The 111,815-nt window shown below is 73.4% G+C and carries 113 protein-coding genes, 3 tRNA genes and 1 pseudogene (2 of these 117 cut by a window edge); 58 read left to right on the forward strand and 59 right to left on the reverse strand.

The window, feature by feature from the left end; all coding sequences use genetic code 11:
- Together recF and RKE38_RS08355 are read left to right on the forward strand one after the other, a co-directional pair.
- Window positions 1-1,177, forward strand: the 3' portion of a protein-coding gene (recF, locus tag RKE38_RS08350; protein ID WP_316006974.1) for a DNA replication/repair protein RecF. Its footprint begins 23 nt before the window's first position; only the last 1,177 of its 1,200 coding nucleotides appear in the window; the start codon falls outside the window, past its left edge; it ends in the stop codon at window positions 1,175-1,177.
- Complete coding sequence (locus RKE38_RS08355; RefSeq protein WP_316006975.1) at window positions 1,170-1,808, forward strand: DUF721 domain-containing protein; 639 nt, start codon at window positions 1,170-1,172, stop codon at window positions 1,806-1,808. The genes recF and RKE38_RS08355 overlap by 8 nt, the downstream gene beginning before the upstream one ends.
- A gap of 34 nt (window positions 1,809-1,842) precedes the next feature.
- Here RKE38_RS08355 and RKE38_RS08360 read toward each other — a convergent pair whose 3' ends face one another.
- Window positions 1,843-2,520, reverse strand: a complete 678-nt coding sequence (locus RKE38_RS08360; RefSeq protein WP_316006976.1) for a Crp/Fnr family transcriptional regulator — start codon at window positions 2,518-2,520, stop codon at window positions 1,843-1,845.
- A 105-nt stretch (window positions 2,521-2,625) separates the two neighbouring features.
- On the opposite strand from RKE38_RS08360, the gene RKE38_RS08365 reads away from it, so the two are divergent.
- On the forward strand, window positions 2,626-2,808 hold the full coding sequence (locus RKE38_RS08365; RefSeq protein WP_316006977.1) for a hypothetical protein: 183 nt from the start codon (window positions 2,626-2,628) through the stop codon (window positions 2,806-2,808).
- Window positions 2,809-2,835: 27 nt separating this feature from the next.
- Here RKE38_RS08365 and RKE38_RS08370 read toward each other — a convergent pair whose 3' ends face one another.
- From RKE38_RS08370 to RKE38_RS08390, 5 genes are all read right to left on the reverse strand, one after another.
- A complete protein-coding gene (locus RKE38_RS08370; protein ID WP_316006978.1) occupies window positions 2,836-4,392 on the reverse strand; it encodes a peptide ligase PGM1-related protein in 1,557 nt (518 codons plus the stop codon).
- Entirely contained in the window at window positions 4,389-5,516 is a 1,128-nt protein-coding gene (locus tag RKE38_RS08375; protein WP_316006979.1) for a response regulator, read from the reverse strand. Before RKE38_RS08375 ends, RKE38_RS08370 begins: the two co-directional genes overlap by 4 nt.
- A complete protein-coding gene (locus RKE38_RS08380; protein WP_316006980.1) occupies window positions 5,513-5,896 on the reverse strand; it encodes a response regulator in 384 nt (127 codons plus the stop codon). Before RKE38_RS08380 ends, RKE38_RS08375 begins: the two co-directional genes overlap by 4 nt.
- Window positions 5,893-8,589 carry a GAF domain-containing protein gene (locus RKE38_RS08385; protein ID WP_316006981.1) on the reverse strand — a complete coding sequence of 899 codons (2,697 nt, stop codon included), beginning with the start codon at window positions 8,587-8,589 and terminating at the stop codon, window positions 5,893-5,895. Before RKE38_RS08385 ends, RKE38_RS08380 begins: the two co-directional genes overlap by 4 nt.
- Window positions 8,590-8,727: 138 nt before the next feature.
- Window positions 8,728-9,486, reverse strand: a complete 759-nt coding sequence (locus tag RKE38_RS08390; RefSeq protein ID WP_316006982.1) for a metallophosphoesterase family protein — start codon at window positions 9,484-9,486, stop codon at window positions 8,728-8,730.
- 185 nt (window positions 9,487-9,671) lie between these two features.
- Here RKE38_RS08390 and RKE38_RS08395 point away from each other — a divergent pair, with 185 nt between their 5' ends.
- The gene (locus tag RKE38_RS08395) at window positions 9,672-11,177 is read left to right on the forward strand and encodes a protealysin inhibitor emfourin (RefSeq protein ID WP_316006983.1); all 1,506 of its coding nucleotides are present in this window, start codon (window positions 9,672-9,674) and stop codon (window positions 11,175-11,177) included.
- A gap of 85 nt (window positions 11,178-11,262) precedes the next feature.
- Here RKE38_RS08395 and RKE38_RS08400 read toward each other — a convergent pair whose 3' ends face one another.
- Complete coding sequence (locus RKE38_RS08400) at window positions 11,263-12,102, reverse strand: hypothetical protein (protein WP_316006984.1); 840 nt, start codon at window positions 12,100-12,102, stop codon at window positions 11,263-11,265.
- 261 nt (window positions 12,103-12,363) lie between these two features.
- Here RKE38_RS08400 and gyrB point away from each other — a divergent pair, with 261 nt between their 5' ends.
- From gyrB to RKE38_RS08430, 6 genes are all read left to right on the forward strand, one after another.
- Window positions 12,364-14,523 carry a DNA topoisomerase (ATP-hydrolyzing) subunit B gene (gene gyrB / locus RKE38_RS08405; protein ID WP_410055437.1) on the forward strand — a complete coding sequence of 720 codons (2,160 nt, stop codon included), beginning with the start codon at window positions 12,364-12,366 and terminating at the stop codon, window positions 14,521-14,523.
- Between the two features lie 98 nt (window positions 14,524-14,621).
- A complete protein-coding gene (gene gyrA / locus RKE38_RS08410; RefSeq protein ID WP_316006985.1) occupies window positions 14,622-17,294 on the forward strand; it encodes a DNA gyrase subunit A in 2,673 nt (890 codons plus the stop codon).
- Entirely contained in the window at window positions 17,291-17,824 is a 534-nt protein-coding gene (locus RKE38_RS08415; RefSeq protein ID WP_316006986.1) for a DUF3566 domain-containing protein, read from the forward strand. Before gyrA ends, RKE38_RS08415 begins: the two co-directional genes overlap by 4 nt.
- A gap of 238 nt (window positions 17,825-18,062) precedes the next feature.
- Window positions 18,063-18,139: transfer RNA gene (locus tag RKE38_RS08420), tRNA-Ile, on the forward strand.
- Between the two features lie 39 nt (window positions 18,140-18,178).
- Window positions 18,179-18,298 (forward strand): DLW-39 family protein, encoded by a 120-nt coding sequence (locus RKE38_RS08425; RefSeq protein WP_310152148.1) that lies wholly within the window; start codon window positions 18,179-18,181, stop codon window positions 18,296-18,298.
- Window positions 18,299-18,333: 35 nt separating this feature from the next.
- A tRNA-Ala gene (locus RKE38_RS08430) sits at window positions 18,334-18,409 on the forward strand.
- Between the two features lie 126 nt (window positions 18,410-18,535).
- Here RKE38_RS08430 and RKE38_RS08435 read toward each other — a convergent pair.
- The 4 genes from RKE38_RS08435 to RKE38_RS08450 form a co-directional block, all read right to left on the reverse strand.
- A complete protein-coding gene (locus RKE38_RS08435; protein ID WP_316006987.1) occupies window positions 18,536-18,979 on the reverse strand; it encodes a hypothetical protein in 444 nt (147 codons plus the stop codon).
- A gap of 113 nt (window positions 18,980-19,092) precedes the next feature.
- On the reverse strand, window positions 19,093-19,509 hold the full coding sequence (locus RKE38_RS08440; RefSeq protein ID WP_316006988.1) for a hypothetical protein: 417 nt from the start codon (window positions 19,507-19,509) through the stop codon (window positions 19,093-19,095).
- 73 nt (window positions 19,510-19,582) lie between these two features.
- The gene (locus RKE38_RS08445; RefSeq protein WP_316006989.1) at window positions 19,583-19,765 is read right to left on the reverse strand and encodes a YegP family protein; all 183 of its coding nucleotides are present in this window, start codon (window positions 19,763-19,765) and stop codon (window positions 19,583-19,585) included.
- A 132-nt stretch (window positions 19,766-19,897) separates the two neighbouring features.
- Entirely contained in the window at window positions 19,898-20,203 is a 306-nt protein-coding gene (locus tag RKE38_RS08450; protein ID WP_316006990.1) for a hypothetical protein, read from the reverse strand.
- 72 nt (window positions 20,204-20,275) lie between these two features.
- On the opposite strand from RKE38_RS08450, the gene selA reads away from it, so the two are divergent.
- A complete protein-coding gene (gene selA, locus RKE38_RS08455; RefSeq protein ID WP_316006991.1) occupies window positions 20,276-21,595 on the forward strand; it encodes an L-seryl-tRNA(Sec) selenium transferase in 1,320 nt (439 codons plus the stop codon).
- Between the two features lie 6 nt (window positions 21,596-21,601).
- Here selA and RKE38_RS08460 read toward each other — a convergent pair whose 3' ends face one another.
- The 6 genes from RKE38_RS08460 to RKE38_RS08485 all read right to left on the reverse strand — a co-directional run bounded on the left by RKE38_RS08460 (window position 21,602) and on the right by RKE38_RS08485 (window position 26,671).
- The gene (locus RKE38_RS08460) at window positions 21,602-23,011 is read right to left on the reverse strand and encodes a hypothetical protein (RefSeq protein ID WP_316006992.1); all 1,410 of its coding nucleotides are present in this window, start codon (window positions 23,009-23,011) and stop codon (window positions 21,602-21,604) included.
- Window positions 23,008-23,523 (reverse strand): hypothetical protein, encoded by a 516-nt coding sequence (locus tag RKE38_RS08465; RefSeq protein ID WP_316006993.1) that lies wholly within the window; start codon window positions 23,521-23,523, stop codon window positions 23,008-23,010. The genes RKE38_RS08460 and RKE38_RS08465 overlap by 4 nt, the downstream gene beginning before the upstream one ends.
- 3 nt (window positions 23,524-23,526) lie before the next feature.
- Window positions 23,527-24,126: a hypothetical protein gene (locus tag RKE38_RS08470; protein WP_316006994.1), complete on the reverse strand. Its 600-nt coding sequence runs from the start codon at window positions 24,124-24,126 to the stop codon at window positions 23,527-23,529.
- Between the two features lie 97 nt (window positions 24,127-24,223).
- On the reverse strand, window positions 24,224-25,180 hold the full coding sequence (locus tag RKE38_RS08475; protein WP_316006995.1) for a hypothetical protein: 957 nt from the start codon (window positions 25,178-25,180) through the stop codon (window positions 24,224-24,226).
- A gap of 5 nt (window positions 25,181-25,185) precedes the next feature.
- The gene (locus RKE38_RS08480) at window positions 25,186-25,713 is read right to left on the reverse strand and encodes a MauE/DoxX family redox-associated membrane protein (RefSeq protein WP_316006996.1); all 528 of its coding nucleotides are present in this window, start codon (window positions 25,711-25,713) and stop codon (window positions 25,186-25,188) included.
- 115 nt (window positions 25,714-25,828) lie between these two features.
- Window positions 25,829-26,671, reverse strand: coding sequence for a hypothetical protein (locus tag RKE38_RS08485; protein WP_316006997.1), 843 nt, complete (start codon window positions 26,669-26,671; stop codon window positions 25,829-25,831).
- Between the two features lie 166 nt (window positions 26,672-26,837).
- Here RKE38_RS08485 and RKE38_RS08490 point away from each other — a divergent pair, with 166 nt between their 5' ends.
- Both RKE38_RS08490 and RKE38_RS08495 read left to right on the forward strand, forming a co-directional pair.
- Window positions 26,838-27,356, forward strand: a complete 519-nt coding sequence (locus RKE38_RS08490) for a peptidylprolyl isomerase (RefSeq protein WP_316006998.1) — start codon at window positions 26,838-26,840, stop codon at window positions 27,354-27,356.
- 69 nt (window positions 27,357-27,425) lie between these two features.
- On the forward strand, window positions 27,426-28,343 hold the full coding sequence (locus RKE38_RS08495; RefSeq protein ID WP_316006999.1) for a rhomboid family intramembrane serine protease: 918 nt from the start codon (window positions 27,426-27,428) through the stop codon (window positions 28,341-28,343).
- A 306-nt stretch (window positions 28,344-28,649) separates the two neighbouring features.
- On the opposite strand, the gene RKE38_RS08500 is transcribed toward RKE38_RS08495, so the two are convergent.
- Window positions 28,650-28,898 carry a cell division protein CrgA gene (locus tag RKE38_RS08500; protein ID WP_316007000.1) on the reverse strand — a complete coding sequence of 83 codons (249 nt, stop codon included), beginning with the start codon at window positions 28,896-28,898 and terminating at the stop codon, window positions 28,650-28,652.
- Window positions 28,899-28,963: 65 nt separating this feature from the next.
- Between RKE38_RS08500 and RKE38_RS08505 the strand changes: the two genes are divergently transcribed.
- The 4 genes from RKE38_RS08505 to RKE38_RS08520 are packed head-to-tail and all read left to right on the forward strand — an operon-like array spanning window position 28,964 to window position 31,265.
- The gene (locus RKE38_RS08505) at window positions 28,964-29,716 is read left to right on the forward strand and encodes a DUF881 domain-containing protein (RefSeq protein ID WP_316007001.1); all 753 of its coding nucleotides are present in this window, start codon (window positions 28,964-28,966) and stop codon (window positions 29,714-29,716) included.
- A complete protein-coding gene (locus RKE38_RS08510) occupies window positions 29,713-30,399 on the forward strand; it encodes a class E sortase (RefSeq protein WP_316007002.1) in 687 nt (228 codons plus the stop codon). Before RKE38_RS08505 ends, RKE38_RS08510 begins: the two co-directional genes overlap by 4 nt.
- A 3-nt stretch (window positions 30,400-30,402) precedes the next feature.
- Complete coding sequence (locus RKE38_RS08515; RefSeq protein ID WP_316007003.1) at window positions 30,403-30,609, forward strand: hypothetical protein; 207 nt, start codon at window positions 30,403-30,405, stop codon at window positions 30,607-30,609.
- A complete protein-coding gene (locus tag RKE38_RS08520; RefSeq protein WP_316007004.1) occupies window positions 30,606-31,265 on the forward strand; it encodes an aminodeoxychorismate/anthranilate synthase component II in 660 nt (219 codons plus the stop codon). The genes RKE38_RS08515 and RKE38_RS08520 overlap by 4 nt, the downstream gene beginning before the upstream one ends.
- Window positions 31,266-31,304: 39 nt before the next feature.
- Here RKE38_RS08520 and pknB read toward each other — a convergent pair whose 3' ends face one another.
- The 7 genes from pknB to RKE38_RS08555 are packed head-to-tail and all read right to left on the reverse strand — an operon-like array spanning window position 31,305 to window position 39,967.
- Entirely contained in the window at window positions 31,305-33,161 is a 1,857-nt protein-coding gene (pknB, locus tag RKE38_RS08525) for a Stk1 family PASTA domain-containing Ser/Thr kinase (protein ID WP_316007005.1), read from the reverse strand.
- Entirely contained in the window at window positions 33,158-34,423 is a 1,266-nt protein-coding gene (locus tag RKE38_RS08530) for a serine/threonine-protein kinase (protein ID WP_316007006.1), read from the reverse strand. Before RKE38_RS08530 ends, pknB begins: the two co-directional genes overlap by 4 nt.
- Window positions 34,420-35,877 (reverse strand): peptidoglycan D,D-transpeptidase FtsI family protein, encoded by a 1,458-nt coding sequence (locus RKE38_RS08535; RefSeq protein ID WP_316007007.1) that lies wholly within the window; start codon window positions 35,875-35,877, stop codon window positions 34,420-34,422. The genes RKE38_RS08530 and RKE38_RS08535 overlap by 4 nt, the downstream gene beginning before the upstream one ends.
- Window positions 35,874-37,250, reverse strand: coding sequence for an FtsW/RodA/SpoVE family cell cycle protein (locus RKE38_RS08540; RefSeq protein ID WP_316007619.1), 1,377 nt, complete (start codon window positions 37,248-37,250; stop codon window positions 35,874-35,876). Before RKE38_RS08540 ends, RKE38_RS08535 begins: the two co-directional genes overlap by 4 nt.
- Entirely contained in the window at window positions 37,247-38,605 is a 1,359-nt protein-coding gene (locus RKE38_RS08545) for a PP2C family protein-serine/threonine phosphatase (RefSeq protein ID WP_316007008.1), read from the reverse strand. The genes RKE38_RS08540 and RKE38_RS08545 overlap by 4 nt, the downstream gene beginning before the upstream one ends.
- A gap of 12 nt (window positions 38,606-38,617) precedes the next feature.
- Complete coding sequence (locus RKE38_RS08550) at window positions 38,618-39,121, reverse strand: FHA domain-containing protein (protein WP_316007009.1); 504 nt, start codon at window positions 39,119-39,121, stop codon at window positions 38,618-38,620.
- Between the two features lie 9 nt (window positions 39,122-39,130).
- Complete coding sequence (locus RKE38_RS08555) at window positions 39,131-39,967, reverse strand: DUF3662 and FHA domain-containing protein (RefSeq protein ID WP_316007010.1); 837 nt, start codon at window positions 39,965-39,967, stop codon at window positions 39,131-39,133.
- Between the two features lie 155 nt (window positions 39,968-40,122).
- On the opposite strand from RKE38_RS08555, the gene RKE38_RS08560 reads away from it, so the two are divergent.
- Window positions 40,123-40,205 (forward strand) — tRNA-Leu (locus RKE38_RS08560).
- A 342-nt stretch (window positions 40,206-40,547) separates the two neighbouring features.
- On the opposite strand, the gene RKE38_RS08565 is transcribed toward RKE38_RS08560, so the two are convergent.
- Entirely contained in the window at window positions 40,548-40,904 is a 357-nt protein-coding gene (locus RKE38_RS08565; protein ID WP_316007011.1) for a hypothetical protein, read from the reverse strand.
- Window positions 40,905-41,044: 140 nt separating this feature from the next.
- On the opposite strand from RKE38_RS08565, the gene RKE38_RS08570 reads away from it, so the two are divergent.
- On the forward strand, window positions 41,045-41,734 hold the full coding sequence (locus RKE38_RS08570) for an NADPH-dependent F420 reductase (protein ID WP_316007012.1): 690 nt from the start codon (window positions 41,045-41,047) through the stop codon (window positions 41,732-41,734).
- Window positions 41,735-41,779: 45 nt separating this feature from the next.
- Here the strand turns inward: RKE38_RS08570 and RKE38_RS08575 are convergent, their stop codons facing one another.
- Both RKE38_RS08575 and RKE38_RS08580 read right to left on the reverse strand, forming a co-directional pair.
- Window positions 41,780-43,243 (reverse strand): glycosyltransferase family 39 protein, encoded by a 1,464-nt coding sequence (locus RKE38_RS08575; RefSeq protein ID WP_316007013.1) that lies wholly within the window; start codon window positions 43,241-43,243, stop codon window positions 41,780-41,782.
- A gap of 56 nt (window positions 43,244-43,299) precedes the next feature.
- A complete protein-coding gene (locus tag RKE38_RS08580) occupies window positions 43,300-43,941 on the reverse strand; it encodes a PadR family transcriptional regulator (RefSeq protein WP_316007014.1) in 642 nt (213 codons plus the stop codon).
- 85 nt (window positions 43,942-44,026) lie between these two features.
- Here RKE38_RS08580 and RKE38_RS08585 point away from each other — a divergent pair, with 85 nt between their 5' ends.
- Together RKE38_RS08585 and RKE38_RS08590 are read left to right on the forward strand one after the other, a co-directional pair.
- Window positions 44,027-44,908: an alpha/beta hydrolase gene (locus RKE38_RS08585; RefSeq protein ID WP_316007015.1), complete on the forward strand. Its 882-nt coding sequence runs from the start codon at window positions 44,027-44,029 to the stop codon at window positions 44,906-44,908.
- Window positions 44,905-45,669: a PIG-L family deacetylase gene (locus RKE38_RS08590; RefSeq protein WP_316007016.1), complete on the forward strand. Its 765-nt coding sequence runs from the start codon at window positions 44,905-44,907 to the stop codon at window positions 45,667-45,669. The genes RKE38_RS08585 and RKE38_RS08590 overlap by 4 nt, the downstream gene beginning before the upstream one ends.
- A gap of 16 nt (window positions 45,670-45,685) precedes the next feature.
- On the opposite strand, the gene RKE38_RS08595 is transcribed toward RKE38_RS08590, so the two are convergent.
- Entirely contained in the window at window positions 45,686-46,237 is a 552-nt protein-coding gene (locus RKE38_RS08595) for a dihydrofolate reductase family protein (RefSeq protein WP_316007017.1), read from the reverse strand.
- Between the two features lie 180 nt (window positions 46,238-46,417).
- On the opposite strand from RKE38_RS08595, the gene RKE38_RS08600 reads away from it, so the two are divergent.
- From RKE38_RS08600 to RKE38_RS08615, 4 genes are read left to right on the forward strand one after another with little or no spacing between them, the layout of a single operon-like run.
- Entirely contained in the window at window positions 46,418-47,182 is a 765-nt protein-coding gene (locus RKE38_RS08600) for an MOSC domain-containing protein (protein ID WP_316007018.1), read from the forward strand.
- Window positions 47,183-47,191: 9 nt separating this feature from the next.
- Window positions 47,192-48,157 (forward strand): alpha/beta hydrolase, encoded by a 966-nt coding sequence (locus tag RKE38_RS08605; protein ID WP_316007019.1) that lies wholly within the window; start codon window positions 47,192-47,194, stop codon window positions 48,155-48,157.
- A 42-nt stretch (window positions 48,158-48,199) separates the two neighbouring features.
- On the forward strand, window positions 48,200-48,616 hold the full coding sequence (locus RKE38_RS08610) for a YciI family protein (protein WP_316007020.1): 417 nt from the start codon (window positions 48,200-48,202) through the stop codon (window positions 48,614-48,616).
- Window positions 48,613-49,770 (forward strand): RNA polymerase sigma factor, encoded by a 1,158-nt coding sequence (locus RKE38_RS08615; RefSeq protein WP_316007021.1) that lies wholly within the window; start codon window positions 48,613-48,615, stop codon window positions 49,768-49,770. The genes RKE38_RS08610 and RKE38_RS08615 overlap by 4 nt, the downstream gene beginning before the upstream one ends.
- Window positions 49,771-49,883: 113 nt before the next feature.
- On the opposite strand, the gene RKE38_RS08620 is transcribed toward RKE38_RS08615, so the two are convergent.
- The gene (locus RKE38_RS08620; RefSeq protein ID WP_316007022.1) at window positions 49,884-52,868 is read right to left on the reverse strand and encodes a glycoside hydrolase; all 2,985 of its coding nucleotides are present in this window, start codon (window positions 52,866-52,868) and stop codon (window positions 49,884-49,886) included.
- 260 nt (window positions 52,869-53,128) lie between these two features.
- Between RKE38_RS08620 and RKE38_RS08625 the strand changes: the two genes are divergently transcribed.
- On the forward strand, window positions 53,129-54,121 hold the full coding sequence (locus RKE38_RS08625; RefSeq protein ID WP_316007023.1) for a LacI family DNA-binding transcriptional regulator: 993 nt from the start codon (window positions 53,129-53,131) through the stop codon (window positions 54,119-54,121).
- Window positions 54,122-54,264: 143 nt separating this feature from the next.
- Here the strand turns inward: RKE38_RS08625 and RKE38_RS08630 are convergent, their stop codons facing one another.
- Window positions 54,265-55,128: an aldo/keto reductase gene (locus RKE38_RS08630; protein ID WP_316007024.1), complete on the reverse strand. Its 864-nt coding sequence runs from the start codon at window positions 55,126-55,128 to the stop codon at window positions 54,265-54,267.
- Window positions 55,129-55,349: 221 nt separating this feature from the next.
- On the opposite strand from RKE38_RS08630, the gene RKE38_RS08635 reads away from it, so the two are divergent.
- The gene (locus RKE38_RS08635; RefSeq protein WP_316007025.1) at window positions 55,350-57,455 is read left to right on the forward strand and encodes an NAD(+) synthase; all 2,106 of its coding nucleotides are present in this window, start codon (window positions 55,350-55,352) and stop codon (window positions 57,453-57,455) included.
- 78 nt (window positions 57,456-57,533) lie between these two features.
- On the opposite strand, the gene RKE38_RS08640 is transcribed toward RKE38_RS08635, so the two are convergent.
- Both RKE38_RS08640 and RKE38_RS08645 read right to left on the reverse strand, forming a co-directional pair.
- A complete protein-coding gene (locus tag RKE38_RS08640) occupies window positions 57,534-58,043 on the reverse strand; it encodes a nucleoside deaminase (protein ID WP_316007026.1) in 510 nt (169 codons plus the stop codon).
- A 78-nt stretch (window positions 58,044-58,121) separates the two neighbouring features.
- A complete protein-coding gene (locus RKE38_RS08645; RefSeq protein WP_316007027.1) occupies window positions 58,122-58,628 on the reverse strand; it encodes a hypothetical protein in 507 nt (168 codons plus the stop codon).
- 302 nt (window positions 58,629-58,930) lie between these two features.
- Here RKE38_RS08645 and RKE38_RS08650 point away from each other — a divergent pair, with 302 nt between their 5' ends.
- From RKE38_RS08650 to RKE38_RS08660, 3 genes are all read left to right on the forward strand, one after another.
- Window positions 58,931-59,599 (forward strand): hypothetical protein, encoded by a 669-nt coding sequence (locus RKE38_RS08650; protein WP_316007028.1) that lies wholly within the window; start codon window positions 58,931-58,933, stop codon window positions 59,597-59,599.
- Window positions 59,600-59,743: 144 nt separating this feature from the next.
- A complete protein-coding gene (locus RKE38_RS08655; protein WP_316007029.1) occupies window positions 59,744-61,159 on the forward strand; it encodes an FAD-binding oxidoreductase in 1,416 nt (471 codons plus the stop codon).
- A 205-nt stretch (window positions 61,160-61,364) separates the two neighbouring features.
- A complete protein-coding gene (locus RKE38_RS08660; protein ID WP_316007030.1) occupies window positions 61,365-64,772 on the forward strand; it encodes a BTAD domain-containing putative transcriptional regulator in 3,408 nt (1,135 codons plus the stop codon).
- Window positions 64,773-64,781: 9 nt separating this feature from the next.
- On the opposite strand, the gene RKE38_RS08665 is transcribed toward RKE38_RS08660, so the two are convergent.
- The 4 genes from RKE38_RS08665 to soxR form a co-directional block, all read right to left on the reverse strand.
- On the reverse strand, window positions 64,782-65,501 hold the full coding sequence (locus tag RKE38_RS08665) for a hemerythrin domain-containing protein (protein WP_316007031.1): 720 nt from the start codon (window positions 65,499-65,501) through the stop codon (window positions 64,782-64,784).
- 32 nt (window positions 65,502-65,533) lie between these two features.
- The gene (locus RKE38_RS08670) at window positions 65,534-67,828 is read right to left on the reverse strand and encodes an MMPL family transporter (protein WP_316007032.1); all 2,295 of its coding nucleotides are present in this window, start codon (window positions 67,826-67,828) and stop codon (window positions 65,534-65,536) included.
- Window positions 67,829-67,915: 87 nt separating this feature from the next.
- Window positions 67,916-68,641 (reverse strand): endonuclease/exonuclease/phosphatase family protein, encoded by a 726-nt coding sequence (locus RKE38_RS08675; RefSeq protein WP_316007033.1) that lies wholly within the window; start codon window positions 68,639-68,641, stop codon window positions 67,916-67,918.
- A complete protein-coding gene (gene soxR / locus RKE38_RS08680; protein WP_316007034.1) occupies window positions 68,638-69,114 on the reverse strand; it encodes a redox-sensitive transcriptional activator SoxR in 477 nt (158 codons plus the stop codon). The genes RKE38_RS08675 and soxR overlap by 4 nt, the downstream gene beginning before the upstream one ends.
- A 121-nt stretch (window positions 69,115-69,235) precedes the next feature.
- Between soxR and RKE38_RS08685 the strand changes: the two genes are divergently transcribed.
- Window positions 69,236-69,745, forward strand: coding sequence for a mycothiol transferase (locus RKE38_RS08685; RefSeq protein ID WP_316007035.1), 510 nt, complete (start codon window positions 69,236-69,238; stop codon window positions 69,743-69,745).
- A gap of 52 nt (window positions 69,746-69,797) precedes the next feature.
- On the opposite strand, the gene RKE38_RS08690 is transcribed toward RKE38_RS08685, so the two are convergent.
- Together RKE38_RS08690 and RKE38_RS08695 are read right to left on the reverse strand one after the other, a co-directional pair.
- Window positions 69,798-70,625: a fructosamine kinase family protein gene (locus RKE38_RS08690; RefSeq protein WP_316007036.1), complete on the reverse strand. Its 828-nt coding sequence runs from the start codon at window positions 70,623-70,625 to the stop codon at window positions 69,798-69,800.
- 19 nt (window positions 70,626-70,644) lie between these two features.
- The gene (locus RKE38_RS08695; protein WP_316007037.1) at window positions 70,645-71,529 is read right to left on the reverse strand and encodes a carbohydrate kinase family protein; all 885 of its coding nucleotides are present in this window, start codon (window positions 71,527-71,529) and stop codon (window positions 70,645-70,647) included.
- A 139-nt stretch (window positions 71,530-71,668) separates the two neighbouring features.
- On the opposite strand from RKE38_RS08695, the gene RKE38_RS08700 reads away from it, so the two are divergent.
- The 4 genes from RKE38_RS08700 (at window position 71,669) to RKE38_RS08715 (ending at window position 75,243) form a co-directional block, all read left to right on the forward strand.
- Window positions 71,669-72,400, forward strand: coding sequence for a GAF and ANTAR domain-containing protein (locus tag RKE38_RS08700; protein WP_310152293.1), 732 nt, complete (start codon window positions 71,669-71,671; stop codon window positions 72,398-72,400).
- 84 nt (window positions 72,401-72,484) lie between these two features.
- Window positions 72,485-73,195, forward strand: coding sequence for a hypothetical protein (locus RKE38_RS08705; protein ID WP_316007038.1), 711 nt, complete (start codon window positions 72,485-72,487; stop codon window positions 73,193-73,195).
- A gap of 92 nt (window positions 73,196-73,287) precedes the next feature.
- On the forward strand, window positions 73,288-74,370 hold the full coding sequence (locus tag RKE38_RS08710) for an App1 family protein (RefSeq protein ID WP_316007039.1): 1,083 nt from the start codon (window positions 73,288-73,290) through the stop codon (window positions 74,368-74,370).
- A 12-nt stretch (window positions 74,371-74,382) separates the two neighbouring features.
- The gene (locus RKE38_RS08715) at window positions 74,383-75,243 is read left to right on the forward strand and encodes an Fpg/Nei family DNA glycosylase (protein ID WP_316007040.1); all 861 of its coding nucleotides are present in this window, start codon (window positions 74,383-74,385) and stop codon (window positions 75,241-75,243) included.
- A 3-nt stretch (window positions 75,244-75,246) separates the two neighbouring features.
- On the opposite strand, the gene RKE38_RS08720 is transcribed toward RKE38_RS08715, so the two are convergent.
- A complete protein-coding gene (locus tag RKE38_RS08720; protein WP_316007041.1) occupies window positions 75,247-76,242 on the reverse strand; it encodes an aminoglycoside phosphotransferase family protein in 996 nt (331 codons plus the stop codon).
- A 54-nt stretch (window positions 76,243-76,296) separates the two neighbouring features.
- On the opposite strand from RKE38_RS08720, the gene RKE38_RS08725 reads away from it, so the two are divergent.
- The 5 genes from RKE38_RS08725 to RKE38_RS08745 all read left to right on the forward strand — a co-directional run bounded on the left by RKE38_RS08725 (window position 76,297) and on the right by RKE38_RS08745 (window position 79,812).
- A complete protein-coding gene (locus RKE38_RS08725) occupies window positions 76,297-76,623 on the forward strand; it encodes a rhodanese-like domain-containing protein (RefSeq protein WP_316007042.1) in 327 nt (108 codons plus the stop codon).
- A 14-nt stretch (window positions 76,624-76,637) separates the two neighbouring features.
- Window positions 76,638-77,174: a DUF3806 domain-containing protein gene (locus RKE38_RS08730; protein WP_316007043.1), complete on the forward strand. Its 537-nt coding sequence runs from the start codon at window positions 76,638-76,640 to the stop codon at window positions 77,172-77,174.
- A 203-nt stretch (window positions 77,175-77,377) separates the two neighbouring features.
- Window positions 77,378-78,589 (forward strand): ATP-binding protein, encoded by a 1,212-nt coding sequence (locus tag RKE38_RS08735; RefSeq protein WP_316007044.1) that lies wholly within the window; start codon window positions 77,378-77,380, stop codon window positions 78,587-78,589.
- Between the two features lie 2 nt (window positions 78,590-78,591).
- Window positions 78,592-79,143: a sugar O-acetyltransferase gene (locus RKE38_RS08740; RefSeq protein ID WP_316007045.1), complete on the forward strand. Its 552-nt coding sequence runs from the start codon at window positions 78,592-78,594 to the stop codon at window positions 79,141-79,143.
- A gap of 63 nt (window positions 79,144-79,206) precedes the next feature.
- Entirely contained in the window at window positions 79,207-79,812 is a 606-nt protein-coding gene (locus tag RKE38_RS08745; protein ID WP_316007046.1) for a GNAT family N-acetyltransferase, read from the forward strand.
- Here RKE38_RS08745 and RKE38_RS08750 read toward each other — a convergent pair.
- From RKE38_RS08750 to RKE38_RS08760, 3 genes are read right to left on the reverse strand one after another with little or no spacing between them, the layout of a single operon-like run.
- Complete coding sequence (locus RKE38_RS08750) at window positions 79,781-80,452, reverse strand: DUF664 domain-containing protein (RefSeq protein WP_316007047.1); 672 nt, start codon at window positions 80,450-80,452, stop codon at window positions 79,781-79,783. The two genes, RKE38_RS08745 and RKE38_RS08750, sit on opposite strands and share 32 nt — an antisense overlap.
- Entirely contained in the window at window positions 80,449-81,303 is an 855-nt protein-coding gene (locus RKE38_RS08755; RefSeq protein WP_316007048.1) for a DinB family protein, read from the reverse strand. Before RKE38_RS08755 ends, RKE38_RS08750 begins: the two co-directional genes overlap by 4 nt.
- Window positions 81,300-81,878 carry a dienelactone hydrolase family protein gene (locus RKE38_RS08760; RefSeq protein WP_316007049.1) on the reverse strand — a complete coding sequence of 193 codons (579 nt, stop codon included), beginning with the start codon at window positions 81,876-81,878 and terminating at the stop codon, window positions 81,300-81,302. The genes RKE38_RS08755 and RKE38_RS08760 overlap by 4 nt, the downstream gene beginning before the upstream one ends.
- A 57-nt stretch (window positions 81,879-81,935) precedes the next feature.
- Between RKE38_RS08760 and RKE38_RS08765 the strand changes: the two genes are divergently transcribed.
- On the forward strand, window positions 81,936-82,895 hold the full coding sequence (locus RKE38_RS08765; RefSeq protein WP_316007050.1) for a helix-turn-helix transcriptional regulator: 960 nt from the start codon (window positions 81,936-81,938) through the stop codon (window positions 82,893-82,895).
- Window positions 82,896-82,911: 16 nt separating this feature from the next.
- Here the strand turns inward: RKE38_RS08765 and RKE38_RS08770 are convergent.
- The 4 genes and pseudogenes from RKE38_RS08770 to RKE38_RS08785 all read right to left on the reverse strand — a co-directional run.
- Window positions 82,912-83,013 (reverse strand): annotated as a pseudogene (locus RKE38_RS08770) (LuxR C-terminal-related transcriptional regulator); the annotation flags it as partial.
- A gap of 15 nt (window positions 83,014-83,028) precedes the next feature.
- Complete coding sequence (locus RKE38_RS08775; protein ID WP_316007051.1) at window positions 83,029-83,571, reverse strand: dihydrofolate reductase family protein; 543 nt, start codon at window positions 83,569-83,571, stop codon at window positions 83,029-83,031.
- Window positions 83,572-83,693: 122 nt separating this feature from the next.
- A complete protein-coding gene (locus RKE38_RS08780) occupies window positions 83,694-84,824 on the reverse strand; it encodes a DNA glycosylase AlkZ-like family protein (protein WP_316007052.1) in 1,131 nt (376 codons plus the stop codon).
- Window positions 84,825-85,133 (reverse strand): DUF1905 domain-containing protein, encoded by a 309-nt coding sequence (locus RKE38_RS08785; RefSeq protein WP_316007053.1) that lies wholly within the window; start codon window positions 85,131-85,133, stop codon window positions 84,825-84,827.
- A gap of 129 nt (window positions 85,134-85,262) precedes the next feature.
- On the opposite strand from RKE38_RS08785, the gene RKE38_RS08790 reads away from it, so the two are divergent.
- Window positions 85,263-85,898, forward strand: a complete 636-nt coding sequence (locus tag RKE38_RS08790) for a DUF421 domain-containing protein (RefSeq protein ID WP_316007054.1) — start codon at window positions 85,263-85,265, stop codon at window positions 85,896-85,898.
- A gap of 4 nt (window positions 85,899-85,902) precedes the next feature.
- On the opposite strand, the gene RKE38_RS08795 is transcribed toward RKE38_RS08790, so the two are convergent.
- The gene (locus tag RKE38_RS08795; protein WP_316007055.1) at window positions 85,903-86,496 is read right to left on the reverse strand and encodes a methylated-DNA--[protein]-cysteine S-methyltransferase; all 594 of its coding nucleotides are present in this window, start codon (window positions 86,494-86,496) and stop codon (window positions 85,903-85,905) included.
- Window positions 86,493-86,978 (reverse strand): sigma-70 family RNA polymerase sigma factor, encoded by a 486-nt coding sequence (locus tag RKE38_RS08800; protein WP_316007056.1) that lies wholly within the window; start codon window positions 86,976-86,978, stop codon window positions 86,493-86,495. The genes RKE38_RS08795 and RKE38_RS08800 overlap by 4 nt, the downstream gene beginning before the upstream one ends.
- Before the next feature lie 90 nt (window positions 86,979-87,068).
- Here RKE38_RS08800 and RKE38_RS08805 point away from each other — a divergent pair, with 90 nt between their 5' ends.
- From RKE38_RS08805 to RKE38_RS08825, 5 genes are read left to right on the forward strand one after another with little or no spacing between them, the layout of a single operon-like run.
- Window positions 87,069-87,905 carry a glycerophosphodiester phosphodiesterase family protein gene (locus RKE38_RS08805; protein WP_316007057.1) on the forward strand — a complete coding sequence of 279 codons (837 nt, stop codon included), beginning with the start codon at window positions 87,069-87,071 and terminating at the stop codon, window positions 87,903-87,905.
- A gap of 37 nt (window positions 87,906-87,942) precedes the next feature.
- Window positions 87,943-88,410, forward strand: a complete 468-nt coding sequence (locus RKE38_RS08810) for an ATP-binding protein (protein WP_316007058.1) — start codon at window positions 87,943-87,945, stop codon at window positions 88,408-88,410.
- Window positions 88,411-88,440: 30 nt separating this feature from the next.
- Window positions 88,441-89,331: a DUF5926 family protein gene (locus tag RKE38_RS08815; protein WP_316007059.1), complete on the forward strand. Its 891-nt coding sequence runs from the start codon at window positions 88,441-88,443 to the stop codon at window positions 89,329-89,331.
- Window position 89,332: 1 nt separating this feature from the next.
- Window positions 89,333-90,070, forward strand: coding sequence for a glycosyltransferase family 2 protein (locus tag RKE38_RS08820; protein ID WP_316007060.1), 738 nt, complete (start codon window positions 89,333-89,335; stop codon window positions 90,068-90,070).
- A gap of 16 nt (window positions 90,071-90,086) precedes the next feature.
- Window positions 90,087-91,583, forward strand: a complete 1,497-nt coding sequence (locus tag RKE38_RS08825; protein WP_316007061.1) for a hypothetical protein — start codon at window positions 90,087-90,089, stop codon at window positions 91,581-91,583.
- Here the strand turns inward: RKE38_RS08825 and RKE38_RS08830 are convergent.
- Window positions 91,507-93,741: a hypothetical protein gene (locus RKE38_RS08830; protein WP_316007062.1), complete on the reverse strand. Its 2,235-nt coding sequence runs from the start codon at window positions 93,739-93,741 to the stop codon at window positions 91,507-91,509. The two genes, RKE38_RS08825 and RKE38_RS08830, sit on opposite strands and share 77 nt — an antisense overlap.
- Before the next feature lie 41 nt (window positions 93,742-93,782).
- Between RKE38_RS08830 and RKE38_RS08835 the strand changes: the two genes are divergently transcribed.
- On the forward strand, window positions 93,783-95,060 hold the full coding sequence (locus RKE38_RS08835) for a glycosyltransferase 87 family protein (protein ID WP_316007063.1): 1,278 nt from the start codon (window positions 93,783-93,785) through the stop codon (window positions 95,058-95,060).
- 155 nt (window positions 95,061-95,215) lie between these two features.
- On the opposite strand, the gene RKE38_RS08840 is transcribed toward RKE38_RS08835, so the two are convergent.
- Window positions 95,216-95,845, reverse strand: a complete 630-nt coding sequence (locus RKE38_RS08840; protein ID WP_316007064.1) for a TMEM165/GDT1 family protein — start codon at window positions 95,843-95,845, stop codon at window positions 95,216-95,218.
- Window positions 95,846-95,956: 111 nt separating this feature from the next.
- Between RKE38_RS08840 and RKE38_RS08845 the strand changes: the two genes are divergently transcribed.
- Window positions 95,957-96,961 (forward strand): prephenate dehydratase, encoded by a 1,005-nt coding sequence (locus tag RKE38_RS08845; RefSeq protein WP_316007065.1) that lies wholly within the window; start codon window positions 95,957-95,959, stop codon window positions 96,959-96,961.
- A gap of 86 nt (window positions 96,962-97,047) precedes the next feature.
- Here the strand turns inward: RKE38_RS08845 and zwf are convergent, their stop codons facing one another.
- The 4 genes from zwf to RKE38_RS08865 form a co-directional block, all read right to left on the reverse strand.
- Window positions 97,048-98,565 (reverse strand): glucose-6-phosphate dehydrogenase, encoded by a 1,518-nt coding sequence (zwf, locus tag RKE38_RS08850; protein WP_410055455.1) that lies wholly within the window; start codon window positions 98,563-98,565, stop codon window positions 97,048-97,050.
- A gap of 67 nt (window positions 98,566-98,632) precedes the next feature.
- Complete coding sequence (locus RKE38_RS08855; RefSeq protein WP_316007067.1) at window positions 98,633-99,343, reverse strand: phosphatase PAP2 family protein; 711 nt, start codon at window positions 99,341-99,343, stop codon at window positions 98,633-98,635.
- Window positions 99,280-99,987 (reverse strand): phosphatase PAP2 family protein, encoded by a 708-nt coding sequence (locus RKE38_RS08860; protein WP_316007068.1) that lies wholly within the window; start codon window positions 99,985-99,987, stop codon window positions 99,280-99,282. The genes RKE38_RS08855 and RKE38_RS08860 overlap by 64 nt, the downstream gene beginning before the upstream one ends.
- Complete coding sequence (locus RKE38_RS08865; RefSeq protein WP_316007069.1) at window positions 99,987-101,099, reverse strand: diacylglycerol/lipid kinase family protein; 1,113 nt, start codon at window positions 101,097-101,099, stop codon at window positions 99,987-99,989. Before RKE38_RS08865 ends, RKE38_RS08860 begins: the two co-directional genes overlap by 1 nt.
- Window positions 101,100-101,150: 51 nt before the next feature.
- Between RKE38_RS08865 and RKE38_RS08870 the strand changes: the two genes are divergently transcribed.
- Entirely contained in the window at window positions 101,151-101,750 is a 600-nt protein-coding gene (locus tag RKE38_RS08870; RefSeq protein ID WP_316007070.1) for a DinB family protein, read from the forward strand.
- Window positions 101,751-101,763: 13 nt separating this feature from the next.
- Here RKE38_RS08870 and RKE38_RS08875 read toward each other — a convergent pair whose 3' ends face one another.
- Complete coding sequence (locus RKE38_RS08875; RefSeq protein ID WP_316007071.1) at window positions 101,764-102,402, reverse strand: LysE family translocator; 639 nt, start codon at window positions 102,400-102,402, stop codon at window positions 101,764-101,766.
- An 86-nt stretch (window positions 102,403-102,488) separates the two neighbouring features.
- On the opposite strand from RKE38_RS08875, the gene serS reads away from it, so the two are divergent.
- The 7 genes from serS to RKE38_RS08910 all read left to right on the forward strand — a co-directional run bounded on the left by serS (window position 102,489) and on the right by RKE38_RS08910 (window position 108,881).
- Window positions 102,489-103,751, forward strand: coding sequence for a serine--tRNA ligase (gene serS, locus RKE38_RS08880; RefSeq protein WP_316007072.1), 1,263 nt, complete (start codon window positions 102,489-102,491; stop codon window positions 103,749-103,751).
- Between the two features lie 224 nt (window positions 103,752-103,975).
- The gene (locus RKE38_RS08885; RefSeq protein ID WP_316007073.1) at window positions 103,976-105,187 is read left to right on the forward strand and encodes an alpha-hydroxy acid oxidase; all 1,212 of its coding nucleotides are present in this window, start codon (window positions 103,976-103,978) and stop codon (window positions 105,185-105,187) included.
- A gap of 9 nt (window positions 105,188-105,196) precedes the next feature.
- Window positions 105,197-105,994, forward strand: coding sequence for an HAD family hydrolase (locus RKE38_RS08890; protein ID WP_316007074.1), 798 nt, complete (start codon window positions 105,197-105,199; stop codon window positions 105,992-105,994).
- Between the two features lie 28 nt (window positions 105,995-106,022).
- Window positions 106,023-106,364, forward strand: a complete 342-nt coding sequence (locus tag RKE38_RS08895; protein ID WP_316007075.1) for a thioesterase family protein — start codon at window positions 106,023-106,025, stop codon at window positions 106,362-106,364.
- The gene (locus tag RKE38_RS08900; protein ID WP_316007076.1) at window positions 106,361-107,341 is read left to right on the forward strand and encodes a DUF2332 domain-containing protein; all 981 of its coding nucleotides are present in this window, start codon (window positions 106,361-106,363) and stop codon (window positions 107,339-107,341) included. Before RKE38_RS08895 ends, RKE38_RS08900 begins: the two co-directional genes overlap by 4 nt.
- 31 nt (window positions 107,342-107,372) lie before the next feature.
- Window positions 107,373-108,197 (forward strand): RNA methyltransferase, encoded by an 825-nt coding sequence (locus RKE38_RS08905; RefSeq protein WP_316007077.1) that lies wholly within the window; start codon window positions 107,373-107,375, stop codon window positions 108,195-108,197.
- 48 nt (window positions 108,198-108,245) lie between these two features.
- Window positions 108,246-108,881, forward strand: coding sequence for a VOC family protein (locus RKE38_RS08910; RefSeq protein WP_316007078.1), 636 nt, complete (start codon window positions 108,246-108,248; stop codon window positions 108,879-108,881).
- A gap of 77 nt (window positions 108,882-108,958) precedes the next feature.
- On the opposite strand, the gene RKE38_RS08915 is transcribed toward RKE38_RS08910, so the two are convergent.
- Complete coding sequence (locus RKE38_RS08915) at window positions 108,959-109,366, reverse strand: MmcQ/YjbR family DNA-binding protein (protein ID WP_316007079.1); 408 nt, start codon at window positions 109,364-109,366, stop codon at window positions 108,959-108,961.
- Between the two features lie 294 nt (window positions 109,367-109,660).
- On the opposite strand from RKE38_RS08915, the gene RKE38_RS08920 reads away from it, so the two are divergent.
- A complete protein-coding gene (locus RKE38_RS08920; RefSeq protein ID WP_316007080.1) occupies window positions 109,661-110,317 on the forward strand; it encodes a hypothetical protein in 657 nt (218 codons plus the stop codon).
- Here the strand turns inward: RKE38_RS08920 and RKE38_RS08925 are convergent.
- Window positions 110,314-110,673 carry a DUF2568 domain-containing protein gene (locus RKE38_RS08925; protein ID WP_316007081.1) on the reverse strand — a complete coding sequence of 120 codons (360 nt, stop codon included), beginning with the start codon at window positions 110,671-110,673 and terminating at the stop codon, window positions 110,314-110,316. The genes RKE38_RS08920 and RKE38_RS08925 overlap by 4 nt on opposite strands.
- A 46-nt stretch (window positions 110,674-110,719) precedes the next feature.
- On the reverse strand, window positions 110,720-111,815 hold the 3' portion of the coding sequence (gene purB / locus RKE38_RS08930) for an adenylosuccinate lyase (protein ID WP_316007082.1). Its footprint extends 320 nt past the window's final position; 1,096 of the gene's 1,416 nt are visible here — the last part of the coding sequence; its start codon lies beyond the right edge, outside the window; it ends in the stop codon at window positions 110,720-110,722.

Here is a 111,815-nt window from a genome sequence, read left to right on the forward strand (position 1 = left end):
CGCCGACTTCCGCAGCTACGCGACGGCCGAGCTGCCGCTCGAGCCCGGGGTCACGACCCTCGTCGGCCTCAACGGCCAGGGCAAGACCAACCTCGTCGAGGCGATCGGCTACCTCGCGACCCTGTCCAGCCACCGGGTAGCGACCGACCAGCCCCTCGTCCGGTTCGGCGCGCAGCAGGCGGTGGTCCGCGGGGCGATCGTGCGCGAGGGCCGCGAGACCCTGCTCGAGCTCGAGCTCAACCCGGGTCGGGCGAACCGCGCCCGGCTCGGCCGGTCCCCGGTCTCGCGGCCGCGTGAGGTGCTCGGCACGCTGCGCACGGTGCTCTTCGCCCCCGAGGACCTGGCGCTCGTCAAGGGCGACCCCTCGGAGCGCCGCCGGTTCCTCGACGACCTGCTCGTGGCGCGGCAGCCGCGGTGGGCGGGCGTGCGCGGCGACTACGACAAGATCCTCAAGCAGCGCGGCGCCCTGCTGCGCTCGGCCCAGCCGGTGCTGCGCCGGGGTGGTCGGCGCCGGCCGCCGCGCCCCGGTGAGGAGTCCGAGGCGGACGCGCGAGCGTCGGCGCTGCACACCCTCGACGTGTGGAACGACCACCTCGCGACCGTCGGCTCCCAGCTGCTGTACGCCCGGCTGCGGCTCGTCCGCGACCTCGGCCCGTACCTGGGCAAGGCCTACGACGAGGTGAGCGCCGGCCAGTCCGACGCCCGCATCGCCTACAAGAGCTCGCTGCGCGAGGAGACGGCCGCCCGCATCGCCGCCGGCGAGGTGCCCGAGGTCGACGAGCTGCGGCGCGAGCTGCTGGCCACGCTGGAGGAGGTGCGCGACCGCGAGGTCGAGCGCGGCGTCTCCCTGGTCGGCCCGCACCGCGACGACCTGGTGCTCACCCTCGGCGAGCTGCCGGCGAAGGGGTACGCCAGCCACGGCGAGTCCTGGTCCTTCGCGCTGGGGCTCAAGCTCGCGGCATACCAGCTGCTGCGCCACGACCTCGGCGAGGACCCGGTCCTCATCCTCGACGACGTCTTCGCCGAGCTCGACTCGGGCCGGCGCGAGCGGCTCGCCGCGATGGTGGCCGACTGCGAGCAGGTGCTCATCACCGCGGCCGTCGAGGCGGACGTGCCGGCCGGTCTGGCCGGCCGGTCGTATGCCGTGACGCTGGGCGAGGTGGTCGAGCGTGCCTGAGCGGCGGGAACCCGGGGACGAGGCGCCGCGCGGGCTATCCACCGCGCTGCCGGCAGGCCCGGCCACCGGGCTCCCGGACGACGGGCCGGTCGACGACCCGGCGGGCGATGCGGACGGGGGGCCGGGAGCCGCGTCGGACCAGGAGGCGGAGGACGCCGCGGCCGCGGCCCTGCAGCGCGCTCGTGCGGCCGCCCGGGAGAAGGGGCTGCGTCCGGGCCTGAAGCCGATGCGCCGCCGCCGGCCGGGTGTCGACGGCAGTCGCGCCAACCGCGACGGCCGCGACCCGCTGCTGCTCGGCGACCAGATGGACCGGCTGCTCGTCGACCGCGGCTGGCAGGTCGACGTCGCGGTGGGGTCGGTGATGGGACGGTGGCCGCAGATCGTCGGGGACCAGGTGGCCCAGCACTGCACTCCGGTGACGTTCGAGGGCGGCGTGCTCACCGTGCGGGCCGACTCGACCGCCTGGACGGTGCAGCTCACCCTGCTCGAGTCGAGCATCATGGAGCGGATCGAGGCCGAGAGCGGCAAGGGCACGGTCAGCGCGCTCAAGATCGTCGGCCCGAGCGCACCGTCGTGGTCCCGTGGTCCCCGGCGCTCCCAGGGCCCGGGACCCCGCGACACCTACGGCTGAGCGACCAGCGCCCTCAGCCGGGGCATGCGCAGGGTCAGACCTCGGTCCGCAGCCGGGCCAGTGCCTCGTGATCGATGACCTCGATCCGACCGCGGTGCAGGCGAAGGATCCGGTCGGCCTCGAGGGCGCGCAGCACCCGGTTCGTCGTCGGTCGGGCGGCGCCCGCCAACTGGGCCAGGTCGGTCTGGGTGAGCGGGATGACCACCGTCCCTGCGGCGCCGTCGGCGTACTGGTCGCACAGGTCGAGCAGCCGGTGCACGACACGCCTGTCGCTGGACAGGTAGAGCGCCTCGACGAGCTGCTCGGAGAGCCGGCGGACCCGAGCGGACAACAGCGCAGCCAGGCGGTCGCCGATCACGGGGTACTGCGCCATGAGCCGCCGGAACTCCGCGAAGGTCATGACCAGGGTCACGGTCGGCTCCAGCGCGACGACGGTCGAGGAGCGACGCGCGTGCGCCGCGGGGAGGCTGACGTCCCCGAGCGCGCGACCGGGACCGATCACGCGGAACGCGGCCGAGTCGCCGAGCGGCGTGGTACGGCGCGCCAGTACCCGGCCCTGCGCCAGGAGGTGCAGCGTGTCGGCAGGGTCGCCCTCGTGGAAGAGCACGTCGCCGCGGGCGAAGGTGCGCCGCTGCATCCGCGCCAGCACCTGCCGGCGGACGTCGTCGGGCAGGTCGTCGAGCAGCTGCCACTGCATGGCCCAGTGCAGCACGCGACGCCTTCCTGTGTCACGACCGGCACACGTGCTCGGTGCCGGTCGGCACAGACGCCGCAGCGGCGCCTCGCGACGCTGGTCGTGCACGAGGAGGCGAGGACGATGAGCGGCACGACACCACGGCACGACCGGCACCACCACCACCCCGAGGTCCACAAGGTCAGCGGTCGCTGGGCCTGGTTCTGCGGGTGTGGCAGCGCATCGTGCCGCACGCGGCTCGACCCGGTGCCGTGGCACCAGGTGGTCGTCGAGGCGCTGGGGCACGCCACCACGATCGCCGCGTGAGCGGGTGGGTCCAGGGGTGTCCCCCGCTCACGCGTGCACCGGCCGGGGGGTGAGGGCCGAGCGGGCCTCCGACAGGAGGACCCGTTCGGCCCGGTCGTAGGCCTCCCGGGCACCGGCGGCGGTGTCGGCCACGGCAGTCAGGCCCAATCGCCCTGCTTCCGTCACGGAGCTGAGCATGTGGAAGACCACCCCGGTCTGGGTCGACGGGTCGAAGTGGAGTGACCGGCTGGCGACGATGTCGAACAGGTCCTCGACCAGCAGGCCGCGCAGGGACTCGTCCTCGAGGTGGTCGGTCGCGACGAGGTACTTCTCGCGGCCCAGTGGCGTCGTGAACAACCCGGTGTCTGCGTCGTACTGTCCGCCGGTGAGGAACTGCATCGTGAGGAAGGGGTGCGTCGTGCCGCCCTTGCGCAGGTTGACCTCGATGGCGTAGCTCGACCACTCCTCGCTGCGGCGCACCACGACGAAGTCCACGGCGAACCGCCCGAGCACCCCCAGCTCGGCCAGCCGCCCACCGATGGCTCGAGCCTGGCGGGTGATGAGTCCGGCATACTCCGGCGCAGCAGGGAACGAGCAGCCGAGGTAGGACTGACCGGTCGGGCCGCCGAGGATCTGGTCGTGGGTCGAGAGGACCTCCACCTCGCCGAGGGGTGTCACGCGCAGCTGGCAGCTGGGGCTGAGCACTGTCGAGCCCGTGATCCGCTCCTCGACGATGCCACCGCGCTCGTCGAACTTGGCCCAGTAGGCGTCGGCCGTGACGGTGTCGCCCTCGAGCTGCATCGCCCGGACCCGGTCGTGCAGCTGCGCTTCCTCCCCCGGGTCACCCGGCTCGGGCAGCCCGGCCAGGTCGACGAGCGCGTTGCCCGCGCCGGCGACCCCTTCGTTGAGCTTGACCATCGCGCTGTCTGCGCTGGGCCGACGAGCCCGCAGCAGCCCCAGGGCCCGGACGACGTCGTCCGGCGTGTGGAGGTCCTCGTAGCCCGCCGGGTGCTCGACACCAGCCTCCTCGAAGAGCCGGCGGCACCCCGTCTTCGTCCCGAGCGGGAAGTGCCGGGGGTCGGCGCCGTACATCGGGATGTCCAGCTCGAGGGCGAGGTCGCGCTCCAGCCGGGTGGTCGTGTACGGGATGAGGTGGCACCGGGTGGGGTCGGGCACGAGGGCGGCGATCCGGCCGAGCAGCCTGGGCCGCTCCAGCAGCTTCTCGGTGAGCGGTCGCGGCGAGGCGTCGCCCACGCTCACCATCGACAACCGCGCCCGGGCGTGGCTCGGGATGACGCCCGGGAGCAGGGCGAGGTAGTACTCGACGATCGCGGGGTCGACCGGGCCGGAGGTGACGTAGACCATCCGCAGGCGGGGCTGTCGCAGCAGGAGCAGCAGGAACAGGTAGCGCTCTTCCATGGCCTGGTTGAGCGCTCCCGCCCGCGGGGTGATGCGGTCGAGCGACACCGACGGGACCACGACCACGGACTCCCCCGGCTCATTGAGGCGCATGGCGCGCCAGACGTCGGGGAGCCTCGCCTGGAGCCGGTCGTATGCCGCGTTTCGGGCCGCCTCGTCCAGGTCGCCGAGCGTCCGCCCGGTCACGTGCCCACCGCCGCGGCGTTGAGCCCTACTACCTCGAAGACCGCCACCGGGCGCGTGATCCCACGGAGCTCGACGGGCCCGAGCGGCCGGGTCACGGCAACGTCGTCCAGCTCCGTCTCGACCCGCTGCGTGATCAGGACCTGGCCGGCCGCGGCTCGCGACGACAGCCGGGCACTGACGTTCGTGACGGTCCCGATGGCGGCGTAGTCGTACCGCCCCTCGAACCCCACCCGGCCGAGCGTGGCATACCCCTGGGCGATCCCCACCCCGAAGCCGAGGTCGTGCCCACGCCGACGCCACCCCTCGGCGAGCTCGGCCACCCGGGACCGCATCGCCACCGCCATCCGGACCGCCCGTCTGGGGGCGTCGGGGCAGGGGATCGGGTCGTTGAAGAAGACGAGCAGGCCGTCCCCGGCGAAGTGCTCGAGTGTGCCCTCGAACCGGAACACCAGGTCGCCGAGGGCCTGGTGGTAGCTGCGCAGCACGGACATGATCTCCTCCGGCTCGGAGGTCTCGGCGAAGGAGGTGAAGCCGCGCAGGTCGCAGTAGACGGCCGTGATCTCGCCCCGGTGGCTCTCCAGGAACGACTCCTCGCCGCTCGCGGTCACGAGCCCGGCCACCTGCGGTGAGAGGAACCTGCGGAGCCGGCCGACCCGCTCGATCTCCTGCACCTGCTCGGCCACCTTGGTCTCGAGCTGGGTGTTCCACCGCGCCAGCTCGTCGGCCTGGCGGACGATGGTGTCGTGGTAGCGCTTGACCCGCACCAGCGACCGCACGCGGGCCAGCAGCTCGGCCTGCTCGAACGGCTTGGTCACGAAGTCGTCGGCACCGGCCTCGATCGCGGCCACCTTCTGCTGGTCGCCGCTGGCCGTCACCATCACCACCGGCAGGTACTCCGTGCTCGGGTTGGCACGGATGCGTCGGCACGTCTCGTACCCGTCGATGCCCGGCATGACCACGTCGAGCAGCACCAGGTCGGGCACCTCCCGCTGCAGGCACCGCAGGGCCTCCTCCCCCGTCGCCGCGGTCCGGACCCTGAAGCCACGGGGCGCAAGGACGGCGTCCAGCAGCTTGAGGTTCGCGGGCAGGTCGTCGACCACGAGGATCGTCGCGTCGTCGGTCACTGGTTCCCCCCTCGGAGGTGCTCGCGCACCTGGTCCGGGAACCGGCGCACGTCGATGGGCTTGTGCAGGTAGCCGTCGAACCCGGCGGCGAGCGCCCGCTCCCGGTCCTCGCGCATGGCGAACGCCGTCAGGGCGACGACGGGGATGTCGGACGTGCGCTCGTCGCGCCGCAGCCGGCTGAGGGCCTCGTGCCCGTCGATGCCGGGCAGCTGCAGGTCCATGAGCACCAGGTCGGGGCGGGCCGAGGTGGCCCGCGCGACCGCGTCCTCACCACTGACGGCGACGAGGACGGTGAACCCGGCGAACTCGAGCACGTCGCGCGCCAGCTTGAGGTTCCGGTCGTTGTCCTCGACGAGCAGGACGACGGGGCCCGTGGTCACGAGTGCCCCTCCTGCCGGGCGCCCGGCGCTGCCTCGTCCGGTGCTGCCTCGGCGGGGGTCGTCGCGGCCGACGCTCCCTGGGCCTGTGCGCCGCCCGCGGTCGGGATCCCCGCGAGCCGCAGCGCCAGCTGGTGCAGGTCGACGGCACTCTTGGACGCCACGAACTCGATCCGCCCCTCGAGCAGCCGGCGCTCACCCGGCGTGAGTGTCTTGGTGGTCAGGACCACGACCGGCACCGCGGCCGTCACCGGGTCGGAGCGCAGCAGGTCGACCATGGCGAAACCGTCCGTCTCGGGCATGAGCAGGTCCACGAGCACGACCGTGGGCTGATTGGCCCGCACCAGGGTGAGGGCGTCGTCGACCCGCTGGCAGGCGTGCACGGTCCAGCCGGCCGGCTGCAGGGCCTGCCGGACGAGCTCGAGTGCGGTCGGGTCGTCGTCGACGTGGACCGCGACCCGCCCCGGACCGGCGGCCTCGTGCCGGGGGTGGAGCAGCCGGCCGAGGGTGGCGATGAGGTCCTCGCGGGCCACCGGTTTCACGAGGTAGTCGGAGGCGCCGAGTGCGATGCCTCGGCCCCGGTCGGCCAGTACGGAGACCACGACGACCGGCGTCCCTGCAACGGCGGGATCGCCCTTGATCGCGGTGAGGACTTCCCAGCCGTCCATGCCGGGCAGTCGGATGTCGAGGACCACCACGTCCGGCCGCAGCGTACGAACTGCGTCCAGGCCCTCCGGACCGGTGCCCCTGGTGACGGTCTGCAGGCCGGCGGTGCCCAGGTGCAGGGCCAGCAGCTCGGCCGAGCTCGGGTCGTCCTCGATCACGACTGCCAGGGGGCTGCCGTTGCCCTGCGCTCCGGTGGTCGAGGCCGCAGTCGTGTCGCCGAGCGCAGCCTCGTGCAGCGGCAGGGAGAAGCCGAAGGTGCTGCCGTGTCCGAGCTCGCTGGTCAGCCAGATACGACCGCCGTGCAACTCGACGATCCGCTTGGTGAGCGTCAGGCCCAGCCCGGTTCCCTCCACCTTCCTGGCCGCCCGCGTGCCCTGCTGGAAGGAGTCGAAGATGCGGTGCTGGTCCTCGACGGCGATGCCGATCCCGGTGTCGGCGACCGTCACTTCCAGCTCCCCGCTCACCACCCTCGCCGTCACGGTGACCCGACCGCCGTCGGGGGTGAACTTGATGGCGTTGCTCAGCAGGTTCAGCAGGACCTGCTTGAACCGCAGCTCGTCCGCGCGCACCGACCCCACCTGTTCGGACACCTCGGTGCGCACGGTGATCCGGTGGTCCGCCGCGCGCTCGCGCACCATCGCCAGGACGTACCCGACCGCCGGCTCGACGGGGAAGTCGGCCAGGTCGAGCTCCATCTGGCCGGCCTCGACCTTGCTGAGGTCGAGCACGTCGTTGAGCAGGGCGAGCAGGTGGCGGCCGGAGCCGAGGATGTCGCGCAGGTAGTCCTCCTGGCGCTCGTTGAGGTCGCCGAACATCCGCTCCAGGAGCACCTCCGAGAAGCCGATGACCGCGTTGAGGGGGGTGCGCAGCTCGTGCGACATGCTCGCGAGGAACTCCGACTTGTGCCTGCTCGCCTCGGCCAGCGCGACGCTCTGCTGCTCGAGCTCTTGGTACAGCCGGGCGTTCGTGAGCGCGATGGCCGACTGGCTGGCGAAGGCCTCGAGCACCGCCCGCGTCTCCGGACCGAAACCTCCGACCCGGCGCCGCCGCACGACCAGGGCTCCGACCACGCGGTCGGAGCGCAGGAGCGGGATGGCGAGCAGCGAGCACCACCCGGCGTCGCGGAGCACCGAGAGGTGCGGGTCCCGGTCGGTGTCGTTGAGGTCGGTGACTTCCACCGCCGTGCGGTCCAGGCAGGCGCGTCCGACGAGCGTCTCGTCGATGTGGATGCGGGCCTCGCGCAGAGCGTCGACGACTTCCGGCGGGGTACCGATCGCCGTCCGCACCCGGAACAGCCGCGAGTCCTCGTCGAACTCCATGAGGGAGCCGCCGTCGGTCCCGGACAGCTGGACCGCTGCGGTCACGATGGTGCGCAGGACCTCGTCGACGTCCAGGCTGGAGCTCAGGGCCTCAGCGACCTCGGCGAGCGCCTCCAGCTGGTCGACCCTGGTGGCCAGCTCGGTCGACCTCGCCTCCAAGGACCGCAGCAGCTCGACGGTCCGGATCGCCATGGCGCCCTGGGTGGCGAACGTGGACAGCAGGGCTGCGGCGCGGTCGTCGAACGGGTCCACTCGGGTGCGCCAGACCGAGAGCACCCCGACCACTTGGTCGTGGACCACCATCGGCGCGCCCATGATGGTGCGGATCCCCCCGAGTCGCTGGAACACCGGACGGTCGTAGTCCGGGTCGGCGAGCACGTCGTTGATCTGGAGTGTGGTGCGGTCGAGGCTGACCCGGCCGATGAGGGAGGTCCGGTCCCTGGGTACCGGTCGGCGGGCCGCGTAGTCCCGGTACTCGGGGGACGCGCCGAACGAGCGGGTCAGGACGTACTGGCTGTCGTGGACCAGGTGGATCTGGCCGACGTCGGCCCGGCACAGCGCTCTGGCGCGTTCGACGATGGCCCCGAAGACGTCCTCGGGAGCGGTGCCGGTGTCGGCGAGCATGGTCAGGATCTCGCTCGTGGCGGCGAGCTGCTCGCGCGTCTCGCGAAGTTCCTCGGCCAGGTGGGACTGGCTGGCAGGTGTCGTCACGGCGGCCTCCCTCGACGAGTCGGCACCTCTGCGCGTGGACCCCTGCACCGTTGTCCGATTGCGAGTGTCCACCCTCGGTTGCCTCCGCGTCTCCCCCCTTTTGACGCAGCCGCCGGGCCGTCGCCGCCGCCCACCCACTCAGCTCGGGAGGAGGCGTCCGTCGCGGGGTGCGAACACGGGCAGGGCGTCGGCGTCGGAGTAGCGACCCCGCAGGTACTCGTCCACCCAGGCGAGGCGGTCGTCGTACCCCGACTCGGCCACCACCCGGTCGCACACGGCGTCGAGGTCGACCTCGGTGTGCCGCAACGACACCTGGCCGCCGCGCAGCAGCGCCCACGAGCCGCCGGGGCGCCCGTACGGCATACCGATGCTCCCGGGGTTGACCACCCACCGACGGTCCACGAGGCGTGCGAACGGCATGTGGGTGTGGCCGCACAGCACGGTGCGCACGTCGGCCGGCAGCCCCGAGAACGCCTCCGCCCAGCGCTCGAGCCGGGTGTCGACGAGCACGACCTCGTCGTCGTCCCGCGGGGAGCCGTGGCACGCCAGCACCGGCCCGAACCCGTCGACGTCGACGGTCGCCGGGTGTGGCAGCCCGGCGAGCAGCTCGACCTGGTCGGGCCGCAGCTGGGACCCGGCCCACTGCGACTCCAGGTGCTCGCTCGTGCCGCCGCGGGCGACCTCGACCAGCTCGCGGTCGGCGTTGCCACGCACCAGCACGCCGCGCTCCCCCAGGGCGGCGAGCGCGTCGAGGGTCTCGACCGGCATCGGCCCGGCGGCGTGGTCACCGCAGACGACGACGAGGTCGGCGTGCGCGACGTCGGGCTCGGCGAGCACCGCCTCGAGGACGGGCAGCACCCCGTGGACGTCGGACAGGACCGCGACGGACTCGACCATGCTGCGACCGTATGCCGCGCGTGGTGCGGGTGGGCCCGTGTTCGCCGCGGGCGGACCGCGGTTGCCCCCCGCGGACCGCGTCGACTCGGGGCACCGGCGGCGGGTCGACCGGGCGGTCGCGCCGGCCGGGCGTCGCGCCGGCCGGTCGGGTCGCCGCTGTCGGTGCCCGGGCGCACCATGGGGGCATGCCCGAGATGTCCGAGTCGCCCCGATGCACGATCGTCCCGCCCTACCTGCTCGAGGCGCTGTCCAGCCAGGGGTCGGGCGAGGTGGCGCACTGCGCCTCCCGGACGCTCAGCCACGACGGGGAGTGGCGCTCGCGCCGGGGTGCCGGCGGTGCGCGGCATGGGGCCACCGGTGGCGCGACCGCCCGGGCGGCCGGGGGTGGCGCGGCCGCCCCGGACGACGGCACCGCCCCGCAGCGGGTGGTCAGCGACGCCGGCGGCACCCAGACCCTGCCCGGGCGCCGCGTGCGCGGCGAGGGCGAGCCCGCGTCGGGGGACGCCGCGGCCGACGAGGCCTACGACGGGCTCGGCGCGACCTGGCAGCTCTACCGCGAGCAGTACGGCCGCGACTCCCTCGACGACAAGGGGCTGCCGCTGCTCGCGTCGGTCCACTACGGCACGGACTACGACAACGCGTTCTGGGACGGCACGCAGATGGTGTTCGGCGACGGCGACGGCCGGGTCTTCACTCGGTTCACCGTCGCGGTCGACGTCATCGGGCACGAGCTCACCCACGGGGTCACCGAGCTCACGGCCGGGCTCACCTACCAGGGCCAGTCGGGGGCCCTCAACGAGAGCATCTCCGACGTGTTCGGGTCCCTGGTGCGCCAGCGCGCCGCGGGTGAGACCGCGGACCAGGCGGACTGGCTCATCGGCAAGGGCCTGTTCACCCCGTCGGTGAAGGGCGTGGCCCTGCGGTCGATGAAGGCGCCGGGCACGGCCTACGACGACCCGCAGCTCGGCAAGGACCCGCAGCCGGCCGACATGTCGGGCTACGTTCAGACCACCGACGACAACGGCGGCGTGCACCTCAACTCCGGCATCCCCAACCGCGCCTTCTACCTCGCCGCGACGGCCATCGGCGGCAACACCTGGGAGGGCGCCGGCCAGGTCTGGTACGACGTGCTCACCGGCGGCACCATCACCGCCGACTGCGACTTCGCCACGTTCGCCGGGCTCACGGTGGCCGCCGCCGAGGCCCGGTATGCCGCGGGCTCACCCCAGGCGCGGGCCGTGCGCGACGCCTGGGTGCAGGTGGGCGTGCTGTCCGGGGCGTCCGCAGCGGACGGTGCATCCGCGACCAGCACTGCGTCGACCAGCACTGCCTCGACCAGCGCCGGGTCGACGGGTGCCGGGTCGACGGGTGCCGGGTCGACGGGTGCCGGGCCGTCCGGCGCCACTCCCGCCGGGGCCGCGGTCAGGGTGCGCCGGACGGGCGGCATCGCCGGCCAGCACCGCCGGCGTACCGTCGCCCTGGCCGAGCTGTCGGATGACGACGCGCACGCGTGGCGCGGGCTGCTGGCCGACGACGGGCTCCGCGCGCTGGCCGCCCGGCGGGGGCGGGTGATCCCAGACGCCTTCACGTACCACGTGGCCTGTCCCCCGGAGTCCGACGAGGTGGAGCTGCCCGAGCTGGACCTGCCCGAGGACGTTCGCGACCTGCTCCGCCGGACGCTCGACGCCTGAGGCCGGTGGGCCGGCACCGTGTGCCGGCGGGCCACGACGGCGGCCGTCGTTGGCTCGAGTCGTTCGGTGCCCTGAGGGCGAGCGGTCAGACGACGCCGTGGGTGCGCGTCGCCCACAGGGTCGCCGCCACCCGGTCCACAAAGGCCCCCACCTTCGCCGGTGACGTCCCCTGCGACGAGAACGTCACCACCTGGTCGCCCACGACGAGCGCGATCGCGACGCCGTAGACCCCGCGCGTCCCGCCCAGGTGGTAGGTCAGCCGCACCGCCGGGCCGGCCTGGGTGCGGACGTGGGTGAGGCGGTGCACGGGGCCGGCGAGGCCGGTGGACACGCCGGCACGCAGCGTGGCGTCCGGGGGCAGGGCCCGACCGGGCGTGTGGGTCACCACGAGGGCGACCGGGTCCCCCGGCTCGGCCACGATGGAGGTGAAGATCCGACCGAGGCGGGCCTGGAGCATCTGGGTGTAGTCCTCGAGCGACAGCCCGAGCATGGCCGCGACCTTGCGCCGCTCCTCCAGGCTGCCCTGGGAGTTGGCCACGTTCCCGGGGTCGAGCTCGGAGAAGGTGCGCGGCACCCCGAACGCGACGCCGAGGTCGGCGTCCTCGACCGGCTGCTCGTCGGCGGTGAGCGGGGCGCCCCTCCACGTCGGTTGCGGGTCCTGCTCGGTGTCGGGCGCGGGGGCCGGCGCCGGCTGGCCCGGCGTCACGGTCGCGGTCGGCGTGATTGCGTCCGGGTCGGGCGGCAGGGCGGTGATCGTCCCCGGCGAACCGGTCAGGCCACCGCCGCAGCCGGCGAGCGAGAGCGCGAGGAGCGTGGGGAGGAGGAGCGAGGCGCACGCGCGGCCGCGCAGGACGACCAGCGGGCCGATCCCCCGGCCAACCCCCGGACCCCGCCTCGACCCCGCCCTCGGACGTGCTCTCCCCACGCGCGGCACGCTAGCCGGGGACCGCGCCGGAAAGGGGTGGTTCTGCTCCGGACCACCCGTTCGGGGGAGGCGTCGGACCGGGGCCGGGAAATCGCGCGTGTGGCCCGCTGGGGGCCCGGGTGGCGACCCCCGACCCGTCAGGCGTGCTTTTTTTCGCCCAGATGCGCGTTCACGGGCCTCCTGGGGCACCTTCGGACCCCACCGACAGGTAGACTGGGAGGTGATTCCGCGACCAGCTGGTCTCCAGCCTGGTCGCGTTCCATGAGCAGGGTACGACGACGTGGCGGGGTCCGTCCGTGCGTCGTGCCGCAAGCACAGAGGAGCACCGTGCCCGCGCCCGACCAGAACGACCGACCCGTCCAGGACGAGAACCTCACGGCCGCGGAGGCCGAGGCCGCCCGCGAGCTGGCCGAGGCGCAGCTCGCCGGGGTGGAGCCGGGCTCGGACTACGACGCGAGCGCCATCCAGGTGCTCGAGGGCCTCGAGGCGGTGCGCAAGCGCCCCGGCATGTACATCGGGTCCACTGGCGAGCGGGGTCTGCACCACCTCGTCTGGGAGATCGTCGACAACGCCGTGGACGAGGCGCTCGCCGGGTACGCCGACACCATCGACGTCACCCTGCTCGCCGACGGCGGGGTGCGCGTCAAGGACAACGGCCGCGGCATCCCGACCGGCCGCAACGAGGCGTACGGCATGTCGACGGTCGAGCTCGTGCTGACCCAGCTGCACGCCGGCGGCAAGTTCGGCGGCGGCGGGTACAAGGTGTCCGGCGGCCTGCACGGCGTCGGCTCCTCGGTCGTCAACGCCCTGTCGACCAAGCTCGACGCCGAGGTCCGCCAGCTCGGGCACGTCTTCCGGGTCTCCTTCGACCACGGCGAGCCGGTCGCCCCGCTGGAGCAGATGGAGGCGTCCGACGAGACCGGCACGACCATCACCTTCTGGGCAGACGGCGACATCTTCGAGACCACGACCTACGACTTCGAGACGATCCGGGCCCGCTTCCAGCAGATGGCCTTCCTCAACAAGGGCCTGACCATCAACCTGGTCGACGAGCGCGACCCGGCCACGGGCGACGAGGCGGCTGCCGACGACGTCGTCGACGAGGCGGAGAAGAAGCCCCGCCAGGTCTCCTACCGGTACGACAACGGCCTGGTCGACTACGTCACCCACCTCGTGGGCTCGAAGAAGGCCGAGCCGGTCAACGCCGAGATCATCTCGATCGAGTCCGAGGACACCGAGCGCCAGCTCAGCCTCGAGCTGGCGATGCAGTGGACGACCGCCTACTCCGAGTCGGTCCACACCTACGCCAACACGATCAACACCCACGAGGGCGGCACCCACGAGGAGGGTTTCCGCGCGGCGATGACCAAGCTCATCAACGACTTCGCGCGCAAGCAGAACCTGCTCAAGGACAAGGACGACAACCTCACCGGCGACGACATCCGCGAGGGCCTGACGGCCGTCGTGTCGGTCAAGCTCGGCGAGCCGCAGTTCGAGGGCCAGACCAAGACCAAGCTCGGCAACTCCGAGGTCAAGGGCTTCGTCCAGCGGGCCATGACCGACGAGTTCGGGCACTGGCTCGAGGCGCACCCGAACGAGGGCAAGGACATCGTCCGCAAGTCGATCCAGGCCGCGGCCGCGCGCATGGCCGCCCGCAAGGCGCGCGAGGCGACCAGGCGCAAGGGCCTGCTCGAGTCCGGCGGCCTGCCCGGCAAGCTCAAGGACTGCCAGAGCAAGGACCCCTCGATCTCCGAGGTGTTCATCGTCGAGGGCGACTCGGCCGGCGGCTCGGCCGTCCAGGGCCGCAACCCGCACACCCAGGCGATCCTCCCGATCCGCGGCAAGATCCTCAACGTCGAGAAGGCCCGCATCGACAAGGTGCTCGCCAACAACGAGGTCCAGGCGCTCATCTCGGGCTTCGGCACCGGCATCGGCGAGGACTTCGACCTGTCCAAGGCCAGGTACCACAAGATCATCCTCATGGCCGACGCCGACGTCGACGGCATGCACATCCGCACGCTGCTGCTGACGCTGCTCTTCCGGTTCATGCGCCCGCTCATCGAGGCCGGCTACGTCTACCTCGCCCAGCCGCCGCTGTACCGGCTCAAGTGGAGCAACCACGAGCACGAGTTCGCGTTCAGCGACCGCGAGCGCGACGCGATGATCCTCGAGGGCCAGTCCCGCGGGTGGCGCCTGCCGAAGGACAACGGCGTCCAGCGGTACAAGGGTCTCGGCGAGATGAACTACCACGAGCTGTGGGAGACCACGATGGACCCCGACCACCGGGTCCTGCTCCAGGTGACGCTCGACGACGCGGCCGCGGCCGACGAGATCTTCGCGATCCTCATGGGCGAGGACGTCGAGTCCCGCCGCGGCTTCATCCAGCGCAACGCCCGCGACGTCCGCTTCCTCGACATCTAGGGCCGGTATGCCGCGCGGCCCGGCGGGTTTCACGTGGAACCAGCCGCCCGGCATACCGACGAAGCTTCCTCGAATGGCATTGAAGGACAAGGGAATCCATGACTGAGCAGCCGCCCACCATCACCCCGGGCGATCGGACCGAGCCGATCGACCTCAACACGGAGATGCAGCGCAGCTACATCGAGTACGCGATGAGCGTCATCGTCAGCCGCGCGCTGCCCGACGTGCGGGACGGGCTCAAGCCGGTGCACCGGCGCGTGCTGTACGCCATGTACGACGGGGGCTACCGGCCCGACCGCGGCTACAACAAGTGCAGCCGCGTCGTCGGTGACGTCATGGGCCAGTACCACCCGCACGGCGACAGCGCGATCTACGACGCCCTCGTCCGGCTCGTGCAGGACTGGTCGCTGCGGTACCCGCTCGTCGACGGCCAGGGCAACTTCGGCAGCCGCGGCAACGACGGTGCCGCGGCCCCGCGGTACACCGAGTGCCGGATGGCGCAGATCGCCATGGAGATGGTCCGCGACATCCACGAGGAGACCGTCGACTTCCAGCCGAACTACGACGGCAAGACCCAGGAGCCGACGGTCCTGCCGAGCCGGTTCCCCAACCTGCTCGTCAACGGCTCGGCCGGCATCGCCGTCGGCATGGCCACCCAGATCCCGCCGCACAACCTGCGCGAGGTCGCGGCCGGTGCGCAGGTCTACCTCGACAACCCGGACATGCCGCGCGAGGAGCTGCTCGAGCGGCTGCTGACGATCATCCAGGGCCCGGACTTCCCGACCGGGGCGCTCATCATGGGCCGCCGTGGCATCGAGGACGCGTACCGCACGGGCCGCGGCTCGATCATCATGCGCTCGGTCGTCGAGGTCGAGGAGATCCAGGGCCGGCAGTGCCTCGTCGTCACCGAGCTGCCGTACCAGGTCAACCCCGACACCCTCGCGCAGAAGATCGCCGAGCTGATCAAGGACGGCAAGCTCGCCGGCATCGCCGACCTGCGCGACGAGACCTCGGGCCGCACCGGCCAGCGCCTCGTCATCGTGCTCAAGCGCGACGCGGTCGCCAAGGTCGTGCTCAACAACCTGTACAAGCACACCCAGCTGCAGACCAACTTCGGCGCCAACATGCTGGCGCTCGTCGACGGGGTGCCGCGCACCCTGCCGCTCGACGCGTTCATCCGGCACTGGGTCGACCACCAGATCGAGGTCATCCAGCGGCGCACGACCTTCCGCCTGCGCAAGGCAGAGGCCGAGATCCACATCTTGCGCGGCCTGCTCAAGGCGCTCGACGCGCTCGACGAGGTCATCGCCCTCATCCGCCGCTCCCCCACCGTGGAGGAGGCACGCGACGGGCTCATCGAGCTGCTGGAGATCGACGAGATCCAGGCGCGCGCGATCCTCGACATGCAGCTGCGCCGCCTGGCTGCCCTCGAGCGCCAGAAGATCATCGACCAGCACGACGAGCTCGAGGCGATGATCCTGGACTACCAGGACATCCTCGCGACGCCCGCCCGCCAGCGGAGCATCGTCTCCGAGGAGCTCGGCGCGATCGTCGACAAGTACGGCGACGACCGCCGCACGACGATCGACCTCTTCGACGGCGACATGTCGATGGAGGACCTCATTCCCGAGGAGGACGTGGTCGTCACCATCACCCGTGGTGGGTACGCCAAGCGCACCCGGGTCGACGCGTACCGCTCCCAGGGCCGTGGCGGGCGCGGTGTCCGCGGTGCGGCGCTGCGCGGCGATGACATGGTGGAGCACTTCTTCACCACGTCCTCGCACCACTGGCTGCTCTTCTTCACCAACCTCGGCCGGGTCTACCGGGTCAAGGCGTACGAGCTGCCCGACGCCGGCCGCGACGCCAAGGGCCAGCACGTCGCGAACCTGTTGGCGCTGCAGCCCGACGAGCAGATCGCCCAGGTGCTCGACCTGCGCGACTACGCCCAGGCGCCGTACCTCGTGCTCGCGACGAAGAAAGGCCTGGTCAAGAAGACCCGGCTCGCCGACTACGACTCCCCCCGCTCGGGCGGCCTCATCGCGGTGAACCTGCGCGACGGCGACGAGCTGATCGGCGTGGACCTGCTCAGCGCCGACGACGACCTGCTGCTCGTGTCCCGGAAGGCGCAGTCCGTGCGCTTCCACGCGACCGACGAGCAGCTGCGCCCCATGGGCCGGGCGACCAGCGGCGTGACCGGCATGCGGTTCCGCGGCGACGACTCGCTGCTGTCGATGAGCGTGGTCCGCGCCGGTGAGGACCCGGACGTGTTCGTCGTCTTCGAGAACGGCATGGCCAAGCGCTCGCCCTCCTCGGAGTGGAACGTCAAGGGCCGCGGCGGCCTCGGTGTCGCCGTCGCCAAGATCACCGAGCGCAACGGCGACCTCGTGGGTGCGCTCACCGTGTCCGAGTCCGACGACGTCATGGTGGTCTTCGCCAAGGGCAACGTCGTGCGTATGCCGGTCGCCCCGGTGGCCCGCCGTGGGCGCAACACCCAGGGCGTCATCTTCGCCCGCCCGGGCAAGGGCGATGCGGTGGTGGCCGTGACCGACGCACCGGAGACGGCGCCCGAGGACGTGGTGACCGAGGCGGAGGCGGCAGCCGAGGGTGGGATCGCCACCGTCGCGGCCGACATGGCGGCTGTCCAGCCCGTGAGTGGCGAAGGCGACTCGCAGGCCATCGATGCCGTACCGTCGGAAACGAACGATCAGGTCACGCCCGAGGCTCCTGCCGCGGACGGGTCCGATGACGAGGGCACCGGAGGTAACGCGTGAGCACGGCAGGCCAGACGAGCAGGTCGGCCCTGGGCCAGGGCGGTTCGACGACCGGCCAGGGCGCGGCCAGCACCGCCGGCCCCGGCGCGACGACCGCCACGCGGCCCGGTGCGCAGCCTGGCGCCACGGCGTCCCGACCCGTGGGCGGCGGCGCCCCCAGCGTCCGTCAGCGGCGGGTCAAGCTCACCGTCAGCCGGGTCGACCCGTGGTCGGCGATGAAGATGTCGTTCCTGATCTCCGTGGCGCTCGGCATCGCCGGCGTCGTCATGGTTGCCGTGCTGTGGATGATCCTGTCCGGCATGGGCGTGTTCTCCGAGATCAACCGCCTGGTCGGGACGATCTTCTCCGACAGCCAGAACCCGTTCGACATCATGGACTTCCTCGGCTTCGGCCGGGTGCTGTCGCTGTCGATCGTGATCGGGGTCATCGACGTCATCCTGCTGACCGCTCTGTCCACGCTCGGGGCGTTCCTCTACAACGTCTGCTCCTCGCTGGTCGGCGGCATCCAGCTGACCCTCACCGACGACTGAGCCCCGACTCCCCCCACGTTCTCCACAAAACGGCGGTTGCTCGACATCCCGCGGGATATCAACCCGAGGTATGCCGAGCAACCGCCGTTTCGTGCGGGGAGGCGCTGGCCGGGGTGGCCTGGCCGCGGGTCCTGAGGCGCTCCGACGGCCGGGCGGGGCCGTTTTGGAAGTGGCCGCGGGCGTGGGGTAACCTCATGCCTCGCGCCACCTCCCGTGGCGCAGCGGAGATTGGGCTCACGGGCCTATAGCTCAGACGGTTAGAGCGCTTCCCTGATAAGGAAGAGGCCACAGGTTCAAGTCCTGTTAGGCCCACCAATCCCGATCCCCGCGGTTCCGGTGAGGAAGGCGGAGGCCGTGAAGAAGCTCCTGCTCCTGGTCGCGACCGCCATCGGCGCCGCGGCGATCCAGAAGAAGCTCAAGGACCAGCAGGCCGAGAAGGACCTCTGGGCCGAGGCGACCGACTCCCCGCGCTAGGCGGACCGCGGCCGACAGGCCGCCAGACCCGCTCGGGGGCCATGGCGCAATTGGTAGCGCACCTGCTTTGCAAGCAGGGGGTTAGGGGTTCGAGTCCCCTTGGCTCCACCACGACGACGAAGCCCCTCCCGGATGCCGGGAGGGGCTTCGTCGTGTCCCGGCCTCCATCGGCGGGCCGGACCGTTCCTGCAGCGTCGGACGGGGCCCCGGGCCCCCGGGCCCCAGTCCCCGGGCCACTCAGCCCCCGACGCGGACCACGGTGATCGGACCCACGACCGAGAAGGTGTCAGGCGCACCCTGCGCGCCCCACCGGGACACGACGTCGCACGTCATCGACGGCCCCAGCCCCTGCTTGACGCCGCGCACCCGGGTCACGCCCTCGAGCCCCGCGTAGGACGGCGGAGGTGAGGTGAGGTACCCGGGCACCCGGTAGTGCGTGTCGGTCAGGATCACGTAGTGCCCGGCGAGCGGGCCCGCGGTGATCCACAGCGTGTCGGACGGGGGCAGCGCGACCCACTGGTCCGCGCCCACGGTGACGTCTCCGCAGAAGAGGAGCGCGTCGGGGAGCCAGGTCGTCGGCTCCGCCGCTGCCCCACCGGCGCCGGCGAGGCCCAGCAGGCCGACCGCGAGTGCCGCGGCGCCCGAGCGTGCTGCCGTCCATGCTGCTGTCCGCGTTTTCATGGGAATCTCCTCTCGGCCCGTTCCCCCGGCCGGTGCCAGCAGGCCACGTCCAGCGTGACGACGGACCACGACGCCCCCAAGGCCGTAGGTCCCGTGATCCGGAGGCGGAAGGATCAGCGCAGGTGGAGCAGGCGGTCCAGCAGCGGCGCGCCCACGACGACGACCAGCAGCACTCCGTTCACGCTCAGACCGACGCGGGCCAGCCACTGCCCGGGCATCAGCCGGAGGGAGTGCCACGCGAAGGCCACGCCGGCGATCAGGGGCGCAGCCCAGAGCAGGGTGACGGCGCCCCAGCCGAACCAGTTCTCGATGTACGGCACCTCGCCGCCCGGGGTCTCGACCCCGAACAGGCGGGCGACGGGAGCACTGAGCGCGATGAAGGCGCCCGTCCAGACGGCGAAGACCGCGAGCATCCACACGGAGGTCAGTGCCTGGATCCGGGGGCGGTGGATCGAAGCGGGGTCGTGCGTGCGACCGGGGTGGTGGGTGGTCATGGTCTCCACCTCCTTGCCCCACGAGAGTGCTCCCACCCACGGCAGGGCAGGCAGGGGCGAAGGTCCCACCGACGTCAGGGCACGCCGGGAGAGCGGTGGGGGGCTGGGGTCAGCCGTCGACCTCGACGACGCTGGCACCAGGTGCGTTCTTCTGCACCGACTCGATGCCGTTCTGCGCGGCGGCCTTGGACTCGTATGCCTCGCCGACGGCGATCACCTGTCCGTTGCCGGCCTTGAGGCGGAAGCGCCAGTTCCCCGACTTGTCCTGGTACAGCTCGAACTTCCCTGCCATGGCACACCTCGTCGTGTCGAGACCACAGTGGACGGAACGCTCGCAGCCTAGGGCCGCACGCGGTCACGAGCCAGCCCGGCGAGCGCCGACCGTCGTGCCGGTCCGGGGGACGCAGGTGCGGTCCCGCGCGGTTCAGGGGCGCTGCGGCACCGGGGGCTCGGCCTCACGGGAGAGCCCGGGCGGCGTGGGCAGGGGGCGGCGCGGCTCGCGCACACCCGCGGACCCGTCGTCGCCACGGCCGCCCGCGGCATACGTCCCGACGAGGGCACGGCCACGCAGCCGGCGGTGCCGGAACACCGTGACCAGCCCGTGCCACGCGGGCTCGGGGATGGCCCGGCGCGCCGCCTGGACCGCCTCGGACGGGCTCGCCGCGGTGATGTGCGCCCGGAAGTCCCGGACCACCCGACCGTCACCCACGTGCACGTCGTACGTCGCCATGGGCACCAGCGTGCGCCGGAACGGCCCTGCTCACAAGGGCTTTGCCCGAACTGCTGCGCTAGCCTCGCAGGCATGTCGCAGCCCGGACCCGTGGACGCACGCCGCCGGGTCCCCCGCACCGACGCCGTGCTCGCCGAGCCCGACCTGGCCGGGGCCGTCGCCCGCCTCGGCCGCGACCGCGTCAAGGAAGCCGTCCGCTCGGCCCAGCAGCTCGCGCGCGACGGAGCCATCGACCCGTCCGAGGTGGCCGCGGTGGCGCTCGCGTCCCTGCCGAGGCGGTCGACCTCGCTCACGCCCGTCGTCAACGCCACGGGCGTCGTCGTCCACACCAACATCGGGCGGGCGCCCCTGTCCCCGGCAGCGGTCGAGGCCATGACGGCAGCGGCGGGGTACGTCGACGTCGAGCTCGACCTCGCGACCGCCCAGCGCTCACGGCGTGGCAGGGGCACCCTCGAGGCGCTGGTGGCGGCCGTCCCGGGCGCGGAGGCGGCGCTGGTCGTCAACAACGGCGCGGCTGCGCTCGTCCTCGCCACCACCGCCCTGGCCGGGGACGGTCGCGAGGTCCTGGTGAGCCGGGGCGAGATGGTGGAGATCGGTGACGGGTTCCGGCTTCCCGACCTCATCGCGAGCACCGGTGCACGGCTGCGCGAGGTGGGGACGACGAACCGGACGACGCTGCAGGACTACGCCGCCGCGACGGGCCCCGCCACCGGCTGCGTCCTGAAGGTGCACCCCAGCAACTTCCGTGTCGAGGGGTTCACCTCGGCGGTCTCCGTCCGCGAGCTCGCGACGCTGGGGATCCCGGTCGTCCACGACATCGGCAGCGGCCTGCTGGCACCGCACCCGCTCCTGCCGGACGAGCCGGACGCGGCCACGGCCATCCGCGACGGAGCCTCCGTCGTCACCTGCTCCGGCGACAAGCTGCTCGGCGGTCCCCAGGCGGGCATCGTCCTCGGCCGCGCCGACGTCGTCGAACGGCTGCGCCGGCACCCCCTCGCCCGGGCCGTGCGCTGCGACAAGACGACCCTGGCCGCGCTCGAGGCCACCCTGCGCGGGCCGCAGCCCCCGGTGTGGGAGTTCCTCGAGGCCGACGCCGACAACCTGCACCAGCGGTGCGCTGCGCTCGCAGCCGGCCTGCCGGACGAGCTCGAGGCGTCCGTCGTCCCCAGTGCGGGCGTCGTCGGGGGCGGGGGCGCCCCGGGGCAGGTGCTTCCGGGATGGGCGGTGTCGCTGCCCGAGTGGGCCGCTGCCGACCTGCGCGCCCAGGACCCGCCCGTGCTGGCGCGGGTGGAGCGCGGGCGCTGCCTCGTCGACCTGCGGTGCGTCCCGCAGCAGGACGACCCCACGGTCGCCACGGCCCTGGCCCGGCTCGGGCACGGCCCGGCGCACTGACGTCCGTCAGGCCGTGATGGTCCCGCCCTCGAACGTGCAGGTCAGCCGGCCGTCCCCGGTGGCCACGGTGTCGGTGACCGGGTAGCCGTAGCTGCCCGTCGCGCCCCCAGCGGCCTTCCACTGGGTGAGCACCGCCCCGTACACGCGGCGGGCCGCCCCGGAGCCGAGCGCCCACAGCTCACCCTTGGTGAACGTCTGCGAGGCCCCCCGACTGGTGGTGACTCGAGGACCGGAGGGGTAGGCGAGAACACCGGTCTCGCGACCGGCAGCCCTCCATGCAGCCCACATGACGCCAGTCACGACCTGCGTCGTCGTCTCGCGGGAGTCCGTGATGGCACCCCCCTGAAACGTCTGGATCCAGTAGTACTGGTCCGGCCCATACACCAACCCACTCGTGGGATACCCCAGCTCGCCGCGCTCCCGACCGCTGTCCCGCCACACGCGCCACCTCGTCGAGGTCACTGTCTGCTTGGTTGTCGACAGGCTGTCTGTGACCGCCCCGTTCTGAAACAGCTGGATCCAGCCGCTGTCCTTGAGGCCGAAGGTCAGATCGCTGGTCGGGTAACCGAGAATTCCGCGGAAAGCACCTTCCGCGACCCAGCTCGAGTGCGTCCAGTTGTTCATCGCCCGAGCACCGGTCGCGCTCGACCACACGATCCAGCCGCCTTGGTACGCGACAAAACGCCCTTTGCCGTCGCCGATCGCCTTTTCGGGGCCCGTGGATGCCCTGAGGAATGACCCCTGCTCCCCCAACGCCTTGTACTTGGCGGCGATCCCACCCCACTGCGGCAGCAGCGGCGAGCTGTGCTCGGCGGTGCGGTTGTCGCTGAGCGAGGTCGTCGTGCAGGCAGCCCACTTGTAGGGGGCGACGCAGCTCACGACGCGGCAGTGCACGCCGCCGGAGCACTTCACCTGGGTGTTGCACTGGCCGTACCGGAAGGCGTTGCAGCACACGCGACGCTGGTCGCAGGTCGCGGTCGAGCCGGTGCCGCACGAGCAGGACCAGCACTTGCTGTCACAGATGCCGTCGGTGCACCCGGTGCTGCACTTGGAGCACGACGCGTTGCAGTCGACGATGTACCGGTACCCGCCGCCGCACCACGACGAGTCGGCCGCCTTCCACCAGCCGGCCGCGAAGCTGCCGGGCGGGCAGGTGTTGACCCCCTTGTTCACCGTGGCGCAGAAGACGGTCCAGCCGCTCGACGCGGTGTTGCCGGGTCCGCAGATCGTGGCGTATGCCGCGACCGGCCGCAGGGCGTACTCCTTCGGCTTGGTGGCCAGGGCCGTCGCGGCCACGGTCGCCCCGAGCAGCACGCCCCGGCGCGAGACGGGCCGCAGCCGCTGGGCCAGCCGGCTGACGACGCCGGCCATGCCGCCTGGGCCGGCTCCGGTGGTGAGGTCGTCGAGGGTGCTCACGGGCGGCCTCCCTGCCGGCGAAGGGTCTCGCGGTCGGTGATGTGCAGGGTCGAGACGAGCATCGCCGCCCGCCGGACGCTCGCCATCCGCCGCGCATGGCTGCCGATCACGGTGAACAGGCAGAAGCCGCGACCGCCGGAGCTGAAGAAGTGCTGCGAGGCGCTCATCCCGGGCAGCGGCCGCTGCATCCGGTTGGGCGCGAACTGCGACGGCGCCAGCCGCGGCAGTCCCTGCCTCTCGAACAGCCCCTGGTCGGCGACCTCGGTGCCGTAGTCGACGAGCGCGACGAACACGTCGTCCGGCCCGAGCAGGTCGACGACGCCGGTGCCGAAGTCCTCGCGCACGGCGGGCAGCGGACGCGTGCAGGCGTGCAGCACCGGGCGGGTGACGTCCTGCTCGGCGTCCGGTGCGAGACGGGCCCCGGGCGCCGGCGGCTCGGCGCCCGGCTGGCGGGTCACCTCGACGTGCCACCCCCGTGGCGCGTCGGCCCGCAGGCCGTAGCGGTCAGCCATGCCTCACCCACTCCCGATCGAGGTGGCCAGCAGCACCGCCGCCGCACCGCCCAACGCCACTGTAGCCACGATGCGTGCCGGTTTTGCCCACCGTTCGACCCTTTCGAAGACGCGGTGCAGAGCCACGGGGTCGTCCACCCCTGCCATGAGCAGCGACGGCAGCGCCCGGACGAGGCCGAAGACCCCGCCGACGAGCAGACCCACGCGCACGTCGCCGGCGAGCGCCGCGAGCAGCACCACGGCATACGTCGTGGCGCTCGTGACGATCGTGACGAGGCCGAACCCGAGCTGGGCACCGAACCCCAGCCCCATCACCCAGCCGCGGTACTCGTCGAGCCAGGCGACGTCGACCTGGCGGCGCCACGACGGCAGCGCGGCGGCTCCGCGCAGGTCGAGGGCCAGCCCCACCAGCAGCAGGACGGCGACCAGGCCGACGGCCCAGGAGGAGGACCGGGCGGCATCGGGCACGAGCGCGCCGAGCAGGGAGGCGAGGGCGCCGAGGGCCAGGCCGCCGGCCAGCGATCCGGCGAGGTATGCCGTGGTGGTCAGCCACCAGCGGGAGTTGCGTGCCCGCTCCCCGAGCGGGCTGATGCTCGAGAGCATCGACTCGCCTCAAGGGGACCACGTGGCCCGGACGGCGGCGACGACCGCCATCGGGACCCCGAGGACGAGGGAGAGGGTGGTCGCGTCCATCCGCAGGTCAGGAGTCGCGACCGGCGGGGTGGGGGTCGTGCGGCTGGTCCTGGTGGCCGTGGTGGTCGTGCCCGTGGCCGGCGTGGTCGTGCCCCGCGTGGTCATGGGCCGCGTGGTCGTGGTCGTGGTGGCGCGCGGACCCGTCGGCTGCCACGGGCTCGGGGTCCGGCGGCACGAACAGGCTGGGGTGGCCGGGCGTGATGCCCGACGCCCGCAGCTCGGCGTCGATCCGCGTCAGGCTGTCGCGGCCCCCGTCGTCACCGGGCGTGACGGGGCCCACGGCGCCAGGCCCTACCGCACCCGGACCCGAGCGGCCGGCGGCCACCCGCGCCTCGTCGGCGTCGGCCACGCCCTGCGCCATGAGGTCGCGGACCTGGGCCCAGGTCGTCGCGGATCCCTCGCCGGTGACGGTGCCGGCCTCGACGTAGACGAAGTAGGGCGAGCCGGGGATGTCGTAGTCCACCCACGCCCGGCTCGACTGCACGACCTCGAGCCGACCGGCGAGCGCCTTCAGCGCGCTCGGCGACTCCTCCTCCGGACCCTTGGCGACGACCACGAGACGGCCGTTTCCGGGCACGTCGACGTCGTGCTGGAACTCCTCCCAGAACGTCTGGCAGACACTGCAGCCGCTGGTGAGGAACGCGAGCAGGGTCCGGCTGCCCGGGGCCGTGACGTCGTGCCGGCGCTCGGTGCGGTCCAGGGCGGTGCCGACGACGTCGTGCCCCCGCGCGGAGTCGTGCCGGGTGGCAGGGACGACACCGCTCTCGAGCTCGACGGGCACCGGTCCCGGTGCCCCACCGCTGGTGGCACGGGTGACGCCGGTGTCGGCCTCCTTCTCGAGCTCGAGCCCGGCCCCGAGCTCGTGCAGTGCCCGGAGGATGAGCGCGTGGCTGCGCAGGAGGCCCAGCACCAGCAGGCCGAGCAGGACGATGGCGACGCCTTCGGCGACGACGGCGGCGAGCATGCGGATCAGCCCTTCGTGGTGCTGCGGACGGCGGCGGGAGTGGTCGCGGGGAGCACGGCCATCACCTGCCAGGCGAGGAAGGCCACGACGACCGCGAGGCCCACCGTCGCCAGGGTGGCGCCGTCGACCGCGCGCCAGACGCCGGCCGGGGGCGACACGGCGACGAGGGCGGCGACGAGGGCGGCGGCGCCGGTGAGCGCCGCGTGCGTGCGGGTCGCGGGGGTGTCCGGCTTGCCGAAGCAGCCGCACGAGCCCAGGACACCGCCGCGGGCCAGCACCCGCACGACGAACGCCGTGAAGAGCAGGTATGCCGCGGCCACGAGCCCGGCGGCATACCGGCCCGGGGCGAGCACCGCCCACAGGCCGACGAGCACCTCGCCGACGGCGAAGGCACGCACGAGCTGCCGGTGGAGCGGGAGCCCGGCGGTGCGCAGCGCGCGGACCAGCGGCAGCGGGTCGAGCACCTTGGGGACGCCGGCCACGACGAGCAGCCCCGCCGAGGCGAGGAACGGTCCGGCCACGACGTCCCACATGGCGCCCCACGCTACGTCACAGCGGGGGCCGCGGGACGAAACCGGGACGGGCGTCCCGCGATGTCGTCCTGCGACCCCCGCTGCGGGTGGTCGAGGTGGCCCTGGGGCCGCTGGGTCAGGTCGAGGTGCCGTCGCCCTTGGCGTCGTCGGCGGCGTCCTTGGCGCTCTCGGCCGCACCCTGGGCTGCGCCCTTGGCGCGGTTGGCGGTCTCGGACGACTCGTCCTTGGCGCTGGAGGCGGCATCGGACGCCTTGTCCTTGGCCTCGGACGCCTTGTCCTTCACGGCGCTCGCGGCGGAGGCGGCCTTGTCCTTGGCGGCGTCGGCGAGGCTGGAGACCTTCTCCGAGGCCGAGGTGCCGACCGAGGAGCTGCGGCCGCTCGGGGGTGCGGTGTACGGGTCGTCGAGCGGGGTGGCCCACGGGTCCTCGCGGGGAGCCGACTTGCGGAACGCCGCGAACGCGGCGGCCGCGGCGGCGATGACACCGAGGGCGATGAGCAGCTTGCCCTTGCGCCGGCGCGGCTTGGCGACCGCGTCGCCCTTGAGCACCGAGTACGCGGCGGTGGAGCGGTCGGCGGCGTCGCCGGCGGCGTCACGGGCCGACTCCTTGGCGGCGGCGGAGGCTGCGGCCACGGCCGCGATCGCCTCGGCCACCTTGGGCAGCAGCGAGTCGACGATCGTGTCGCGCGCGCTGTCGACCTTGGGTGCCAGGCCCTCCACCGCACCCTGGAGCTTGGGCGCGGCGACCTCGATCCCGTGGTCGACCTTCGGCTTGGCCCAGTCGCGGGCCGCCTCCACGTGCGGGCCGGCCCAGTCCTTCGCCGAGGTCGCAGCGTCTCGCGCGGCCTCCGCGGCCGGGACCACGCGCTCCTTGAGGGCGCCCGCGTAGTCCGCTGCGTCGTGGGCCGTCTGCTGGACGGCCTCCGTGGCCTTCTCAGTCGTGGTCTTGGTGCGGAACACCGTGCCTCCTGTGGGCTGTCGCGGACATCGTCTTCGTGTCCATCCTGCCGTGTTTCGGCTGGTCGGCAAGCCCGTGTCCCCGGTCCGGCCGGGTGGTGGACGCCGTGGCGGGGGCGTCGGCGGGCTCGGTCGGCCGTGCGTGGCGCGGCGTGACAGGATGACCGCCATGGACGTCACCCTCAAGACCAACCACGGCGACATCAAGGTCACCCTGTTCCCCGACCACGCGCCGAAGACGGTGCAGAACTTCGTCGGCCTGGCCAAGGGCGAGCAGGAGTACCGCGACGACGCCGGCCGCTCCAACCCGACCCCGTTCTACGACGGCCTGGTCTTCCACCGCATCATCCCCGGCTTCATGATCCAGGGCGGCTGCCCGCTCGGTCAGGGGTTCGGCGGCCCGGGGTACACCTTCGACGACGAGATCAGCCCCGACAAGGACTTCACCAAGCCCTACATGCTCGCCATGGCCAACGCCGGCAAGCGCATGGGCAAGGGCACCAACGGCTCGCAGTTCTTCATCACGGTCGGCCCGACCACCTGGCTGCAGGGCAAGCACACCATCTTCGGCGAGGTGGCCGACGGCCCGAGCCGTGAGGTCGTCGACAAGATCGCGAACGTGCGCACCGGTGCGAACGACAAGCCGGTCGAGGACGTTGTCATCGAACAGGTCGTCGTCAACGACTGAGCCGACCCGACCGGTCCCGGTGTCCCCGACCCAGAGCCGGCCGGAGCGCCCCGACCCGGAAGGTCCCGCATGACCGAGCCACCGACCCCCGGCGCCTCCTCGCAGCAGGAGGCGCCGCCGGTCTGTCCGCGCCACCCCGACCGCGTGTCGTACGTGCGCTGCCAGCGCTGCCAGCGCCCGGTGTGCCCGGAGTGCCAGCGCCCGGCGGCGGTCGGGGTGCAGTGCGTCGACTGTGTCCGCGAGCAGGCCCGCACGGTCCGCTCGACCCGGACCGTCCTCGGCGGCCGCCCCAACGCCGCCCCGGTCGTGTCCTACGCGATCGTCGGCCTGTGCGTGCTCGTCTACGTGCTCCAGCTCGCCGTCCCCGGGCTGACCCGCGACATCGGGTTCGTGCCGGCGCTCGGGCGCACGGAACCGTGGCGGTTCCTCACCTCGGCCTTCGCCCACAGCCCCAGCCAGATCACTCACATCCTGTTCAACATGCTCGCGCTGTGGGTGGTGGGCGCGCAGTACCTCGAGCGGCTGCTCGGTGGGGTCCGGTATGCCGCCGTGTACCTCGTGTCGGCCATCGGCGGCGGCGTCTGCTACCTGCTGCTGAGCACCCCGCCGCAGGTCGTCGGCGGCCAGCTGGTCGGCGGCACCAACTGGTTCACGGCCGCGGTCGGGGCGTCGGGTGCCGTCTTCGGCCTGTTCGGCGCCCTCGTCGTCGTCAACCGCAAGCTCGGCCTGTCCAACGGCGGGATCTGGGCGACCATCGGCATCAACGCCGTGATCGGGTTCGTCGTGCCGGGCATCGCCTGGCAGGCGCACCTCGGCGGCCTGCTCACGGGGGCCGCGTGCGCCGCCGTGCTGGTGGGCCTCAACGGCCGCGAGAGCCGCCGCTACCAGTGGCCGGCGCTCGCGGGCGTGCTGGTCGTGCTCGTCGTGCTGGCCGTGGGCAAGTACGCACTCACCCCGGATCCCACCCAGGTCTTCCTCGGCGGCTGACGCGGACGCCTGGCCCGGCCCGCCCGCCGGCACGGCATACCCCCGCGTTCGTCCCTTCTCACCGCGCGTCTGTGCACACACGTCCGTCCCTGTGCGCAGAGAGCGGATCCGAGCGCAGTGGTACGGAGGTCTGTGCGCAGACCTGCGTGTGGGGCGCGGCATACGCCCGGGTTGGGGACCTTCGTCCTCGGCCGCGTGGTGGAGCCGCGGCTCCTACCCCGGACGTATTACACGCCTGTCATTCTGTCCCCAGCTGTGAACAACCCTGTGGACAACTGCGTGTCTGTGGACAACGCCGTGGACGGCTCAGCGCCAGCGGGTGGTCATCCCGAAGCCGACGAGCATGAGGCCGAAACCGATGCCGAGGTTCCACCGGCCGAGCGACTCGATCGGGAAGCGCTGGGAGGTGATGTAGAAGACGACGATCCACAGCAGACCGACGACCATGAGGGTGAGCATCACGGGGACGAACCACGCCGGGTTGCCGACCTTCGGCTTCGCGGGCTTGCTGGGCGGGGTGTAGGCGCGCTTCTCGCGGCCCTTGGACTCCGGCACGGGTTCACTCCTTGCGAGTTCGAGCGGCGTTCGGGCCGCCGTGACGTGTGGCATAGCGTAGTGCCATGCCGGACCAGAAGCTGACGTGGCTGACCCGCCGCCCGACGCCCTGGTCCGCGCTCGTCCCGCTGGTGGCGCTGGGTGCCGGCATCCTCTTCGCGACCAGCGCCGCGACCGCCAAGGGCACCGACCTGCGGTCCTCGACCTCGGACCTGCCCGGCCTCATCCGCGAGCACACCCGCACCAACGCCCTCGCCGCCCAGCAGGTTGGCACGCTGCGCACGCAGGTCGACCAGCTCTCGGCGAAGCAGGCGCCCGGCGACCTGCGCGTCACCCAGCTGACCCGGCAGGCGGACAAGCTGCAGCTGGAGGCCGGCACCGAGGCGGTCACCGGCCCGACCGTGAAGGTCACGCTCACCGACGCCAAGAACGTGCCCGACCCGCTGCCCGACGGGTTCACCGTGGACGACTACGTCGTGCACCAGCAGGACGTGCAGGCCGTGGTCAACGCCCTGTGGCAGGGCGGCGCCGAGGCCATGATGCTCATGGACCAGCGGGTCATCTCCACCAGCGCGGTGCGGTGCGTGGGCAACACCCTGATCCTGCAGGGCCGGGTCTACTCCCCGCCGTACGTCATCACCGCGATGGGTGACCCGATGGCGCTGCGCGCTGCGCTCAACACCAGCCCCGCGGTCCAGATCTACCGCCAGTACGTCGACGCCGTGGGGCTCGGCTACGACCTGCAGACCAGGCCGCAGCAGACCTTCCCCGCCTACGCCGGCTCGATCAACCTGCAGTTCGCCAGGACCGGCTCGTGAAGGCCCTGCGCTGGTCGCTCGGCATCGTCGGCGACCTGCTCGTGACGGCCGGCGCCCTGCTGCTCCTCTTCGTGGCCTGGCAGCTGTGGTGGACCGACGTCACCGCGAACCGGGTGCAGGGCGACACGGTGCACGCGCTGACCCGCGACTTCGGTACCGGGCGCTCGGCCGCACCGGCGAGCGAGACCCCCAGGGCGGTCCCGTTCGGCAAGGCCTTCGCGATCCTGCGCATCCCGCGGCTCGGCGCCGACTACGCCCGCCCGGTGCTCGAGGGCACCAGCCTGGACATCCTGCAGGAGGGGGTCGGGCACTACACGGGGACCGCGGCCCCCGGCGCCGTGGGCAACTTCGCCGTCGCCGGCCACCGCACCACCTACGGGCGCCCGTTCCACGACATCGACCGCCTGCGCCCGGGCGACAAGATCGTCGTCGAGACGGCGCAGGCCTACAGCGTCTACGTCGTGCGGCGGCACGAGATCGTCGACCCCACCGCCGTGCGGGTCATCGCCCCCGTGCCCGACAAGCCCGGCGCGAAGCCGACCGGCCGCTGGATGACGATGACCGCCTGCCACCCCAAGTACAGCGCGGCGCAGCGGTACGTCGTCTTCGCCGAGCTGGACCACACCTACCCGCGCGCGAAGGGCCTGCCCGTGGGCACCCTCGCCGCCCCGAAGGGGGACTGACCGATGTTGTATGCCGCGATCTGGCGCGCCCTGCCCGGCCCCCTCGTCGTGCGGGTGCTGCTGGCGCTCGTGCTGCTCGCCGCCGTGGTCGCGTTCTGCTTCCTGTGGCTCTTCCCCCGCATCGCACCGTCGATGCCGTTCAACGACAACACCGTGGACGGCGCGTCCGGGCCCGCCCACGTCATCGTCTCGGAGGTGGCGGCAGCATGACCCGCGTCCTGGTCGTCGACAACTACGACTCGTTCGTCTTCACCATCGTCGGCTACCTCCAGCAGCTCGGCGCGCAGTGCGAGGTGGTGCGCAACGACGCCATCAGCCCGGCCGCCGCGCAGGAGTTCGACGGCGTCCTCGTCTCCCCCGGCCCCGGGACGCCCGAGGAGGCCGGGGTGTCGATGGCCATGATCGAGGCCTGCGGTGAGCGCGCCCAGCCCATGCTCGGCGTCTGCCTCGGCCACCAGGCGCTCGGCGTCGTGCTCGGCGCCACGGTGGGCCGCGCGCCCGAGCTGCTGCACGGCAAGACCTCGCGGGTCCTGCACGACGGCACCGGCGTGCTCGAGGGGCTGCCGTCGCCGTTCACGGCGACGCGGTACCACTCGCTCACCATCGACCCGGCCACGGTGCCGGACCAGCTGGTGCCGAACGGCCACACGGAGTCGGGGATCATCATGGCCGCCCGCCACCGGGACCTGCCCCTGCACGGCGTGCAGTTCCACCCCGAGAGCGTCCTCACCGAGGGCGGCCACCGGATCCTGGCGAACTGGCTGGCCCTGTGCGGGCTGGCCGACGCCGTGGAGCGTTCGGCCGGGCTCAGCCCGCTCGTGCGCGACGCCGAGGGTGTCGCGCGGGTCGTCGCCGCCGGCGACTGACGACGCAGCGCCCGCCCCGCCTGGCCTGTCCGGCCGGCCTCAGGAGGCCGGCGGTGTGGTGGGCAGCGTCGGCAGCGTGGGGGTCGTGGTCGTCGTCGTGGGCGGCGTGGTGGGGGTCGTCGTCGTGGTGGTCGGCGTCGGCGTGGGGGCCTGCGCCACCGTGATGGTGATCGTCGTCCCGTCGTCGACCTTGGTGTCGGCCTTGATGCTCTGCGCGATGACGGTGTTCTCGGGCTCGGTGCTCTCCTTGAACACCGTCTTGATGTTCAGGCCCTTCTGGCTCAGGGCGTCCGAGGCGTCGTTGCGGGTGCGACCGACCACGTCGGGCACGGTCACCTTGCCCGACGACAGGGTCAGCACGACCTCGCTGCCCGCGGACACCGTCGCCCCGGCGGCCGGTGAGGTCTCGACGACCTTGCCCTTGTCCACGCCGGAGTCGTCGACGGTCTTGGTCTCCGAGGCCACCTTGAGGTCGAGGTTGGCCAGCGCGGTGCGGGCCTCGTCCTCCCCGTAGCCCTTGAGGTCCGGCAGCTGCACCGTGTCGGGTCCCTTGGAGACGCTGAGCTGGACCTGGCTGCCCTTGGGGGCCTTCTCGCCGTCGCCGGGGTTCTGGTCGACGACCGTGCCGACGTCCTTGGGGCTGGCGACGTCCATCCGCTCCGGCACGAGCCCGGCCGCCCGGATCCTGGCCTCGGCCGTCTCCACCGGCAGGTTCACGACGCCGGGCACCGTGACCGTCGCGGTGGTGTCCGGTGCGCGGTTGAGCAGCGACTTGCCGGCGAGCACGAGCAGGGCGAGCGCGCCGACCACCGCGAGCAGCAGCAGCACGTAGGCGAAGCCACGTCGCCTGCGTGGCTCGTCGTCCGGGTCGTGGCCGATGGCCGGCAGCGTCGCGGTGTTGCCGTGCTCGGCCGCCGGCGTCCCGGCATACCCGGCCTGGGTGGGGATCACCGTCGTGGCCGCGGCGGACAGGGGGGCCATCGCCACGGTGGCGGCGGCGCCGGCGACCGCCGCGGTGCCGCGTGCCCCGTCGCTGATCGGCCGGCCGAGCCGCGCCGCCTGCAGGTCCGCGCGGAAGGCCGTCGCGTCCTGGTAGCGGGCCTCGCGGTCCTTGGCGAGGGCGTGCAGCACCACGGCGTCCAGCGCCGGCGGGACGTCGGGGTTGAGCGCCGACGGGCGCAGGGGCGCCTGCTCGACGTGCTGGTAGGCGATGGCGACCGGCGAGTCGGCCTGGAACGGCGGCCGCCCGGTGAGCAGCTCGAAGAGCAGGCAGCCGGTGGAGTACAGGTCCGAGCGGGCGTCGACGTGCTTGCCCTGCGCCTGCTCGGGCGAGAGGTACTGGGCGGTGCCGATGACGGCCTGGGTCTGGGTCATCGTCGCGTTGGCGTCGGCCATGGCGCGGGCGATGCCGAAGTCCATGACCTTGACCTCGCCGTGCCGGCCGACCATGACGTTGGCCGGCTTGATGTCGCGGTGGACGATGCCCATCCGGTGGCTGTACGCGAGGGCGTCCAGGACCCCCTCGGTGATGCGGGCGGCCTCGGACGGGTCGAGCGGCGAGCGCTCCTGCAGGAGCTGGCGCAGGGTCTGCCCCTCGACGTACTCCATGACGATGTACGGGGCGGGCCGGGTGGCGCCACCGGCCTCGGTGACGGTGTCCTCACCCGAGTCGTAGACGGCGACGATCGAGGCGTGGTTGAGGCCCGCCGCGGACTGGGCCTCGCGCCGGAAGCGGACGAGGAAGGAGCTGTCCCGCGCGAGGTCGGAACGCAGCATCTTGATCGCCACGGGGCGGCCGAGCCTGGTGTCGTGCCCGAGGTGCACCTCGGCCATGCCACCTCGGCCGAGGAGCTCGCCGACCTCGTAGCGGCCCCCGAGGACCTGTCGTGCGATCACTTCTTCTTCTCTCCCTTGCCCTTGCCCTTGCCCGGGTGGTGCGCGGGCGGCGGCTGGGGTCGGCTGGCTGCGGGTCGTGCGGTCGTCGGCGTGGTGGTCGTGGGGGCGGCGGTCGTCGTGGGTGACGAGGTCGCCCCTGTGGTGACGCCGCTGCCCGGCGTGGGGTTGGTCGGTCCCGAGGTGGAGCCCCCGGCTCGGCCGCCGAGCGCCAGCACGACGACCAGGACGAGCAGGACGGCGGCGAGCCCGGCCACGGGGAGCAGCCACGCGGGTCGCCGTCGCCGGGTGTCGTGCTCCACCGTGCTCTCGGTGAGGCGCAGGGCGGCCTGGGCGGGGGTGGTGACGAGCACGGAGGTGGGCAGCGCCTCGTCCGGTGCCAGGCCCGGCGCACCGGCCACGACCGGGGAGACGGCCGAGCGGGCCCCCGGGAGGAGCTCCTCGGGCACCTCGCCGTCCGGGAGGGAGAGGGCGGCGGCGAACTCGGCCGCGCTCGGGGGACGCTTGGCGGGGTCCTTGGCGAGCGCCGCCATGACGGTGGTGCGCAGCGGCTCGCGGATCTCGTCCGACAGCTGCGGGGCCGGCTGGCTGACGTGCGCGAGGGCGGTGGTCACCATGGTGTCGCCGGAGAACGGACGCCGTCCGGTGAGCATCTCGTACCCGACCACCGCCAGGGCGTAGACGTCGCTCAGCGGGCCGGCGGGCTCGCCCTGCGCCTGCTCGGGCGACAGGTAGTGCGGGGTGCCCAGGACCTCCCCGGTCTGGGTCATCGGCGCCTCGTTGAGCGCCCGGGCGATGCCGAAGTCCGTGAGCTTGGCGTACCCGTCGGCGTTGACGACGATGTTGGCGGGCTTGACGTCGCGGTGCACGACCCCGGCCTCGTGCGCGGCCTGGAGCGCCCGGGCGGTCTGGACGAGGATGTCGCGCACCTCGTCCTGCGGCAGGGGTGCGCGCTCGCGGATGATCGTCGACAGCGGCTCGCCCTCGAGCAGCTCCATGACGAGGTATGCCGTGCCGGAGTCGTCGCCGAAGTCGTGCACGGTGCCGATGTTGGGGTGGCTGAGGCCACCGCTGTGCCGTGCCTCGGCGTGGAACCGCTCGACGAAGGCCTCGTCGTCCGAGCCGTCCGGGCGCAGCACCTTGACGGCGACGTCGCGGTCGAGGGTGGCATCGTGGGCGCGCCAGACCTCCCCCATGCCGCCGGCCGCGATGCGCTCGGTGAGGTGGTAGCGCGACGCCAGGACCTGCCCGGTCTCGAAGCTCACTTGCCCAGCACCGCTTCCATGACGGCCTTGGCGATGGGGGCGGCGACGCGTCCGCCGAAGGCCTCGCTGCCGGCGTTGCCGCCGTCCTCGACGACGACCGCGACCGCGACCTTGGGGTCCTCGGCGGGCGCGAAGGAGATGAACCACGCGTGCGGGGCCGCGCCGGTGGCGTGCTGGGCGGTGCCGGTCTTGCCGGCGACGTCCACCCCGCTGATCTGCGCGGCGGTGCCGGTGCCCGACTTCACGACCGTCTGCATCATCCGCGTGAGGGCCGCGGCGGTGTTCGCGGAGACGGCCTGGGACAGCTGCTCGGGCTGGGCCTCGTCGATGGTCTCGAGGTCGGAGGAGGTCACCTTGGAGACGAGGTAGGGCTTCATGACGATGCCCTTGTTGGCGATGGCCGCGGCGACCATGGCCATCTGCAGCGGGGTGACCCGCACGTCGTACTGGCCGATGGCGGACTGCGCCAGCTGCGGCTCGTTGAGCTGGGCCGGGACGCTGCTCGGCGTCACGGACATGGGGATCGAGAGCCGGTCGCCGATGCCGAACTTGGCCGCCTGCGCGCGGAACGCGTCGGCCCCGACCTGCATGCCGAGCCAGCCGTATGCCGTGTTGCACGAGATCTCGAGGGCGTGCGTCAGGGAGGTCTTGTTGTTCGGTCCGCAGGGCCGGCGGTCGTCGTTGGGCAGGTTCACCGTCGTCTGCGGCAGGTCGAGCGTGGCCGGGCCGGGGATCTGGCTCTCCTCGGTGAACTTCCCCGACTCCAGCGCGGCCGCGGTCGTGACGACCTTGAAGGTCGAGCCCGGCGGGTACAGGTTGCCGGCGATGGCGCGGTCGACCATGGGCCGGTCGGGGTCGCCGTTCAGCTGCTTCCAGGCGGCGACGACCTTGGCGGTGTCGTGGCTGCTGAGGACGGAGGGGTCGTACGACGGGTGGCTGACGAGCGCGAGCACCTCACCGGTCTTGGGGTTGAGCGCGACGACGGCACCGCGCTGCTTCCCCAGGGCCTTGTCGGCCGCGGCCTGGGCCTTGGCGTCGAGGGTCAGCTCGAGGCTGGCGCCGGTCTGCTCCTTGCCGGTGAGGATGTCGGAGACCCGGCGGTAGAAGAGCTTGTCGGAGGCCCCGGACAGCAGCGAGTCCTCGGCGCCCTCGATGCCGCCGCCCGCGCCGTACGTGAACGAGTAGTAGCCCGTGACGTGGGCGTACAGGTCCTTCCTCGGGTACGTGCGCAGCCACTTGAGCTCGTCCTTCGAGGGGACGGACTTGGCGATGGGGGCCCCGCCCACGAGGATCTGGCCGCGCTCGCGCGCATACGTCGCGAGCAGGGTGCGGCGGTTGTCGGGGCGCTCGTTGAGCGACTTGGCCTGGACGAACTGGATGAGGGTCGTCGACACCAGCAGCGCGCTGAACAGCAGCGCGACGACGGTCGACAGGCGGCGGATGGGGGCGTTCACCGGACCGGCACCACTTCCGTGCGGGCCTCCGCCGCGGCGCTGGGCCCCTCCGGCACCTCGGCCACCGGGCGACGGGCGCGGTCGCTGATCCGCAGCAGCAGCGCGACGAGCGACCAGTTGGCCAGCAGGGACGACCCTCCGTAGGACAGGAACGGCATGGTCAGGCCGGTCAGCGGGATGACCCGCGTGACACCGCCGACGACGACGAAGCACTGCAGGGCCACGGAGAACGCCAGGCCCGCGGCGAGCAGCTTGCCGAAGCCGTCGCGCACGCCGATCGCCGTGCGCATGCCGCGCTCGACGATGAGGACGTAGCAGATCAGCAGGGCGAAGACGCCGATCAGCCCGATCTCCTCGCCGAAGCTCGGCACGATGAAGTCGGACTCGGCGAAGTACGTGAGGTCGGGACGTCCGCGACCCAGCCCGGTGCCGAGGAGGCCTCCCGCGGCCATCCCCATGAGGCCCTTGGCGACCTGGTCGGACTGGCCGGGCGCGAACGGGTCGAGCCACAGCTGCACCCGCTCCTGCACGTGGCCGAAGATCAGGTACGCGACGTAGGCGCCGGCGCAGAACAGCGTCATGCCGATCGCGATCCACGAGACCCGCTCGGTCGCGACGTAGAGCATGGCGACGAACAGGCCGAACAGCAGCAGCGAGGAGCCGAGGTCCGTCTCGAAGACGAGCACGCCGAGCGACAGCACCCACGCCACGAGGATCGGGCCGAGGTCGCGCCCGCGCGGCAGGGTCAGGCCGAGGACCTTGCGCCCCGCCAGCGACAGGGCGTCACGGGTCTGCACGAGGTAGCCGGCGAAGAAGATCGCCAGCAGGATCTTGGCGACCTCGCCGGGCTGGAAGGTGAACGGCCCCAGGCCGATCCAGATGCGCGAGCCGTAGACCGACCGCCCGATGCCCGGCACCAGCGGCATGACCAGCAGGACGAACGCGGCCACTGCCGCCGTGAAGGTGTAGCGGCGCAGGACCCGGTGGTCGCGCAGGAACCAGATGACCCCGGCGGCGATCGCGACCGACAGCGCGCTCCAGGTGAGCTGCTTGAGCGCCAGCCCCTCGCCGAGGGTGCGCCCGTGCGCGAGGTCGAGCCGGTGGATCATGACGAGGCCGAGGCCGTTGAGCAGGGTCACGATCGGCAGCAGCAGCGGGTCGGCGTACGCGGCCTTCCAGCGCAGCAGCAGGTGGAAGCCGACGGCGAGCACCAGCAGCCCGGCCACCTGGGTGGTCAGGCCGGGTGGGACGCTGCCGCTGACGGCGAGCGAGACGTTGACGTAGGCCAGCACGACGATGCCCACGGCCAGCAGCAAGAGCACCAGCTCGACGTTGCGGCGGGTGCGCGGGGGGTGGCTCGAGACGGTCGTCATGGTGTGGCGGTGGTCGACGGGCTGCTGGTGGGGCTGCCCGACGTGCTCGGAGTTGTCGTGGTGCTGGTCGACGGCGTCGGGGTGGTCGAGCCGGACCCGTCGCACTCGCCACCGGTCGCGCGCGCCACAGCGCAGCGGGAGGCCTCCATCCGCAGCTGCTCCACCAGCGTCTCGGCGGCCTTGCGGGTGTCGGTCGAGACGGTCGACTGGACCTTGTTGCGGTAGAAGTCCGGCAGGTCCGCGACCTGCACGTCGGTCTGCTGGTCGACGTGCGACAACGTCACCGGGCCGATGTTCTGCGACACGCCCTGGAAGACTGCGACCTGCCCGCCGTGCGCCCCGACGAACCACTGGCGCTGGGTCCAGGCGTATGCCGCGTACGCGCCGCCGCCGATCACCACGAGGACGACGAGCAGAAGGGCGAGCCTGCGCACCCACCGTCCCGGTCCCGCCGGTCCCTCCTCGGCCAGGGGGACACCGTCGTCGTCCTCCTCCTCACCCGCTGCCTCGCGGGCGAGGGCGGCCGCCTTGCCGGCGGGGGTGAGCGGGATCGGGCGCGTGCCGCTGCGTCCGCTGCGGGAGGCTGCCGCCCCGACGATCTGCGGCTGCGTCGGGGCGTCCTGCGCGCGCGTGGCGTCGAGGACGTCACCGATGACGATCGTGACGTTGTCCGGGGCACCGGCCTTGAGGGCGAGCTCGACGAGCCGGTCGGCGGTGCGGCCCGGGGACTCGCCGGCGGTGAGCACCTCGGCGACGGTGTCGGCCGCCACGTAGTCGGTGAGGCCGTCGGAGGCGATGAGGTAGCGGTCGCCGACCCGGGCCTCGCGGACGGCGATGTCGGGCTCGTCGTCGGGTGCACCGGTGAGGACCCGGGTGACCAGGGACCGCTGCGGGTGGCCGATCGCCTCGTCCGCCGTGATCCGGCCCTCGTCGACCAGGCTCTGGACGAACGAGTGGTCCTTGGTGATCTGGGTGACCTCGCCGTCGCGGACGAGGAAGGCGCGGGAGTCGCCGATGTGCGCGAGGACCAGCTTGTTGCGCGAGCGCAGGATCGCGATGAGCGTCGTGCCCATGCCGTGCAGGCTGGGGTCGCTGCGGACCATGTCGGCGAGCTCGGCGTTCGCCCGCTCGATCCGCTCGAGCAGCGCCTTGCTCGCCTCGGCGGACCCGTGCGCCTCGTCGTCGAGGTCGACGAGCGCGCCGATGACCACGGAGGAGGCGATGTCGCCCCCGGCGTGCCCGCCCATCCCGTCGGCCATGGCGAGCAGCCGGGACCCGGCATACCCGGAGTCCTGGTTCTCCGACCGCACCATCCCGACATCGGAGCGGGCGGCGTAGTTGAACGCGAAGGGCATCGTGGTCGCTGCCTATCGCCGCAGCTCGAGGACGGTCTTGCCGATGCGCAGGCTGGTGCCGGCCTCGACGCGGACGGGCTCGGTGAGCCGCTGGGTGCCGAGCCAGGTGCCGTTCGTCGAGCCGAGGTCCTCGACGAACCAGGCGCCGTCGCGGTGGAACACCCGGGCGTGCCGCCCGCTGGCGAAGTCGTCGTCGAGGACGAGGGCACACTCAGGGTTGCGCCCGATCACCGTGCCGGCCTCGCGCAGCGGCAACGAGGTGCCGGTGAGCGAACCCTGGGTGACGACGAGGGTGCGGGGGGCGGTGGAGTGCGGCTGCCGCTTGGCCGGGCGGGGCTGCTCGCGGGCAGGCGGCGTAGCAGGCCCGCGCGCGGGACGCGCCGGCTTGCGGGGGGTGCGGCTCATGACGCGGGTGCCGTAGAGGTCACCGCGCAGCACGCCGACGACGCTGAACACGAAGACCCACAGGAGGACGAGCAGGCCGAGGCGGATGATCGTCAGGGTGAGCTCACTCATGCGGGGACATCACCGCCGACCGGCGCGGTAGACGACAGAGGTGCGGCCCACCGTGATCCGGTCCCCGTCGGACAGGCGCTGGCTGCTGATCCTCTCGCTGTTGACGAACGTGCCGTTGGTCGAGCCGAGGTCGCGGATGCTCACGACCAGGTGCGGACCGTCGTGGGTGACCCTGATCTCGCTGTGGCGCCGGGAGATGCCGGGGTCGTCGAGGATGATGTCGGCGCTGTCGTCGCGGCCGAGCACGGTGATGGCACCCATGAGGGGGTAGCGCTCGCCGTCGACGTCGAGCCACGGCCGGTCGGCCGGGTTGGTGCGGCGGGGCGGTGCCGGCTGGACCGGCGCCTGGCGCTGGGTGGCCTCGAGGCCGTCGGCGTCCGGGGCCGAGATCGGCGGGGGCACGGGTGCCGGTGCCGAGGGTGCCGGCGCGGAGGGCGCGGGCGTGGAGGCGGCGCGGCTGGGGGCGGCGCCGGGTCGGCGTGCGGTGGAGGTCCGCAGCCGGAAGACACCGGTCTCGAGGTCGTTGGCGCTGGAGAAGGAGACCTGGATCGGGCCGCCGGGCTGGTAGCGCTGGGACTCGGCGTGCTCCTGGGCGGCGGCGATGAGCTCGTTCTCGAGCTCCTCGTCGTAGCCGCCGAGACGGTCGTAGTCGGTGTCGGAGAGCTCGACGGTGTACAGGTTGGGGACGATGGTGCGCCCGGGGCCGAGGATGGCGGCCCGGTCGTCCATGGCGCGGCGGATCGCGCTCGCGATCTCGACCGGCTGCACCTCGGACTTGAAGGCGCGTGCGAAGGCACCGTTGACGGCGCGCTCGAGGCGTCGCTCGACGCGGTCGAACAGTCCCACCGCTCGCACTCCTTCCGTGTGTCCGGCACACGATCGTAACCGGGTCGGCCGGGTGGAGCCGTGCCGCCGTGCGGAGGGTCGTCCGCAGATGTGCGCCCGCTGGCCACCCGGTTTGGCGAACGGTGGGGACGTACCCCACAATGGGGGCCGTCCACGCGCAAGTGGCGGAACGGCAGACGCGCTGTCTTCAGGTGGCAGTGTCCTTACGGGCGTGGGGGTTCAAATCCCCCCTTGCGCACTGAACGAAGAAGGACCCCGACACGCTTTTCGTCGGGGTCCTTCTTCGTTCACTTGGTGACACTGCGGGATTTGGGAGGAGCGGCGAGGAACGAGCCGCGACGGCTCCCCCCTTGCGCACGCGAGAACGATGGGCCCCGACCTTCACGGTCGGGGCCCATCGTCGTTTCCGAGGGGCCCATCGTTCTCGCGTCCGGACGGCACGGCGGGATTTGGGAGGAGGAAGGTCGCTCTGCGACCGACCGACGGCTCCCCCCTTGCGCACCCGGGCCCGCCGGTTCGCCGGCGTGGAGACGCGGATCCACATGCTGGTGACTGACGACCTGAGCCCCGAAGCGTGGGCTCAGACGCTGATCACGATCCACGAGACGGCGCCGATGGTCAGCAGGACGTCGACCAGCAGGGGCGCCCACGCGGCCGTCCGGCCGGCGAACAGCGCACGTCGGGCCAGGACACCCGAGACCCCGACCGGGACCCAGGTGACGCCGATGCCCAGCACGGCCACCAGCAGGGCGAACCACAGGGGTGTCGGGTCGGTCTCCTGCCAGTCGGTGAACGCGTAGGGCAGGTACGCCGCGACGAACCCGGCGGCGAAGGACAGCGGCAGGGCCAGGAGCACCAGCCAGGACCAGGTGACCAGGTGCCGGTCCGGCTCGCCGTGGCGGCGCTGCGGGCGGACCCTTCGCTCGACCGTGCTCATCTGCCGACTCCTCCCGGGTCCGTCCTGCTGGGTCCAGCCTCGGGGCGTGGTGCCGCGGCACGAAGGGCCTTTGGTCACCCGAGGTGCTGCCGACGGTGCTCGCCCGGAATGCCGGCACGGGGACCGCAGTTGCACCGCTCATGACGACGTGGGGCTTCATCGGCAGTGGTCACATCGGCGGCACCGTCGCCCGGCTCGCGCTGGCGGCCGGTCACCAGGTGGTGATGAGCAACAGCCGCGGCCCGCAGACCCTGGCGGACCTGGTCGCCGAGCTGGGCCCCGGAGCCCGGGCGGGCACGACGCAGGAGGCCGCAGAGGCGGGTGACGTCGTCGTGGTGACGATCCCCCTGCGTGCCCTGCGGGACGTCCCCGTCGAGCCACTGCGCGGCAAGGTCGTCATCGACACGATGAACTACTACCCGCAGCGGGACGGCTCGTTCCCCGAGCTCGACGACGAGTCCACGACCTCCTCCGAGCTCCTCCAGCAGCACCTGCCGGAGTCGAGCGTCGTCAAGGTGTTCAACAACATCTACTTCGAGCACCTCGCGACCTTGGGCCGGCCGTCGGGGGCACCCGACCGCAGTGCGCTGGCGATCGCCGGCGACGACCGCGCCGCCAAGGGCACCGTCACCCGGCTGCTCGACGAGGTCGGCTACGACACGGTCGACCTCGGCGCGCTGGCCGAGGGGTGGCGCACCCAGCCGGACACGGCGGCATACGGGCTCATGTATGCCGCGGACCCCGAGGACTGGTCGGCCGGCGGCCGCCCGGTGCCGGCGTCCGACGTCGCCGACCGCGCGGCGCAGTCGCGCCGGCGCCACCAGGCCTGACCGCGGCGTCGACCCGGCGGAACGGGCGCCGGCAACCGGTCCGGCTCAGGCGGTGCTGCCCGTGTTGACGCACAGCCGCACGACGAGCCCGCCGTGGGGCGTGCCGGGCTCGCAGCGGAACCGCGGGTCGATCGAGGGCAGCGGCCGGCCGGCGTAGGAGACGACCCACACGCGCCGGTAGCGGTCCTCGGTGCGCGTGGCCGCAGCACCGGTGGCCTGCGGCACCCGGAACCCGACGGTGTGCCCGCGGGGCAGGGCGAGGACGTCGGTGGGGACGGGCAGCCGGTCGCCGGTGGCTGCCTCCTCGCGCCGCAGGTAGTACGACATGCCCAGCCGCACCGAGGTGTCGGCCCACACCGCCCCGTCGCCCGGACGGGCCCGGGACAGCAGCTCGGAGCTGGCGAGCCGGTAGTCCTCGTGCTGGTAGGACGCCGTCACGACCGAGAGGGTCCCGACGGCGAGGACGGCTGCGGTGGCACCGGCAGCCACCAGCCGGGCCGCCCGGTGGCGCAGGGTGACGACGGCGCCGGCGAGGACCAGGGACTGGAAGGGCACGACGGGTTCGAGGTAGCGCGGGACGAACGTCGGCGCCACGACGCTGGCGGCGGCGAGCGCGGCGATCGGCACGACGAGGACCCCGAGCAGCAGCAGGGTGGTGCGCCGCTCGAACACCTGGGACCGGACCAGCACCAGTGCGGCCACGACGGTCGCCGCGAGCACGAGCGGCCCGCCGGCGAGCAGTGACGCCCCGCCGACGAGTGAGGACGGGGTGATCGGCGGCACCCACGCGAGCTGGCCGCGCTGGCGCAGGGAGACCGCGAGCACCACCGCGGTCACGACGCCGACGGGGACGTTCACGGCGAGCCAGCGCCGCCGTTCGCGGCCGCCGGCAGGCAGCAGGGCGAGCGCCACCACACCCAGGACGAGGACGGCATACAGGTGCAGCACCACGGAGGTCGAGGCCGCCAGCACGTAGAGGACGGAGGCGCGACGCCGTGCCGGGTCGTCGGGTGGGAGGTCGCGGAGGCGGACCGCGAGCAGGGTCGAGCCGAGCACCGTCGCGGTGACCAGGGCGTACGGGCGGGCGTCGCGCGCGTACGCCACGGCGAAGGGGTGGACGGCGACGAACAGCGCCGGCAGCAGCCCGGCCCGGGGGCCGAGCCAGCGCTGGCCCAGCCGCGCCGTCAGCAGGACGGTCGCGACGAACCCGACCACGCTCGGCAGGCGCAGCGTCCAGTCGGCGGCGCCGATGACGTCACGCCACAGGTGCAGGAGGGCGTAGTACGGCCCGATGTTGGCGTCGGTCACGCCCAGCAGCGCGTCCAGGCGCACCCAGCTCAGCGAGGACGCCCAGGCCGAGGCGACCTCGTCGTACCAGAGCGGCTGGTCGTCGAGGCGTGCCAGCCCCACCGCACCGGCCACCGCGAGCACCGCGACGAGCAGGGGCGCGACGGCACGACCCCGGAGCCGCAGGCGGCCCGGGACCACGACACGGTCGGTCCACGCCACGCCACGATCGTCGGGGGTCGGACTGCAGCGGGGCTGGGCGCCACCTGAGGATCTGCTCAACCCCGGCTGTGCTCGGCCAGCGCGGCCCGGGCGCTCGCCACCAGCTCGCCCAGGCTGTCCGGGGCCGACCACCCCGCGGGGTCGGTGGTCGACTCCCAGTAGTCCACCTGGTCCCGCGCCCACCGGGTCCAGCGGAGCACCGCCAGCTCCTGCTCGAGCTGAAGCCGCAGCGACAGCGCGCTCAGGTGCAGCCGTTCGGGGAAGGCGGTCTCCTCGAGCGATCCCTGCGCCATGGCGGCCAGTGATTCGATCCGCTCGGCCGCCTCCTCGCCCTGCCGCGACAGGGTCGTCCGCAGCTGGCCGAGGTCCCCGGCGTCGGCGAAGAAGACCTTCACCATCGCCTCGGACTCGGCCGACCGGGGTGCCGGGGGCTGGTCCAGCCAGTGCGCCAGGGCCGCGCGGCCCTGCGGGGTGATCGTGTAGACGGTCCGGGGCCGCCGGCCGGTGTGCTCGGTGCGTGCCGTGGCGAGCCCGCGCTCCACCAGCGCCTTGGGCTCCTGGTAGAGCTTGCGCTCGGCCCGGGGCCAGAACCAGTTGAGGCTGCGCCGGACCTGCTGGGCGAGCTCGTAGGTGGTCCAGGACCGCAGGGAGAGCAGGCCGAGGACGGCGTAGGAGGTGCCGGTGGGGGCGCTGGGCATGGGACATCTTGACACGCTGCCCTGGGCAGTATCACCCTGATCTCAAATACTGCACAGGACAGTAATGAGAGAGGACCGACCGCCCATGACGATCAGCTCACCCAGCGCGCCCACCCTCGGCCCCGCGACAGCCGGCCTGCGCCCCGGAGCAGCCGCCCTCCGCACCGGAGCAGCCGCCCTCCGCACCGGGGCGGCGCAGGCCGAGCCCCTGCCCGTGACCGACCTCGGCAGCGGGGGGCCCGCCCTGGTCTTCGTCCCCGGCTGGTGCGGCGACCGCACCGTCTTCGACCCGCTCATCGAACGGTCCGCCCGGCACCGCAGGTCGGTGTCCGTGGACCTGCCGGGGCTCGGTGAGTCCCGGGCTCACGGCGACTACGACAGCGCGGAGCTGGCCGACGCGCTCGTGGCGACCCTGGACGCGGCCGGTGTCGAGGCGTTCGTCCCCGTCGCCCTGTCGCACGCGGGGTGGACCGCACTGGAGCTGCGGCACCGGCTCGGGCCGGAGCGGGTCCCGGGGGTGGTGCTGCTCGACTGGATGCCGCTGGGCACCCCGCCCGGCTTCGCCGACGCACTCGCCGGGCTGCAGTCCCCCGCCTGGCAGGAGGTCCGTGCCGCCCTGCAGGACCTGTGGACCGCCGGCCTCGACCTGCCCGCCTTGCAGCGGTACGTCGCCGACATGGGCACCTACGGGCAGGAGCACTGGCGTCGCGCCGGGCGCGAGATCGCCGCCGGGTTCGAGCGCCACCCCGTCCCGCTGGAGGCGTTCGCCGCCACGCAGCCGTGCCCGGTGCTGCACCTCTACGCCCAGCCGACCGACCCCGGACTCCTCGCCGCCCAGCAGGCGTGGGCCCGCGAGCACGGCTGGTTCTCCGTGCGCCGGCTGGAGGCGGCGAGCCACTTCCCGATGTTCGAGGTGCCTGCTGAGATGGTCGATGCCATCGAGGAGTTCGTGGAGGGGCTCGCGTGACGCTGCTGGCCGTGGTCGTGGCACACCCGGACGACGAGACCTTCGCGTGCGGGTCGGTGCTCCTGCGTGCCGCGGCCCGCGGGGTGCGCACGGTCGTCGTCTGCGCGACGCGCGGGGAGGCCGGCGAGGTGCACGAGCGGGCGCACGTGCCCCCGGGTGGGGTGGCGGCCATCCGGGAGGCCGAGCTGCGCGCGGCGGCCTCGTCGCTGGGCGTCGACGACGTGGTGCTGCTCGACTTCCTCGACTCCGGGATGGAGGGCCCGTGCGCACCCGACACGTTGAGCGGGGCGCCGTTCGCCGAGGTCGTCGAGTCGCTCGCGCACGTGCTGGCTCCCGCCCGCCCGGACGTGGTCGTCACGCTCGACGGCAGCGACGGGCACCGTGACCACCTCCGCGTCCGCGACGCAGTGGCCGCGGTCCTCGACGGCACGGACACACCCCTGTACCTGCATGCCCTGCCCCGGTCGCTGATGCGGGAGTGGGTGCGCCACCACGAGGGGGACGCCGCGGCGGCGGCCTACACGAGCAACCCGTCGATCGGCACCCCGGATGCCGAGGTGACCACCGTGCTCGACGCCTCCGACCACTACGCCGCCCGGCTCGAGGCCATCGCGCTGCACCGGTCGCAGGGCTCGCCGTTCGACGACCTGCCCGAGGACCTGCGACGGGCCTTCCTCGCCACGGACCACCTCGTCCGGGTCCGCCCACCGTGGACCGGGGGCGAGCCGGAGCACGAGCTGCTCGGCCTCCCCCGGGATTGAACGGTGCCCGGACGCGTCAGCCCCGGGGACGCAGCCGGTAGGTCAGCATCGCGTTGCCGACCGGCGTGGTCTCACCGCGGACGAGCTCGAGCCGGGTCACGGGCACCGACTCGTCGAACAGGCGCCGCCCGACACCGACCGCCGGGTGCGTCGTGAGGGTGAGCTCGTCGACCACGCCGGCGAGGAACATGCTGCGGGTCGTCTCGATCCCGCCCACGACGCTGATGCCGCCGCCGTCACCGGCCTTGAGGTCACGGACGTACGCCACGGGGTCGCCGGCGATGGTCGTGCTGTTCCAGCCGGGCTCGGGGTCCAGGGTCGAGGACACGACGTGCTTGCGGACCCCGTTGATGAACACGGCGAACTCGTCGTCGCCCTGCGCCGTGGGCCAGTACTGGGACCACTCCTGCCAGAGCCGGCGTCCCATGACGACGTCGGTCACGCCACCGATGGCGCGGCCGAGCGTCGCCACCTCGGCCTCGCCGAAGGCGTCGAACTGCCACTCGTTGGGCGCCTCGACGACGCCGTTGACGGCGTGGAACAGGTGGGCGGTGACGGTGCGGGCCATGGGGTCTCCTCGGTGTGGTCGTGGGTCACCCAACCAGACCGGCGTGGCCCCCGGAACTCATCGCCGGGCCCCCCTCCGGGCCGTCCGCCCAGCCCTCCCAACGCTCCTCCGCGTCGTCCGCCCAGGACGTCGTCCGGTCCGTCGGCGCCCGCCGGGTCATGCGCGTGCGAGGCTGGGTCGGTGCGCGTACGTCGACTGGGCTTCGCCGCCGTCAAGGGCACGCGGCACCTGTCGCGCCCGGTGGTGGACCTCACCGTCGACGGACCCGAGGGCGACCGGCGGTATGCCGTGGCCGACCCGTCCACCGGCCGGGTGCTGCGGACCGTCGACCACCCGGCGCTCGCACGGGTGACGGCCGAGGTCGCGGACGGGGTGCTGCGGCTGGGGCTGCCCGACGGCACCGTCGTCGCCGGCCCCGCCGAGGCCGCCGAGGAGGGCGGCACCACCGTCGAGGGCGACTACTGGGGACGCCCGGCCACCCTGCGCCCGCTCGACGGGTCCCACGACGCCGCGCTCACGGCATACCTCGGGCTCCCCGCGACGGTCGTCGCGACCGAGCCGGGCGCGGTCGTGTGGGGTGCCCCCGTGTCCGTGGTGACGACCGGGGAGCTGGACCGGCTGGCGGGGCGGCTGCGCGGGGCGGGGGCGACCGTCCCGGCCGCGCTCGACGAGCGGTTCCGGGCCACCGTGACCCTCGAGGCGGACGACGACCCCGTGCCGGGCACCCGCCTGCGCCTCGGCACGGCGGTGGTGGAGGTGGTCGGGCGGATCGAGCGGTGCGCCGTCATCGACGCCGACCCCCGCAGCGGCCGTCGCGGCAGCCGGCTGCTGCGGCACCTCGAGCAGCACGGCGGGCTGCCCGTCCTCGGGGTCGACGCCCGGGTGGTGGTGCCCGGACGGGTCCGCGTGGGCGACCCCGGGACGCCGGAGCGGGCCGCGGACTAGGGTCGGGCCATGCAGGCGAGCACCTTCTCCCTCGAGACACCCGACGGCACCCGCGTGCACGTGAACCGGTGGCTGCCGGACGGTACCCCCAAGGCCATCGTGCAGCTCGCGCACGGCATGGCCGAGCACTCCGAGCGCTACGTGCGGTTCGCCGAGCGCCTCACCGCCGCCGGGTATGCCGTGTACGCCGGCGACCACCGCGGCCACGGCGGGACGGCGCAGGCGCCGGAGGACGAGGGCTACTTCGCCGACCAGGACGGCTTCGACACGGTGGTCGCCGACATCCACCTGCTCGGGCGGCGTGCACGGGAGGAGCAGGGCGACCTGCCGTTCTTCCTCGTGGGCCACAGCATGGGCTCGTTCCTCGCCCGCGCGTACGCCATCCGCAACGGGTTCGAGCTCGACGGGCTGGTGCTCATCGGCACGGCCGGCGACCCCGGGCTGCTCGGGGCCGTCGGGCAGCGGATCGCCACCCTGCAGGCCCGGCTGCAGGGACGTCGGCACCGCAGCGGCCTGATGAACACGCTGACCTTCGGGCAGTACAACTCGGCGTTCAAGCCCAACCGCACTCCCTTTGACTGGCTGTCGCGGGACGAGGCCGAGGTCGACAAGTACATCGAGGACATCCGGTGCGGCGCCGTCTTCACGGCCGGGTTCTACTCCGACCTGCTCGGCGGCCTGGCGCGGATCAACCGCGACGAGGACGTCGCCCGCATCCCGCACGAGCTGCCCGTGCACCTCGTCTCCGGGTCGCTCGACCCGGTCGGTGCCAACACCAAAGGCGTCCAGCAGGTGGCCGACCAGCTGCGGCGGCTCGGGGTGCGCGACGTGACGACGAGGTACTGGCCCGGGGCGCGGCACGAGGTCCTCAACGAGACCAACCGGGACGAGGTCATGGAGGAGATCGTCGGCTGGCTCGACGCGCACCTGCGCCGGGATGTCGAGAACGAGCAGGCCGCTCCGTCCCAGGGCTGACGGCGGCCGCCCGGCCGCCCCGACCGAAGGAGACAGCCAGACATGGCTAAGTACCTGCTGCTCAAGCACTACCGCGGCGGCCCGGAGCGGATGCCCAACGCCGAGGCGCCCATGGAGTCCTGGACGCCCCAGGAGATCCACGACCATATCGCGTTCATGGACCACGTGGCCGACACCCTGCGGGCGCGGGGCGAGTTCGTCGGTGGTGAGGCACTGTCCCCCGAGGGCGACTTCGTGCGGTTCGACGGCGAGGGCAAGCCGCCGGTGACCGACGGCCCGTTCGCCGAGACCAAGGACCTCATCGCCGGCTGGATGGTCATCGACGTCGAGTCGAAGGAGCGGGCGTACGAGGCCGCCGCCTTCCTCTCCTCGGCCCCCGGGCCGGGTGGCAAGCCGCTCCAGGAGTGGATCGAGGTGCGGCCCTTCATGGACTACGTGCCGCCCACGATCACCGAGTGAGCGACCCGGTGGAGGAGCACCTGCGGCTGCTCGGGCCGCAGGTGCTCGGCATCCTCGTCCGCCGCGGGGGCAACTTCGCGGCGGCCGAGGACGCCGTGCAGGAGGCGCTGATCGAGGCGCACCGGCGCTGGCCGGAGGACGGGCTGCCCCGCGACCCCAAGGCGTGGCTGGTCACGGTCGCCCAGCGCAAGCTCGTCGACCTGCAGCGCTCGGAGGTCGCCCGCCGACGGCGCGAGGAGCGCGACCTGGAGGAGCCGGCCCCCGGGCCGACCGAGCAGGCCGACGACACGCTGCTCCTGTACTTCCTGTGCTGCCACCCCTCCCTGACGCCCGCCTCGGCCGTCGCCCTCACCCTGCGCGCCGTCGGCGGCCTCACGACCCGGCAGGTCGCAGAGGCGTACCTCGTCCCGGAGGCGACGATGGCCCAGCGGATCAGCCGGGCCAAGCGGACCGTCGACGGTGAACGGCTGCGCACCCCCGGCGACCTGCGCTCGGTGCTCACCGTGCTCTACCTCGTCTTCAACGAGGGGTACTCCGGGGAGGTCGACCTGGCCGCCGAGGCGATCCGGCTCACGCGGCAGCTGGCCACGCTCTCCGACGAGCCCGAGGTCGCCGGCCTGCTGGCGCTCATGCTGCTGCACCACGCCCGGCGTGGTGCCCGGTTCACGGCCGCCGGCGAGCTCGTCCCGCTCGCCGAGCAGGACCGCTCACGCTGGGACACCGCGCTCATCGCCGAGGGGGTGCAGGTCCTGCAGGCGGCGCTCGCCCGTGACCGGCTCGGCGAGTACCAGGCGCAGGCCGCCATCGCGGCCCTGCACGCCGATGCCCCGACGGCGCAGGAGACCGACTGGACGCAGGTGCTCGAGTGGTACGACGAGCTGGCGGCGCTCACCGACAGCCCTGTCGTGGCGCTCAACCGGGCGGTGGCCGTGGGCGAGGCCGACGGCCCGCTGGCCGGGCTGCGGGCGCTCGCCGCCGTGCCGGCGACGGTGCCGCGCCACGACGCCGTCGCGGCCTACCTGCACGAACGCGCCGGGAACCTCGAGCAGGCCCGCAGCCTGTATGCCGTGGCGGCGCGGGCCGCGACGAACGCGGCCGAGCGGGACCACCTCACGCGACAGGCCGCCCGGCTGGGACACCCCGCCACGTCGTGACGGGGGCCCGGCCGGACGGCCTGGTGGGTGCGCTCGGTGCTGGGTCACTGATGCGTCTGGCGGATCAGTGACCCAGCACGGCGAGGAGCTGGCCTGACCGTGCGTGCCGTCCCTCAGGGGGCGGCCGGAGCGGCCGACTTGGCCATCACCTCCACCTCGCTGACCGTCATGTAGCTGCTCGCCGTCATGACGACCCGGACCGCCGTGGTGCGGACCGGCGTCACCGGGACCGACACGACGGGGGCGGCCGGTCCGGTCTGCGGCACGGCGACGTCGCCGGAGACGGCCTTCCACGCGCCGTCGACCAGCGCCTCGACCCGCAGCGACGTGGCGTAGCTGACGTTGCCGCCGTCCTGGTAGAAGCGGGTCACCACGCGGCTGACGTCACGGGGCGCGGGCAGCGTCACCGTGAGGGTGTCGCCGGGACGCTGGGAGCCCGAGCGCCAGTTCGACCACGCCTTGTCGGTGAGGTTGCCGTTGACCACGCCCTGCGGCGAGTAGCCCGGCTCGGTGTAGGTGGCGGTCGCCGTCGTGCCGGGCGCCAGCGCGGCGTTCGCCTCCACCGGCTCGGTCACCGTGACGACGCAGGTCGCGGTGACCGTGGAGCCGTCGGGCAGCGTCGCCGTGCCGGGGACCGTCACCTGGCCGACCGCGTCGTAGGTGGCGCCACCGGTGTCCCAGCGCACCGGGAGGGTGACCTCCGCGGCATACCGGTCCGACGTGGCCTGCACGGTGGCAGGCAGGTCCGGCGTCCCACCCACGTAGGTCCGCGCGCTGGCCGGCTGCGTCGTCGAGACCGTGTCCACCGTGACGACGGCCCGCACGGGGTACTCGGTGCCCGTTGCCGGGTCGGTCGCGGTGCCGAAGACGAAGACCTGGCCGGGCCGCTGCCAGCGGACTGCCGGGACGGCGCGCCACTGCACGGGGATCGCCCGGGCCGAGCCGCCGGCCCGGTCCGGCACGACCGTCTCGGGCAGGGTGGGTGCCAGGCCAGGCAGGGTGAACGCCTGCACGTCGGTCACGCCGCGGACGGTCTCGTCGGTCAGCCGCCAGCGCTGGTTGGTGTCGGAGTTGGGCTGCCACACCCCGACCGCGGACCCGTCGGCCGTGGCCTGGCCGCCGACCTCGATGTCGCCGGGGCCGGTGGCGCTCGCCATCGTCCAGGTGCCGTCGCCGGTCGTGGACAGGTACCACTGGGCCGCGCGGTCGGGCGTCGGCTGGGCCGTCTCGAGGACGAGCGAGCCGTCGCGCAGGGCCACCTGGCGGCCGTCGAGGGACCGCAGCTGGTAGCGCTCGCGGTTGCTCACGCCGGTGGTGACGGGGGTGACGGTCCACAGCTGGTCGCCGCTGGCGCCGTCGGTGCCGCGGATGACCAGGCCGGTGCCCTCGGCGTCGAGCGACTTGCCGCTCTGCACGCCGGTGAACCGGTAGAGGTGGCCGTCCTGGAACGTGGCGGCGTCCTTGGCGACGTCCCGCACGTCCGAGACGACGAGGGTGGTGACCGACTCCGCCGGCACCCGCACGGTCGCGCTCGTGCCCTCGACCGGCACCGGCGTCTGCTGCACCAGGGCGCCGCTGGCGTCGGTCACGACCGCGGTGACCGCGGCCTTGGGCCCGATGTGCCGGAACTTCGACAGGTCGACCGTGACGTCCTGCGCGGTCTTCGCGCCGTTGGTGTGGACGAGGGTGGCGGTGCGGTCGGAGGCGCGGACGGCGGCCACGGTGCTGGTGTCGTCGACCTTGACGACGTGGTCACCGGGGCGGATGTAGTGGGTGAAGTTCCGGACGGTGTTGAACTTCTGGTTGGTGTAGATCGGGCAGGTCTGCAGCGTGTCCTGTGCCGTGCAGTCGAACGGCAGCTGGATCGAGCCCCAGTTCGCGCCGGCGGCGCTCTCGCCGCCGGGCTTCATGTTGTCGTAGTCCTCCACCGGCTGCCAGAACACCCACGCCGACGGCTCGAGCTCGCGCAGGTCGTCGGTCATGTGCTGAGCCATGCCCAGGCCCGGCTCCATCGAGGTGAAGCTCTGCCCGTTGCCCCAGCTGCCCTCGACCTCGGACATCCACAGTGGCTTGCCGTCGGACTTGGACAGGTCGCGGACGGCGGTGCGCTGGGCGGTGCCGTAGGTGTGGACGTTCATCTGCGACACCGACGCCTTGACGTCGGCCGGGTAGGTCATCCAGTTCCGCACGAAGGTGCCCGGGTTCGTCTCGTCCATGGCGGAGATGCGGGCCTTGGTCGTCGACGACGCCAGCACGGGGGCCAGGGCGCGGACGACCTCCTGCTGGAGCTCGGGTCCGATGTGCGCGCCCTCCTGACGACCGCCGGTCGGCTTCCCGTCGGCGCCGAGCTGGGTGCCCCAGTAGCTCGTGTTGGGCTCGTTGAACGGGTCGATGGTGTCGACGGAGATGCCGTGCGCCTGCTCGAGCCGCGTGGTGGCGCCCACGAGGTACTTCGCGAAGTCGTCGACGCTGGAGGCCTTGAGCTGGTCCTTCGACGCGTCGAAGTTGCCGGAGACGTAGCCGGACTCGGTCATGAACCACGGCGGGGAGTTGCTGAAGGTCTCCCACTTGGTGATGCCGGCCTTGATCCGGTCGACCCACCACCGCTGGGTGCGGTCGGCGTCCGGGTTCCAGTCAGCCGGCTCCTCGGCGGACCACCACGAGGTGTCGGTACGCGTGGTGCCGGCGGGTGCCTTCCACCAGCCCTGCACGGCACCGCCGGGCCGCAGGTAGTCCTCGACGTCGGGGGCGTTGCCGCCGCCGATGTTGTAGCGGGCGATGTTGAGGTTGAGGCCGTCCTTGCCGAAGACGAGGTCGGCCAACTTCTCGCGGACCGCCGGCGGGTAGTCGCCGGTGGCGTTGGCGAACCACACCAGGCTCGTCCCCCAGCCCTCGAAGGCGGGCTGCTGGTATGACGGGTCGGGCTGGATGCGCACGGAGGGCACGCCTGCGGCGGCGTCGGCAGCGGGGGCGCCGGCGACGCCGGGCGCGGCGGTCGCGAGGGCTCCGGTGGCGGCGAGGGCACCCGCCGAGAGGACGACCGCGAGCCGGCGCCCGGGTCGGGCGCCGCGTCCGCGGCTGCGTGGAACTGGGCTCATGGGACTCTCCTGGATCGACGACGGTGGCGTGCCGGGAAGGGGATGGTTCGTGCGCATGTTTGCGCAAACATCACCGTCGTGTACGGTCGCAGCACCGTCCGGGAGGTGTCAAGGGCCGTCCCAGCGGGGCAGCATGCGACGCACCGGTACCGGCGCGGGGCGGGCAGTCACGGCACACGGACTGGCACGGCATACCGATAGGCACGGCACACGGACAGGCAGGACGGGAGGTCGCGGTGGCGGCGAGGCGGGCGGCGTCGATGGCGGACGTGGCGCGGCTGGCCGGCGTGTCCGCGCAGACCGTCTCGCGGGTGAGCAACGGCGAGCCGAACGTCGTGGAGGCGACGCGGCAGAGCGTGCTGCGCGCCATGCAGGAGCTGGGCTACCGCCCCAACAGTGCGGCCCGGGCCCTCAAGCGTGGCGAGTTCCGCGCCATCGGTGTCATCACCTTCACCCTCGCCACGACCGGCAACGTCCGCACCCTCGAGGGGATCGTCGCCTCCGCGGCGGCGCAGGACTACGCCGTCACGCTGATCCCCGTCGGCGCGCCGACCCAGGACGCGGTTCGGGGCGCGTTCACCCGCGCCGGCGAGCTCGCGGTCGACGCGGTCGTGGCGATCATGGAGACGCACCTCGTGGGCGACGCCCCGGCCTTCTTCCCGGCCGGGGTCAAGGTCGTCGTGGCCGACTCCGACGATGCGGGCGACCGGCACCCCGTCGTCGACACCGACCAGCGGGCCGGCGCGGCGCAGGCGGTCGCGCACCTGCTCGGGCTGGGCCACGGGACCGTCCACCACGTGGCCGGGCCGGAGAGCTCGTATGCCGCCCAGCGCCGCCGGGATGCGTGGCGGCAGGGCCTGGAGGGGGCCGGGCGGCCGGTGCCCGAGGTGCTGCACGGCGACTGGACGCCCGAGTCGGGCCACGAGCTGGGGCTGCGGCTGGCCGACGACCCGACCTGCACCGCGGTGTTCGCGGCCAACGACCAGATGGCGCTCGGCGTGCTGCGGGCGATGCACGAGCGGGGACGCGTGGTCCCGCGGGACGTCAGCGTCGTGGGCTTCGACGACATCCCCGAGGCGGCGTCGTTCATCCCGCCGCTCACGACCGTCCGACAGGACTTCGAGCAGATCGGGTCCCTGTGCGTCGAGCGGGTGCTGGGCCAGGTGCGAGGCACCGGTCCGTCGACCGGGACGACCCTCGTGCCCACAGAGCTCGTGGTCCGCGCCAGCACCGCCCCACCGCCGGCCGGCTGAGCGAGGCCGGCTGAGCGAGGCCGGCTGAGCGAGGCCGGCTGGGCGACGGCCGGACGCGACAGGCCGCCCGGCTGGGACACCCCGCCACGTCGTGACGGGGGCCCGGCCGGACGGCCTGTGGGGTCTCTTCCGAGCGGGGAGGGTCAGCCCGCGGCGTTGAGGCGCTCGAGCTCGTCGGCGCCGAGCACGAGGTCGGCCGCCTTCACCGAGTCCTGGATGGACGTCGGGCGGGACGCGCCGGGGATCGGGAGGACGACCTCGGACAGCGACAGCTCCCACGCCAGCGCCACCTGCTGCGGGCTGACGTCGTGCGCCTTCGCGACGTCCGCGAACGCGGCGTGCCGCGACCCGAGCTCGGACGCGTCGGAGATGCCGCCGAGGGGGCTCCAGGGCAGGAACGCGATCCCCAGCTCGGCGCAGTGGTCGAGCTCACCGCGGCTGGAGAGGAACTTCGGGGAGAACTGGTTCTGCACGGACACGAGCCGACCACCGAGGACCTCGTTCGCCTCGTCGATCTGCGCCACCGTGGCGTTGGAGATGCCGGCGCGGGCGATCACGCCGTCGTCGAGCAGCTCCGCCAGCGCGCCGACGGACTCGGCATACGGCACCTTCGGGTCCGGGCGGTGGAACTGGTAGAGGCCGATGGCCTCGACGCCCAGCCGCTTCGCCGAGTCGCGCGCGGCCTGCTTGAGGTATGCCGGGTCGCCGTTCACGGTCCACGACCCGTCACCGGGTCGCAGGTGGCCACCCTTGGTGGCCACCACCACGGACGAGGTGTCGCCGCCCCAGGACTTCAGGGCCTCGGCGATCAGCGACTCGTTGTGGCCCACCTCGCCGGCGTCGCGGTGGTAGGCGTCCGCCGTGTCGATGAGGGTGACACCGGCGTCGAGGGCGGCGTGGATGGTGGCGACGGACCGCTCGCGGTCGGGCCGGCCCTCGATGGACATCGGCATCCCGCCGAGCCCGATCGCGCTGACCTTCAGGTCGCCGAGCACACGCTGCTGCACGTCATCAACTCCTTCGTGGGGGGACTGTGGGCGCCGCTCGCGGTGGGTCACCGGGCGACTGGCCTCACCAGTCCCAAGTCACCGCTGCCGAGAGATGTTCCCCGGCCGTCTCGTCCCGTCTCGTCATCCGAACGGGTGGACACGCCTGCGCCCGGGAGTGCCGCCGGGGTGGCGGTTCGGGTGCAGCGGCCCGGCGCCCGCTGCTCTGACAGACTCGGGCCATGGACTCCGGAGCCGCCAGCCAGGACTTCCGCTCGGCCTACCGCCACGGCTTCGCCCGGGTCGCGGCGTGCACGCTCCCCGTCTCCGCCGCCGACCCCGCCCGCAACGCCGAGGCGATCGTCGAGCAGGTGCGCCGTCACCACGACGACGGTGTCGCGGTGACACTGTTCCCCGAGCTGAGCCTGTCGGGCTACTCCATCGACGACCTGTTCATGCAGGACGTCCTGCTCGACGCGGTCGACCGCGCGGTCGTCACCATCGCCAACGCCACCAAGGGTTTGCGGCCGCTCGTCGTCGTCGGCGCCCCGCTGCGCAGCGGCAGCCGGATCTACAACTGCGCCGTCGTGATCCAGGGCGGATACGTCCTCGGCGTCGCGCCCAAGGCACACCTGCCCACCTACCGCGAGTTCTACGAGGCGCGCCAGTTCGCCTCCGGCGCCGGCATCCGCGGCACGGTCCTCACCCGCCCGCACTGGCCGGGCGCGGACGAGGACGGCGACATCCCGTTCGGCGTCGACCTCGTGTTCCGCGCCGCCGACCTGCCCGACCTCGCGGTGCACGCCGAGGTGTGCGAGGACATGTGGGTGCCGGTGCCGCCGAGCGCCAAGGCGGCCCTCGCCGGCGCCACCGTGCTGGTCAACCTCTCCGCGTCGCCCATCACCGTGGGCCGCGCCGAGGACCGCCACCTCTACGCGCGGTCCGCCAGTGCGCGGTGCAGCGCCGCCTACCTGTATGCCGCGGCCAGCCGGGGCGAGTCCACGACCGACCTGTCGTGGGACGGCATGACGATGGCCTACGAGATGGGACGGCTGCTCGGGCAGACCGAGCGGTTCCCCGAGTCCGCGCAGGCGACCGTCGTCGACGTCGACCTCGACGGCATCCGGCAGGAGCGGCTGCGCCAGGGCACGTTCGAGGACAACCGGCGCGCCGAGTGGATCGGCGAGGAGGACGGCGAGCTGTTCCGGGCGGTCGAGTTCACGCTCGACCCGCCGCGCGGCGACATCGGCCTGCGGCGCAAGGTCGACCGCTTCCCGTTCGTCCCCGACGACGAGGCGCGGCTCGCGCAGGACTGCTACGAGGCGTACAACATCCAGGTCTCCGGCCTCGAGCAGCGCCTGCGCTCGATCGGCAACGACACGTGGCAGCCCAAGATCGTCATCGGCGTCAGCGGCGGCCTCGACTCGACGCACGCGCTCATCGTCGCCGCCAAGGCCATGGACCGCCTCGGCCGGCCGCGCACCGACATCCTGGGCTTCACCCTGCCCGGCTTCGCGACGAGCAAGGGCACCAAGGAGAACGCGATCCACCTCATGGAGAGCCTCGGCATCACGTGGGAGGAGCTCGACATCCGCCCGGCCGCGACCCAGATGCTCAAGGGTCTCGGCCACCCCGCCGGCGACGGCGAGGAGGTCTACGACGTCACGTTCGAGAACGTCCAGGCCGGCCTGCGCACCGACTACCTCTTCCGCGCGGCGAACCAGCGCGGCGGCATCGTCCTCGGCACGGGCGACCTCTCCGAGCTCGCCCTCGGCTGGTGCACCTACGGCGTCGGCGACCAGATGTCGCACTACGGCGTCAACGCCGGCATCCCGAAGACGCTCATCCAGCACCTCATCCGCTGGGTGGTCGCCAGCGGCCAGTTCGAGGGCGAGGTCAACGACACCCTGACCACGATCGTCGACCAGGAGATCAGCCCCGAGCTCGTCCCCGTCGCCGAGGGCGAGGCCATGCAGTCCACCGAGGACGCCGTCGGCCCCTACGCCCTCAACGACTTCACGCTCTACCACGTGCTCCGCTGGGGGTACCGGCCGAGCAAGATCGCGTTCCTCGCCCTGCACGCGTGGGCCGACGCCGAAGCCGGCGAGTGGCCTGCCGGCTTCCCCGAGGACCGCCGGGTCGCCTACGACCTGGCCACGATCCGGCGCTGGGAGGAGGCGTTCCTCACCCGGTTCTTCGCCAACCAGTTCAAGCGCTCGGCGCTGCCCAACGGCCCCAAGGTCGTCGCCGGCGGGTCGCTGTCCCCGCGCGGGGACTGGCGGATGCCGTCGGACGTCACCGGCCGCGCGTGGCTGGAGGAGCTGCGGGCGAACGTCCCGGAGGCGTAGCCACCCGACGCCGTCGCGGCTGAGTGTCGAGTGGCGTAGCGGTGCGCCGCGAGAACCGTTGCGCCGCAGCCGCTTTCGTCAGGCCAGCGACTCCAGTGGTATGCCGCGCCGCTGCGCCTGCAGCCGGCGGTGCAGCTCGCGCACCTCGTCGGTGAGCTCCTCGGCGGGACCCTCGACCGCCACGCCCGGCGCGACCGCCTGCACGGGCAGGGCGGCCACGGGCGCCGGGCCCGCGTCCCACCCGCGCAGCCAGCCGGCGTACTGCTCGGTCGACACGGCATACACGACGCGGCCGATGCCCACCCACCCCGTCGCGGCGGCGCACATGGGGCAGTGCTCACCGGAGGTGTAGACCGTGGCGCCGGCGCGCTCCTCCGGCGTCAGCAGCTCCGCCCCCCGGCGCGCCAGCTCGAGCTCCGGGTGCCGCGTGGGGTCGGCGAGCGTGGTCTCGCGGTTGCGGTCCTCGGCCACCCGTTCGCCGCCGGCGACCAGCACCGAGCCGAACGGCTCGTCCCCGGCGTCGAGCGCCTCCGCGGCGAGCTCGACGCAGCGGCGCAGGTGGTCCAGGTCCGTGTCCGTCAGGGTCATGCCCCACAGGCTAGGGCTGGGACGTCCCGCTCTGGTGCGTCTGGCGGGGTCCCGAGCCGGCCGGGAGGGGGGACCGGCTCAGAGCTGGCCGCTGGTGATCCAGTCGCACGCGCGGTGCATCGCGTCCCACGGGTCCGTGCCCAGCAGGGTGGTGAACCGCTCCGCGTGCCGTGACTGCGGGTCGACCATCGTGGCCGTCCACTCCCCGCCCCGCTGCGTCTGGCTGAGGCTGACGGTGCGCGGCATCGTGCACGAGGCGATCTCGATGAGCACCGGGCCGCCGCGCTCGCCGGTGCGCGTGATCGTGAAGGCGTGCCCGGCGATGATGTCGGTGCAGCGGGCGGCCTCGAGGGCCCGGGAGCGGGCCCGCTGGTACTCCGCCTGCGCGGAGTTGCCGATCGACAGGGCCAGGGCGGAGCGCGCGGGGGACAGGCCGGACACCGTGCGGGCACGGTTGGCGTCCTCGACGGCGGCCTCGGCGGCCATCCAGGTCCGGGTCACGTCGGCGGCGAGCTGCTCCCGCTTCTCGGGCGCGGCGTGGGCGACGTACCAGGCGTTGGTGTAGAGGCGGTCGATGACGGTCATGCCCCCGGTTCCCTTCTGACGAGCTTCCCTGCGACGCCGGGTGCCCGACCCGTCCCCTGGTCGTTTCCCGCGCCTCCCATGGTGGGGCGCCGGCGGTGCGCTGACATCGGCCCGCGGCGGGCCGACCGTCTCCACCACCGGGCTGACCCCACGCCTGCGGCTGGGCGTGTTTGCCTCCGGACGGACGGCGCAGGCTCGGCGCGCAGTTGCTCCGGGAACGGGCTAGCGCTGGACCCGGACGCGGCGCATAGTGGACGAGGGACCACGGGGAGGGCCCGCCGACCCGGTTCCTGGGAGCCAGCATGTCGCCTGTCACGAACACACCCGACCTCGTCCCCGTGCTGTCCGCCGGCAAGCACCGCAACCCGCGCAAGGGCGCGTGCTTCATGGAGATGGCCTCGTTCCTCGCCGGTGAGAAGTGGAGCGACCACCCGCGCTGCACCCATCCGCTCCTCGCCTCGATGGCGCGCCTCGTCAACGACGCCCTGTCCGACGACGAGCGCCGGCGCATCGCCACCCTCGTCCCGGACGTCGTGGGGCTCGTCGGCGACGACCTCGCCATCGACGTCTCGCTCGCCGTGCACGCCGCGGCGACCGCCCTGCCGCTGGTCTCGGCGACCCGCCAGAACGTGCTGGCCGTCGGGCTGCTGACGGCCGAGCGGATGCTCGACACGCTGCCCGAGGAGCACGAGGACGTCCACGCCCGGTGCGAGGCCGCCTTCGCGGCCGTGCCGGAGGCCCACGCCTGGGCGGTCCGGTACGCCCGCGACGCCCGGGTCCGTGAGCGCATCTTCCGCCGCCAGACGGCGCCGCACATCGTCGCGTATGCCGTGGAGGGCATCGCGGTGGCGTGCATCGACTCCCCCGCCGACCACCTCATCGGCCTGCTCGAGCAAGCCGTGGCCGACCTGCGCTCGCGCGTCGCGGCGCCCGTGCCGCCGCGCGTCACCGCCCTGCCGATGAAGGTCTGAGCCCCGCAGCCCTCGAGCCCCCGACTGCGTCGCCGGGGGCTCGAGGCGTGTCCGGGCCGGCACCCCAAGTCGGTCCCAAGTCCGGCCCAAGCGCATGGGCGCACTGTGTTCCGCACAGACCAGAAGCGGAACAAGGAGTCACCCATGACCATCGAGCTCACCACCTCGGACCTGCGCGCCGAGTCCCTCCGGGACCTGCGCGACGCGGAGGTGCAGCTGCCCGGCGACCCCGGCTACGACGCCGCGCGGATGCCGTGGAACGTCGCCGTCGACCAGCGCCCCGCTGCCGTCGCCACCCCGACCGACGTCGCCGGCGTGCAGCGGGTCGTCCGCGCCGCCGCCGCAGCCGGACTGCGGGTCGCGCCACAGGGCACCGGCCACAACGCCGGGCCGCTCGCCGCGCACGGCCTCGGCGACGTCGTCCTGCTGCGCACGTCCGCCATGACCCGCGTGAGCATCGACAGCGCCCGCAGGATCGCCCGCGTCGAGAGCGGGGCGCTGTGGGAGCACGTCACCGAGCCGGCCGCCGACGCCGGCCTGGCCGCCTTGCACGGCAGCAGCCCCGACGTGGGCGTCGCCGGCTACTCCCTCGGAGGCGGCATCGGCTGGTACGCCCGCCAGCTCGGCCTCGCCACCAACAGCCTCACCGCCGTCGAGCTCGTCACGGCCGACGGCGAGCTCGTCCGGGCGGACGCCAACCGCAACCCCGAGCTGTTCTGGGCCCTGCGCGGCGGCGGCGGCAGCTTCGGCGTCGTGACGGCCCTGGAGTTCCGGCTCTTCCCGATCGAGTCGGCCTACGCCGGCATGCTCATCTGGGACCGCGAGCAGGCCGAGCCGGTGCTGCGCCGCTGGGCGCAGTGGGCGCCCGAGGCGCCGGACGAGGTGACCACCTCCTTCCGGGTCCTCAACCTGCCGCCCATCCCGGAGATCCCGGAGATGCTCCGCGGCCGCTCCATCGTCATGGTCAACGGCGCCGTCCTCGGCAGTGACGAGCGGGGCGCCGAGCTCATCGCCGGCCTGCGCGACCTGCGGCCCGAGATCGACACGTTCGGACGCGTGCCGGCGCGCTCCCTGGTGCGGCTGCACATGGACCCCGAGGGCCCGACCCCCAGCGTCACCGACGCGACCATGCTCCGTGCGCTGCCGGACGCCGCGGTCGACGCGTTCCTCGCCGAGGTGGGCCCGGGCTCGACGACCTCCCTCCTCACGGCCGAGCTCCGCCAGCTCGGTGGCGCGCTGGGCCGCGAGGACGAGCAGGGCGGTGCCCTCAAGCGTCTCGACGGGCAGTTCATCGCCTTCGGGGCGGCCATCGCCGCCACGCCCGAGATGGCGGCGCAGGGTGAGGTCGACGCGGCCCGGCTCGTGCGGGCCGTCCAGCCGTGGGCCAGCGGTCGGAGGTACCTCAACTTCGCCGAGGGCGCCGTCGACGCCCGCTCGGGCTACGACGAGCGGGCCTGGCTGCAGCTCAAGGCGATCCGCACCGCGGTCGACCCGCGGGGCGTGTTCCTCGGCAACCACCGCATCCCGCGGCTGGTCGAGGACGGGCGCGTCACCGACTGACGCGTCCGAGCAGGACAGGTGCCGGGGGGCACCGGAGGGTGTGCCGCGGACCGGGGGGCCCGCGGCACACCCGTGTCCGCCGTCAGGCGTCGTGTGCCGGCGCACCCGCGCGATCGGGACGCTTCCGGCATACCGCCACCGGACGGTTCCGGCTCCGTCGAAAAGGCCTGTTCGACGCTGCTGGGCCCCGCGTACGATCCGCCGCGTGAGAGTGGGTGTCCTCGGCGCCGCACAGGCGCAGGTCGGGGACGAGCCGGTGGACCTGGGCACGCGCAAGCAGCGTGCCCTCGTCGCTGCCCTGGCCATGAACGCCGGCCGCCCGGTGTCCGTGGACGCCATCGTCGACCTGCTCTGGCCGCAGGACCCTCCGCGCGGGGTCACCGGCACGCTCCAGGCGTACGTCGCCGGCCTGCGCAGGGCCCTCGAACCCGACCGGCCGGCGCGTGCCCCGTCCACGGTGCTGGTCACCGTGGCGCCGGGGTACGCGCTGCGGGTCGCCGAGGACGACCTCGACGCGACGCGGTTCGACCGGGTGGTCAGCCGCACCCACCGCCGCCTCGGCCGGCACACGGGGCTGCACCAGCCCAGCGGGCTGACGCGGGAAGAGCTGCTCTCGGTGGTCGCCGACCTCGACGAGGCGCTCGCGCTGTGGCGCGGCACGCCCTACCTCGAGCTGGAGGACGCCCCCGCCGCGGTCGCGGAGCGCGCCCGCCTCGAGGAGCTGCGGATGGTCGCCCTCGAGGACCGCGCCGTCGCCGCCCTCGAGCTCGGGCAGCACGCCACCGTCGCCGGGGAGCTCGAGGCGCTCACCACCGCGCACCCGCTGCGCGAGCGGCTCTGGGGCCTGCGCGCCCTCGCCCTGACCCGCTCCGGCCGCCAGGCCGAGGCGCTGGACGCGCTGCGCGAGGTCCGCGAGGTGCTCGGCGACGAGCTCGGTCTGGAGCCCGGGCAGGAGCTGCGCGACCTGCAGGGGGCCGTGCTGCGCCAGGACCCCGTGCTCGACTGGGCACCCGTGCCGGAGGCGCCGGCCATCGAGCCCACCACCCGGGTCGAGCGCGAGGGGGCGGCTGCCGCCCGCCGCGAGGCGGCCGCCTCACCGCGGCAGGACGCGACGACGGCGGCTCCGCGGATCCGGGGCACGGTCCCGAGCCTGCCGGACTGGCCGCTGGTCGGTCGCTCCGAGCAGCTCGCCGAGCTCGTCGGTGCGCTCGAGCGTGCCGAGTCCGGCACGCCGACGCTGGCGGCCCTGGTGGGCGAGCCCGGTATCGGCAAGAGCCGGCTCGCGGCCGAGCTCGCGGCGGTGGCCGTCTCGCGCGGGGTCACCGTGCTGCTCGGCCGGTGCTCGCAGGACGACGGCGCCCCGCCCCTGTGGTCGTGGCAGCAGGTGCTGCGCGGGCTGGGCCGCGACCTCCCCGACGAGGACGGCGACGAGGACGGTGGCGCGCGGTTCCGGACCTGGGAGGCGATCGCGGCGGACGTCCTCGACGCGGCCGCGAGCCGCACCCTGCTGGTGATCCTCGACGACCTGCACTGGGCCGACGTGGCCGCCCTGCGGGTGCTGCGCCTGCTCGGCGAGACGATGCACGACGCCCGGCTCATGGTGCTCGGCACGTGGCGCAACCACCCGGAGCCGGCCGACGCCCTGCTCGACGCGGTCGAGACCTTCGCCCGGCGGCACGCGGTGCGCCTGGACCTGCACGGCCTGTCGGCCGACGAGGCCTCCTGCGTGGTCGAGGCGGTGAGCCACCGGTCGCCGTCCACCGCCGAGGCCGCGGCGCTGCGCGGCCGCACGGACGGCAACCCGTTCTTCCTCGTCGAGTACGCCCGGCTGGCCCGCGAGGGCGGCGACCTGTCCGCCCTGCTCGCCGAGCCGCACGCCCCGGCCGCCGTGCACGACGTGCTGGCCCGGCGGCTGCAGCGCATGCCCGAGGAGACGCTGTCGCTGCTGCGGTGGGCGGCGGTCGTCGGCCGCTCGTTCGACCTCGGCCGGCTCGAGGCCGCGTCCGGGCTCGACGAGGACACCCTGCTCGACCGCCTCGACCCGGCCCTCGACGCGGGACTGGTCCGCGAGGACGGCATCGGCCGGTTCCTGTTCGGCCACGCGCTCGTGCGCGACACGATCTACGCGGCGATCCCGGCCACCCGGCGGGCGCGGGCCCACGCGCGGCTCGCGCAGGCGATGCAGGGTGTGCCGGGCCGCGAGACCGAGCTGGCGCGGCACTGGCTCGCCGCCGGCCCGGCCCACGCCGCCCGCGCGTGGCTCGCCGCGGTCGGTGCGGCCGCGCTCGCCCGCCGGCTGCACGCGTACGAGGAGGCCGCAGGGCTGCTCCGCTCGGCCCTGGACACGCTGCCCCTGGACCCGGACTCCACGCCGCGCGAGCGCTACGACGTCCTCACCGACCTCGCCGAGGCCCAGCGCTGGAGCGGCGACTGGTCCGGCCTCATCGCCACGACCGAGGAGCTCATCGCGGTGGCGGAGGAGCTCGACGACGTGCAGCTGCTCGCCCGGGCCGCGACGACGACCGCGGTGGGGGCGCTGTGGCAGTCCGGCCCCCACGGCAGCGTCAACGAGGGCGTGGTGCGCGCGCTGCGCGAGGTTCTCCAGAAGCTGCCCGACACCGACGACCCCGTGCGCTGCCGGGTGATGCTCAGCCTGGCGCTGGAGATCTACTACGGCTCGACCTTCGAGGAGCGCCGCGCGCTGTGCGACGAGGGCCTGGCGATGGCCCGTCGGCTCGGGGACGAGGCGCTCCTGCTCGACGCCTGCCAGCTCGCGTTCACGGCCCTGTGGCGGCCCTCGACCGCGCCCGAGCGGCGCGAGCTGATGACCGAGGGCATGGAGCTCGCGCACCGGCTCGGCAACGAGCGCGCGTACGTCGTCACCACCACGCTGCGGGCGGTCGTCGCGGCGGAGCTCGGTCTCCCCGAGGAGATGTGGGAGCACGCCGCGGTCGCCCGCGACGGCGCGCAGCGGCTGCGGCTGCCGTACGGCATCATCGTCCTGGACTCCCTCACCCTGCCGTGGCTGGCGATGGCCGGCCGGTTCGAGGAGTGCGAGGAGCTGATGGCGGACATCGTCCGGCTCGACCAGCAGATGACGCTGTCGCAGACGGAGGACGCGACGACCGGGGCGTTCATCACGTTGCGACTGTGGCAGGGGCGGTCCGCCGAGGTCGCGCCGACGCTCGAGCAGTTCGCCGAGCTGAGCCCGCTGCCGGCCACCTCGACCGTGCTGCTGTTCTGGCTGCGCGGCGGCGAGCGGGAGCGCGCCGTGTCGTGCTGGCGCCAGCACCCGGTCGACCTGACCGGCGACGACTGGTTCGCGATGCTCAACTGGTGCGCGGCCGCGGAGGTCGCCCTGTGGCTCGACGACCACGCGATGGCCTCGGAGGCCTACGAGCGCCTGGCGCCGTATGCCGGCCGGTCGGCGTGCGCGGGCTCCGGCAACGCGATCGGCCCGGTCGACCTGTTCCTCGCCCAGGCCGCCGCGGCGGTGGGAGAGCGCGACCTGGCCACCCGGCACGCCGACGCGGCCCAGGAGCTGCTGGAGGCGTGGCAGCTCCCGCTGGCTGCGGAGTGGTTCCGCGGCCAGCGGGAGCGCTTCGCGTTCTGACGCGGGGCCTCAGGCGGCGTACCGGAAGGCCAGCCGCTCGCGCCGCTCGAAGCGTCGCCGCGTCACCCGCCACAGGAACCGGTGGATGCCGCCGGACCGGGAGAAGACCTCCCGACGCAGCGGGCCCGGCACGTCGTGCGCCGCCCACGGCACCAGCCTCAGCACGGCGCTGAACGGGACGCCCTGGCGGAAGTGCTCCTCCTCGAGGGCCTCCCACTCCTCGTTGGTGAGGACCTGCTGGATGATCGCGATCGCCTCGGTCTCCTCGTGCTGCAGGTGCCGCGCCAGGCTCTCCTTGCCGGCGCACAGGCGCACTGCGAGGGCGGCCCGGGCGTCCTCGTCCGCGTGGGTCGACAGCTGCCGGAAGCCGGCGGCGCAGGCCTGCAGGATCGGGTCGATCTCGTGGTGCTCGGCCTCCATTGCCTCCAGCACCCGGCGTCCGTCGTCGTCGGTGCGCTCGAGCAGCGTCGGCCACAGGCCGGCGTCCTCGCCGGAGTGGTGGTGGTGCAGCACCTCGGCGAACAGGTCCCAGCGCTCGGCGAGGGCCTGCCAGCAGGCGCGGTCGGTGACCGGGGTGGCCTTGGCGGCGGCGGCGAACGCCGCCAGGTCGCGGCGGAAGCCGTGGTGCATCACGTACATCATCGTCATGTCGACCGGGCCCGGGTGGGCTGCGGTCTGCCCCGGGAACCGGAGCTGCTCGGGCCAGGTGGCGTGGGTCGTGGTGGTCATGGTGGTTCTCCGTTCGGGTCGTGCGGGATCGGTCACGGCGCGCCGACGAGCTCGGGCTCGTCGTCGGCCACGGGATGGGAGGGCGCCGGCGGCGTCGGCCGCAGGGCCGGTCGCGCGCCAGGGGTCGCCGGGTCGGCGGTGCCGGTTGCCGGGGCGCCGTCGGTGGTGCCGGTCGCCGGGGCCCCGTCGGTGGCCGGGATCTGCCCGACCGCCTCGGCGTGGACGGTCGGCAGCAGGCGGTCGAGCCACCGCGGGAGCCACCAGTTCCAGTCGCCGAGCAGCGACATGGTGGCCGGGACGAGCACCATCCGGACGACGGTGGCGTCGAGCAGGATCGCCACGGCCATGCCGATCCCGAGCTGCTTGACGACGACGTCGACCTCGCTTGCGAAGCCCAGGAAGACGGCGACCATGATCGCGGCAGCGCTCGTGATGACCCGGCCGGTGGCGGACAGGCCGCGCACCACGCTGGCCCTGCTGTCACGGGTGGCCAGCCAGTCCTCGCGGATCCGGGAGAGCAGGAACACCTCGTAGTCCATCGACAGGCCGAAGAGGATGGCGAACATGAGGATCGGCACCCAGCTCGACACCGGCTGGGCGTGGTCGAGCCCGAGCAGGTCGGTGGCCCAGCCCCACTGGAACACCGCCGTCATGACGCCGTAGGCGGCGGCGATGCTCAGCAGGTTCATGAGCGCGGCCTTGAGCGGGATCACGACCGACCGGAACACCATCGCCAGCAACAGGACCGAGACCCCGACGACGAACGCGATGACGAGCCAGAGCCGGCCCGCGAGCATGTCGGAGATGTCGGAGAAGAAGGCGGTGCCGCCGGTGAGCTCGGCCCCTGCGGGCAGTGAGGCGCGCACGTCCCTGACGAGCCGGCCGGTGCGGGCGTCGGTGGGCCCGAAGGCGGGAACGGCGTCGAGCACGCTGATGGCGCCGTCGGGCGAGGTGGTGGCGGGGGTGACCGCCACGACGTCGGGACGTGCCGCCAGGGTGGCCGCGAGGCGTGCCACCGCGTCGTCGGACAGGCGGGTGCGGTCGGCGACGACCGTGAGCGGCCCGTTGCTCCCCGGCCCGTACTCGGCACTGACGAGGTCGTACGCGCGCCGCGTGGTCACCGACGTCGACTGGCTGCTCGGGTCCTGCGGCCAGGTGCGCATGTCCAGTGCCGGGACGGCCAGGGCGAGCATGGCCACGGCGGCGGCCGACGCCCACAGGACGGGCTTGCGGGCGACGCGTGCCGCCCAGCGGGTCGTCAGGGGGGTGCGGGGAGCACCGGCCTCCACGCCGGCCTTACGCGCGGTCCCCGTTCCGGGCCGCGCGCCGCGCCGGACCGACCGGGGCAGGACCCGCCGGCCGGCGAACCGGCACAGGACCGGCACGAGGGTCAGCGATGCCGCGGCGACTGACACCACCGCGATGGCCGTCGCGAAGCCGAACGAGCTGTAGACGGGCAGGCCCGCGAGGCGCAGGCCGAGCAGCGACACGAGCACGGTCGACGCGGCGAACACCACCGAGCGGCCGGCTGTCGCGGCGGCACGTCCGGCGGCCTCGACGACCGGCACGCCCTGGGCCACGTACTCCGCGTGGCGGGTGAGCAGCAGCAGCGCGTAGTCGATGCCGACGCCCAGGCCGACCATCGTCGCCACCATCGGCGCGGCGGTCGAGACGTCCATTGCGGCGGCGAGGAGCGTCACGCCGGCCGACCCGACGCCCAGCCCCACGAGGGCTGTGGCGATGGGGAGTCCGGCGCTGACCACGGACCCGAAGGCGAGGACGAGGATGAGCAGCGCGGCCACGACGCCGACGAGCTCCCCGCGGCCGGCCATGGGGGCGGCGGCGCTCTCGGGGACGTCGCCGCCGAGCTCCACCTGGAGCCCGGCCGTGCGCAGCGGGGCCGCGGCCGCGTCGAGCGGGGCGAGGTTCCCCATCAGGTCGGGGTGGGTGACGGGCACGCCGTAGTGGACGGTCACGACGGCGGTGTCGCGGTCGGCCGAGGGGAGCGCGGGCTCCACGGCGACGACGTGCGGCATCGCCTGCAGTCGTCCGGTCAGCGTCGTCAGGGCGTCGGACGGGACGGGCCGGCCGTCACGGTCGTGCACGACGACGCGGGCCCCGGCGTTGCCCGCGGCCGGCAGGTGCGCCCGCAGCTGGTCGATGCCGACCTGGGCGCGGGCCCCGGGGACGTCGTAGTCGTCCTGGGGCGTGCCGCCGACGGCACCGGCGAGGCCGGCGACGACGCCGGCGAGCAGGACCCAGGCGCAGATCGTGCGCCACGGGTGGGCCGCGGCACCACGGCCGAGGCGGTAGAGGAAACGAGACATGGGTGGTCCTTGTGCGGAGGGTGGCTGGTCGGGACCAGCGTCGACTCCCCCGCTTGCGCACCACTTGGGATCGGCTTGGGGCGACCCTCAGCCGGGCAGCTCGACCTCGACCCGCAGCGCCGCGTGGTCGGACGCCACCGATGGGAGCACCTGCGCCGCCACCGGCCGCACGCCCCCACCGCACCACACGTAGTCGATCCGCCGGGGCGGCTCGTCGTTCTCCCAGGTGTGCCCGGGACCCTCGCCGACCTCCGCCCAGGCGTCGACCAGCCGCTCCGCCAGCACGCGGTGGGTCGGGGACCCGGGCTCGGTGTTGAGGTCGCCGAGCAGCACCGTCGGCCGGTCGTCGAGGGTGTCGACCACCACCCGCGCCTGCTCCACCCGCTCGTCCTCGCGGTCCCACTGCAGGTGCGTGCCGAGCACCCGCAGGTCCCGGCCGTCCGCGTGGACCGTGGCGTCGAGCAGCCCACGCTGCTCGCTCCCCTCGAAGCACGGCAGCAGGGTGGTCGACGCCCCCTCCAGGGGCAGCGTGCTCAGCAGGGCGGTGCCGTACTGACCCCGCGGCTCCCCCGGGCGCTCCGGCTCCCGCTCCACGCACACGGCATACGCCACGTGCATCCCGAGCCGGTCGGCGAGCAGGCCGGCCTGGTCCTCGTAGCGGCTCTGGGCGCGCAGGTGCCGGTCCACCTCCTGCAGCGCCACGACCTGGGCTCCGCTCGCCTCGACGACGTCGGCGATGCGCGCCAGGTCGAGCACGCCGTCGAGACCGATGCCGCTGTGGATGTTGTAGGTCAGCAGGACGAGGCGCGTCACGGCGCCACCCTCGGCGGGCGGCGCAGGAGCCGGGGCAGGTATGCCGCGCCCGGCGCCTCCTCGGAGCCGGCCGCCTCGTCGAAGGTGTTGGAGATGGAGCACTGCTTGAGCGACAGGCAGCCGCAGCCGATGCAGGAGTCGAGCTTGTCCCGCAGCGCCTCGAGGGCCGCGACCTGTTCGTCGAGTCGGCCGCGCCAGTGCGCGGAGATGCGGTGCCAGTCCGACTTGGTGGGGGTGCGTCCCGCGGGCAGGCCGTCGAGCTGCTCGCGGATCTCCTCCAGCGACAGGCCCACGTTCCCCGCGGCGCGGATGAAGGCGAGGCGGCGCAGGACGCTGCGTTCGTACCGGCGCTGGCCGCCGGGGGTGCGCCCGGCCCGGATCAGGCCCTCCTTCTCGTAGAAGCGCAGGGCCGACGGCGCGAAGCCGCTGCGTGCGGCGACCTGCGAGACCGTGAGCACGTCGTGGGTGTCCACCGGTCGACCTCCCGGGCTGGGTGTCAGTACTTCGAGTCCACTTCAACTCTAGCGGCCGCAGCCGCTGCCGCGCGTGACAAGTGGGCGCGCGAGCGGGCCGCCACGCGCCTAGGGTCGGGTCATGGAGCTCGGCGAGGTGCTGGTGGACGCGTTCGAACGGATCCGCGACGGGGTGCACGACGCGGTCGAGGGCCTGGACCCCGACCAGCTCGCGACCCGCCCCACCCCGCACGCGAACTCCATCGCGTGGCTCGTCTGGCACCTCGCCCGGGTGCAGGACGACCACGTGGCCGACGTCGCGGGCCTCGAGCAGGTCTGGACGGCCCAGGACTGGCACGGCCGGTTCGGCCTCCCGTTCGGGCCCGAGGTGACCGGCTACGGACAGTCGTCCGACGACGTGGCGAAGGTGTCCGGGCTCACCGCCGAGCAGCTGACGGGGTACCTCGACGCCGTCCACGAGCAGACGGTCGGGTACGTCGCCACCCTGACGCCCGACGACCTCTCGCGCGTCGTCGACGAGCGCTGGGACCCGCCGGTCACCCTCGGCGTGCGGCTTGTCAGCGTCGTCAACGACGACCAGCAGCACGTCGGGCAGGCGGCCTTCGTCCGCGGCCTGCTCGAGGACGCCTGACCCACCCGCCACCTGCGCCGTCGCCGGCCACTGCGGGGGCGCCTCGGCGCGCTCAGCGGTAGCGTCGCGCCACCTCCAGGGCGCGTTTGGCGTAGTCCCCGCCGAACAGGACGGCGTGCACGAGCAGCGGGTGCAGCTGGTGCAGCCCCACCCGGCGCGGCCACTCCGAGTCCAGCCGGTGCTGCTCGAGGTAGCCCCCGATGACGAAGTCCCAGTGCGGGCAGCCGAACAGCGCGAGCATCGCCAGGTCGGTCTCCCGGTGGCCGCCGTGCGCCGCGGGGTCGATGAGCACCGCGCCCGCCGGGGTCCACAGCACGTTGCCCGACCACAGGTCGCCGTGCAGCCGAGCGGGCGTGCTGCCGTCGTCGAACTCGCCGCCCGCGACCCTGCGGGCGACGGCCTCGAACACCGCTGTATCGGATCTGCGGTAGAGACCCCTATCGACCGCCATCGCCACCACCGGGAGGATCCGCTGCGCCGCGTAGAACTCCCCCCAGGTGTCGACCGGCCGGAGCGGGAGCGGCAGCAGCTCGGAGACCGGGCCGAGGTAGCCGTCGCCCTCCCAGCCCTCCGGTGCTGCCCCGAAGGCCGGTGCCCCGGCGTCGTGGGTGCGGGCCAGGCCCGCACCGAGGGCCTCGGCCGAGGCCGGGTCGGGGTTGGCGAACACCAGTCGCCGCAGGTCGAGGTGGTCCTCTGCCTCGTCCAGCACCTCGGCCACGGGGGCGCCGCCCGGCGCTGCGCCCAGCCACGCGAGCCCGGCCGCCTCCCAGCGGAAGTAGCCGGCCGGGGCGGTCGCACTTCCCTTGCGGAAGACCTCCTCGGAGCTCATCGCCTGCCCACCGGGGGCCGTCGTCCACTCCCCGGGGCTCGTCGGGCGCACTCCGGGGCTCGTCGGGCGCTCATCCGGCGTCCACGAGCCGGTCCACCTGCTGCGGCGTGAGGTGGGGGTCCGCGAGGTGGGGTGAGGCCACGCACCCCGCCGCGACCACCGCACCGGCCTCGAGCGAGCGGCGCCAGTCCCAGCCCCGGCTGTGCCCGTACATGACCCCCGCGCAGAACGCGTCCCCGGCGCCGTTCGGGTCGACCGCCTCGACCGGCCGGGCCGGGACGTGCACGGGGTCGCCCGCCCCCACGAACGCCGTCGCGCCACGGCTGCCGTGCGTGACGACGACCAGCTCGCGGGTGGGCGCGAGCATCGCCGCGAGCCCGAGCGCGTCCGGGTGCCCCGCGTCGGACATGAAGAGGTATGCCGCGGCGTCGACGAACTCCTGGTGGTGGGCCGAGACGCCGTCCCAGTCGTGCACGTCGACCCAGGCCGGCATCCCGCGCGCGGCCAGGGCGGGCAGCGCCCGACGGGCGTAGTTGGACAGGTTGACCCACGCGTAGTCGGCCCCGTCGAGGAAGTCGCCCAGGTCCTCGGTCGTCACCGGCGGGTCCGTGCTGCTGTCGTTGACGTACACGCTGGTGCGGCGCCCCTGCGGGTCCATGAGGTTGACGTGGCGCTCGGTCCCCTGCGGGTCGGGGACCCGGTGCACCCGGACCCCCGCGGCCTCCAGGATGTCGACGGCCAGGTCGCCCTCGTCGTCCTCCCCGACCAGAGCGTGCAGCCGGGTGTCGAAGCCGAGCCGCGCGAGGTTGAGCGACTTGCCCGACCCGGTGGCACCGATGCCCGTCCGCGACGCCGTGGCGAACAGGGTCTCGGTGCGGCCGCTGGGCAGTCGCGGCACGTCGATGACGTGGTTCCAGCTGACGCCGCCGACGACGGCGGCCACGCGTGCGCTCACCGGTCCATCCTGCCCCGGCCCGGGTTGGGTGCGCGATGTCTCGCAGGCCCCGGTTCGTCCGGTTCCGCCGGGTTCGGGTCGGGTCCGGCCCCGCGGAACGGGGCGTTCCCGCTGGTGGAGCCGGTATACCGTTCTCCCTGTGGACACGGAGACGACGCAGGGCCTGGACGCGGCCCAGCGGCTGATGGACGACCTGGCCGGCTCGCTGGACGGGCTCGACGACCTCACGCCGTACCTCGAGCGCCTGGTGCAGTCGGTCAACCGCACCATCGACGGCTGCGACGCCGTGGGCGTCACCGTGGTCATGGAGGACCGGCCGCGCACCGCGGCATACACCACCGCCGGCACGCTCGAGATCGACGCCGTCCAGTACGCCGTGGGCGACGGACCGTGCCTCGACGCCTTCCGCAACGGCCGCGAGAACCTCGTCGACCTCACCGGCGGCGAGATGCGCTGGCCGGCCTTCATCGCGGGGTGCGACCCGGGTGAGGTGCAGACCCTCCTCGCCGTGCCGCTGACGTCGGCCGGACGGCGCTTCGGGGCGCTCAACCTCTACGCCCACGAGCGCAACGCCTTCGACGCCATCGAGATCGCCGTGGTGCGCATCGCCGCAGGTCGGGCGGCCGAGGCCATCGCGGCCGCGGTCGAGCTCGCGGGTGCCCGCGCCGTCGCCGCGCAGATGGAGCAGGCGATGGCCAGCCGGGCCGTCATCGAGCAGGCCAAGGGAGTCCTCATGGGGCGCCACGGCATCGACGAGGTGGTGGCCTTCGAGATGCTCCGCAAGCAGTCCCAGGAGCAGAACCTCAAGCTCCGGGTGCTCGCCGCCCAGGTGGTGTCAGAGGTCACTTCTTCCCGTTCCGAGGCGATGTGAGCTAGTCTGGGGACTCACCTGAAGCAACCGGGTCCGGCCACGACGGCCGACCGGTTGCTTTTTTGTTGCCCGAGGAGGTTGCGCATGAGTGGAGGGATCCGTGGCTGCTGCTACGGCTCGCCGGAGCACGGCGAGCGTCCGACCCCGTCGCGCCTCGACGCCTGGTGCGTGCACCGGCAGCGGCGCGCGCACGTCCGTGGGCTCGCCGACACCGGCGTCCTGCGCGGAGGTGGGGCACCGAGCGACCACCTGAACCGGTTCCACACCCCGGACGTCCCCGGCTTCGTCGAGGACGGGTCGACCCTGCTCGTCTACGTCGTCGACCTCTACGACCCGTCGGCCTACGAGTACCTGCCGTCGGTGAGTGCCGTCCTGCGCGGAGCAGCCTGCCGCCGGGTCGACGTCGAGATCGTGCAGACCGGCCGGTATGCCGCGCCCGCCGTGGCCGCGGGGGTCATCGCCCTGCTCGCCTCGGAGGAGGCGGGGGTGTCCACGGTGATCGAGGCGGTGCAGCGCGACTTCTTCGTCGGCGGTCACACCCTCGATGAGCCCGGCGTCCTCGCCCGCGTGGCGAACGACCTCGAGCTCGACGCGCCCGCCATCGAGCTGTTCGCCGGTGGCGCCCGCGCCGCCCAGCTCGCGGCCGACGACATCATGCTGGCCAAGGACCTCGACCGGGGCGGTGGCCCCCTCCTGCTCGCGAGCCGCGGCACCCGCGTGTTCGAGTTCGACGGGCTGGGTGCGACCGGGGACCGCCTCGTCGACCAGTTCAACAGCGTGCTCGACCGTCCCTGAGACCTTCCGACCCGGCGCCGGGGCCCGGGCGCCGGACCACGCGTCCCTCAGGGGCGGGCGCGGGGTCCGGCGCGAGCCCGTAGGGTCGTGCCATGGCTCGACCGCACGCCGCCGCCATCGTCGAGGACGCCTGGCACCGCCGGGTCGACGCCGTGCTCCGCGGCCGGGGCTGGCAGACGCGGATCGTCGCGCACACCGGCTACGGCAGCGAGGAGTGGGCGCGGGTGCTCGGGCGGGTGCTGCTCACGCGGCGCAACGCCTCCGGCCAGCGTGAGGACGTCGGCGCCTCTTCGGCGCAGCTGCGCTCGGCGGAGGAGGAGCGGCGGGGGTGGCGCGCCTTCATCACCGCCCCCGCCATGAACGTCCCCGTCACGATCGTCCTCGGCAGCAAGCGGATCCACACGCGGACGGATCGCAGCGGCTACATCGACGTCAAGGTCAAGGACCACGGGCTGCCGCCCGGGTGGGCCGAGGCGACCATCACCTCGGTCGACGCCGAGACCGTGCAGGCGGCCGTCATGCTGGTCGGCCGCGACCAACGGCTCGGCCTGATCAGCGACATCGACGACACGGTCATCTCGACCTCGCTGCCGCGGCCGATGATCGCGGCCTGGAACACCTTCGTGAAGAGCGAGAACGCGCGCCACGTCGTGCCGGGCATGGCGACGATGTACCGGGAGCTGCTGGCCGCCTCGCCGGGCGCCCCGATGGTCTACGTCTCGACGGGCGCCTGGAACACGGCGCCCACCCTGACCCGCTTCCTGCGCCGCCACGGCTACCCGGCCGGCCCGCTCCTGCTCACCGACTGGGGCCCGACCAACACGGGGTGGTTCCGCAGCGGACAGGACCACAAGCGGGCCTGCCTGCACCGCCTCGCGAACGAGTTCCCGCACATCCGCTGGGTCCTGGTCGGCGACGACGGCCAGCACGACCCGAAGATCTACGGCGACTTCGCCCGCCAGCGTCCCGACCGGGTGGAGGCCATCGCGATCCGCGAGCTGACGCCGTCGGAGCAGGTGCTGTCGCACGGCATACCGGTGTCGCTCGAGGAGCTCACCCCCTCGCGCGACCGGCACGAGAAGGACGTGCCCGTCTGCCGGGCCGGCGACGGGTACGGACTGCTGCAGCTGCTGCGGGTCGCCCTGCGAACCCCGGCCGGTGACGGCGGCCTCTGACAGACTGGCGTCGTGCCGGAGCTGCCCGAGGTCCAGGCGCTCGTCGACTTCCTCGCCGAGCGGACTGCCGGGCTGGCCGTGACCGGGGTCGAGCTGGGGTCGTTCTCGGTGCTCAAGACGTTCGACCCACCGCCGCAGGCGCTCGCGGGCGTGCCGGTCGACTCGGTGTCGCGGCACGGCAAGTTCGTCGACCTCGACTGCGACGGCATCCACCTCGTCTTCCACCTCGCCCGGGCCGGCTGGCTGCGCTGGTCCGACGCGATCCCGAACACCGTCCTGCGGCCGGGCAAGTCGCCGATCGCGCTGCGCACCCGCTTCTCCGACGGCTCGGGCTTCGACCTCACCGAGGCCGGCACCAAGAAGCGGCTCGCGGCGTACCTCGTGCGCGACCCCCACGACGTGCCCGGCATCGCGACGCTCGGGCCCGACCCGCTCGCCGACGACTTCACCCGCGAGGCGTTCGGCGCCCTGCTCGCCGGGCGGCGGGCCCAGGTCAAGGGGCTGCTGCGCGACCAGGGCTTCATCGCCGGCATCGGCAACGCCTACTCCGACGAGATCCTGCACGTCGCCAAGATGTCGCCGTTCGCGATGGCGTCCAGCCTCGACGAGGCGGCCGTCGACCGGCTGTACGCCGCGCTGCGCGAGACGCTCGCCGGCGCCGTGGCCGCCGCCTCGGGCAAGCCGGCCGTCGAGCTCAAGGACGCCAAGCGGGCGGGGATGCGGGTGCACGGCCGCACGGGCGAGACCTGCCCCGTGTGCGGCGACACCGTGCGCGAGGTCTCCTTCGCGGACTCCTCGCTGCAGTACTGCGCCACCTGCCAGACCGGCGGCAAGCCGCTGGCCGACCGCCGCATGTCGCGCCTGCTCAAGTAGCGCTCAGCCCGGGTCCGGCTCCCCGCCGGACAGCAGGAGAGCCGAGTCGAGGAACGACGCGGCGGTGTCGTCGTCGTGGAACCACTGCAGGTACAGCCCCGTGGTCACCCGCTCGACGAACGACCACTGCCGCACGCGCTCGGCCTCCGTTCCGGTCGCCGAGGCGGCCTGGCGGCACCACGACCCGTGCAGGTCGAGGGCGGCCTCGCGGCTCGGAGCCGCGAGCAGCTCGCGGCTGAAGTCGCGGAGCACGACGCCGAGGTCGTACTCCCGCTCGGTCACGAGCCCGTCCGGGTCGACCAGCTTGTATGCCGGCGAGCCTGCCGGTGCGCCCGGCGCGAGCAGCGCGTTCCCGGGGTGGGGGTCGCCGTGGCACAGGACCTCACGCGCCGGGTCGCGGGTCGCGGCCAGGCGGGCGGCGAGCCCGCCGGCCTCCTCCAGCGCCGGTGCCCAGCGCCGTCGCTGCCCGGGTGACAGGACGCGGGCGGGCAGCGTGCGCAGGATGCCGGCGAGCTGCTCCGCCTTGCCGCCGCCGGGAAGGTGGGCCGGCGGACCCTGCGGGACGACCTCGGCGGCGAGCTCCCACGTGCGCTGCACCGGCCCCAGCAGGTGGGCCACCTGCCGACCCGGCGGCAGCCCGGCGCAGGCCAGGCTCGGCCCGAGCCGCTCGAGGAGCACGGCGCCCAGTGGGACGTCGCTCGCCAGCACCGCGGCATACCCGCGACCCTGCGCCGCGACGAGGGTGGCGACCTGGGCACGGAAGGCGGGTGTCGCCGCGTCCACCTTGAGGACGGCCGGCCGGGAGCCGGACCGGACGGACAGGACGAGGCCGCCGAGGCCCTCGTCGTAGGCCTCCCCGAGGTCGAGGTCCCACCGCTCGGCCAGGTCCAGCAGGCGCTCCCCGAGCCGGTCGAGCGCAGGTCCCGGGTCGGGGTGGTGGCGCAGGGCGTGCTGCGTGCTCCGGACCACCCGGTCCACGGCAGCCTGTCGGGGGTGCACCCGTGGCACGCTACCGACGCGCGGGGCCCCGCAGCCGGATGGTTTCATGGGCGCATGGACATTCCCCAGGTCTCCGTGCACGAGGTCCCCGACGACGCGGTCGTCCTCGACGTCCGCGAGCAGGACGAGTGGGACGCCGGCCACGCGCCGGGTGCGGTCCACATCCCGCTCGGTGACCTGCCGTCGCGCCTGGACGCCCTGCCGGACACCGACGCGGAGACGCTGGCCGTCGTCTGCCGCAGCGGCGGTCGCTCCGCCCGGGCCGTGGCCTGGCTCTCGCAGCAGGGCTTCGACGTCGCGAACGTCGAGGGCGGCATGAAGGCGTGGGAGGTCGCGGGCAAGCAGCTCGTGGCCGACGGCGCAGCGGCCACGGTCAAGTAGGGGGCGGCACCGCCATGGCCTGGTTCGGGCGTCGACGGGACGAGCGCGCCGAGCCCGACGACGCCGCGGAGGCCGGTGGGGCCTCGGACGGCCTGGACCTGTCCACCGCAGGAGCGACCCTGCTGGACGACGGCGAGTCGCTGCGGCCCGTGGTCGCGCCCATCGGCGCCGAGGAGCGCGGGCGGATCGACGCGGCGCTGGCCGCCCTGGCGGAGGAGGGCGTCGACGTCGACGACCTCGACTCCCTCTCCGCCGGCCTCGACGCGGCCTACCGGGCGTGGGAGCAGTCGCCCGAGGGCGCGCGCCCGGACCACGCCGCGGTCGTGGAGCGGTACGCCCTCGGCATCGGCGAGCACCTCGAGCGGCACACCGACCTCGACTGGCAGGTGGTGACCGACGTGTTCGGCACAGACCTGGCCCTCACCGAGGGCTTCAAGGGGACGTTCGTCGTCGTGCCGCACAACCTCGTGGCGGGGCGCTGGATGCGGGGCGAGACTGGCTGGGTGCCGGGCGTGGTCGGCCACATGGTCCGGCGCCGCAACCGCCGCTGAGGCCGCCCGCCCTGGGTCGCCCCCGTGTGGTGGGTGAGTCGCGGAATGCTGGGTCACTGATGCGCTGGACGCATCACTGACCCAGCTCCGGCGCGCATCGGCCGCCTGCCGCCCCGGGCTCGACCGTGACACGATGCCGCGACACGATCACCTCGTATCGCCAAATCTCGGGCGAAGGCTAGAGATCCCCATACGCTGCGATCGTGGACCCGATCCGGAACCCGTACGCCCCCGGCGCGGGGCAGCGCCCGCCCGAGCTCGCCGGTCGTGACGAGCAGCTGCACGCCTTCGACGTCGTGCTCGAGCGGGTCTCGCGCGGCCGCCCGGAACGCTCGGTCGTCCTCACCGGGCTGCGTGGGGTCGGCAAGACCGTGCTGCTCAACGCGCTGCGCTCGGCCGCCGTCCGCGCCCACTGGGGCACCGGCAAGCTCGAGGCCCGTCCCGACCAGCGGCTGCGCCGTCCCCTCTCGGCTGCCCTGCACGTCGCGGTCCGCGAGCTCGGGCACCCCGCCGGCGACGAGGTCGACCAGGTGCTCGGCGTCATCAAGGCGTTCGCCCAGCGCGACACCGCCCCCGGCGCCAAGCTGCGCGAGCGGTGGAACCCCGGAATCGACGCCCCTGCCGCCACCGGCCGCGCCGACTCCGGCGACATCGAGATCGACCTGGTCGAGCTGCTCACCGACGTGGGCGGGCTCGCCGCCGACGTCGGACGCGGTGTCGCCGTCTTCATCGACGAGATGCAGGACCTCGGCCCCGAGGACGTCTCGGCCCTCTGCGCCGCCTGCCACGAGATCAGCCAGTCCGGGCTGCCGGTGATCGTGGTCGGCGCCGGGCTGCCGCACCTGCCGGCGGTGCTGTCGGCGAGCAAGTCCTACTCCGAGCGCCTGTTCCGATACCAGCGCATCGATCGCCTCGACCGCAGCGCGGCCGACCTCGCGCTCGTCGCGCCCGCCGAGGACGAGGAGGCGGGGTTCACGCCGGAGGCCCTCGAGGCGATGTATGCCGCGACCGCCGGCTACCCGTACTTCATCCAGGCGTACGGCAAGGTCGCGTGGGACGTCGCGCCCCGCTCGCCGATCACCTTCGACGACGTCGCCGTCGCGGCACCCGAGGCCGAGGCAGAGCTCGCCGTCGGGTTCTTCGGGTCCCGCTACGAGCGGGCCACCCCGGCCGAGCGCGAGTACCTGCGGGCGATGGCGGACGCCGCCACGGCCTCGGTCGAGGCGGGTGGCGACCTCGACGACATCGAGTCCGTCGCGACATCGGAGGTCGCCGCGGTCCTCGGTCGCAAGCCGCAGTCACTCTCTCCGGCGCGGGACGCCCTGCTGAAGAAGGGGCTCATCTACTCGGGCGAGCGGGGCCGGATCGCCTTCACCGTGCCGCACTTCGGCCGCTACCTGCGCACGACCGCCTGACCGTGCGCGGGGAACGCCGCCTGCCCACCCGGACTCCCGAGTCGCGGGAGTTCGCCGCGCGCGTGCAGGTCGTGATGGGGCTGACGGCGCGGCTCAACGCGCTGCCCTTCGACGACCTCGACGGGCGCCGGGTCCTGCTGACCGAGATCTTCGGCGGTCCGGTCCCGGACTCGCTGACCGTCCTGCCGCCCTTCTTCTGCGACCACGGGCTCGGTGCCTCCTTCGGCGAGCGCGTCTTCATCAACCAGGGCTGCTACTTCCTCGACCTCGGCGGCATCACGATCGGCGACCGCGTCCTCATCGGCCCGCGCGTCACCCTCACCACCGCCGGGCACCCCGTCGAGCCCGCCGAACGGTTCGACTTCATCACGGCGGCGCCCATCGTCATCGAGGACGACGTGTGGATCGGCGCGGCCGCGACCATCTGCCCCGGGGTGACCATCGGGCGCGGCTCGGTCGTCGGGGCGGGCGCCGTCGTGGCCAAGGACGTGCCGCCGATGAGCGTCGTCACCGGCACGAGCGCCGTGGAACGGCGTCGCCTGACGTCGCACTGAGCACGGCGGAAGTCGTCCGCGTCCAGGACGCCCCTCGTCCGCGAACCGGCCTACCGTGAGCCCATGACGAGGACGACCAAGGCGGCGGCCGTCGACCCGGGGGCGCTCATGGTCAGGCCGCTCGACGCCGCGACCTGGCCGGCATACGCAGCCCTCATGGAGCGGCACAACGGGGTGTTCGGCGGGTGCTGGTGCACGTACTTCCACACCATGGCCGCGGAGAAGACCTACGACGCCGACAGCAACCGCGAGCTCAAGGAGCGGCTGGTCCGCACCGGGGGCGCCCACGCCGCCCTCGTGTTCGACGGCGACGAGGCCGTCGCCTGGTGCCAGTACGGCCCACCGTCGGAGCTGCCGAACATCTACCACCGCAAGGAGTACGACGAGACGAGCGAGCGCGAGCCCGACTACCGGATCACCTGCCTGTTCGTCGACAAGCGGTACCGGCGCTCGGGAGTCTCGGCCGTGGCCGTGCAGGGGGTGCTCGACCTCGTGGCGGCTGCGGGCGGCGGCCTGGTCGAGGCATACCCCCACGACAACGGGGGAAAGAAGGTCTCGGTGCTCTACACCGGGACCCGCGCGCTGTTCGAGCGCGCCGGCTTCGGCTACGACCGCCCGAAGGGCACGCGCAACTGCGTCATGAGCCGGACGGTCGCCCCTGCCGGCTGACCCCTCGACCCGAGACCGGGCGCCACCCGGGTGGCGGGTCCTCGCCCACCCGGCCGTCGACGGCCTCCCGGAGCAGGTCGGCGTGGCCGGTGTGGCGGCCGTACTCCTCGACCATGTCGCACAGGAGCCGGCGCAGGTTGGCGTGCTCACCGGCGTCCGTCGCGGCGTGCACCTCCTGGTCCAGGCCACCATGCTGCAGGGCCGCCCGCACCCGCCGGCGGGACCTGGCGACGGCGTCGTCCCAGTACCCGTACAGCTGCGCGGGATCGTCCCCGTCGGCCGACGTGAGCTCCCAGTCCGGGTCGTCGTCCCAGCCGTTGCCGTCCCACACCGGCGGCAGGTCCGAGCCGTCGAGCTTGGTGTGGAACGCGTGGTCCTCGGCGACCGCGAGGTGCTTGAGCAGCCGGCCGAGCGTGAGCGTCGAGCGTCCGATGCGCTGGCCCAGCCCGGCGGCGTCGAGCCCGTCGGCCTTGTACCGGAACGTCCACCGGAGCCGGTCGAGCGCCCCCACCAGGGCCTCGGCCTCCGTCCCGGCCAGTGGTGGCTCCCACGGGGTCTCGTCGGACCCGGGCACCGGGTCGGGGCGGGCCGCGGCGTCGGTGGCCGCGCTGTCGGGGTGCGTGGTGTCGGCGTCGGTCATCGGGTCCCCTCCTGGTGGGTCTGCTCCTGTTGGGTCTCGAGCACGGCGAGGTCGCGCTCGGCGAACTGGCGGTGCCACCACTCCTCGTTGATGAGCACGTCGAGGCAGTCCTTGACCGGGAACCGCGACCCGGCCGTCGGCCAGCCGGTCCCCGTGAGCTCGGGCGTCTGCCCGGCCAGCTGCTCGTCGGTGAGCGTGGCGAGGTATGCCGCGACCTCGCGGCTGCGGGTCAGGCGCAGCTCGAGCGCCTCGTCGAGCGAGGGCCGCACCTCGCGGTCGCGCGGCACCCCGGGGGTGTCGGGCATCGTGTCCCACGGCAGCTCGAGCGGGTGCCACGGCGAGGGGTTGCCCAGGACCGCCCGGTGCAGCCACGAGCTCGTCGCGAAGGCCAGGTGCCGCAGCGTCTCCACGAACGACCACTCGCCGTCGACGCCCTCGTGCACCAGGCCGGGGTCGACGGCCTCGAGCCGCCGCGCCCGCTCCACCGTGTCGGCCCACAGCTCCTCGAGCAGCGCCCAGGCCTCGCGGAAGCCCGCGGCGTCCGTGGGGCGCAGCCTCGTCCGCTCGGGATGGCGGCGGTCCAGCTCGGCCGACACCAGGGGGCCGATGTCGACCCCGTTGACCCGCACGTTCTCGAGCTCGCCGTTGATCTCGACGTCCTGCAGCTCGACGCCGCGCATCCGGACGTTGCGGATCGCGGTGTCCCGCACCTCCGCGTCGGCGAGGTCCACCATCTGCAGCCCGGCCCCGGTGAGGTCGACCCGGTCGAACCGCGCGCCGGTGAGGTCGACGTGCTCGAACGTCGCGCCGAGCAGCTGCTCGTCGCGGAACGCCCGGGTGGCCTCGGTCATCGGCCGACGCGGTCGAGGAGCTCCAACGACCGCTCCAGCACGAGCTTCGTGGCGTCCGCGTCGTGGGCCGCCAGGGAGCTGTCGGTGAAGAGGTGGCCGTCGCCGGGGTAGAGGAAGAGCTCGACCTCGTCGTGGCTGTCGAGGAACGGCGTGGCCGCCTCGAGGTCGCCGGCGTCGATGAACTCCGGGTCGGCGTCCATCGCGTGCACCTGGGCGGGCACACCGGAGGGCCAGGCGCCGAACTCGGCCGGGTCGATGACCCCGTGGTAGAACAGGCCGCCCAACGCCCCGGGCCGGTTCTGCACCAGGTACTGCGCAGCCATGACGCCGAGGGAGAAGCCCCCGTAGACCACGTCCCCCGGCAGGTCCTCGGCCAGCCGCACGCCGCGCCGGCGCATCTCGTCGAAGCCCACCTCCCGGCAGTGGGCAGCGCCCTCCTCGATGGAGTCGAAGGTGCGGCCCTCGAAGTAGTCAGGCGTGTGCACGGTGTGGCCCGCCTCGCGCAGGCCGTCCGCAAACGCGCGGACGCCGGGCGTCAGGCCCTGGATGTGGTGGAAGAGCACGATCTCGGTCATGACGGTCACGCTAGGGGCCGTTGCGGACGGTTCGCGTCCGCAACGAGAATTCTTCGCGTGGAACCCGACGCCAGCCCCACCGCCCGCGCCCTCGTGGCCCTCGAGCTGATCCAGAGCCGGCCGGGGATCACCGCCGAGCGGATCGCCGACCGGCTGGGGGTCACCCCGCGCGCGGCCCGCCGCTACGTGGCCACGCTGCGGGAGGCCGGCATACCCATCTCCTCGGTCAGCGGGCCGGCCGGCGGCTACCGCCCCGGGCGCGGCCTGCGGCCGGCACCGCTGATGTTCACCCCGGCCGAGACGCTCGGCCTCGTGATGGCCGTCCTCGACGGGCACCACGAGGCGGGCGACGCCGACGACCCGGTGGGTGCGGCCCTCGCGAAAATCCTGCGCACCCTGCCGGAATCCGTTGCGGCGCAGGCAGATGCCGTGCGACGGACCACCGCCCCCGCGCCGGACCGTGGGGCCGCCCGGCCCGCGCCCGACACCACCGTGACGCTCGTCCAGGCCTGTGCGGACCGTCGTCGGGTGCGACTCGCCTACCGCACCGAGGCGGGGCGCGAGCTGTCGCTCGAGGTCGAGCCGTGGGCCGTCGTCGTCCGCCACAGCCGCTGGTACCTCCTGTGCCGGTCCGTGACCGCGGACGCCCCGAGGACCTACCGCGTCGACCGGGTGCAGGAGGCCGAGGTGCTCGACACGACGTTCGAGCCCCCGGCCGACCTCGACCCCGTGAGCGCTCTCGAGGAGCACCTCGGCGTGGGGTGGGAGTTCGAGGTCGAGGTCGAGGTCGCCGCCCCTGCGGAGCGGGTCGCGCGGTGGCTGCCGCGCACCATGGGACGGGTCGAAGCCGTCGGCGCGCAGCGGTGCCGACTCGTGGGGAGCACGGGCAACCCCGGCGGGTATGCCGCGGACCTCGCCCACCTGCCCGTCGGCTACCGGGTGGTCAGGGGCGAGGAGGTCCGGTCCGCGACCGCTGCCCTCGCCGAGCGGCTGCGGCAGGCCTCGGTCCCCGGCTGAGGCCGGGCACGCGCAGTCAGCCGAGGCCGGCGTCGTGGACGGTGAGCGCCACCTGCACGCGGTTGTCGGCGCCGAGCTTGGTCAGCAGGCGGGACACGTGCGCCTTCACCGTGGGGACGCGAGCCGCCCACCGTCACGCCTGCGCGTAGGCGAGGTGGACGACCCCGTTGTCGTAGACGTCGTGCGCGGCGAGGCTCAGCCGGTGGGACTCGCCCTCCCGGAAGAGGCGCTCGCCGGCGCCGAGGGTCACCGGGTAGACGAACAGGTGCAGCTGGTCGACGAGCCCGTCGGCGAGCAGGCCGCGCACCAGCCGGCCGCTGCCGCTGAGGTAGAGGTCGCCGTCGAGGTCCGCCTTGAGCTGCCGGATCGTCCCGGCGTCGTACGCCCCGAGCCGCTCGGTGGGCGCCCACTCCTGCGCCGGCTCCTGCGCCCCCACGACGTACTTCGTCGTTTCGTTGAAGAACGGCGCGCCCGGGTCGTCCTCGGCCGTGCGGTCGCGCCATGCCGGGGCGAAGGCCTCGAAGGTGGTGCGGCCCAAAAGGATTCCGCGCACGTTCGCCATCATGGCGCCCAGCGTCTCGCCCATCGCCGGGTCGAACCCGTGCTCGAACGTCCAGGACGGGTCCTCGAAGACGCCGTCGAGCGAGATGAACTCGTGCACGTGGACCTGTCCCATGGTGGCTCCTCCGGTGTGGCTGGTGTGCTGTGCGGTGTGGTGCGGCGCCGTGCGGGGCGCCGCGGTGTGGTCGAACGTACCGACCCCGCCCGGCCGCCGAACTCATCGGCGCTCGTCGGTGGTCAGCCGGGACCCGTCACCTCGAGGTCGAGCCACCGGGCGAGGGCGGCCACCTCACGGTCGACCCGCTGCTGCAGGCCCCGGTCGAACGGCACGTCGCGGTGCAGGGCGTCGACCCGCAGCACCCCGCGCTCGACGTCCGCAGTGCAGTCGAGCTTGCCGACGAACCGGTCGCCGTCGAGCACCGGCAGGGCCCAGTAGCCCCACCTGCGCTTCGCGGCCGGCTTGTACATCTCGAGCTGGTACTCCCACCCGAACAGCTCGGCGAGCCGCTTGCGGTCGAACACGAGCCGGTCGAGCGGCGAGAGCAGCACGGTGCGACCCGCGAACGGCTCGTCCACCCGGGCCAGCAGCTGCGGGTCCGCACGCCAGGTCCCCCGCACGCCCTCGACGGCGACCTCCTCGCCGACCGGCCCCACGGCATACGTCTCGCCTGGGACCTCTGCGACCCGGGCCCGGGCGAGCCCCAGGGAGGCCAGCCGCCGCCGCGCCCGGACCTCCAGCGCCTCGTCCAGCGGGACGGCACCCTCGAGGTCGGGGTGCACCCGCTCGGCGAGGTCCCACATCCGCTCCCGGCCCTCGCGGTGCGACACGGCGATCTCGCCGCGTCGCTCCATCAGGCTGACCAGCATCGTCACGTTGCGGTTGTTGTTCCAGCCGCTCGAGCGCCAGGGTCGCACGCACGTGTCGGGCAGCTCGCGCGCGGCCGTGGGTCCCTGGGTGCGCAGGACGTCGAGGATGTCGAGCCGGCAGCCGTCGTTGTCCTCGACCCAATCCAGGAGCGCGACCTGCCAGTCGGTGAGCGGCTCGGGGCCCGGCCACTGCTCCATCTCGGCGCGGAAGAGGGCGAGGTCGTCGGCCGGCCGCAGCATGCCCTCGAGCTCGACCACCTCGCGGGCGTCGAGCAGGTCGTCGAGGTCGTCGGGGTGGAAGGCCCCTCCCAGCCGGCTCCAGCAGACGAGGTCGGCGCTGGGCGCCACCGCCGCCGTGAGGTCGACCTGCACCACCGTGAGGTGCCGCAGCACCTCGAGGAGGTCGGTCGGCCGGGGCTCGGCGAGCAGCTGGGCGCGCACCGCGAGGCGCCGGGCCTGCTGGCCGGTGAGCACCCGGGGCGACGACGTGGCGCCCGCCACTCAGGACTCCCGGATCCGCAGCAGCACCGCAGCCTCGTCGTCCACGTCGAGGTCCTCGGCCCGGCGGACGTGGTCGCGCAGCGGCAGGACGTACCCGCCGTCCTTGGGGAACAGCGACGTCGGCCAGGTCGTCGTGCCGATGCTCGCGGTCACGGGGATCATGCCCCAGCCGTAGCTCACGAACGACCACTCGTGCAGCTCGCCGGCGACCGGCTCGGGCACGGTGACGAAGTGGTACGGCGCCGGCCCGCGCCAGTACCAGACCGGCCCGTGGAACTCCCACTCGTCGTTCTCCGGCTGCTCGCGCACCTGACGTCCCCTCTCCCGTCGTGTCCGGCGCCATTGTGCCCGCACCGGCGCCACGGCGAGGCTCCCCGCGACGGTCGCGCCGCTGTGGTGACCTGAGGCGTCCGTCCCCCGGAGACCCGAGGAGTCCCCGTGCCACAGCTCGCCGAGACCCTCGCTGGTGCGTATGCCGGCCTGCCCGCGCTGCCGCGCGGCGTGGGCAGCGACCTGCTCGCGTTCGGGGTGCCGCCGTGGGAGAAGGTCGTCCGGACCGTGCTGGTCTACGTGGCGATCCTGCTGATCATCCGGGTGGCCGGGAAGCGGCTCATGGCCCAGATGAACTCCCAGGACCTCGTCGTCGTGCTGCTGCTGTCGAACGTGGTGCAGAACGCCATCATCGGCAACGACAACTCCCTCGCGGGAGGCGTGCTCGGCGCCGTGGTGCTCGTCGCGGTCAACACCGCGCTGGACCGCTGGGCCATGGTCAGCCCTCGGGTCGCGTGGCTGGTCGACGGGAAGCCCACGGTGGTCGTGGTCGACGGCGTCGCCGACCACCGCGCCCTGCGCCGGCTGGGCATGACGCAGGCCGAGCTGCTCAACGCCCTGCAGCAGCAGGGGGCCGACGGCCTGGCCGAGGTGCGGTCCGCCTCGATGGAGCCGGGCGGGACGCTCACCGTGCAGCTGCAGCCGGAGGCGCGGGACGCGACGGTCGCCGACCTGCGCCGCGCCGTCGACGCCCTCACCGCCAAGCTCGACACCCTCGGCCCGGGCCACGGCAGTCCCGCCTGACCGGTCAGGCGGGGTCGGTGGCGTGCTCGGCCTCGAGGTCGAGGAGGTAGCGCTTGGCCGCCAGCCCACCGGCATACCCCGTCAGGGCCCCGGAGGACGCCACGACGCGGTGGCACGGGAGGACGACGCACAGCGGGTTCGAGCCGAGCGCGGCGCCCACGGCCCTGGCGGCGCTCGGCCGCTCGACCGCCCGCGCGAGCTCGCCGTACGTCGCCCGGTGGCCGTAGCCCACGCTCTGCGCGAGCCGCGGCAGCACCACCCGCTGGAAGTCCGAGGCCAGGGCGAGGTCGGTGCGCAGCGCGAACGCGTGCCGCCGCCCCGCGAGGAACTCCTCGAGCTGGCGCCGGGCGTCGTCGAGCTCCCGCGGCTGGCGCAGGACCCTCGGCGAGACCCGGGCGCTGATCCGGGTGAGGACGCGGTCCTCGTCAGCGGTGCCGGGCACGAACGACGAGGCCAGGAGCGCGCCGGAGTCGTTGCGCGCCAACAGCATCCGGCCCACGGCCGTGTCCTCGACGACGTACGACACGTCGGTGGGCGCGAGCCGCGGCGGCCGCACGTCGGGCCGGAACTCGGTGAGCAGGCGGGTGGGGTCGGTCATGGCAGGTCCTTGCGCAAGGTGGCGAGCGCGTCGCTCACGAGCCGCCGGCTCATGGCCGGCGAGCAGCCGAGGGCGGCGGCGATGGTCGGGTGGTCGAGGTCGGCGACGTACTTGAGCACCACCGCCTCGCGCTGGCGCTCGGGCAGGGCACCGACGCGGTGCCACAGGTCGGCGTCGGGCAGGGCCGCGTCCGCGGCCGCAGCGGTGGGCACCTCGTCCAGCCGTCCCGGGTCGTCGTGGGGCACCGCGCGGCGGGCCCGGTGGCGGTGCGCGTCCATCGCGCACCGGTGCGTGATCGTGAGCAGCCACCCGCGCAGGTTGGTGGCCGAGCGCAGCCGCGGGTATGCCGCGAGCGCCTGGGTCCACGCCTGCTGGGCCACGTCGTCGCCGTCCACGGGTCCGGCGAGGGCGTGCGCGAGCCGCGCGACGTCGCGCCAGTGCGCGTCGACGAGGTGCTGGAAGGGAGGCAGAGTCACACCCATCGAACGCCGCACCTCCCGCACGTGTGAGCGCCACGGCGCCCGGACCCGGTAGGGCCCACTGTGCCAGCCGCCATGTGGAAGCATGGACGCGTGCCCGACGCCGCCGTCCCCGCGCAGCCCTCCGGCGACCGCAAGCGCACCCCGCTGGTCGTCGCCCACCGCGGCAGCAGCTCGGCCGAGCCGGAGCACACGCTCAAGGCGTACCTGCGCGCGATCGACGAGGGAGCGGACGCCCTCGAGTGCGACGTCCGGCTGACCGCCGACTCCCACCTCGTCTGCGTGCACGACCGGCGGGTCAACCGCACGAGCAACGGCCGCGGCATCGTGTCCACGCTCGAGCTCGCCGAGCTTGAGGGCCTGGACTGGGGCTCCTGGAAGGCCCAGCACGGCGGCGAGGACGAGGTGCCCGACCGCAACCGCAACCAGCTGCTCACCCTCCGGGCGCTGCTGACGACCATGACCCAGAGCGACCGCCCCATCGGTCTGGCCATCGAGACCAAGCACCCGACCCGGTACGCCGGGCTGGTGGAGCGGCAGCTCGCCAAGGTGCTGGCCGAGTTCGGGCTCGACGGGCCCCAGCGACCAGGCCACCACTGGGTGCGCGTGATGTCGTTCTCCCAGATGGCGGTCCAGCGGATGCGCCAGCTCTGCCCCGACGTCGCCTCCGTCTACCTCGTCGAGGACTCGATGCCGCTGCGGTTCCGCGACGGCTCCCTGCCCCGGGGCGTGCACACCGTCGGGCTCGACCTCAAGATCGTCCAGCGCTACCCCGAGACCGTGGAGCGACAGCACCGCCGCGGCCACGAGGTGTACGTGTGGACGGTCGACGAGCCGCAGGACGTGCAGCTGTGCATCGACCTCGGTGTGGACGCCATCATCACCAACCGCCCGAGCGCCGTCCTCGACGCTGTGGACGCCAGCAGGTAACCTCCCTCGCGTTCCCCAAGAACGGACAGAGCACGGCATGACAGCAGCACCCCAGCCGAACCGGCCCCTCCGGACGGCCACCGCGGCCCCCGTCCGCGACGCCTCGCGCACCATCCGCGTGCCCTGGCGCGCGGCCTCGGTCGCGCAGGTGCGGCGTGCGGTCGTCGAGGACCTCGCGGGCCGGGACGTCCCCGCCACCGTCGTCGACGAGGCCGAGATTGTCGCCTCGGAGCTGGTCTCCAACGCGATCCGGCACGCCCGGCCCCTCTCCGACGGGATGCTGCGCGTGCACTGGAAGGTCAAGGGCGGCGTCGTCGAGGTCGAGGTGACCGACGGCGGCAGCGACACCACCCCGCGCCCGGCGCCGCGCACCGTCTGGGCGCCCTCGGGCCGTGGGCTGCGGATCGTGCGCAGCCTCGCGCACGAGTGGGGCGTGACCGAGGACCGCACGGGCTCGACCGTGTGGGCCTCGCTCGGCGGCCCGTCCCGGCGCCGCAGCCACTGACCTCCCGCCCGACCCCCTAGGGTTTGCGGCATGGGTAAGGCATCACGGCGCCGCAAGGGCGCAGACACCGGCTCGCGTCCCGCTCGCGTCGAGCCCGCCCCGTTCGTCGCACGCCCCTTCGAGGGGCTGCCGAACGAGACCGACTGGGTGGCCATGCGCGAGATCCTGCCGGCGGCGACCGCGACGGTCCGGTTCGCGAAGGGCAAGGCCCCCGAGGGCGCGCCCGACGAGGTGACCGTGGCGACGGTGCTGCCGATGGCGTGGCCGGGCCTGCACCGGGCCGACGGCGCCGTGCTCGTCAGCACCCAGTCGGGCTCGGTCTCCGGTGACGCCTCCCGTGACCTCGCGACCTCCCTGCTCGCTGCCGCCGAGGCCGAGCAGGGCGTCCCGGTGGTGCACACGCCCGGCTCGACGGCCGACTCGCCCCGCCTGCAGGACCTGCTCGACACGACAGCCGACTTCGAGGTGACCGTGCACAACGGCTTCGAGTTCTGGGTGGGCGACAGCGAGCTCGACGCGGCGGCCCAGGAGTCGCTCGACCGGGCCAACGAGTCCGTCATCCCGACCGTGCGCATGGCCGGCACCCCCTCGGCGTACTGGTGCCGCATCGGTGAGCGCACGCACATCCGCCTCGTCCTCCCCGACGACGAGGACGTCGCGACCGACGCCCTCGCCCGGCTGCGCGCCGCCGGCGACGACGCCGTGGGCGCCGGCACCCGCCTGCTCGGCGCGTTCCGCGCCTGCGGCCTGCTCGTGCCCGTCTGGGACCTCGACCCCGACAAGGAGGCCGCGGACTACGAGGACGAGCTCGCCGAGTTCATGGAGCGGTATGCCGCGGTGCTCGGCTCCGACGCGCCCCTCACCCCCGAGGAGCGCCGGGCCCGGTCCGGGCTGCTGAGCCGCCAGGTCACCCTGCGCTGACATGACCTCCCCTGCCACCGGCGTCGCCGCCGTCATCCCGGCCAAGGACGAGGCCGACCGGGTCGCCGCGACCGTCCGGGCCGTCCGGGCCCTGCCGGGTGTCGACCTGGTCCTCGTCGTCGACGACGGCAGCTCCGACGCGACGGCCGAGGTGGCGCGGGAGGCGGGGGCCGAGGTGGTCCGCCACGCCCGCAACCGCGGGAAGGCGGCCGCGATGACGACCGGCGCGGGCTGGGTCGCCCGGCACGAGGCGGTCGAGGGACGCGTCGGCGGCTCCGACGGGCGGCGGCCGCTGCTCTTCGTCGACGCCGACCTCGAGGACTCGGCAGCCAACCTCGGCGTGCTCGTGACCCCGGTGCTCGAGGGGGCCGTCGACATGACCATCGCGACGCTGCCCCCGCAGAAGACGCCCGGCGGGGGCCGGGGCTTCGTCGTCCGCCTCGCCCGCGGCGGGATCGAGGAGCTCACCGGGTTCGTCGCGGCCCAGCCGCTGTCGGGCATGCGGTGCCTGACGCGGGCCGCGTTCGACGCGGCCAGCCCGCTCGCCCGCGGCTGGGGCGTGGAGGTCGGCCTCACCGTCGACGTCCTGCTGGCCGGCCTGCAGGTGCGCGAGGTGCCGTGCGAGCTGCACCACCGGGTCACCGGCACGGACCTGCGTTCGCAGCTGCACCGGGCCGCGCAGTACCGCGACGTGGGCCTGGCCCTCGCCCGGCGCCGGGCGCGGCGCCGGCTCCGGTAGGGACGCGAGAGACCCCGTGGCGGCAGGGCTCCGGCGGGACGAGCGCTCCACGACGGGCGCGGACGTCCGGTGGACGCCGAGGCGCGGGGCGACGGCCGGCCTGGTCCTTGCCTCCGTCCTGCTGCTCCTGCTCGTCGGCATCGCCGGCCCCAGCGCGGCCAAGCCACCGCTCGGCCCCGGCGGTCCGGAGCTGCCCTGGGCCCCCGGGCCCTGGCTCGTCACGGTCCTGCTGTGGACGGCCTACGTCCTCGGGGCCCTCGGCGTGCACCTGCACCTGCGCTGGGGGCTGCCGACCCGCGGACCGTGGACGTGGGCGCTCGCGCTGCCCGCCATCGCGTTGGGGGGCAGCTGGGTCACTGCGTTCGGCTCGGCCGACCACACGAACTACGCGGCGTACGGCCGGATCGCCGTCCTGGGCGGCGACCCGTACCTCACACCGCCCAATGCCTGGCCCGGCCACGACCCGGTCATCTCGGCAGTCCGGCCCCCGTGGGACGGCACGACGAGCATCTACGGCCCGTTCGCGACCCTGCTGCAGCAGGCCGCCTCCTGGGCGGGTGGGCCGCACCTGCGGGCCACGGTGGGCTGGTGGCAGGGCATCTGCCTCCTGGCCTTCCTCGCGGTCCCCACGCTGCTCGAGCAGTCGGGTGCGAGCCGTTCGCGGGTGCTCGCGCTGTGGCTCGCCAACCCGCTCGTGCTCGGCCTCGCATTGTTCGGCGCCCACGTCGACGTCGTCGCCGCGGCCCTCGTAGTCCTGACGCTGTGGGCCGCCCCGCGCAGCGCGTTCGTGGCGGGGCTGTTCGCCGGCCTCGCCGTCTCGACCAAGGTGACCGCAGCCGTCGTGGTGGTCGCCGTCCTGGTCGCCTGGTGGGTGCACGAGCGCCGGGGCTGGGGGTGGCGCTCGGCACGGTTCGTGGGGGGCGTGCTCGTCACCGCCGTGCCGCTGCACTGGTGGGCCGGTCCGCACGTCTTCGACCAGCTCGAGCGGGCCCGGCGCTCGATCTCGCTGGCGACCCCGTGGCGGCCGGTCTACCAGCTGGTCGACGGCCCCCTCGGCGGCTCGGCGGCCCGCACCCTCGTGACGGTCCTGTCGGTCGCCGTGGCGCTGCTCCTCGTCGTCGTCCTCGGCCGCCTCACCCGCGGGCTGGCTCCCGCGGGGGTGCTGGGCACGGCGACGCGGTGGACGTTCGTCCTGTCGACGGCCTACGCCCTGTCCGCCGCCTACTCCCTGCCCTGGTACCTGCTGCTCACCTGGGCGACCCTGCCGCTGCTCGGCGCCAGCGTCCTGGACCGGGCGCTGCTCGTGCACCTGCTCGCGGCGACGCTCGCCTACGTCCCCGGGCGGGTCGAGGGAATGACGGCGACGGTCCAGCGCGTCACCCTGTGGGTGCGCCGGGTGCCCGTGCCGTATGCCGTGCTGATCGTGTGGGGGTGGCTCACACGCGCCGCATGGATCGGGTCGTCGCGCTCGCCCGCGCCTCGTCCTCCAGCGCCCGCACCGCCACCGCGATGATGAGCGGCACTGCGATGATCGCGCCGTTGGCCGGGATCGCGACGCCGGAGTCGTTGATGGCGAAGCCGATCGTCATCGTCACCAGGAGCGCGATCAGGCCCGGCCGCAGCGTGGGCAGCGCGTCGTAGGAGCGCTGCAGGGCCCGGGACCCCCACGAGGTCGGGCGGGCCAGGATGTAGATGACGAAGACGAGCGCGATCGGCACGAGCAGCGCGAGGCGGTAGTTGCCGAAGAGGATCCCGATGTTCTGGTCGAGCTTGCGCATCACGATGTCGCCGGCGGTGCCGTTGCCGAGCGCCTCGAAGAACTGGCCGAGGTGGCTCTGCTTGTCGGCCGGGCGCAGCGAGTCGAGGAACGCGACGAGCAGGAAGAGACCGGCGGTCACGCCGCCCACGACCAGCGCGCGGCGCCACGTCATGCGGATGCCGAGGATGGCAAGGACGAGGTAGGCGAGCCCCGGCAGCAGGGCCGGAGGTCCGCCACCGTCGGCGCCCCAGGCGGGCAGGCCGTCGACGACCACGGCGACCAGCCCGATCGCGGCCGCCGCGACGGCGGCGAGGCGGGTGTGGCCGCGGCGGACCAGCGAGCTCGACGCCGCGGTGGCCAGCAGCAGCGCGGCCGTGGCGAACAGCGCGAACGTCACGTTCCCCATGCCGTAGAACCGGCCGCCCACCACCGGCTGCAGGCCCATCAACGAGGAGATCTGCAGGTGCGAGCCGGTCATGACGTCGATCCCGAGCACGAGCATCGTCGCCAGGGCCACGACGGACAGCGGACCCGTGAGCCGTCGCGCCCACGGGCCCAGCAGGGCGACGGCGGAGATGATCGCGGTGAAGACGCCCACGGCCGCCACCACCCCGACCATCGGCACGGGGAAGCGCCACCACGGGATGAGGTTGGCCAGGAACGTCGAGGCAGGGACCGCCGCGGCGACGACGGCCCCCCGGCGGGTGATCCGCAGCAGCTTCAGCCGCAGGCCGATGGCCCCGAAGTCGCGCCGCCAGACGACCGCGGCGAGCAGGTAGATCGCGATCTGGGTGTAGACGACCGCGTTGAAGAACGGCGGCACGAGGGCGTGGACGTCGTGGCTCGCGTCGTCGAAGTCGACGAGGTGGCGCAGCCGGTCGCGGGCCGCGGACTCGGAGTTCGACCCCTCCTCACCGCGGCTCAGGGCCTTGCCCCCGAGCCCGCTGGGGATGTCCACCCCGGCTGCCGAGAGCAGGGTCACCGTGAGGTCGGCCGACTGCACGAGGCCGTCCTGGCGCGTGGACGGGGAGAACAGGGTGCCCGAGCCGTAGTGCGGGCCCTTGGCAGCGACGAGCCGCAGCCGCTCCTCGGAGCCGGCGTCGGCCAGGCTCGCCACGATGACGTCGGAGCCGTTGGGGGCAGCCTTGAGCACCTCGCTGATCCGGTTGTCGACCGCCTTGGCCTGCTGGGCCCGGCTCCCCGGAGTGCCGGGCGACTCGCCCTTCGGCAGCTCGGCCGGGTCGCGGACCGCCCCGACGTCGACCAGGGTCACCCGGCACCGGGAGAGCAGGCCGGTCAGCTGGCCGGCGTCGTACGCGGCATACCGGGGCACGGAGCCGGAGGTGTAGGCGGCGCCGACCCCGGCGCCCGGGCCGACCGCCTGGACGCACTGGCCACTGCTCGCGAGCGTCTCCCCGAGGGTGCCCGGGGTGCTGTCGAACTTGCGGGCGTCGGCGGCGCGGACGTACGCGTCCCAGCCGGGGACGACGCCGCTGTCGACCTCGGGGATCGCCGGGCACGGGTCGGAGGTGCTGCGGTCGGCGCCCTTTGGGCCGGGGGCGGCCGCGCGGTTGCCGGCGGACAGGCTGAGCCAGCCGTCGACCGGGCAGGTGTTCGTGAAGACCGACCGCACCGAGAGCGCTGCCGTCGATCCGTCCCGGAGCATCGACCACAGCGCCGGGGTGTTCTGCTGGTCGACGTCGGTCCAGGTCAGCCCGCCCGTGCCGATGAGGATGACCGGGCCGGTGGGGGCCGGGTCGGCGGCCGCCGCGGTGGCCGGTGAGGCGCCTCGTGCCGCCGCGGGGGCGGCGGTGGCGACGGCGGGGGAAGCGCTCGCGGCCGACGCCGTGCCCGCGCCCACGACGAGCACCGTGAAGAGGCCGGCGAGCAGGGTCAGGGCGCGGCGGGTCACCCGTACAGGCTACGGGTCGGGGCACACGACAGAATGCGGGTGTGACCTCCCTGCGCCGCATCGCCGCCTGGCCCGCCCGAGCCCGGTGGACCCTGGCCGTCGTGCTGGTGCTCCTGGCGGCCTCCATCCCGGTGCTGCGCTACCTGGTCTACTGGCCGGTGGACCAGTGGCAGGTCGACGTCGAGGTGTACCGCGAGGCGGGGGTCTCCATCCTCACCGGGCGCCCGGTGTACTCCGCGATGACCGAGTCGCCCCAGCTGCTGCCGTTCACCTACCCACCGTTCGCGGCGGTGCTCGCGATCCCGCTCGCGTTTCTCCCGTTCGGGGCGGTGGGCTGGCTGTGGACGCTCGCCCAGGTCGCGGCCACGACCGCCATCGTCTGGTACGCCGGGTGGCGCCTGCTGCACCGCACAGGCCCGTGGATGCCGATCGCCCTGGCCCTGTTCACGGCACCGATGATCTGGCTGCACCCGGTGTCCGACGGCATCCGGTTCGGGCAGGTCAACGCGTTCATGGTGCTGGCCTGCCTCATGGACCTGCGCCGTCCCCGGCCCGGCGTGCTGCGCCGCGTCCCGCCGGGGGTGCTCGTCGGCCTGGCGATGTCGATCAAGCTCACGCCCGGCGTCTTCGTCGTGCACTACCTGGTCAACCGGCGCTGGCGCGAGGCGATCACCGCCGTGGTGACGGCTGTCGTCGTGACGATCGGGTCGTGGGTGCTGCTGCCGGAGGCCTCGTTCGCGTTCTGGGGCGGGGCGCTGCAGGACCCGACCCGGCTGGGGCCCAACGCCGGCACGTCGAACCAGTCGATCCGCGGCTTCCTGCTCCGGGTCGGCCCCGACGGCCTGGCCGGCAACGTCCTGTGGCTCGTGCTCGTGGCGATCGTGGGCACCGTCGGGTTCCGGCTGGCGCGTCGCGCGTACCGGGCCGGCGACTCGATCAGCGAGGTCGCGGCCGTCGGCCTGATGGCCGTGCTGCTGTCGCCCGTCGCCTGGATCCACCACCTGCACTGGATGGTGGTCGTCGTCTTCGCTGTGCTCGGGGCGGACCCGCTGCGCGACCGTCGCCGGATCTGGGCGGCGGCCGCGATCACCGGCTTCTTCCTGTGCCGTATGCCGTGGTGGGGCATCTCCTGGCTCAACCACCCGGAGTGGCCGCGCTGGATCGGCCGCGTCCTGCAGAACGCCGACACCTTCGGCTCGCTCATGGCGCTGGGCCTGCTGTGGTGGGCGCTGCACCTGCGCGAGCCCGGCACGACCGACGGCGACGAGCCCGTCGAGCACGGAGCTCTGCGCACAGACCAGCGTGTGACTGCGCTCTGATCCGCTCCGCGCGCAGCCGAGCGCTCTCCGCGGCGCACCGGCTCCCCGGCATACCCCCGCGCGTCTGTGCACACACTCCCGTGCCACTGCGCAGTGATCCGCTCCCTGCGCACTGACACGCTGGTCTGTGCGCAGACCTCCGTGACGGGGGCGGCTCAGGCGTGGGGGGCGGTGACGACGCCGAAGATCTCCAGCGTGGTCAGCGCGGCGAGCAGCAGGCAGACGACGCCGCCCACCCGGCGGATGGTCGTGAGGTGCACCCGGGCCAGCAGCGCCCGGCCGATCACGGCACCGAGCGCGGACACCGTGGCCAGGGCGAGGAACGCGCCGAGGAAGACCGACAGCGGCTGGTGGAAGCGCAGCACCATGTTCGCGGTGAGCAGCTGGGACAGGTCGCCCCACTCGGCGAGGAACAGCACCGAGAACGAGACCGCGATCGCCTTGAGGCCGACGGCCGTCGCGGCGCCCTTGTGCGCGAACTCCTCCTCGGTCTCCTTCTCCTCCTCGTCGGCCTTCTTCGCACCGCGCAGCAGGATGAACCCGCCGGCGAGGAACATCAGTGCAGCGAAGACCTCCACCGGCCGCTTGGGCAGGTTGGCGAGCAGGCCGCCGATGACGACCGCCACCAGCGTCTGGACCAGGAACGCCAGCGACACCCCGATCCACACGAACAGCGGGCGGAACCGCGTCGCGAGCACGAGGGTGGCGATGAACGTCTTGTCCGGCAGCTCCACGACGAAGATGGCGGCGAAGACGATGGCGATGGTGGCGAGGTCGAGTTCCATGGCGCGTCGACCCTATCCGCGTGGCAGCCCTACGCTGGCCGGTGTCCGGCACACCGTCCGCGAGGTGGCCACAGCAGGCGGCCACCCGACCGGATCCGAGAGGGTCGACCCATGACCACGTACGCCTACCTCGGCCCCGAGGGCACGTTCACCCAGATGGCGCTGGCCGCGTGGGCGCCGTCGCAGGGGGCCACCCACCGCCCCTGCGGGTCGGTGGACCAGGCGCTCGCGCTGTTGCGCTCCGGCGAGGTGGACGGCGCGATGGTGCCGATCGAGAACTCGGTCGAGGGCGGTGTCAGCGCGACCCTCGACGCCCTGGCGAGCGGCGACCCGCTGGTCGTCACCGCCGAGGTGCTCGTCCCGATCACGTTCGTGCTGGCCGCCCGACCGGGCACGGCCCTGTCGGACGTGCGCGCGGTCGGGACCCACAGCCACGCCTGGGCGCAGGTCCGCGGCTGGATGGGCGAGCACCTGCCGGACGCCGCCTACGTGCCGACCCTCTCCACGGCCTCGGCCGCGGAAGGCCTTGCGCTGCACGGCGACCCGAGCGGCGACCCGGACGCACGGGACGGCGGTCCGGGCTCGGGCGGGGGCCGCGGCCCCACCGCCGGTGAGCGGCCGGCATACGACGCGGCGGTCTGTGCCCCCGTCGCGGCGAGCAACCACGGCCTCGAGGTCCTCGCGGAGGGCATCGGCGACAACGCCGCCGCGGTGACCCGGTTCGTCATGGTGGCCCGGCCCGGTCAGCTGCCGGAGCGCACGGGAGCCGACAAGACGACGCTCGTGCTGTTCCAGCGTGACGACCACGCGGGTGGGTTGCTCGAGCTGCTGGAGCAGTTCGCGGTGCGCGGGATCAACATGTCGCGGCTGGAGTCCCGGCCGACCAAGGCGTCGATGGGCTCGTACTGCTTCTCGATCGACATCGAGGGCCACGTGCTCGACGAGCGCGTCGGCGAGGCGTTGCTCGGGCTCAAGCGGGTCTGCGCCGAGGTCCGGTTCCTCGGCAGCTACCCGGCGGCGCACGGTGCGGCGGTGCAGGTCAGCCCGACGACGACGGACGAGGCGTTCGGCAGCGCCCGCGCCTGGCTGCGAGCCCTGCGCACCGGCGACGCCTGACCCCGGGTTTCCTCGCAAGACGGCGGTTGCCCGGCAACACTCGGGTTGTTGTCCCGCGGTATGCCAAGCAACCGCCGTTTTGCGGACTACTTCTTCTCGCGCCAGGCGCGCTCGAACGGCAGCCGCCACGCGTGTGGCGCGATGAGCTGGTGGATCGCGTTGGGGCCCCACGAGTCGACCGGGTAGGGCTTGGACTCGGGCGGGTCGTCGAGCAGCGGCTGCGACCGCTCCCACAGCGACTCGATGCCCTCGGCCGTCGTGAAGAGCGTGTGGTCACCGCGCATCGCGTCGAGCATGAGCCGCTCGTACGCCTCGAGGACGTCGGCCGCGCGCTCGGTCTCCTCGGTGGAGAACTGCATCGACAGCTTCTCCAGCCGCATGCCCGGCCCGGGACGCTTGCCGTAGAACGACAGCGACACCTTGGACTCGTCGGCCAGGTCGAACGTGAGGTGGTCCGGCCCGGCCGAACCGACCCCGGAGTTGTGCGGGAACATCGACCGCGGCGCCTCGCGGAACGCGATCGAGATGATCCGGGCGCCCTCGGCCATCCGCTTGCCGGTGCGCAGGTAGAACGGCACACCCGCCCAGCGCCAGTTGTCGAGGCCGACCTTGAGGGCGATGAACGTCTCGGTGTCGGAGTCGGGGGCGACCCCGTCCAGGCTGGTGTACCCGGCGAACTGCCCGCGCACGACCTGGTCCGGGTCGATCGGCAGCAGCGACCGGAAGACCTTGTTCTTCTCCTCCGAGATCGCCCGCGGCTCCAGGGCGGTCGGCGGCTCCATGGCCACGAACGCCATGACCTGGAACAGGTGCGTGACGACCATGTCCTTGTACGCGCCGGTCGACTCGTAGAAGCCGGCCCGCTGGTCCAGCCCGAGCGTCTCGGGGATGTCGATCTGCACGTGGTCGATGAAGTTGCGGTTCCAGATCGGCTCGAACAGGCCGTTGGCGAAGCGGAAGGCCAGGATGTTCTGCGCGGCCTCCTTCCCCAGGAAGTGGTCGATCCGGAAGACCTGCTCCTCGGCGAACGTCTCGTGCACGGTGTTGTTGAGGGCGATGGCGCTCGCGAGGTCGGTGCCGAACGGCTTCTCCATGACCACGCGGGCCCGGTCGACGAGGTCGGCCTCCCGCAGCATCTGCAGCACCGCGACGGCGGCCTTCGGCGGCACCGAGAGGTAGTGCAGCCGCAGCGTCTGCGGGCCGAGCTGCTGCTCGGCCTCCTTCACCGCCTGCGCCAGCCGGTCCGGGCCCGCGCTCTGCGGCACGTAGACGAGCCGGTCGTCGAAGGCGTCCCACTGCTCGGCCGACAGCCTGTGCGAGCCGAACTCGTCGATCGCCTGCCTGGCGAAGGCGCGGAACCCGGCGTCGTCGAAGTCCTCCAGCGACGTGCCGACGACCCGGATGTCGGGGGCGAGGTCGCTCGTGACGAGGTAGGCCAGGCCGGGGAGCAGCTTGCGCCGGGCCAGGTCGCCCGTCGCGCCGAAGAGGACGATGACGTGGGGGTCGACGGGTTCGAGCGGGCTGCGGCTCGTCACCCGCTCCGTAGCCGGGTAGGAGATCGTCTGCGGGCGGGGCGGCGTCGCTTGCGGCACGTCGTCGATCATGGCACCGGGCGGGGCGGGCTGCACGGGCTCGGCGGTATGCCGGGCTCGCCCCGGGGGCGCGTACCCGTCAGGAGGTCGTCACGGAGCGGGCCGCGTCGCGCACCCGCTCGCCGGCCCCGCTGCGCTCCTGCGCGCGGTGGCGGTACCAGGCGTAGGCCAGCACGGCGCAGATGATGCCGTTGAGCATGCCCACCGCGACGTCGGTGACGTGGTGCATCCCGCGGTAGAGCCGCGCGTAGGTGACCAGCAGCGGCAGCAGCAGGCACACGACCGTCGTCAGCACGCGCAGCCAGGTGCGCTCGATCCGCTGTGCCAACAGCGCGAACGCGAGGTACAGCGCCGTCGACGCACCCACGTGGCCGCTCGGGTAGCTCGACGTCGGGGGCGCCGGGTCGAGGTGGCTGACCTTGGGCCGCGGGCGCCCGATGACCAGCGTCGCGAGCACGAAGATGGTGGCCTGCAACGAGATCGCGATGACCGGCACGAGGCTGAAGAGCAGGTCCTTGGTGCGCCACAGGATGATGAGCGACACGAGGATGCAGACCGCGATGACGTACTCGGTGTTGCCGATGTGGGACCAGAACATCGTGATGGTGTTCCACGTCTTGGTGCGGTCCGAGGCGAGGGTCTTGTTGACCGACTCCTCGCTCGTCGACAGGCCCTTGAGGGGTCCGGTGATGAGGAAGCCGAAGCCGACGATCGCCGCCCAGACGACTACGCCGGGTGCGACGGCCCGGGTGACGAGCTGGGTGAGGTCCTGCCGAGAAATCCGAGCCATGAGGAGAAGGTAGTGCCCACACCGAGAATCCACCCGGCAACCACGTCCGAGGCGAAGTGCGCCCCCAGGAAGATGCGGTCCAGACCGACGACGAGGACCACGACGATCGCCACGGCCGTCACGACCCGCCGCCCCGCCTCCGACAGCAGCGGCCACACCAGGAACACCATCGCGGTCGCGATGATCGCGACGTTGGCGGCGTGGCCGGAGGGGAACGAGTAGCCCGGCGAGTGCGAGATCGGGTCCTCGATGACCGGCCGGGCGCGCTGCACGACGAGCTTGGCCACGAGGGCGAGGTTCCAGCCCACCATCATCGTGACGAACGCCCACAGCGCCCGGTTGCGCAGCTGCTTCGCCAGCCAGGCCCAGAGGCAGACCAGGGTCGCCGCGATGTAGAGGACCCACGGCTGGCTCACGGCCTGCAGGACGAGCAGCGGGCCCGCGGCCCCGGCCGCGCGGGTCGCGTCCGTGGCGTGGTTCGCGATCGCGTTGTCGAGGTGGATCAGCGGGTCGAACTTCTGCCGCACGGCATACCCGATCAGCACGAACGGCACCGCGAACAGGACCATCGCCAGCGCGCCCCGGCCGAGCCGCACCACCCGGGAGCGGCTGGCGGAGGCGGGGGCCGCGGTGGCGGTCTGCATCACTCGGCCGAACCGACCCGGACGACGAGGGCGTGGGGGACGATCTCGGCGGAGATGGCACGCGCCTTGCCGATGGTGTCGCCGTCGACCTGGGCCTCCTGCGGACGGTCCGCGCGGACGCGGATCTCCTGGCAGGTGTGGTGGTCGACGCGCTCGTGACCCTTGCGCCGCTGGGTGAGGACCCGGCCGGCCACGGCCGCCCAGCCGACGATGCCCTTGGGCGACAGGATGACGACGTCGAGGTGGCCGTCGTCAGGCTCGGCCTCCGGCATCAGGACCAGGCCGCCGAGGAGCTTGCCGACGTTCCCCACCACCACGGTGCGCGCGCGGCGGGTGATCTCCTCGTTGTCGTCGACCTTGACGCGGATCTTGAACTGCGGCCCGCGCAGGTTGCGGGTGCCCGAGACCATGTATGCCGCGGGGCCGACCTTGGCCTTCAGCTTCTCCGGGGCGTCGGCCATGATCGCGGCGTCGAACCCGAAGCCGGCCATGACGAGGAAGACGTGGGTCTCGGGCCGCTGGTCCTCACCGCTGGTGTCGACGGTCAGGCGGCCGACGTCGATCCGCTTGTTCTGGCCCGTGAGGGCGACCCGGAGGGCGTCGTCGAGGTCGTCGAACGGCAGGTCGAGGTTGCGCGCCAGCAGGTTGCCGGTGCCGCCGGGCAGCAGGCCGAGCGGGGTGTCCGTGCCGACGAGGGCCTCGGCCACCGCCCGGACAGTGCCGTCGCCGCCGAGCGGGCAGACCAGGTCGACGTCCTCGCGCAGGGCCTGCTCGGCCTGGCCGCGGCCGGTGTCCTTGGCCGTCGTCTCGATGAAGAGCGGCTCGGCCCAGCCGTGGGTCACGACCTCGCGGGTGACGTGCTCCTTGACCGAGTCGAGGTCGTCGAACTTCGTCGGGTTGACGATGATCGCGACCCGACGACGGGGTGCCTCGGTCACGGTGCCCTCCGGTCGGAACTCGTTGCGGTGCGGTCGGCGGTCCCAGCGACGGGCCCGGTGGGCGCCGCGCCGGCGGCTGCTGCGCTCGCTCGACCAGGCAGCGATGCCGAGGGCGGCGAGGAGCACGACGACGATCGCGCCGACGACCACCCATCCGGCATGTTCTTGGAGCACGGGCAGACGCTACCCCAGGGTAGGAGGGGGTGCTGCCCGTACCGTGGCGGCATGGACGCCTCCCCCGACGCCTCTCGCGAGCCCTCCCCGGACGCCGTGCCCGAAGTGTCCGGTCCCGTCCCGCCGGACACCAAGGACTGGACCTGGACGCTGGAGCAGCCGTGCCCGGAGTGCGGGTTCGAGGCGGCCGCCGTCACCGCTCCCCAGGTGGCCGAGCAGGTGCTGTCGCTGACCGCGCCGTGGCGCTCGGTGCTCGAGCGCCCGGACGTGCGGGACCGGCCGCGGCCGGACGTGTGGTCGCCGCTGGAGTACGCCTGCCACGTCCGCGACGTGTGCCGCGTCTTCGAGGGTCGGGTGCGGCAGATGCTCGCCGAGGACGGCGCCCGGTTCGCCAACTGGGACCAGGATGAGGCTGCCCTGGACGGCCACTACCCCGAGCAGGACCCCGCGGTCGTCGCGGAGGAGCTCGTCGAGGCAGCCGTGGCCGCGTGCCGGGCGTTCGAGGAGGTCGAGGGGGACGCCTGGCAGCGGACCGGCCTGCGCAGCAACGGCTCGCACTTCACCGTGCTCACCCTGGGCCAGTACATGCTGCACGACCTCGCGCACCACCTCGTCGACGTGGGCGTCGTCCCCAGCGTCGCCGACCGCTGAGGCGCCCGAGCGCTCAGGCCTTCTGCGGGTGCCCGGTGAGGGCGGCCGCGCCACCCATGACGAGGAAGATCGAGCCGGAGACGTACTTCTGCCGCTCGACCGCACGCGGGTGGCGGGCCAGCCACTGGCCGATGCCGCCGGCGCTGAGCGCGTAGACGCTGTCGAAGACCGCGCCGATCACGACGAAGATCGCGCCGAGGACGAGGACCTGCGACCACACCGGTCCGGACTCCCGGTGCAGGAACTGCGGGAAGAACGCCACGAAGAACACCGCGGTCTTGGGGTTGGTGATGCCGACGAGGAACGCGTCCGCGAACGCACGGCGCGGGTTCGTCACCGGCACGCGGTCGAGGGCGAAGTGCCCGCGGCTGCGGAACTCGCGGACGGCCAGCCACAGCAGGTATGCCGCGCCGGCGTACTTCACGACCGAGAACGCGACGACCGAGGCGCTGATGACGGCCGACAGGCCGAACGCCGTCGCGACCACCATGAGGGCCGTCGCGGTCTCGATCCCCGCCATCGACGCCAGCGCCAGGCGACGGCTGCCCTGACCGATCCCGCGCGAGATGAGGAACAGCATCGCGGGGCCGGGCAGCAGGATCAGCGCGGTGGCGGCGAGGGCGAACGTGCCCAGGGTGGCGGCGGACGGCATACCCGACAGGATCGGACCCGACGCGCACGCGGGGCAACGGGGAATCACGTGGCGGACGCCTGCGGGCCGCTCGCTAGGCTGACCCGGTGATCGACATCAAGCTCCTGCGCGAGGACCCCGACCGGGTCCGCGCGAGCCAGCGCGCCCGTGGCGAGGACGAAGGGGTGGTCGACGCGGTGCTGTCCGCGGACGACCGCCGGCGGGCCAGCCTCACCGAGTTCGAGCGGCTGCGGGCCGAGCAGAAGTCGATGGGCAAGCAGGTCGCGCAGGCGCAGGGCGAGGAGAAGCACGCCCTCCTGACGAAGACCAAGCACATCGCGGCCCAGGTGAAGTCGCTGCAGGCCGACGCCGATGCCGCCGAGGAGGAGCTCGGCACCCTCATCCGGCAGATCGGCAACGTCGTCGAGCCGGGCGTCCCGGTCGGCGGCGAGGACGACTACGAGGTGCTCGAGACGGTCGGCGAGGTGCCGACCTTCGACTTCGAGCCCCGCGACCACCTCGAGCTCGGCGAGATGCTGGGCGCAGTCGACATGGAGCGCGGCGCCAAGGTCTCGGGCTCGCGGTTCTACTTCCTCACGGGGGTCGGCGCGCGGCTCGAGCTGGCGCTGCTGAACATGGGCATCGCGCAGGCCGTCGAGCACGGGTTCACCCCCGTCATCACCCCGACGCTGGTCAAGACCGACGTCATGGCGGGTGCGGGGTTCATCGACAAGCACTCCGAGGAGGTCTACCGGCTCGCCGACGACGACCTCTGGCTCACCGGCACCTCGGAGGTCGCGCTCGCCGGCTTCCACGCCGACGAGATCCTCGACCTGTCGGCGGGGCCGAAGCGGTATGCCGGGTGGTCGGCCTGCTACCGCCGCGAGGCCGGGTCGTACGGCAAGGACACCCGCGGCATCATCCGCGTGCACCAGTTCCACAAGGTCGAGATGTTCACCTACTGCCGGGTCGAGGACGCCGCCGCGGAGCACCAGCGGCTGCTCGGCTGGGAGAAGGAGATGCTCGCCAAGATCGAGGTCCCCTACCGCGTCATCGACACGGCGGCGGGCGACCTCGGTGGTCCGGCGGCGCGCAAGTTCGACTGCGAGGCGTGGGTGCCGACGCAGGGCCGCTACCGCGAGCTGACGTCGACCTCGAACTGCACGACCTACCAGGCGCGGCGGCTCAACACGCGTGAGCGCGACCCGAACGGCCAGGGCACCCGGGCCGTCGCCACCCTCAACGGCACGCTCGCCACGACCCGGTGGATGGTCGCGATCCTGGAGAACCACCAGCAGGCCGACGGCTCGGTCGTCGTGCCGAAGGCGCTCCAGCCGTACCTCGGCCTCGAGGTCCTCCGCCCCGCCTGACGCTCCGCGGCATCCCCGCAAAACGGCAGTTGCTCGGCATCACTCGGGTTGTTGTCCCGCGGTTTGCCGAGCAACCGCTGTTTTGCGCTCCCGGGTGGATCCGCAAAACGGCAGTTGCTGGCGTGAAACGGAACTGCCGAACTGCCGTTTCGTGCCGGCAACTGCCGTTTCGCATGGGGTCACTCCGCGTTGCCCGTTTCGGCGACCCGGTTAGGTTGGATGGCGTGACGCAACGACAGCTGCCGAAGTGGTCCGAGCTCAAGCCGCTGCTGCGACCCAAGCCGCTCCAGCTCGACCCCACGCGGCGACGGCTCGACTCCGCGCTGACCATCGCCGACCTGCGCGCGGTCGCGAAGCGGCGCACCCCGCGCTCGGTCTTCGACTACACCGACGGCGCCGCCGAGGGCGAGATCAGCCTGCGCCGGGCACGCGGCACCTTCGCGAACCTCGAGTTCCGGCCGGCGATCCTGCACGACGTCTCGGCCATCGACACGACGACGTCCTTCCTGGGGAAGCCGTCCGCGTTGCCGTTCTCGTTCGCGCCGACCGGCTTCACCCGGATGATGCAGCACGAGGGCGAGCGCGCGGTGGCCCGCGTCGCCCAGCGCACCGGCATCCCGTACACCCTCTCCACCATGGGCACGACGTCGATCGAGGACGTCGCGGCCGCGGCTCCCGAGGCCCGCAAGTGGTTCCAGCTCTACGTCTGGCGTGACCGCAGCGCCGGCGAGGACCTCATGCGCCGTGCCCGGCAGGCCGGGTACGAGGCGCTCGTCCTCACCGTCGACGTGCCGGTGGCAGGCGCCCGGCTGCGCGACGCCCGCAACGGCTTCTCGATCCCGCCGGCCCTGACCGTGCGCACGGTCGCGGACGCCGCGATGCACCCGGCGTGGTGGGTCAACCTGCTCACCACCGAGCCGCTGACGTTCGCGAGCCTCAGCTCCTGGGACGGCACGATCGCCGAGCTGCTCGACGCGCTCTTCGACCCGACGATGACGCTGGCCGACCTGGAGTGGGTGCGCTCGCAGTGGGACGGGCCGCTCGTCATCAAGGGCATCCAGACGGTCGAGGACGCGCGCACCGTCTTCGACGCCGGCGTCGACGCGATCGTCCTGTCCAACCACGGCGGCCGCCAGCTCGACCGCGCGCCCGTCCCGCTGCGGCTGCTGCCCGAGGTCCGCGAGGCGCTCGGCCCGGACAAGGAGGTCATGCTCGACACGGGCGTCATGTCCGGCGCCGACGTCGTGGCCGCGGTGGCGCTCGGAGCCAGCAGCGTCATGGTCGGCCGCGCCTACCTCTACGGGCTCATGGCCGGTGGCGAGGCGGGGGTGCAGCGGGCGGTCGACATCCTCACCGCCGAGGTCCGGCGCACCATGGCGCTGCTCGGCGTCCCCACCGTCGCGGACCTGCGCCCGCACCACGTCCGGCTCCCGTAGGTTCGGGGCATGAAGCCCCACCTCGTCGCGCTCGACGTCGACGGCACCACCATCGACCACGCGGGCGTCCTGTCGCCGGCCGTCCGCGACGCCGTCCGCGACGTGGTGGCCGCCGGCCACCACGTCATCGTCTCGACCGGCCGCTCGATCGTGGCGACCACCCCGATCCTCGAGGAGCTCGGGATCACCACGGGGTATGCCGTGTGCTCCAACGGCGCGGTGACGATCGAGCTGGATCCCGCCGAGGACAGGGGATTCCGCGTGCTGGAGGCCGTCACGTTCGACCCGGCGCCCGCGCTCAACCTGCTGCGCGTCGAGTGGCCGGACGCCGTCGTGGCAGTCGAGGAGCTGGGTGTCGGGTTCAAGCTGAGCGCACCGTTCCCCGACGGCGAGCTCCAGGGCGAGCTGCGGGTCGTGCCGTGGGACGAGCTGGTCGCCGACCCGGTGACCCGCGTGACCTTCCGGGCACCCGAGGGCACCGCCGAGGACTTCCTGGCCCTCACGGAGCGGATCGGCCTGCACGGGGTCAACTACGCGGTCGGCTTCTCGGCCTGGCTCGACCTCAACCCCGAGGGCGTCTCCAAGGGCTCGGCGTTGGAGATCCTGCGCCGTCGCCTCGACGTCGAGCCGCGGTACACCGTCGCGGTGGGCGACCAGCGCAACGACGTCGAGATGCTGCACTGGGCCGCGCGCGGCGTGGCCATGGGCAACGCCCCCGACGAGGTGAAGGCGGTCGCCGACGAGGTGACCGGCCACGTGGACGACGACGGCCTGCTGCCGGTGCTGCTCTCCCTGCTCGAGGGATGACGCGGTCCCTGCCGGGTAGCGTGCCGGTATGCGCCACGTCGTGACGGCCGAGGACACGGCCAGGGCCCTCGGGAGCGGCGACGTCGAGGTGCTGGGGACGCCGCGGCTCCTGGCGTGGATCGAGGCGGCCACGGTCGAGGCGGCGGCGCCGCACGTGCCGGCCGGCTCCACGAGCGTGGGCCGGTCGGTCGAGCTCGCCCACCGCAGGCCGACCGCCGTGGGCGCGGCGGTCGAGGTCGTGGCCGACGAGCCGGTCGTCGAGGGCCACAGCCTGGTGTTCGACGTGCGGGCCGTGGACGACGAGGGGACGCTCGTCGCCGACGGCCGGGTCACCCGGGTCGTCGTCGACCGCGCCCGCTTCGACGTGTGAGCCCCGTCGCGGGTCCGCTCCCGGACGCAGTCACGGCCGAGTCCTTCCGGGCCTTCGCGCGCGGGCAGGCGGCCGGCTGGTCGCCCACCTACGAGCGGCTCGCGTATGCCGTGGCGCAGGACGAGCGCGTCCTCGGGCTGCTCGCCGGGCTCCCGGAGGCCACGCGGCAGCCCAACCTGCTCTTCGGGGTGGGGCGCCTGCTGGGTGCCCCGGTCGACGACCCGGACGCCTTTCCGCGGTGGGTCGTCACCCGGTGGGGTGACGTCGAGCGCGAGGTGCGCGGGCGGAGCACGCAGACGAACGAGGCGGCACGGTGCGCCACCCTCCTGCCGGCCCTGTCGTCGCTGCCCGGGCCGCTGGCCCTGCTCGAGTTGGGCGCGAGCGCCGGTCTGTGCCTCTACCCCGACCGCTACCGGTACGACTACGGCGACGGCGTGGTCGGCGACGGCGACGGTCCGGTGCTGGGGTGCCGCTGGCTCGGCGACAGCACGCCACCGACCACCCGACCCGAGGTCGCCTGGCGGGCCGGGCTGGACCTGCACCCGCTCGACGTCGCGGACCCCGACCACCTGAGGTGGCTCGACTGCCTCGTGTGGCCCGAGCACGACGAGCGCCGCGAGAGGCTGCACGCCGCGGCACGCGTGGCGGCGCAGGACCCGCCGCTGCTCGTGACCGGCGACCTCGTCACCGACCTGCCGGCGCTCGCCCGGCGCGCCCCCGAGGGCGCGACCCTCGTGGTCCTGCACACGGCGGTGCTCGCCTACGTCGACGCGCCCACCCGGGTCGCCTTCGTGGAGACGGTGCGCGGCCTGGGCGCGCACTGGCTCGCCAACGAGGCCCCGTCGCTGCTGTCGGGACTGCTGCCGGTCCCGCCGTCTTCGACCGCGGACGGGCCCCGTCCGTTCCTGACGGCGCTGGACGGCATACCGCTCGGCTGGTCCGGGCCCCACGGCCAGTCGTACCGACCGCTCACCTGACGCACCCGCACCTGCCACACTGGGGCGCGCCATGGCTGACCTGCACCTCACCTCGCCCGCCAACCCGCGCCTGAAGTCCCTCGCCGCGCTGCGCCGTCGCCGCGGCCGCGAGGAGGCGGGCCGCACCCTCGTCGAGGGGTACGAGGAGCTGTCGCTGGCCCTCGACGCGGGGGTCCTGCCCCAGGCCCTCTACTACTGCCCCGAGCTGATGCTCGACCCGGCGACCCAGACCCGCGTGGTCGACGAGGTCCGGGGCCGGGGCGTCGACACGGTGCAGGTGTCGCGGGCCGCGTTCGAGAAGGTCGCCTACCGCGAGGGACCCGACGGCTTCCTCGCCGTGGTCCCGGCCGTGACGCGCACCTGCGCCGACCTCGAGCTCGGCGCGAGCCCGCTCGTCGTGCTCTGCCAGGGCGTGGAGAAGCCGGGCAACCTCGGCGCGATTCTGCGCACCGCCGACGCCGCCGGGGCCGACGCGGTGGTGGCGGCCGACCCGGTGACGGACTGGGGCAACCCCAACCTCGTGCGGGCGTCCAAGGGCACCGTCTTCAGCGTCCCGGTCGCCAGCGACAGCACCGTCGACACCCTCGCGTGGCTCGACGCGCACGGCATCGCCCTCGTCGCGACGACTCCCGACACCGACCTGCTGCACACCGACGTCGACTACACCGGGCCCGTCGCGATCGCCGTCGGGGCCGAGAAGTACGGCCTCACCGACGAGGTGCTGGAGCGCGCGACGCACCGGGTCCGGATCCCGATGGCGGGCAAGGCGAACTCGCTCAACGTGGCGACATCGGCCGCCATCGTCATCTACGAGGCGGTGCGCCAGCGCGGCCTCGCGGGAGCCTCGTCACACTGACCCCACCCGTGTCAGGAGCACTGTCGGCCGTGTGTCACGATGTCACGTATGCGAGTTGACCACGTGTCGTATGCGGCGGAGCACGACGGTCTGCAGGCGACCGCGGAACGCCTGTCGAAGCTGATCGGCGTCGATCCGGTCGACGGCGGCATCCACCCGCGGTTCGGCACTCGCAACGTGATCCTGCCGCTGGCGCACGACCGCTACGTCGAGGTCGTCGAGGTGCTCGACCACCCCGCCTCCGACAAGGCGCCGTTCGGCCAGGCCGTGCGTGCCCGGTCCGAGAACGGCGGCGGCTGGCTCGGCTGGGTCGTCGCCGTCGACGACATCAAGCCCGTCGAGGAGCGCATCGGCCGCCAGTCGGTCGAGGGCAACCGCCACCGTCCCGACGGCGTCGAGCTGCGCTGGCGCCAGCTCGGGGTCAAGGGCCTCATCTCCGACCCGCAGCTGCCGTTCTTCGTGCAGTGGGAGGACCGCAGCCTGCACCCGTCCGTGGGCGCCCACACCGAGGTGACCATCGAGGGCCTGCAGATCGCCGGCGACCCGGCCCGGGTCCGCGAGTGGCTGGACCTGCCGCCGGAGGGCACCTCCACCGTCATCGACTTCACCTTCGTGGCACCGCACGGCACCCCCGGGCTGCTCGCCGTCACCTTCGCGACCCCGACGGGCACCGTCACCGTCTGACGCGACGTCACCTCGACGCCCCGCCCGGTCCTGCGACCGGCGCGGGGCGTCGTCGTTGCGGTCTCTCTCGAGGCGGCTTACGTCGCCTCGAGGAACGCCTTCGCGAGCCGCTTCGGCGCGCGCGACAGCCACGCGTCTGTGATGACCTCGCGGAGCTCGGCAACCGTCAGCTCGCCGATGTCCCGCTCGCGCAGCAGCACGGCGTCGTAGCCGTCGAAGTGCGGCGTCGTGAACCACGGCCCGTCGGACTGCACCAAGGCGTCCTTGGCACCCGCGTCGGGCACGCGGAATCCCACGACGTCCTCCAGCCGCTCACCGGTCTCGGCGTCGACAGCATCCGGTCGTGGCTCGCGGAACCACACGAACGATCGGCTGCGCACCTGGTACGCCGGCCGCCCGCCCCGCGCAGCCGACTCCTCGACCTCCGGCAGGGCCAGCGCGATCGCGGCGATGTCCGCCACCGTCGCCCTGCGAGACCGTGCCACGGACCCGACCGTATGCCCGGGCGCAGGCCTCCAGCCACCCCTGACCGGACGTCTGCGCACAGACCATCGTGCTCCTGCGCACGGATCTGATCTGCGCGCAGTGACACGGACGTCTGTGCACAGACCCGCGTGGGGTGGGACGCGCGTGGGTGGGGCGCGCGTGGGAGGGGGCTGCCCGAACCGGAGACAGCGTCTACGACGAAAGCGCGACCCCGTCCCCCTCCCGCGGTCCTACCGTGGGGAGGCCGGTCACGTGCCCCTGGCCGGCGCCAGCGCCCGGGAGCAGGAGGGGCCGTGGACGCGACACCCGCACAACCCGTCCCGCCGTCCGTGCGCGCCCAGGTCCTCGCCACCGAGCACTGGTCGCTGCTCGCCACCCGGAGCATGACGTGGTCGGAGGTCATGAGCCGGATCACGATCCACCTCACCGTCACCTCCGCCTCGCTCGTCGTCCTCGCCCTCGTCGCGCAGGCGACCGGCTTCGGGACGGGCTTCCGGGTCATGGCGATCGGGCTGGCGGCATACTCGCTCGTCCTCGGCACCCTCACCGCCGCCCGCGTCCACAACGCCAGCCACGACGACGCGGCCATGGTGCTCGGCATGAACCGGCTCCGCGCCGCCTACGTGGACCTCGACCCCGGCATCGCGCCCTACCTCGTCGCCGGCACGACGAACGACCGGGACGGGCTGATGCAGACGTACCTCATGGGTGCCCGCCGCTCGACGTTCAGCCATGTCGTGGCGAGCACCGCCATGTTCATGAACGCCGTGAACACCATGGTCGCCGGCACGCTCGGGGCCCTGGTCGCGTATGCCGTGGGCGCTGGTCCCGTCGGCACGAGCATCGCCGGCGTGCTCACCGCGCTGTCCCACCTGGGGGTCATGGTGGAGTGGGGTCGTCGGACGTTCGGCGTGGACCCACCCGGGACGGGAGCGGGTCAGGTCCCCTAGCTCGCGGGCGACCGCTCCTGCTGGTCGACCAGGGCCCTGATCGAGGGCAGCTGGGCGAGCCCGTTGACGACCACGGAGAACACGAGCAGTGCGACCGCCCACCCGTGGTGACCGGCCACCCACAGCCCGAGCGAGGCCAGCCCGAAGACCAGCACCTTCACCACCGGTCGCACGACCGGGCCGCCCCACCGGGCCCGCGGTGACGCGAACGCCCACCACACGGCGACCACCACCACCGGTGCGAGGACCGCGAGCACCCAGCCGCCCGCATACGAGCCCCACACGCCTGCCGCCACCGCCGCCAGCACCTCGTCCAGGAAGACGAGCGTCAGCACCACCCATCCCAGCGCGGCCACCCGCGTCCCCCTTCCTCCGTCCGGCCCCGTCGGCCGGCTCGTGCGGTCAGTCCACGTCGAGCAGGTCGACCAGCTGCGGCGCCACCCCGACGTACGTCTGCGGCGTCATCGCCGAGAGCCGGGCGGCCACGTCGTCGGGCAGCCCGAGCCCCGCCACGAACGCGCGCAGGTCGTCGCCGGTGATGCGGCGACCGCGGGTGAGCTCCTTGAGCCGCTCGTAGGGGTTCTCCATGCCGGGCACGCCCTGGGCGCCGAGGGCGCGCATCGCAGACTGCACCGGCTCGCCGAGCACCTCCCAGTTGGCGTCGAGGTCGGCCGCCATCGCCGCGGGCACGGCGTCGAGGCCGGCGAGTCCGCGCATGACGTTGTCGAGCGCGAGCAGCGAGTGGCCGAAGGCGGTGCCGATGTTGCGCTGCATGGAGGAGTCGGTGAGGTCGCGCTGCAGCCGCGAGGTCACCAGCGTCGAGCCGAGCACGTCGAAGAGGGCGTTGGAGACCTCGAGGTTGGCCTCGGCGTTCTCGAAGCGGATCGGGTTGACCTTGTGCGGCATCGTCGAGGAGCCGACGGTGCCCTGGCCGCGCACCTGCGCGAAGTAGCCCATCGAGATGTAGGTCCACACGTCGGTGCAGAGGTTGTGCAGCACCCGGTTGAAGCGCGCGACGTCGGCGTAGAGCTCGGCCTGCCAGTCGTGGCTCTCGATCTGCGTCGTGAGCGGGTTCCAGTGCAGCCCAAGCGATTCCACGAACTCCCGGCTCAGCGCCGGCCAGTCCGCACCCGGCACGGCGGCCAGGTGCGCGCCGAAGGTGCCCGTGGCTCCGTTGAGCTTGCCGAGGTACTCGGCGGCGCGGACCCGGCGCAGCTGACGGCCGAGCCGGTGCGCCAGGACGGCGAGCTCCTTGCCCATCGTGGTCGGCGTCGCCGGCTGGCCGTGCGTGTGCGCGAGCAGCGGCACGTCGCGCAGGTCCGAAGCCATCGTCGCGACCGCCTCGACCAGCTCGGTCGCGCGCGGCAGCCAGACCTGCTCGACCGCGCCCTTGACCATGAGCGCGTACGAGAGGTTGTTGACGTCCTCGCTGGTGCAGCAGAAGTGGATCAGCTCGGCCAGGCCCCGGTCCTCGGGTGCGGGCGCGATGGCGGTCAGC

Origin of the sequence: Phycicoccus sp. M110.8 (assembly GCF_032464895.1) — a bacterium.
In the GTDB taxonomy this organism is placed as follows: domain Bacteria; phylum Actinomycetota; class Actinomycetes; order Actinomycetales; family Dermatophilaceae; genus Pedococcus.

Bases quoted from the DNA above. Each gene is read 5' to 3' on its own strand.
- RKE38_RS08650 (WP_316007028.1), top strand. From the start codon at position 58,931: ATGTCGCCTGTCACGAACACACCCGACCTCGTCCCCGTGCTGTCCGCC.
- RKE38_RS08515 (WP_316007003.1), top strand. From the start codon at position 30,403: ATGTTGTATGCCGCGATCTGGCGCGCCCTGCCCGGCCCCCTCGTCGTG.
- RKE38_RS08435 (WP_316006987.1), bottom strand. From the start codon at position 18,979: ATGAAAACGCGGACAGCAGCATGGACGGCAGCACGCTCGGGCGCCGCG.
- RKE38_RS08520 (WP_316007004.1), top strand. From the start codon at position 30,606: ATGACCCGCGTCCTGGTCGTCGACAACTACGACTCGTTCGTCTTCACC.
- RKE38_RS08860 (WP_316007068.1), bottom strand. From the start codon at position 99,987: ATGCAGACCGCCACCGCGGCCCCCGCCTCCGCCAGCCGCTCCCGGGTG.
- RKE38_RS08910 (WP_316007078.1), top strand. From the start codon at position 108,246: ATGCGAGTTGACCACGTGTCGTATGCGGCGGAGCACGACGGTCTGCAG.
- RKE38_RS08395 (WP_316006983.1), top strand. From the start codon at position 9,672: ATGCCCGAGATGTCCGAGTCGCCCCGATGCACGATCGTCCCGCCCTAC.
- RKE38_RS08640 (WP_316007026.1), bottom strand. From the start codon at position 58,043: ATGACCCTGACGGACACGGACCTGGACCACCTGCGCCGCTGCGTCGAG.
- RKE38_RS08480 (WP_316006996.1), bottom strand. From the start codon at position 25,713: ATGTGGGACGTCGTGGCCGGACCGTTCCTCGCCTCGGCGGGGCTGCTC.
- RKE38_RS08870 (WP_316007070.1), top strand. From the start codon at position 101,151: ATGGACGCCTCCCCCGACGCCTCTCGCGAGCCCTCCCCGGACGCCGTG.
- RKE38_RS08845 (WP_316007065.1), top strand. From the start codon at position 95,957: ATGACCACGTACGCCTACCTCGGCCCCGAGGGCACGTTCACCCAGATG.
- RKE38_RS08585 (WP_316007015.1), top strand. From the start codon at position 44,027: ATGACGATCAGCTCACCCAGCGCGCCCACCCTCGGCCCCGCGACAGCC.
- RKE38_RS08840 (WP_316007064.1), bottom strand. From the start codon at position 95,845: ATGGAACTCGACCTCGCCACCATCGCCATCGTCTTCGCCGCCATCTTC.
- RKE38_RS08565 (WP_316007011.1), bottom strand. From the start codon at position 40,904: ATGAGCACGGTCGAGCGAAGGGTCCGCCCGCAGCGCCGCCACGGCGAG.
- RKE38_RS08875 (WP_316007071.1), bottom strand. From the start codon at position 102,402: ATGCCGTCCGCCGCCACCCTGGGCACGTTCGCCCTCGCCGCCACCGCG.
- RKE38_RS08550 (WP_316007009.1), bottom strand. From the start codon at position 39,121: ATGAGTGAGCTCACCCTGACGATCATCCGCCTCGGCCTGCTCGTCCTC.
- RKE38_RS08685 (WP_316007035.1), top strand. From the start codon at position 69,236: ATGGAGCTCGGCGAGGTGCTGGTGGACGCGTTCGAACGGATCCGCGAC.
- RKE38_RS08855 (WP_316007067.1), bottom strand. From the start codon at position 99,343: ATGGCTCGGATTTCTCGGCAGGACCTCACCCAGCTCGTCACCCGGGCC.
- selA (WP_316006991.1), top strand. From the start codon at position 20,276: ATGTCGCAGCCCGGACCCGTGGACGCACGCCGCCGGGTCCCCCGCACC.
- RKE38_RS08750 (WP_316007047.1), bottom strand. From the start codon at position 80,452: ATGACCGACGCCGACACCACGCACCCCGACAGCGCGGCCACCGACGCC.
- RKE38_RS08445 (WP_316006989.1), bottom strand. From the start codon at position 19,765: ATGGCAGGGAAGTTCGAGCTGTACCAGGACAAGTCGGGGAACTGGCGC.
- RKE38_RS08450 (WP_316006990.1), bottom strand. From the start codon at position 20,203: ATGGCGACGTACGACGTGCACGTGGGTGACGGTCGGGTGGTCCGGGAC.
- RKE38_RS08495 (WP_316006999.1), top strand. From the start codon at position 27,426: ATGACCGAGCCACCGACCCCCGGCGCCTCCTCGCAGCAGGAGGCGCCG.
- RKE38_RS08655 (WP_316007029.1), top strand. From the start codon at position 59,744: ATGACCATCGAGCTCACCACCTCGGACCTGCGCGCCGAGTCCCTCCGG.
- RKE38_RS08725 (WP_316007042.1), top strand. From the start codon at position 76,297: ATGGACATTCCCCAGGTCTCCGTGCACGAGGTCCCCGACGACGCGGTC.
- RKE38_RS08645 (WP_316007027.1), bottom strand. From the start codon at position 58,628: ATGACCGTCATCGACCGCCTCTACACCAACGCCTGGTACGTCGCCCAC.
- RKE38_RS08905 (WP_316007077.1), top strand. From the start codon at position 107,373: ATGGCTGACCTGCACCTCACCTCGCCCGCCAACCCGCGCCTGAAGTCC.
- RKE38_RS08730 (WP_316007043.1), top strand. From the start codon at position 76,638: ATGGCCTGGTTCGGGCGTCGACGGGACGAGCGCGCCGAGCCCGACGAC.
- gyrA (WP_316006985.1), top strand. From the start codon at position 14,622: ATGACTGAGCAGCCGCCCACCATCACCCCGGGCGATCGGACCGAGCCG.
- RKE38_RS08605 (WP_316007019.1), top strand. From the start codon at position 47,192: ATGCAGGCGAGCACCTTCTCCCTCGAGACACCCGACGGCACCCGCGTG.
- RKE38_RS08890 (WP_316007074.1), top strand. From the start codon at position 105,197: ATGAAGCCCCACCTCGTCGCGCTCGACGTCGACGGCACCACCATCGAC.
- RKE38_RS08570 (WP_316007012.1), top strand. From the start codon at position 41,045: ATGACGACGTGGGGCTTCATCGGCAGTGGTCACATCGGCGGCACCGTC.
- RKE38_RS08540 (WP_316007619.1), bottom strand. From the start codon at position 37,250: ATGACGACCGTCTCGAGCCACCCCCCGCGCACCCGCCGCAACGTCGAG.
- RKE38_RS08810 (WP_316007058.1), top strand. From the start codon at position 87,943: ATGACAGCAGCACCCCAGCCGAACCGGCCCCTCCGGACGGCCACCGCG.
- zwf (WP_410055455.1), bottom strand. From the start codon at position 98,565: ATGATCGACGACGTGCCGCAAGCGACGCCGCCCCGCCCGCAGACGATC.
- RKE38_RS08475 (WP_316006995.1), bottom strand. From the start codon at position 25,180: ATGCTCGCCGCCGTCGTCGCCGAAGGCGTCGCCATCGTCCTGCTCGGC.
- RKE38_RS08800 (WP_316007056.1), bottom strand. From the start codon at position 86,978: ATGGGTGTGACTCTGCCTCCCTTCCAGCACCTCGTCGACGCGCACTGG.
- RKE38_RS08620 (WP_316007022.1), bottom strand. From the start codon at position 52,868: ATGAGCCCAGTTCCACGCAGCCGCGGACGCGGCGCCCGACCCGGGCGC.
- RKE38_RS08895 (WP_316007075.1), top strand. From the start codon at position 106,023: ATGCGCCACGTCGTGACGGCCGAGGACACGGCCAGGGCCCTCGGGAGC.
- RKE38_RS08775 (WP_316007051.1), bottom strand. From the start codon at position 83,571: ATGGGACAGGTCCACGTGCACGAGTTCATCTCGCTCGACGGCGTCTTC.
- RKE38_RS08625 (WP_316007023.1), top strand. From the start codon at position 53,129: ATGGCGGACGTGGCGCGGCTGGCCGGCGTGTCCGCGCAGACCGTCTCG.
- RKE38_RS08635 (WP_316007025.1), top strand. From the start codon at position 55,350: ATGGACTCCGGAGCCGCCAGCCAGGACTTCCGCTCGGCCTACCGCCAC.
- RKE38_RS08705 (WP_316007038.1), top strand. From the start codon at position 72,485: ATGAGTGGAGGGATCCGTGGCTGCTGCTACGGCTCGCCGGAGCACGGC.
- RKE38_RS08490 (WP_316006998.1), top strand. From the start codon at position 26,838: ATGGACGTCACCCTCAAGACCAACCACGGCGACATCAAGGTCACCCTG.
- RKE38_RS08580 (WP_316007014.1), bottom strand. From the start codon at position 43,941: ATGCCCAGCGCCCCCACCGGCACCTCCTACGCCGTCCTCGGCCTGCTC.
- RKE38_RS08665 (WP_316007031.1), bottom strand. From the start codon at position 65,501: ATGACCACCACGACCCACGCCACCTGGCCCGAGCAGCTCCGGTTCCCG.
- RKE38_RS08595 (WP_316007017.1), bottom strand. From the start codon at position 46,237: ATGGCCCGCACCGTCACCGCCCACCTGTTCCACGCCGTCAACGGCGTC.
- RKE38_RS08545 (WP_316007008.1), bottom strand. From the start codon at position 38,605: ATGCCCTTCGCGTTCAACTACGCCGCCCGCTCCGATGTCGGGATGGTG.
- RKE38_RS08470 (WP_316006994.1), bottom strand. From the start codon at position 24,126: ATGCTCTCGAGCATCAGCCCGCTCGGGGAGCGGGCACGCAACTCCCGC.
- RKE38_RS08815 (WP_316007059.1), top strand. From the start codon at position 88,441: ATGGGTAAGGCATCACGGCGCCGCAAGGGCGCAGACACCGGCTCGCGT.
- RKE38_RS08390 (WP_316006982.1), bottom strand. From the start codon at position 9,486: ATGGTCGAGTCCGTCGCGGTCCTGTCCGACGTCCACGGGGTGCTGCCC.
- RKE38_RS08760 (WP_316007049.1), bottom strand. From the start codon at position 81,878: ATGACCGAGATCGTGCTCTTCCACCACATCCAGGGCCTGACGCCCGGC.
- RKE38_RS08820 (WP_316007060.1), top strand. From the start codon at position 89,333: ATGACCTCCCCTGCCACCGGCGTCGCCGCCGTCATCCCGGCCAAGGAC.
- gyrB (WP_410055437.1), top strand. From the start codon at position 12,364: ATGAGCAGGGTACGACGACGTGGCGGGGTCCGTCCGTGCGTCGTGCCG.
- RKE38_RS08710 (WP_316007039.1), top strand. From the start codon at position 73,288: ATGGCTCGACCGCACGCCGCCGCCATCGTCGAGGACGCCTGGCACCGC.
- RKE38_RS08365 (WP_316006977.1), top strand. From the start codon at position 2,626: ATGAGCGGCACGACACCACGGCACGACCGGCACCACCACCACCCCGAG.
- RKE38_RS08755 (WP_316007048.1), bottom strand. From the start codon at position 81,303: ATGACCGAGGCCACCCGGGCGTTCCGCGACGAGCAGCTGCTCGGCGCG.
- RKE38_RS08505 (WP_316007001.1), top strand. From the start codon at position 28,964: ATGCCGGACCAGAAGCTGACGTGGCTGACCCGCCGCCCGACGCCCTGG.
- RKE38_RS08795 (WP_316007055.1), bottom strand. From the start codon at position 86,496: ATGACCGACCCCACCCGCCTGCTCACCGAGTTCCGGCCCGACGTGCGG.
- RKE38_RS08610 (WP_316007020.1), top strand. From the start codon at position 48,200: ATGGCTAAGTACCTGCTGCTCAAGCACTACCGCGGCGGCCCGGAGCGG.
- RKE38_RS08465 (WP_316006993.1), bottom strand. From the start codon at position 23,523: ATGGCTGACCGCTACGGCCTGCGGGCCGACGCGCCACGGGGGTGGCAC.
- RKE38_RS08745 (WP_316007046.1), top strand. From the start codon at position 79,207: ATGACGAGGACGACCAAGGCGGCGGCCGTCGACCCGGGGGCGCTCATG.
- RKE38_RS08670 (WP_316007032.1), bottom strand. From the start codon at position 67,828: ATGTCTCGTTTCCTCTACCGCCTCGGCCGTGGTGCCGCGGCCCACCCG.